Origin of the sequence: Cupriavidus gilardii, from assembly GCF_013314895.1 — a bacterium.
GTDB lineage: Bacteria > Pseudomonadota > Gammaproteobacteria > Burkholderiales > Burkholderiaceae > Cupriavidus > Cupriavidus gilardii_C.
The window spans coordinates 283,529-384,082 of record NZ_JABTYE010000002.1 but is presented as its reverse complement, the minus strand read 5'-3'; the positions used below and the strand labels follow the sequence as shown (position 1 = coordinate 384,082).

67 protein-coding genes are annotated in these 100,554 nt (G+C 66.7%); 40 read left to right on the top strand and 27 right to left on the bottom strand.

What is annotated here, in order from left to right:
* Positions 1 to 107: 107 nt before the first annotated feature.
* Entirely contained in the window at positions 108 to 1,346 is a 1,239-nt protein-coding gene (locus HTY53_RS03440) for a TetR/AcrR family transcriptional regulator (RefSeq protein ID WP_174105040.1), read from the top strand.
* Between the two features lie 72 nt (positions 1,347 to 1,418).
* Here HTY53_RS03440 and HTY53_RS03435 read toward each other — a convergent pair whose 3' ends face one another.
* The 7 genes from HTY53_RS03435 to HTY53_RS03405 all read right to left on the bottom strand — a co-directional run bounded on the left by HTY53_RS03435 (position 1,419) and on the right by HTY53_RS03405 (position 10,041).
* Positions 1,419 to 2,441 (bottom strand): ABC transporter ATP-binding protein, encoded by a 1,023-nt coding sequence (locus HTY53_RS03435; RefSeq protein WP_174105084.1) that lies wholly within the window; start codon positions 2,439 to 2,441, stop codon positions 1,419 to 1,421.
* 59 nt (positions 2,442 to 2,500) lie between these two features.
* Entirely contained in the window at positions 2,501 to 3,493 is a 993-nt protein-coding gene (locus HTY53_RS03430; RefSeq protein WP_174105039.1) for an ABC transporter ATP-binding protein, read from the bottom strand.
* A 75-nt stretch (positions 3,494 to 3,568) separates the two neighbouring features.
* On the bottom strand, positions 3,569 to 5,287 hold the full coding sequence (locus HTY53_RS03425) for an ABC transporter substrate-binding protein (RefSeq protein ID WP_174105038.1): 1,719 nt from the start codon (positions 5,285 to 5,287) through the stop codon (positions 3,569 to 3,571).
* 107 nt (positions 5,288 to 5,394) lie between these two features.
* Positions 5,395 to 6,369 carry an ABC transporter permease gene (locus HTY53_RS03420; protein WP_254599772.1) on the bottom strand — a complete coding sequence of 325 codons (975 nt, stop codon included), beginning with the start codon at positions 6,367 to 6,369 and terminating at the stop codon, positions 5,395 to 5,397.
* The gene (locus HTY53_RS03415; protein ID WP_174105037.1) at positions 6,369 to 7,325 is read right to left on the bottom strand and encodes an ABC transporter permease; all 957 of its coding nucleotides are present in this window, start codon (positions 7,323 to 7,325) and stop codon (positions 6,369 to 6,371) included. The genes HTY53_RS03420 and HTY53_RS03415 overlap by 1 nt, the downstream gene beginning before the upstream one ends.
* Before the next feature lie 303 nt (positions 7,326 to 7,628).
* On the bottom strand, positions 7,629 to 8,783 hold the full coding sequence (locus HTY53_RS03410) for an acyl-CoA dehydrogenase family protein (RefSeq protein ID WP_174105036.1): 1,155 nt from the start codon (positions 8,781 to 8,783) through the stop codon (positions 7,629 to 7,631).
* A 73-nt stretch (positions 8,784 to 8,856) separates the two neighbouring features.
* The gene (locus HTY53_RS03405) at positions 8,857 to 10,041 is read right to left on the bottom strand and encodes an acyl-CoA dehydrogenase family protein (protein WP_174105035.1); all 1,185 of its coding nucleotides are present in this window, start codon (positions 10,039 to 10,041) and stop codon (positions 8,857 to 8,859) included.
* Between the two features lie 314 nt (positions 10,042 to 10,355).
* Here HTY53_RS03405 and HTY53_RS03400 point away from each other — a divergent pair, with 314 nt between their 5' ends.
* The 5 genes from HTY53_RS03400 (at position 10,356) to HTY53_RS03380 (ending at position 17,412) form a co-directional block, all read left to right on the top strand.
* Positions 10,356 to 11,291: an alpha/beta fold hydrolase gene (locus tag HTY53_RS03400; protein ID WP_174105034.1), complete on the top strand. Its 936-nt coding sequence runs from the start codon at positions 10,356 to 10,358 to the stop codon at positions 11,289 to 11,291.
* A gap of 2 nt (positions 11,292 to 11,293) precedes the next feature.
* Positions 11,294 to 11,983 carry an alpha/beta fold hydrolase gene (locus HTY53_RS03395; protein WP_174105033.1) on the top strand — a complete coding sequence of 230 codons (690 nt, stop codon included), beginning with the start codon at positions 11,294 to 11,296 and terminating at the stop codon, positions 11,981 to 11,983.
* Complete coding sequence (locus HTY53_RS03390) at positions 11,980 to 13,350, top strand: MFS transporter (protein WP_254599771.1); 1,371 nt, start codon at positions 11,980 to 11,982, stop codon at positions 13,348 to 13,350. The genes HTY53_RS03395 and HTY53_RS03390 overlap by 4 nt, the downstream gene beginning before the upstream one ends.
* A gap of 124 nt (positions 13,351 to 13,474) precedes the next feature.
* Positions 13,475 to 15,232 (top strand): long-chain-fatty-acid--CoA ligase, encoded by a 1,758-nt coding sequence (locus HTY53_RS03385; RefSeq protein ID WP_174105032.1) that lies wholly within the window; start codon positions 13,475 to 13,477, stop codon positions 15,230 to 15,232.
* 98 nt (positions 15,233 to 15,330) lie between these two features.
* Positions 15,331 to 17,412, top strand: coding sequence for a 3-hydroxyacyl-CoA dehydrogenase NAD-binding domain-containing protein (locus HTY53_RS03380; protein WP_174105031.1), 2,082 nt, complete (start codon positions 15,331 to 15,333; stop codon positions 17,410 to 17,412).
* Positions 17,413 to 17,585: 173 nt separating this feature from the next.
* Here the strand turns inward: HTY53_RS03380 and HTY53_RS03375 are convergent, their stop codons facing one another.
* The 5 genes from HTY53_RS03375 to HTY53_RS03355 form a co-directional block, all read right to left on the bottom strand.
* Entirely contained in the window at positions 17,586 to 19,727 is a 2,142-nt protein-coding gene (locus HTY53_RS03375) for an ankyrin repeat domain-containing protein (protein ID WP_174105030.1), read from the bottom strand.
* A 338-nt stretch (positions 19,728 to 20,065) separates the two neighbouring features.
* On the bottom strand, positions 20,066 to 21,058 hold the full coding sequence (locus tag HTY53_RS03370) for a TauD/TfdA family dioxygenase (RefSeq protein WP_174105029.1): 993 nt from the start codon (positions 21,056 to 21,058) through the stop codon (positions 20,066 to 20,068).
* Complete coding sequence (locus HTY53_RS03365) at positions 21,055 to 21,891, bottom strand: 4'-phosphopantetheinyl transferase family protein (RefSeq protein WP_174105028.1); 837 nt, start codon at positions 21,889 to 21,891, stop codon at positions 21,055 to 21,057. The genes HTY53_RS03370 and HTY53_RS03365 overlap by 4 nt, the downstream gene beginning before the upstream one ends.
* A gap of 11 nt (positions 21,892 to 21,902) precedes the next feature.
* Positions 21,903 to 22,685, bottom strand: a complete 783-nt coding sequence (locus HTY53_RS03360) for a thioesterase II family protein (RefSeq protein WP_174105027.1) — start codon at positions 22,683 to 22,685, stop codon at positions 21,903 to 21,905.
* On the bottom strand, positions 22,682 to 22,933 hold the full coding sequence (locus tag HTY53_RS03355; protein WP_174105026.1) for an MbtH family protein: 252 nt from the start codon (positions 22,931 to 22,933) through the stop codon (positions 22,682 to 22,684). Before HTY53_RS03355 ends, HTY53_RS03360 begins: the two co-directional genes overlap by 4 nt.
* Positions 22,934 to 23,178: 245 nt before the next feature.
* On the opposite strand from HTY53_RS03355, the gene HTY53_RS03350 reads away from it, so the two are divergent.
* Positions 23,179 to 24,540 (top strand): lysine N(6)-hydroxylase/L-ornithine N(5)-oxygenase family protein, encoded by a 1,362-nt coding sequence (locus HTY53_RS03350; RefSeq protein WP_217435466.1) that lies wholly within the window; start codon positions 23,179 to 23,181, stop codon positions 24,538 to 24,540.
* Positions 24,541 to 24,623: 83 nt separating this feature from the next.
* On the opposite strand, the gene HTY53_RS03345 is transcribed toward HTY53_RS03350, so the two are convergent.
* Complete coding sequence (locus HTY53_RS03345; protein WP_174105025.1) at positions 24,624 to 25,703, bottom strand: GNAT family N-acetyltransferase; 1,080 nt, start codon at positions 25,701 to 25,703, stop codon at positions 24,624 to 24,626.
* A 193-nt stretch (positions 25,704 to 25,896) separates the two neighbouring features.
* Between HTY53_RS03345 and HTY53_RS03340 the strand changes: the two genes are divergently transcribed.
* Positions 25,897 to 27,105: a PepSY-associated TM helix domain-containing protein gene (locus tag HTY53_RS03340; protein WP_174105024.1), complete on the top strand. Its 1,209-nt coding sequence runs from the start codon at positions 25,897 to 25,899 to the stop codon at positions 27,103 to 27,105.
* Positions 27,102 to 27,347 (top strand): hypothetical protein, encoded by a 246-nt coding sequence (locus tag HTY53_RS03335; RefSeq protein ID WP_174105023.1) that lies wholly within the window; start codon positions 27,102 to 27,104, stop codon positions 27,345 to 27,347. The genes HTY53_RS03340 and HTY53_RS03335 overlap by 4 nt, the downstream gene beginning before the upstream one ends.
* On the opposite strand, the gene HTY53_RS03330 is transcribed toward HTY53_RS03335, so the two are convergent.
* From HTY53_RS03330 to fhuF, 5 genes are all read right to left on the bottom strand, one after another.
* A complete protein-coding gene (locus HTY53_RS03330; RefSeq protein WP_174105022.1) occupies positions 27,298 to 34,314 on the bottom strand; it encodes a non-ribosomal peptide synthetase in 7,017 nt (2,338 codons plus the stop codon). The two genes, HTY53_RS03335 and HTY53_RS03330, sit on opposite strands and share 50 nt — an antisense overlap.
* Positions 34,315 to 34,364: 50 nt before the next feature.
* Positions 34,365 to 38,999, bottom strand: a complete 4,635-nt coding sequence (locus HTY53_RS03325) for a non-ribosomal peptide synthetase (protein ID WP_174105021.1) — start codon at positions 38,997 to 38,999, stop codon at positions 34,365 to 34,367.
* Complete coding sequence (locus HTY53_RS03320; RefSeq protein WP_174105020.1) at positions 38,996 to 46,726, bottom strand: non-ribosomal peptide synthetase; 7,731 nt, start codon at positions 46,724 to 46,726, stop codon at positions 38,996 to 38,998. Before HTY53_RS03320 ends, HTY53_RS03325 begins: the two co-directional genes overlap by 4 nt.
* 4 nt (positions 46,727 to 46,730) lie before the next feature.
* The gene (locus HTY53_RS03315) at positions 46,731 to 56,372 is read right to left on the bottom strand and encodes a non-ribosomal peptide synthetase (RefSeq protein ID WP_174105019.1); all 9,642 of its coding nucleotides are present in this window, start codon (positions 56,370 to 56,372) and stop codon (positions 46,731 to 46,733) included.
* Positions 56,373 to 56,472: 100 nt separating this feature from the next.
* A complete protein-coding gene (gene fhuF, locus HTY53_RS03310) occupies positions 56,473 to 57,249 on the bottom strand; it encodes a siderophore-iron reductase FhuF (protein WP_174105018.1) in 777 nt (258 codons plus the stop codon).
* 220 nt (positions 57,250 to 57,469) lie between these two features.
* On the opposite strand from fhuF, the gene HTY53_RS03305 reads away from it, so the two are divergent.
* From HTY53_RS03305 to HTY53_RS03285, 5 genes are all read left to right on the top strand, one after another.
* Positions 57,470 to 59,674, top strand: coding sequence for a TonB-dependent siderophore receptor (locus HTY53_RS03305; protein ID WP_174105017.1), 2,205 nt, complete (start codon positions 57,470 to 57,472; stop codon positions 59,672 to 59,674).
* Between the two features lie 178 nt (positions 59,675 to 59,852).
* The gene (locus tag HTY53_RS03300) at positions 59,853 to 61,580 is read left to right on the top strand and encodes a cyclic peptide export ABC transporter (protein WP_174105016.1); all 1,728 of its coding nucleotides are present in this window, start codon (positions 59,853 to 59,855) and stop codon (positions 61,578 to 61,580) included.
* 108 nt (positions 61,581 to 61,688) lie between these two features.
* On the top strand, positions 61,689 to 61,952 hold the full coding sequence (locus HTY53_RS03295; RefSeq protein WP_174105015.1) for a FecR/PupR family sigma factor regulator: 264 nt from the start codon (positions 61,689 to 61,691) through the stop codon (positions 61,950 to 61,952).
* Between the two features lie 143 nt (positions 61,953 to 62,095).
* Positions 62,096 to 62,656 (top strand): RNA polymerase factor sigma-70, encoded by a 561-nt coding sequence (locus HTY53_RS03290; RefSeq protein WP_149319882.1) that lies wholly within the window; start codon positions 62,096 to 62,098, stop codon positions 62,654 to 62,656.
* Between the two features lie 137 nt (positions 62,657 to 62,793).
* Complete coding sequence (locus tag HTY53_RS03285) at positions 62,794 to 63,942, top strand: zinc-dependent alcohol dehydrogenase (RefSeq protein ID WP_174105014.1); 1,149 nt, start codon at positions 62,794 to 62,796, stop codon at positions 63,940 to 63,942.
* A 102-nt stretch (positions 63,943 to 64,044) separates the two neighbouring features.
* On the opposite strand, the gene HTY53_RS03280 is transcribed toward HTY53_RS03285, so the two are convergent.
* Positions 64,045 to 64,425, bottom strand: coding sequence for a hypothetical protein (locus HTY53_RS03280; protein WP_174105013.1), 381 nt, complete (start codon positions 64,423 to 64,425; stop codon positions 64,045 to 64,047).
* Positions 64,426 to 64,767: 342 nt separating this feature from the next.
* Here HTY53_RS03280 and HTY53_RS03275 point away from each other — a divergent pair, with 342 nt between their 5' ends.
* The 5 genes from HTY53_RS03275 to HTY53_RS03255 all read left to right on the top strand — a co-directional run bounded on the left by HTY53_RS03275 (position 64,768) and on the right by HTY53_RS03255 (position 69,493).
* Positions 64,768 to 65,298 carry a DUF4142 domain-containing protein gene (locus tag HTY53_RS03275; protein WP_174105080.1) on the top strand — a complete coding sequence of 177 codons (531 nt, stop codon included), beginning with the start codon at positions 64,768 to 64,770 and terminating at the stop codon, positions 65,296 to 65,298.
* Positions 65,299 to 65,402: 104 nt separating this feature from the next.
* Complete coding sequence (locus HTY53_RS03270; RefSeq protein ID WP_174105012.1) at positions 65,403 to 65,738, top strand: hypothetical protein; 336 nt, start codon at positions 65,403 to 65,405, stop codon at positions 65,736 to 65,738.
* Positions 65,739 to 66,297: 559 nt separating this feature from the next.
* Entirely contained in the window at positions 66,298 to 67,308 is a 1,011-nt protein-coding gene (locus HTY53_RS03265) for a class I SAM-dependent methyltransferase (RefSeq protein WP_254599770.1), read from the top strand.
* 568 nt (positions 67,309 to 67,876) lie between these two features.
* Positions 67,877 to 69,091, top strand: a complete 1,215-nt coding sequence (locus HTY53_RS03260) for a BON domain-containing protein (RefSeq protein ID WP_254599769.1) — start codon at positions 67,877 to 67,879, stop codon at positions 69,089 to 69,091.
* Between the two features lie 12 nt (positions 69,092 to 69,103).
* Positions 69,104 to 69,493, top strand: coding sequence for a hypothetical protein (locus HTY53_RS03255; RefSeq protein ID WP_174105011.1), 390 nt, complete (start codon positions 69,104 to 69,106; stop codon positions 69,491 to 69,493).
* A gap of 57 nt (positions 69,494 to 69,550) precedes the next feature.
* On the opposite strand, the gene HTY53_RS03250 is transcribed toward HTY53_RS03255, so the two are convergent.
* Positions 69,551 to 71,230: a ShlB/FhaC/HecB family hemolysin secretion/activation protein gene (locus tag HTY53_RS03250; RefSeq protein WP_174105010.1), complete on the bottom strand. Its 1,680-nt coding sequence runs from the start codon at positions 71,228 to 71,230 to the stop codon at positions 69,551 to 69,553.
* A gap of 172 nt (positions 71,231 to 71,402) precedes the next feature.
* Positions 71,403 to 73,040, bottom strand: coding sequence for a collagen-like triple helix repeat-containing protein (locus HTY53_RS03245; RefSeq protein ID WP_174105009.1), 1,638 nt, complete (start codon positions 73,038 to 73,040; stop codon positions 71,403 to 71,405).
* 629 nt (positions 73,041 to 73,669) lie between these two features.
* Here HTY53_RS03245 and HTY53_RS03240 point away from each other — a divergent pair.
* The 14 genes from HTY53_RS03240 to HTY53_RS03175 all read left to right on the top strand — a co-directional run bounded on the left by HTY53_RS03240 (position 73,670) and on the right by HTY53_RS03175 (position 88,035).
* Positions 73,670 to 74,773 carry a collagen-like triple helix repeat-containing protein gene (locus HTY53_RS03240; protein ID WP_174105008.1) on the top strand — a complete coding sequence of 368 codons (1,104 nt, stop codon included), beginning with the start codon at positions 73,670 to 73,672 and terminating at the stop codon, positions 74,771 to 74,773.
* Positions 74,774 to 75,132: 359 nt separating this feature from the next.
* Complete coding sequence (locus tag HTY53_RS03235) at positions 75,133 to 75,321, top strand: Flp family type IVb pilin (protein WP_174105007.1); 189 nt, start codon at positions 75,133 to 75,135, stop codon at positions 75,319 to 75,321.
* Positions 75,322 to 75,359: 38 nt separating this feature from the next.
* Positions 75,360 to 75,863, top strand: a complete 504-nt coding sequence (locus tag HTY53_RS03230) for an A24 family peptidase (protein WP_338019003.1) — start codon at positions 75,360 to 75,362, stop codon at positions 75,861 to 75,863.
* A 52-nt stretch (positions 75,864 to 75,915) separates the two neighbouring features.
* Complete coding sequence (locus HTY53_RS03225; protein WP_174105006.1) at positions 75,916 to 76,389, top strand: TadE/TadG family type IV pilus assembly protein; 474 nt, start codon at positions 75,916 to 75,918, stop codon at positions 76,387 to 76,389.
* A 70-nt stretch (positions 76,390 to 76,459) separates the two neighbouring features.
* A complete protein-coding gene (cpaB, locus tag HTY53_RS03220) occupies positions 76,460 to 77,407 on the top strand; it encodes a Flp pilus assembly protein CpaB (RefSeq protein ID WP_174105005.1) in 948 nt (315 codons plus the stop codon).
* A gap of 76 nt (positions 77,408 to 77,483) precedes the next feature.
* Positions 77,484 to 78,899, top strand: coding sequence for a type II and III secretion system protein family protein (locus HTY53_RS03215; RefSeq protein ID WP_174105004.1), 1,416 nt, complete (start codon positions 77,484 to 77,486; stop codon positions 78,897 to 78,899).
* A 14-nt stretch (positions 78,900 to 78,913) separates the two neighbouring features.
* A complete protein-coding gene (locus HTY53_RS03210) occupies positions 78,914 to 80,179 on the top strand; it encodes an AAA family ATPase (RefSeq protein WP_174105003.1) in 1,266 nt (421 codons plus the stop codon).
* Between the two features lies 1 nt (position 80,180).
* Positions 80,181 to 81,506 carry a CpaF family protein gene (locus HTY53_RS03205; protein ID WP_174105002.1) on the top strand — a complete coding sequence of 442 codons (1,326 nt, stop codon included), beginning with the start codon at positions 80,181 to 80,183 and terminating at the stop codon, positions 81,504 to 81,506.
* On the top strand, positions 81,499 to 82,425 hold the full coding sequence (locus HTY53_RS03200; protein ID WP_174105001.1) for a type II secretion system F family protein: 927 nt from the start codon (positions 81,499 to 81,501) through the stop codon (positions 82,423 to 82,425). The genes HTY53_RS03205 and HTY53_RS03200 overlap by 8 nt, the downstream gene beginning before the upstream one ends.
* A gap of 10 nt (positions 82,426 to 82,435) precedes the next feature.
* Positions 82,436 to 83,545, top strand: coding sequence for a type II secretion system F family protein (locus HTY53_RS03195; protein WP_174105000.1), 1,110 nt, complete (start codon positions 82,436 to 82,438; stop codon positions 83,543 to 83,545).
* 183 nt (positions 83,546 to 83,728) lie between these two features.
* Positions 83,729 to 84,475: a tetratricopeptide repeat protein gene (locus HTY53_RS03190; protein ID WP_174104999.1), complete on the top strand. Its 747-nt coding sequence runs from the start codon at positions 83,729 to 83,731 to the stop codon at positions 84,473 to 84,475.
* Between the two features lie 44 nt (positions 84,476 to 84,519).
* The gene (locus HTY53_RS03185) at positions 84,520 to 84,912 is read left to right on the top strand and encodes a DUF3613 domain-containing protein (protein WP_254599768.1); all 393 of its coding nucleotides are present in this window, start codon (positions 84,520 to 84,522) and stop codon (positions 84,910 to 84,912) included.
* Positions 84,912 to 86,606 (top strand): TadG family pilus assembly protein, encoded by a 1,695-nt coding sequence (locus tag HTY53_RS03180; protein WP_368040890.1) that lies wholly within the window; start codon positions 84,912 to 84,914, stop codon positions 86,604 to 86,606. Before HTY53_RS03185 ends, HTY53_RS03180 begins: the two co-directional genes overlap by 1 nt.
* 58 nt (positions 86,607 to 86,664) lie before the next feature.
* The gene (locus HTY53_RS03175) at positions 86,665 to 88,035 is read left to right on the top strand and encodes a sigma 54-interacting transcriptional regulator (protein WP_174104998.1); all 1,371 of its coding nucleotides are present in this window, start codon (positions 86,665 to 86,667) and stop codon (positions 88,033 to 88,035) included.
* 7 nt (positions 88,036 to 88,042) lie between these two features.
* Here HTY53_RS03175 and HTY53_RS03170 read toward each other — a convergent pair whose 3' ends face one another.
* The gene (locus HTY53_RS03170; protein ID WP_174104997.1) at positions 88,043 to 88,393 is read right to left on the bottom strand and encodes a helix-turn-helix domain-containing protein; all 351 of its coding nucleotides are present in this window, start codon (positions 88,391 to 88,393) and stop codon (positions 88,043 to 88,045) included.
* A gap of 21 nt (positions 88,394 to 88,414) precedes the next feature.
* Positions 88,415 to 88,816 (bottom strand): hypothetical protein, encoded by a 402-nt coding sequence (locus tag HTY53_RS24720; protein WP_238512311.1) that lies wholly within the window; start codon positions 88,814 to 88,816, stop codon positions 88,415 to 88,417.
* Between the two features lie 241 nt (positions 88,817 to 89,057).
* Here HTY53_RS24720 and HTY53_RS03160 point away from each other — a divergent pair, with 241 nt between their 5' ends.
* Complete coding sequence (locus tag HTY53_RS03160) at positions 89,058 to 89,321, top strand: helix-turn-helix domain-containing protein (protein ID WP_174104996.1); 264 nt, start codon at positions 89,058 to 89,060, stop codon at positions 89,319 to 89,321.
* 1 nt (position 89,322) lies between these two features.
* The gene (locus HTY53_RS03155; protein ID WP_438820918.1) at positions 89,323 to 90,672 is read left to right on the top strand and encodes a type II toxin-antitoxin system HipA family toxin; all 1,350 of its coding nucleotides are present in this window, start codon (positions 89,323 to 89,325) and stop codon (positions 90,670 to 90,672) included.
* A gap of 78 nt (positions 90,673 to 90,750) precedes the next feature.
* Here HTY53_RS03155 and HTY53_RS03150 read toward each other — a convergent pair whose 3' ends face one another.
* Positions 90,751 to 91,686 (bottom strand): LysR family transcriptional regulator, encoded by a 936-nt coding sequence (locus tag HTY53_RS03150; RefSeq protein ID WP_174104994.1) that lies wholly within the window; start codon positions 91,684 to 91,686, stop codon positions 90,751 to 90,753.
* A gap of 144 nt (positions 91,687 to 91,830) precedes the next feature.
* Here HTY53_RS03150 and HTY53_RS03145 point away from each other — a divergent pair, with 144 nt between their 5' ends.
* The 3 genes from HTY53_RS03145 to HTY53_RS03135 all read left to right on the top strand — a co-directional run bounded on the left by HTY53_RS03145 (position 91,831) and on the right by HTY53_RS03135 (position 95,822).
* Positions 91,831 to 93,351, top strand: a complete 1,521-nt coding sequence (locus tag HTY53_RS03145) for a CoA-acylating methylmalonate-semialdehyde dehydrogenase (RefSeq protein ID WP_174104993.1) — start codon at positions 91,831 to 91,833, stop codon at positions 93,349 to 93,351.
* A 296-nt stretch (positions 93,352 to 93,647) separates the two neighbouring features.
* Complete coding sequence (locus HTY53_RS03140; RefSeq protein ID WP_174104992.1) at positions 93,648 to 94,622, top strand: Bug family tripartite tricarboxylate transporter substrate binding protein; 975 nt, start codon at positions 93,648 to 93,650, stop codon at positions 94,620 to 94,622.
* A 6-nt stretch (positions 94,623 to 94,628) separates the two neighbouring features.
* A complete protein-coding gene (locus HTY53_RS03135) occupies positions 94,629 to 95,822 on the top strand; it encodes a CaiB/BaiF CoA transferase family protein (protein WP_174104991.1) in 1,194 nt (397 codons plus the stop codon).
* 31 nt (positions 95,823 to 95,853) lie between these two features.
* Here the strand turns inward: HTY53_RS03135 and HTY53_RS03130 are convergent, their stop codons facing one another.
* Positions 95,854 to 96,753, bottom strand: a complete 900-nt coding sequence (locus tag HTY53_RS03130; RefSeq protein WP_174104990.1) for a LysR substrate-binding domain-containing protein — start codon at positions 96,751 to 96,753, stop codon at positions 95,854 to 95,856.
* Between the two features lie 361 nt (positions 96,754 to 97,114).
* Between HTY53_RS03130 and HTY53_RS03125 the strand changes: the two genes are divergently transcribed.
* On the top strand, positions 97,115 to 98,095 hold the full coding sequence (locus tag HTY53_RS03125; RefSeq protein ID WP_217435484.1) for an LLM class oxidoreductase: 981 nt from the start codon (positions 97,115 to 97,117) through the stop codon (positions 98,093 to 98,095).
* Positions 98,096 to 98,334: 239 nt separating this feature from the next.
* The gene (locus HTY53_RS03120; protein ID WP_174104989.1) at positions 98,335 to 99,513 is read left to right on the top strand and encodes an MFS transporter; all 1,179 of its coding nucleotides are present in this window, start codon (positions 98,335 to 98,337) and stop codon (positions 99,511 to 99,513) included.
* A 27-nt stretch (positions 99,514 to 99,540) separates the two neighbouring features.
* Here the strand turns inward: HTY53_RS03120 and HTY53_RS03115 are convergent, their stop codons facing one another.
* Together HTY53_RS03115 and HTY53_RS03110 are read right to left on the bottom strand one after the other, a co-directional pair.
* Entirely contained in the window at positions 99,541 to 100,047 is a 507-nt protein-coding gene (locus HTY53_RS03115; protein ID WP_174104988.1) for a 2,4'-dihydroxyacetophenone dioxygenase family protein, read from the bottom strand.
* 44 nt (positions 100,048 to 100,091) lie between these two features.
* Entirely contained in the window at positions 100,092 to 100,526 is a 435-nt protein-coding gene (locus tag HTY53_RS03110) for an ester cyclase (RefSeq protein WP_174104987.1), read from the bottom strand.
* Positions 100,527 to 100,554: the final 28 nt, after the last annotated feature.

Below are 100,554 nucleotides of genomic sequence, written 5' to 3'. Positions count from 1 at the left end.
CCCTGAGGGGGAGAGGGCCGGGGAGAGGGGGTGGTTCGCATCCCGCCATGAGCCGCCACCCCGCCCGCTATAATCCGCCGACCGATCGACCGCCCAACGCCCCCTCCATGCTCAAGGACCCTGTCGAAGCCCGCCCGACGCGCCGCTATGTCGAGAAGCGCGAGACCATTCTCGATGCGGCTGCGATGCGCTTCAATCGCAAGGGCGTGCGCGGCACCACGCTGTCGGACGTCGCGCAGGACGTCGGCCTGAGCACCAACAGCATCACCTACTACTACCGCAAGAAGGAAGACCTCGTGGTCGCCTGCCTGTTGCGGACCATCGACGAGATGGTCGGCATCGCGGCGCGTGCCAACGGGGAGGCGACGCCCGGCGAGCGCGTGGCGGCCTTTATCCGCCTGTTCTTCGCGCGCTTGGCGTTGACCGCCACCGGCGAACGCCCGGAACTGATGAGCTTCCGCGAGATCCGCACGCTGCCCGACAGCCACGCGGAGGTTGCGTTCAGCGCGTACAACGACATGTTCCGCCGCATCCGCCAGCTGCTGCGCGAGCGCACGCCCGTCGATGCCGCCGAGCGCAGCGTGCTGAGCGCGCGCGCTCACCTGCTGCTGTCGCTGGCGACCGGCGCGATGGTCTGGATCGAGCGCTACGAGCCCGAGGACTATCCCAAGGTCGCCGAGTCGGTGATCGATCTGCTGCTGCACGGCATCGGCGCGCGCTCGGCACGCTGGCAGGCGACGTTCGATACCGCCGCGCTGCTGCCTTGCCTTGGCCAGCCTGAAACCACGCAGCAGGCCTTCCTGCGCGCCGCCACCGAGTTGCTGAACGAGCAGGGCTATCGCGGCGCCTCGGCCGACCGCATCTCGGCCCGGCTCAATTTGACCAAGGGTTCGTTCTACCACCACAACGAAAACAAGGACGACCTGATCGGCGCCTGCTTCGATCGGATGTTCGACGTGATACGCAGCACGCAGACGCTGGTCGAGAACGGTCCGGGCACCGGCTGGGACAAGCTGTGCGCGGTCACGCGCGCGCTGGTCCACTACCAGTTCTCCAGCCAGGGACCGTTGCTGCGGCTGACGATCTATGGCGCCTTGCCCGAGGAAATGCGCAAGGAGAAGATGCTGACGATGAACCGGCTGTCGGCGCGCTTCGTGCGGTTCCTGGTGCAGGGCATGCAGGATGGGTCGATCCGGCCGCTGGACCAGTCGATCGCCGCGCTGCAGATCAACGGCATGATCAACGCCGCGGTCGAGCTGCGGCGCTGGGTGCGCGATGCCTCGGCCGACAACGCGGCCGACCTGTTTGTGCGGCCGTTGCTGATGGGGATCCTGTCGCCGGCGTAGCGGCGTTCGATGCGACCTGCCGAGGCGTACCGCTGAGTCGTACCGCTGAGTCGTACCGCTTAGTCGTACCGCTTAGTCGTAAAGATGGCACGCCACCATCTGCCCGTCGCCGCTGTCGCGCAGCGCCGGCTCCTGCGTCTTGCAACGCTCCGTCGCCACCGGACAGCGCGTATGGAAGCGGCAGCCCGACGGCGGATGCATCGGGCTCGGAACCTCTCCGCGCAGCACGATGCGTTTGCGCTGCCGTTCGGCCTCGACGCTCGCCACCGGCACCGCCGACAGCAGCGCCTGCGTGTACGGATGGCGCGGCTGCGCATAGAGCGCGTCCCGATCGGCGATCTCGACGATGCGGCCCAGGTACATCACCGCGATGCGATCGCTGATATGGCGCACCACCGCCAGGTCGTGCGCGATGAACAGATACGACAGCCCGAGCCGCCGCTGCAGGTCCATGAAGACGTTGACGACCTGCGCCTGGATCGAGACGTCCAGCGCCGACACCGGCTCGTCGCAGACGATCACGCCCGGCTTGAGCGCCAGCGCACGGGCGATGCCGATGCGCTGGCGTTGCCCGCCGGAGAACTCGTGCGGATAGCGGTCCGCCATGTACGGCAGCAGGCCGACCATTTCCAGCAGCTCGCCCACGCGCGCCCGCGTGGCCGCACGATCGCCGGCCATGCCATGGATCTCCAGCGGCTCGGCGACGATGTCGCGCACCTTCATGCGCGGGTTCAGCGAGCCGAACGGATCCTGGTAGACCATCTGCACGCTGCGGCGGAAATGCTTCTCCTGCGCGCGCGTCATCCGCGCCAGATCGGTACCGTCATAGTCGATGCGCCCGCCGCTGGCGGCCAGCATCTTCAGGATTGCCAGTCCGGTGGTCGACTTGCCGCAGCCGCTTTCGCCAACCAGGCCAAGTGTCTCGCCCTGGCGCAGCGTGAACGACACGCCGTCGACGGCCTTGACGGAGCCGACCTGGCGCTTGAACACGACGCCGCGCGTAACGGGGAAATGCACCTTCAGGTCTTCGACGCGCAGGATTTCGGGCCCGATGGTGCGCTGGCGCGGTGCCGGAGTCGGCGCGGCCAAAGGCATGCCGTTGCCGTTCAAGTCGGTGTGGTTCGCGGATGGCATCTCGAGCGCAGCGGTGGCTGTCATGGCGTCTCCTGCAGCAGGCACGCATTCAGATGAATCGGGCCGCCACGGCTGTCGGCGGCCGTTCGCAGCGCGGGGCGGGTCACCCGGCATTGCGGCTGGGCCAGCGCGCAGCGCGGCTGAAAGGCGCAGCCAGGGCCCAGCGCGGTCAGGTCCGGCGGTTGTCCGTCGATCGGCACCAGCGCCTGGCTGGTGTCGCCATCGAGCCGCGGCACGCAGGCCATCAGCCCGCGGGTGTAGGGATGGCGCGGGTCGCGGTAAAGATCGTCGGCCGACGCCGTCTCGACCAGGCGCCCGCCGTACATCACCGCGACCCGATCGGCGTAGCGCGCCACGACGCCAAGATCGTGCGTGATCAGGATCAGCGCGGTGCCAAGCCGCTGCGCCAGATCCTTCAGCAGATCGAGAATCTGCGCCTGCACCGTGACATCGAGCGCGGTGGTCGGCTCGTCGGCGATGATCAGCTGCGGCTTGCAGGCCAGCGCCATCGCGATCATCGCGCGCTGCCGCATGCCGCCGGAGAACTGGTGTGGATAGGCATTGAGGCGGCTGGCGGGCTCGGGGATCTGCACCTGGCCGAGCAGGTCGGCGGCCATGCCCAGCGCGGTTTTCCAGGGCAGCTTCTGATGCAGCTGAATCGGCTCGGCGATCTGCTTGCCGATCGTCAGCGCTGGATTCATCGACGACATCGGTTCCTGGAAGATCATCGCGATGCGATTGCCGCGGATCGCGCGCATTGCGTCGGCGTCGAGCTTCAGCAGGTCCTGGCCGTCGAAGATGATCTCCCCTTCGTCGATCGAACCGGGTGGCCGCGGGATCAGGCCGAGGATCGACAGTGCGGTCACGCTCTTGCCTGAGCCGGATTCCCCGACGATGGCGAGCGTTTCGCCGGGCGCCACGTCGAACGAGACCTGATCGACCGCGGTGACCACGCCGCGATCGGTACGAAAGCGCGTGGTCAGGTTGCGGACCTGCAGGATCGGCTGCGTCATCGCTTGCTCCTGGTGGTGCGGGGTTTGGCGCCGGCATCTGGTAAAGATGCGGCGAGCGTCCGGCGGGGCTGGGGCTCAGAAGCCCATCTTCTTCTTCATCTCCTGATCGATCCACAGCCGCGCATAGATCGGCCCGGGCCGCACCGCGCCGGCACGCAGCTCGCCACCGTAGTTCCTGACCCATGGCCACCAGGCCGTATAGACGTACTGCGTCGGCAGCCAGATATACGGCGCCTGCGCGACAATTTCGCGGGTCAGCGCGCGCAGCGCTTCCTGCCGCTTGCCGACATCGCGCAGCGCGAAGGCCTCCTCGACCTTCTTGTCGAACTTCGGATCGCTCCACTGCGAGGCGTTCCACACCTGGCCGCTGACGAAGCTCTTGCGGATCGTCGTAGTCGGATTGGTATGGCCGTTGTTCATCATGTAGCCGGGCGCATTGGTCTTGGTCGTCATCGCCGACAGGAAGGCGCCGTACTCCATCGGCTGGATCTGGATGCGCACGCCCACCTGTTCGAGGTAGGCGGCGATCAGCGGCAGCAGCTCCATATGGTCCGGGCTGCAGGCGCAGACCTGCACCTTGAAGGTAAAGCCCTTCGGATAGCCAGCCTCGGCCAGCAGCTTGCGCGCCTTGTCGGGGTTGTAGGTGAACAGCTCCTTGACGTTGTCCGGCATCGCGCTGAGAGGCTCGTAGTAACCGCCGTAGTCGGGATGCTGCGGATAGGCGAACAGCTCCGCATTGCCGCCGTAGTACTGCTTGACGATCTCCTGCTTGTTGACCGCCAAGTTCAGCGCGCGCCGGACCCGGATATCGTTGAACGGCTTGGTATCGACCCGTAGCGCCAGATACTGGCCGGTGTACGACAGCCAGCGCGACCACTGCAGCTGCGGCGCGCTGCGCTTGAGTTCGTCGACGGCGGTCCAGCGCAGGCCCTCCATGACGTCGATCTTGCCGGTGCGCAGCATGGTGTTGCGCGTGGCTTCGTCCTTGATCGTGCGCAGCACCACCTTGTCGACGAAGGGCAGCTTGTAATCCTTGTTGCCGATGCGCTCGCTGTCCCAGTACTGCGGATTCTTCGTGTAGGTGCTGGCGTTGCCCTGCACGAACTGCGTCAGCGTGAACGGGCCCGTGCCGTTGACGTTTTTCCAGTTGGCGGCGCCTGCCGTGGCGACTTCCTTCGGCATGATCCCCGAGTAGTAGCCCCAGCCGAAGCGGTAATCCCACTCGGCGTTGAACTCCTTGAAGCGGAACAGCACGGTGTGCTTGTCGCGCGCCTCGACCTTGCTGACGTGATCGAAATAGGTCGGGATCTTCTTGGCGCTGGCTTCCTGCCGGCCATAGCTGAACACCACGTCCTCCGCGATCAGCTCGCGTTCCTCCATCACGCCAGGCTTGGCCGGGAACTTGACCCCCTTGCGCAGCTTGATTTCAAGCGTCAGCGGGTCGATCCACTTCCAGGACTCGGCAAGCTCGCCGCGGATGGCATCCTCAGGCAGCCAGGCATCGGCCTGGAAGGCGTACTTGCCGCCGTTGCGCCTGGCCTTGCTGAGGTCGGCGACGAACAGCTGCTCGTAGACCTGGCCGGTGTCGTAGTTCTGCTTCCAGTTCCAGTCGGCCAGATCCCACGACAGCGCCGAGATGGTCGGGTAGACCGAGCCGATCTCCACCGTGCCGCCGTACTTCGGCGCCTCGGCTTGGGCGATGGCGCTGCTGGCAGCCAGGATCAGCGCGACAGCGGCTGCGATCGCCGCTCCCCGTTTTGCCACGTGGCGGACCGCCTTGTCGTTGTCGATCATCGCTGTCTCCTGTCTCTGTTCTTGTATGGGATGGGTCCGTGCCGTGCTGCCGGGTTCCGCGCAACCGGAGGCTGTGCTGCCGCCCGCCACATGGCCGGGTGATGCCGCTACCGCGTGCCCCGCATGCGCGGATCGAGCAGGTCGCGCAGCGCATCGCCGTAGACGTTGATCGCGTAGACCACCACGGTCAGGCAGGCACCAGGCGCCAGCGCCAGCCACGGGCCCTGGAACATGAAGGTGCGGCCATCGCCGGACAGCATGCCGCCCCAGGTCGGCGCGGGAGGCGGCACGCCCAGGCCGAGGAAGGACAGTCCCGACTCGGCGAGGATCGCGGTGCCGACGCGCGTGGTGAACAGCACGATCACCGGCGGCAGCACGTTGGGCAGGATGTGGCGCCACAGGATGCGCGGCGTCGACGCGCCCATCGACTGCGCCGCGTGCACGTACATGTTCTCGCGCACCGACACCACCGCGCTGCGCACGATGCGCGAGCCGCCGATGCCGAGCAGCAGGCCCAGCGTCACCACGATCTGCCAGCTGCCCGGACCGAGGACCGACACCACCACGATCAGGATCACCAGGTCGGGAAAGCTCATCCACGCATCGACGAAGCGCTGTACCACCAGATCGAACTTGCCGCCGAGATAGCCGGTCAGGATGCCCAGCAGCACCGATACTGCGGTGGCGAGCGTCGCGGCCGACAGGCCGATCACCACAGACAGCTGGGCGCCGTACAGGCAGCGCGACAGCATGTCGCGGCCGAGATTGTCGGTGCCGAAGGGATGCGCCCACGACGGCGGCTGCAGGCGATGCAGCATGTTGATCTCGTTGACGCCGTAGGGCGCCAGCACGTCGGCGAAGACGCCGCAGAACAGGAAGATTGCGCAAATCACTGCGCCGGCGGCGCCGAGCGGCTTGTCGCGGAACAGGCGGCGCAGCAGGCCGAAGCCGGGCCAGCGGCGGGGCGCTGCGGATGCCGATGTTGCCGGGGTTGCCGTTGCTGCTGACGCCGCCGCGGTCGCCGCGGCGGCGTCGGCGGCCACCGGCGCGACAGGAGTCAGGGGAGTCGCGGAGCGTGCCATCAGCGATGCCTCACTTTCGGATCGAACAACCCGTAGCTAAGGTCGACCAGCAGATTGATCAGCATCACCGCCACGCCGACCACCAGGAAGACGCCGGTGATCACCGGATAGTCGCGTTGGTGCACCGCGTCGAGCAGCAGCAGCCCCATGCCAGGCAGCGCGAAGATCTGCTCGATGATCACCGCGCCGCCGATCAGCAGCGGCGCCTGCAGGCCGACCAGCGTCACCACCGGAATCAGCGCGTTGCGCAGCGCATGTCGCAGGATCACCATCCGCTCGTTCAGCCCCTTGGCCCAGGCGGTGCGGATATAGTCCTGGCGCAGCACCTCGAGCATCATCGTGCGGGTCATCCGCATCGTGATCGCCGACAGCGCCATGCCGAGCACGATTGCCGGCACCAGCATCTGCTGCAGATGCTGCAGCGGGTTCTCGCGGAAGGGCACGTAGCGAACCTCGGGCGACCAGCCCCACCAGACCGACGGGAACACCATCACCATCGTGCCCAGCCAGAAGCTCGGCACCGCCAGCATCAGGATCGAGAACGAGCGCGCCACGTAGTCCGCCGCGCTGTCCTGCCGGATCGCCGCCAGTACGCCGATCGGCAGCGCCACCGACAACGCCACCACCAGCGCAATCGCGCCCAGCGACAGCGTCACCGGGATGCGCGCCATTACCATCTTCAGCACCGGCTCGCCCTGCCACAGCGACACGCCCAGATCGCCGTGCAGCACGATATTGCCGATCCAGTGCAGGTATTGCTGCCACATCGGCCGATCGAGGCCCAACAGCTGCATCAGCTCCTCGCGGCTGCGCACATCGGCACTGATGTCGTTCTGGCTCAGCATCAGGTCGACCACGTCGCCCGGCACCAGCCTCACGATCGAGAACACGATCATGCTGGCGAACAGCAGCGTGGGAAGCAGCGCCAGCAGCCGGCGCATCAGGTAGGCGCTCATGGCCGCCCCGCCCGACAGGTGGCGCCCGCTGGCGGGCACGACAACGCCGGCGGGGATACCGGCGACACGATTTCTGCTGATGCTCCGGCCATGCTGTCTCCTGTTTCCGCCTACGGGTCATTGCCTGTGGCGGTATTTCGGCACGCGGAATGCAGTTTTTGTGCGGGAACGATGCAGGGACCGGCTTTGCACCGGTCGCGATCCCAGCATACTCATCGTTCTAAGCGATGACAACCCGGAAGGACGCCCTGCGTTCTAGTGAATTTCCCGGGGTGCGGGCCGCGGCGCGGCCCATGTCCGTCATCAGTAGCCGCGCAGCCGCGCCCAGCGATCGGCGTGGAAGTTCGCGTCGCCGAGCCACTCCTGCGCCGTGCGCGCGCGTTTCATGAAGAAGCCGATCTCGAACTCGTCGGTCATGCCGATGCCGCCGTGCATCTGCACGCCTTCCTGCACGGCCAGCGTCGCGGTCTCGCCGGCCTTCGCCTTGGCGGCCGACACCAGCGGCTCGGGGCCGTCCGCCGCGGACTCGTCGAGTCGCTGCTGGCAGCGCAGCACGATGGCGCGCGTCAGCTCGAGCTCGGTGAACAGATGCGCGGCGCGGTGCTGCAAGGCCTGGAATTCGCCGATGATCTTGCCGAACTGACGGCGCTCCTTCAGATAGGCCAGCGTGCGGGCGAAGGCTTCGTCAGCGATGCCGAGCAGCTCGGAGGACAGCACCGCGCGGCCGATGTCGAGCGCGCGCTCCAGCATGGCGCCGCCGCCATCCACCTGACCCAGCACCGCGTCCGCCGACACCTGCACGCCGTCGAAGACGATGCGCGCGGCCTGCGTGGCGTCGGCCAATACCACCCGTTCGATCTGCACGCCCGGCGCGGTGCGCGGCACCAGCAGCAGCGTGATGCCTTGCGTGTCGTCTGCCTGTTCCGGCTTGGCATCAGCGATGCGCGCCGCGACGATCAGCGTATCGGCGACGTGGCCGTCGACGACCAGCTGCTTGGCGCCGTCGATCCGGTAGCGGCCAGCATGCGGGGCGGCGCGCGTATTCAGGCGGAAGGGCCGATGCTTGCCCGCTTCGTCGAGCGCCAGCGCGGTAAGGTGCCTGCCGCCTGCGATCGCCGGCAACAGCGCATCGCGTTGCGCCTCGCTGCCGTAGTGCGTCAGCAGCGAGGCGCCGAGCACCGCAGTCGAAAGAAAGGGCGAGGGCGCCAGCGTGCGGCCGATCGCCTCCATGATGACGCCGGCCTCGACCACGCCGAGTCCGCTGCCACCGTAGGCTTCGGGCACCAGCACGCCGGCCAGGCCCAGATCGGCAAACCGTTGCCACAGCTCGCGCGAGAAGCCGATCGGGTCGCCGCTGTCGCGCATCGCGCGCAGCGCGGTGATCGGCGCATTCTCGCGCAGAAAGGTCAGCGCGCTGTCGCGCAGCATGTCCTGGGTGTCGTTCAATACGATGGCCATGTCGATGTCCGCGAAGAGGGTGGGCGCCGTGCATGCGCTCGTGCAATGCCGGCGACGTCGAAGGGAGGAGCGATCAGGCGCCGGGCAGGCCGAGAATGCGCTTGGCGACGATGTTCAGCTGGACCTCGCTGGTGCCGCCCTCGATCGAATTGGCCTTGGTGCGCAGCCACGCGCGGGCCGTGGCGCCCTGATGGCTGCGCTCGCTTTCCCATTCGAGCGCATCGCTGCCGCCGATCGACATCAGCAGTTCGTAGCGCCGCTTGTTGAGCTCGGCGCCGTAGTACTTCAGCACCGACGAGAAGGCGGCGATGCCTTCGCCCTGTTTGGCCAGATCGCGTACCCGCTCGCCGGCGAAGCCGAACGCGGCCTCGTCGATCTCGAAGCGGGCCAGTTGCGCGCGCAGCATCGGCTCGTCGAGCCGGCCGGCCGCATCGGTGCCGATCGCCTTGGCGGCGTGGCGTCCCAGCGGCTGCCGGAAGCCGCGGCTGCCGATCGCACTGATCATGTCCCGCTCATGGGTCAGCAGATACTTGGCAATCTCCCAGCCGCCGTTGAGCTCGCCGACCAGCTGGTCGCGCGGCACCACGACGTCGTCGAAGAAGGTCTCGCAGAACGGCGACTTGCCTGAGATCAGCACGATCGGGCGGGTCGTCACGCCCGGCGTTTCCATGTCGAACAGCAGGAAGCTGATGCCGGTGTGCTTCTGCGCGGAGAAATCGGTGCGCACCAGGCAGAAGATCCAGTCGGCCTTGTCGGCATACGAGGTCCAGATCTTCTGGCCGTTGACGACGAAGTGGTCGCCGCGGTCTTCGGCGCGGGTCTGCAGCGCCGCCAGGTCGGAGCCGGCGTTCGGCTCCGAATAGCCCTGGCACCAACGGATCTCGCCGCGCGCGATCTTCGGCAGGTGCTCGCGCTTTTGCGCCTCGGTGCCGTACTTCAGCAAGGCCGGGCCGAGCATCGAGATGCCGAAGCTCTGCAGCGGCACCCGGCAGCCGAGCCGCTGCATTTCCTCGCGCAGGATCTTGGCCTGCTCGCGGCTCAGGCCGCCGCCACCGTATTCGCGCGGCCACTCGGGCGCGGTCCAGCCGCGTTCGGCCATCCGTTCGAGCCATTGGCGCTGGGCGTCGGAGCGGAAGCGGAACTTGCGCCCGCCCCAGCAGATGTCCTCGTCGTCCTGCACCGGCTGCCGCATCTCGGGCGGGCAATTGTCCTGCAGCCAGGCGTGCGTCTGCTGCCGGAACGTCTCCAGGTCTTCCACGGTGGTCTCCTGTCGCGGTGGGCGGCCTCTGCGGGCCGTCGTCTTTGCTTGAGCCGTGCGCCGCGTCATGCCGAATGCGGCGATCAAGGGCGTGCAGGGCCGTTATACAAGCGTGCGTCGGCCATCGTCAATACGCCATTTACGAAAACGGCAGTGGCCATGCAGACTGCGCATAGTGGCTATGCCGCACGCGGCGCAGCAAAATGAGCAATATGGCGGAGTGGCGGCCTTGTGCTAGCATCGCCGCAAACATACCAAAATCACGAAACAGGCCGACGGCACAGGATCGCGCCAGCTCGGCCCAAGGTGGAGACATGCAGACCAGCGAGCCCTCGACGGACGAAGCGGTGTGGACCTTCCCCGGCGCCCGTGCGCCCGACCGCCGCCGCTGGGTCGATGCCAGCGGCCTGCGGCTGGCCGTCTACGAATGGGGCGAGCCCGATGCGCCGCCCGTACTGCTGGTCCACGGGGCGCTGGATTTCGCTCGTACCTTCGATGGATTCGCGCCGCTGTTGGCCGATGCCGGTTATCGCGTGATCTCCTACGACCATCGCGGACACGGCGATTCCGATCATGCGGATCTTTACAACTGGGTCGCCGACGTGCGCGACATGCTTGCCGTGGCGGATTCGATCACGCGGGAGCCGTTGCTCGCGGTCGGCCACAGCAAGGGCGGCTCGCTGCTGGTGCAGGCGATCCAGGCGCTGCCGCACCGGTTCACACGGTTTGCCGCCATCGACGGCCTGCCGTTTCGCAGCCCGCATGCCGACAGCGCGGTGCGCGAGCGCAAATCTTCGCTGACTGGCCCCGTGATCGCGCGCTGGCTCGATGCTCGCCGACGCAGCGCGGAACTGGAGCGTCGCCCCGGCACGCTGGAAGAGCTGGCGAGCCGGCGGGCCCGGATGAATCCGCGCCTGAGCCACGAATGGCTGTGCTATATCGCCTCGCACGGCGCGCGCCGCGACGCTCAGGGTTGGCGCTGGAAGCTGGATCCGGCGATCGGCGTGGGCGGCTTCGGACCGATGCGTGTGCGGTGGATGACCGACAGGCTGCCCGGGTTCCCGATTCCGATGCTGGCGATCTTCGGCTCCGAGAAGGAACCGATGGGCTGGGATGCGACCGCCGACGACCTGATGCCGTTCTTCCCGACAACGACCGAGGTGCATCGCATGCAGGACGTCGGCCACTTCATTCATATCGAACGGCCGCAGGAAACGGCGAGCCGCATTCTGCAGTTCTTCGGCGCATGACCATGTCCTCGACCCACTATCTGCGCCACCATCGACTGCAGCTTGCGCTGCATCGGCTCAAGGATGGCGACGGTCATCCGCTGCTGTTGCTGCACGGGCTCGGCGAGCGCGCGCCGGCCACGCTGCCGGCGGAATACGCGAGCTGGCCCGGCCCGGTCCGCGCGTTGGACTTCACCGGTCACGGCGCGTCCGATCTGCCGCGCGGCGGCGGCTACAGCTGCGAATTCCTGATGGCCGATGCCGACATCGCGCTGGCGCATCTGGGCCCCTGCACGGTCGCCGGCCGCGGCATCGGCGGCTATGTCGCGCTGCTGCTGGCAGGGGCCCGTCCCGACGAGGTGCGTGGCGCCATCGTCCGTGACGGCCCGGGCCTGGCCGGCGGCGGCAGTACCGCGCGCAGTCCCTATATTCCCGTGCCGGACCTGAGCCAGCTGGCGCCGCCCGACCCCTTCGCGATTGCGGAGCTCGCCAATGACGTCCGTCCGCCCGGCTATGCGTCGAGCTTCGCCATGCTGGCCTCGCAGCATTCTGATCTGGATACGCCGATTTCGGTCTGTGCCTGCGAGCGTCCGCCGTGGCTCGCTGCGGTGATGGAGCTGCTGTCGCTGGAGCGGGTCGCACTGGAGCACGCGTTGCAGCAGTACGCCGCAGCCGTGCCGACCGGTGTGCATACGCAGCCGGAGCGGACATGAGCCCAGCGCTGCCGTCTGCGCGCAGACCCGACGCCGCCGCGGCCGGTGCCGGCGGTCTTGCTCGCGATGCGGACGACGATGCCGAGCGCGGCTATCGGGACCATGTGTCGCGGCACTTTCGCCGCAATGCGATGGCCTTCCTGGCCCACGGCATGCTCGGCATGACGGGTTTCCGGCTGGTCACCGCGCCGACCTTCGTGCCGGCCTATCTCTACCTGCTGTCCGGCTCGAAGCTGACCGTCGGTCTGGTGCTGTCGGCGCAGTACGCCGGCATGGCCGCGTCGTCGCTGTGGGGCGCGACGCTGATCGAGCATCGGCAACAGGTGATGCCGATGCTGTACCGCGTCGGCTGGCTGGTACGGCTGCAGGTGCTGGGGCTCGCGCTGTCGGCGCTGTGGCTGTCGGGCGCGGCGGCGCTGACGGCCGCGGCCGTCTTCCTGCTGCTGTTCGGGCTGCTCAACGGCGTGCAGAACGTCGCCTTTCAATACCTGACCTCGAAGATCATTCCGCTGCATCGCCGCGGCGGGCTCAGCGCACTGCGCAACTTCTTCGGCGGCCTGACCGCGGCGGCGGTGGCATGGCTCGGCGGCCGCTATCTGGTTGGCAACGACGTGCTGGGAAACGGCTACGCCGCGACCTTCCTGGCCGCCTTCGTGCTGACCAGCCTCGGCATCTCGGCGCTGGCCGGCATGCGCGAGCCCGCCTCGCAGGATGTGCGGCTGCCGGTCGGCTTTCGCCGGCGCATTGGCGAATTGCCCGCGTTGCTGCGGACGCAGCCCGATTTCGTCCGCTTCTTCGTCGCCCGCGCGCTGGTGGCGCTCGGCATGATGGCGATGCCGTTCTATGCGATCTATGCCGGCCAGCATATCCACCTGTCCGGCGCGACGCTCGGTTATCTGAGCCTGGCCTATCTGCTGGCGCAGACGGCCAGCAACCTGCTGTGGGGCCGGCTCGCCGACCGCCACGGCTACCGGCTGGTGTTTCTCGCGAGCATCGCGCTATGGATCGCCGCCACCGCGCTGCTGCTGTGCTGCGGCTCGCTGGGCTGGTTCGTGCTGGCCTTCTGCGGACTGGGCGCGGGCTTCGGCGGCTTTTTCATCTCGGCGGACAACCTGGTGATGGAATTCGGCGCACGCAAGGACCGGCCGATGCTGCTGGCCGTCGCGGGTACCGGCACCTACGCGATGATGGCGATCGGCCCGGTGCTGGGCGGCATGCTGGCGCAGGGCGTGCGCTTCTGGCTGGTGTTCGCGCTGGCCATCGCGGTCAAGTGTCTGGCGTTTGCGATGGCGCTGGCGATGAAGGACCCGCGACGGCGGTTTGCCGTAGAGCCCAATCGTGCCGGTGGGGACCCGATGACGCCCTGACACCCGCCGCGGTTCTCTCCCCTCTCCCGCCAGCGGGAGAGGGGAGAGAACCTGAGAGAGAGAAAGACGCCGCGAAGTGAGCGTCCGTCGGTCACAGACCGCACAACAATCACCAGGAGACGAGATGGAAGCGAGAACCTATCCCGAGTTCAGCACCCACTATCCGCTGCTGTTGACCACCATCATGCGGCGGCCGGTGCGGATGTATCCCGATCAGATCGGCGTCGTCTACCGCAATCACCTCAGCGGCGAGTATTTCCGCTTTACCTGGGACCAGTGGCATCGGCGCGTATGCCAGCTGGCCAACGCGCTGTCGTCCGAATTCAATGTCGTGGCCGGAACGCCAGGGGAACCGGGCGACCGCATTGCCACCATGGCGCTGAACACGCACCGCCATCTGGAGCTGTACTTCGGCGTGCCCGGCGTCGGCGCGACGCTGCATCCGGTCAACGTCCGCCTGTCGCCGGAGCACATCGTCTACACGATCCGCCACGCGCAGGACCGGGTGCTGTTCTTCGACGACACGCTGCTGCCGCTGGTCGAGGGGATCTACGACCATATCAAGGACGTGGTGCAGCGCTTCGTCTACCTGTCGGACAAGCCCGGCCTGCCCGAGACACGCATCGCCAACCTGATCCACTACGAGGATCTGCTGGCGCGGCAGCCCGAGCAGTTCGACTGGCCGGCCCTGCATGAGGACGTCAACGCGACGCTGTGCTACACCACCGGCACCACCGGCCAGCCCAAGGGCGCGACCTTCACGCACCGTCAGCTCTATCTGATGACGGTGCACGTGATGGCGCAGATCGCCATCGCCAACACGCCGTCGATCGATATCGAGGACGGTCTCGGCGTGCGGCTCGGCGAATCGGCGGTGCCGCTGCTCAATACGCCGATGTACCACATCCACGCCTGGGGCGCGCCTTTCATCGCGGTCTACAGCGCGCAGAAGATCGTGCTGCACGGCACCTTCACCGTGCAGGGTTTCTGCGAACTGGTCGAGCGCGAGAAGGTGACCTCGGTCGGCATCGTCGCCACCATCGCGGCGATGCTGCTGGAATACCCGGACCTGCACAAATACGACCTCAGCAGCCTGGTGCGCGTCAACGTCGGCGGCGGCGCGCTGCCGCTGGGCCTGAAGAAGAAGCTCGAAGCGCTGATCCCGTCGTTCCGGATGAGCTCGGGCTATGGCATGACGGAAACCGCGCCGACCATCGTCACGTCCTTCATCAAGAAGGACCTGGTCGACCTGGACCGCGAGCAGACCGATGCGCTGCTGGTCAAGGCCGGCTTGCCGATCCTCGGCGTCGATGTCGAGGTGGTCGACGATGAAGGCCGGCCGGTGCCGAAAGACGACCAGACCGTCGGCGAAATCGTCGTGCGCGCACCGTGGACCACCGAGCGCTACTTCCGCGACCCCGAAAAAAGCGCCGAACTGTGGCGCGGCGGCTGGCTGCATACGGGCGATCTGGCCAAGGTCGATGCGCACGGCTATATCACGATCGCCGACCGCATCAAGGACGTGATTCGCAGCGGCGCCGAGATGGTGCCGACGGTGCTGCTGGAGAACCTGATTGCGATGGCCGATTTCGTGCAGGAGGCCACCGTGGTCGGCGTGCCCGATCCGGTCTGGGGCGAGCGGCCGATGGCGCTGGTCAGCGTGCGCACCGGCTTCGAGGCGGACGAATATGCGGTGATCGACTTCCTGAAGACCCACGGCGTCGACACCGGCCGCATCACCAAATGGATGCTGCCCAGGCTGGTGGCGATCACGCGCGATATTCCGAAGACCAGCGTCGGCAAATACAACAAGAAGCGCATCCGCGACGAGCTGGATCGCTTTCTGGCGATCGCGCGGGATGTCAGCGATCGTGCGGGCTGAGTTGAGCGCGGGGCGCGTGACGTTGATCCGCGCCCGATCCCGATTCGATCCCGATCTCAATACCGATTTCAATTTCCGATTCCAATGGAGACATCTCGATGACGACCATCAACCCGGTCACCGACCTCACCATGGACGCCGGCATCGCCGTGCTGACGATCGACTCGCCGCCGGTCAACGCGCTGTCGGCCAATGTCCGCGCCGGCATCCTGGCGGGCGTCCAGCAGGCCGTCGCCGACGACGCGGTCAAGGCCATCGTGCTGATCTGCGCCGGCAAGACATTTATCGCGGGCGCCGATATCACCGAGTTCGGCAAGCCGCCGACCGGCCCCTCGCTGCCCGAGGTGCAAGCGGCCATCGAGAACGCGCCCAAGCCGGTGATTGCGGCCATCCACGGCACCGCGCTCGGCGGCGGGCTGGAAGTGGCGCTGGTCTGCCACTATCGTGTCGCGGCACGCTCCGCCAAATGCGGCCTGCCGGAGGTCAATCTCGGCCTGCTGCCCGGTGCGGGCGGCACCCAGCGGCTGCCGCGCATCGTCGGCGTGGAGAAGGCGCTGGAGATGGTGACCTCGGGCACCCACGTGCCGGCGCCGGCCGCGGCCGAGATGGGCCTGGTCGACCTGCTGACGGATGACGCCAGCCTGCGCGCCGATGCGATTGCGTTCGCCCGGCAGGTGGTGGCCGAAGGCCAACCGCTGCGCAAGGTCCGCGATCTCGACGACAAGATCGCGCCCGCGCGCGGCAAGCCGGAGATCTTCGCCGAGTTCCGCCGCGCCAATGCGCGCCGCTTCCGCGGCTTCGATGCGCCCGAATACAACATCCGCTGCATCGAGGCGGCGGTCGAGCTGCCGTTCGACGAAGGGCTCAAGCGCGAGCGCGCGATGTTCGTCGAGCTGCTGAACGGCACGCAGTCGGCGGCGCAGCGCTACTACTTCTTCGCTTCGCGCCAGGTCTGGCAGTTGCCCGATATCGGCGCCGATACGCCGCTGCTGCCGGTCAGGCAGGTCGGCATCATCGGGGCCGGCACCATGGGCGGCGGCATCGCGATGAACTTTCTGAACGCCGGCTATCCGGTCACCATCGTCGAGACCTCCCAGCAGGCGCTGGACCGCGGCGTGCGCACGATCCGGACCAACTATGAGAACACGGCCAAGAAGGGCCGCATCACCGCCACCGACATCGAGCGCCGCATGGCGCTGCTGACGCCGACGCTGGACATGGAGCAGCTGGCCGACGCCGATCTGGTGATCGAGGCCGTGTTCGAGAACATGGACGTCAAGAAGGACGTGTTCGGCCGGCTCGACCGCATCGCCAAGCCCGGCGCGATCCTCGCGACCAATACGTCGGCGCTGGACGTCGACGAGATCGCCGCCGCCACGTCGCGGCCGGAGGCCGTCATCGGCCTGCATTTCTTCTCGCCGGCCAATGTGATGAAGCTGCTGGAGGTCGTGCGCGGGGCGAAGACCGCCAAGCCGGTGATTCGCACCTCGATGGAACTGGCCCGCAAGATCGGCAAGATCGCCGCGCTGGTGGGCGTCTGCCCGGGCTTCGTCGGCAACCGGATGCTGGCGCAGCGCCAGCGCGAGGCCCAGAAGCTGGTGCTGGAAGGGGCGCTGCCGTGGGACGTCGATCGCGTGCTGTACGACTTCGGCTTCCCGATGGGGCCGTTCGCGATGAGCGATCTGGCCGGTCTGGATCTCGGCTGGGTCAGGGAAAAGTCGAGCAGCTCGACGCTGCGCGAAATCCTCTGCGAAATGGACCGGCGCGGCCAGAAGACCGGCGCGGGGTACTACGACTATGACGAGAAGCGCAACGCCAGGCCGTCGCCGGTGGTCGAACAGGTGATCCGCGATTTCGCGGCGAAGCAGGGCAGAACCAGCCGGGTCGTCTCCGAGCAGGAGATCCTGGAGCGCTGCATCTATCCGATGATCAACGAGGGCGCCAAAATCCTGGAGGAAGGCAAGGCGATTCGCGCCTCCGATATCGATGTGATCTGGGTCAATGGCTATGGCTGGCCGGTCTACTGCGGCGGTCCGATGTTCTACGCGGACACCATCGGACTGGACAAAGTGCTGGAGACGCTGCGGCGCTACGAGGAAAGCTTCGGCGCGGACTTCAAGCCGGCCAAGCTGCTCGAGGACCTGGTGGCGCAGGGGCGCAAGTTCGGGGACCTGAAGTAGGGCGGCGGTACCCGTCTCCACGAAAGCAGGGAGGGCAGCGTCTTGCGAAGTCCGGAAAGCCGCTGAGTCCCCGCCTGCGCGGGGACGACGCGATAGGTCGCGCAAGAGTTAGCGCCCGCGCGAGGCCGGAATTGACGGGAAAGCGCCTGCATGACACGGGGCAAACCGGGCCGTCATTGAGGATCATCGACCCCCACGGTGTCCAGATTCACAATGGCGCTCTGCAACTGCGATGCGCTGTCAGTCAGTGACCGAAGCAATGTCTGGAGCCGAGCCCGTTCATCGGTCACCACTTTCATCTGTGTCGACCGTAGGCGTTGCTGTTCCTGCAGGCGCAGTGCCAAGGAACTCCTGTCGGCATGCCAGCGTGTCGTTTCCTGGTTCCACTCGGTTTCGCGTTCGGTGGCCCGACTTTGCAGATCACCAAGTTGTTTCGCCGTATCGGCGAGTTGTTGCGTCAGCGACCGCTTGTCGGCGGACAGGGTCTCGATGATGGTGCGCAAGCGGGCATTGTCGGACTCGAGCACCTTGATCCGCGCGAGAGCGTTGTCGAGCGGCGTGCGCGCGTCGGTCGCTTCCAACGGCGGTACGGGTAGTGGCTGCACACGCTCTTGTATCTCGGTGGCCGCGGTCGTCGTTGAAGCCGGCTGGGCCGCGTGTCGAGTCTGCCAAGCCTGATATGCGGCGATACGCGCCTGTACCTGGGCGGGAGTGAGCAATTTGATTTGCTTCTCCGTCAGCATGCGCGTCTCGGCCTCCGTCATCGCGAGCCGACGAACCGCGTAGGCGACTTGCAGGGTCTCCGCCGCATAACGATTACCCGTCTGTGCCGCCCACATCAACGCCGTCTGCCCCTTATTGTCGACGGCCCGCAAGTTGGCTCCCGTGCGCAACAGTGCATTGATGACGTCGCAGCATTCGGGCACAAGGTGCGTGTTGCCGTAGTCTGTTGTTGCCGCCCACATCAGCGCAGTCTTTCCCTCGGCGTCCTTGGCATCGAGCCTGGCTCCGGCGTGCATCAAGGCAGTGATGCCGTCGGTGAAGTAGATCGAGGCCGCGTGCAACAACGCCGTCTTTCCGTTCTTGTCGGCGGCCTCTACGTTGGCGCCGGCGTCCAGTAATGCGCGGATGGCACCGAGTTTCCTTATCGGAGAGGAAGCCGCAGACATCAATGGCGTCATGCCGCAAGCGTTCGTCACTTCGGTGTCCGCACCAGCGTGAAGCAGTGCGGATACGGCATCGAAATTGGAGCCGGACAGCGCGTCCATCAATGGCGTGTCCCCCGATTTCGCGGTTGCATCGATGTCGGCCCCGGCGTTGAGTAGGGCCTCGATGACCTGACTACCACATTTTCTCGTGACGGCATCATGCAAAACACTGCGTTGAAAGAACGGCTCCGGCGTTATCCTGGCTAGTGCCGGCTTACGGGCAATCAACGCGGCCAGGGCGGCGTCATTCCGGTTCTCGAAGGCTTCCTGGAGCGCGCGCAGGTCCGCAGCAGTCGGCTGTGAGCCGCCATCGGCCTGGAGCGCGCACTGTCGGCGATGTCTCGCCCGGGCCTGAGCGACGGTGAGCAACGGGAGCTCCTTTGCTCTCAGATCTTGCCGCTCCTCGTCGGTAAGCGTCAGGCCCTGCATCACGTAGCGAACCTGTAGTTCTTCGACGGCTTGGCGCTGCTTTTTCTCGGCAGCATGCATCAAGGCGGTCCAGCCGTACTTGTCTACGGTCCTCGGATCTGCACCATTCTCCAGCAATATCCCGATTGCGCGAGAGTTGCCAGACGCGGCCGCGTACATCAACGCTGTCTTGCCACGGGAATCAACGGTGTGGAGATCGGCGCCGGCCGCCAGCAACTGGCGGATTGCCTCACCGTGCTGCTCTGCGGCCCAGTACATCAGGACCGTCGTGCCGTTGCGGTCAGCGGCATTGGGATCTGCCTGGGCACGTAGCAGGGTCTGGAAGGTGGCGCCGTTGTCCTTGTCGGCCGCCGACGGCCGCGCCCTTGCGTGGCACATCAAGGCTGTCTGGCCAGTGTCGATTGCCGCGTTTGGATCGGCCCCAGCGCTCAACAGGGCTTCGATGATGCTGCTTTCGCAACCGTCGTAGTGAGCAAGGGCCGTATGCAAAGCGGTCCAACCGAAAGGGTCCTTGATCGTCGCCAATTCCGGCTGGCGCGATATTTTTTCCAGCAGTGCAGTCGTGCACCCTCTGCGTTGGATCATCTCGCGAAATTCCGCCAGCGCGGCTGTCGCAAACGAGGAATTGGACTCACTTTGGATTCGGGCGGGCTGTACTTTCGCGGTAGCGGATAGCATGCGGGATCTCCAGTATGGGTGGAAGCTGGCTTTGCAGTCGGTTGTCTGTGAGTTCCCGGCCGGTATCGCGTTTGCGTCATATCGCCGCACGGCCCGGAACAGGTCGTCTTCCTTCGGATGGCACTGGGAAAACTCAAATGTCGATGCTATGCGGCAGTACCGGAGACAGTACGCACGGACGGTGAGATCTTTTAACTTCTCTTTTAACTTCTCCTCTGTCGCTATCGCGTGAGCGGCTTGGATGTCATCCCCGCGAATGCGTGGACCTAGCGGCCCGAAAGATGCTGGATTCCTGCACGCGCGGAAATGACGAAACCGAGGGTGCAGCCCCGGCCATCCTAGGCCGGTGCCCCGTGCGGCTCGGCCATTGCCACCACGACCTTGCGCGGTCCGCTGAACGGCTCGCGCGCATGGGCAGTCAGCATGTTGTCGAGCATCAGCACATCCCCCTCGCGCCATGGGAAGACGATCTTGTGCGCGTCCAGCACCGCGCGCACCGCGTTCAGTTCGGCGTCGGGAATCGGCGCGCCGTCGCCGTAGTAGACGTTGCGCGGCAGGTCCTCCTCGCCGACCGTATCGAGCAGCACCTCGCGCATCTCCGGCGCCAGCGCCGACAGGTGGAACAGGTGCGCCTGATTGAACCAGACCGGGTCGCCGGTACGCGGATGATGGGCGATGCCCTGCACGCGCTGGCGCGTGCGCAGTTCGCCGTCGTCCTTCCATTCGCAGACGATGCCATGCCGCGCGCAGTAGGCTTCGACCTCGCCGCGATCCTCGGTGTTGAACACTTGTTGCCACGGCACGTCCATGCCGTTGCCAAAATTGCGCACGTAGCAAAGCCCCCGCGTGGCAAAACGCTCTCGTGTGCCGGCATCGATGGCGCGGTAGATCGCGCGGCTGTCGGCAATCGGCGTTTCGCCGCCCTGCGGCGCGGCCCGTTCGCAATAGAACCAGATCTTCATCGGCCATTCGCGCGTATAGGCCTGCTCGTTGTGCAGCGGGATCGACTGGTGCGCGGGGTATTCGGTGGACGTATAGACGCCGCCGGTCACCTTGCTGCGCGGTGTGGAGCCGAACTCGTAGCTGAGCAGCGGATGGCCGAAGGCGGCGGCGAAGGCGCGGAAGCCCTCGGCGCCATCGACGGCGAAGGCGCGCAGCAGCACGCCACCGGTGGTGCCCAGGTGTTCCTCGATCTGGGCGCGCAGCCGTGGCAACGCGTCGATCAGCGGTTCGCCGGCGCTGGCGGCCTCGATGGTGAAGGGCAGCGCCGCCGTGCGCGGCAACGACGCGGCGGTCAGCGACTCGGCGGTAGGCGTGGACAGATCGGTCATGCGGTCCTCATCGGAAGAGCCTGGGCGGGAAGTGCAGAGGTGGTGTGCCTGGCCTCTGCCGCTTGCGGGACAGGCGTGGGGGCGAGGGGAGAAATGGGAGCCCGGGTGAGCAGCGCCACTGCGGCGCGATATCGCGTGTCGCCCGCGTTGGGTTGGCACGGCAGCGAGACAATCTCGCAGGCCTGCGCCGGATGCCTTGCCGCCGCGGCGGTCGGCAGCCCTGCGCGCGGACCGTGCGGGCGCCAGCGTCCATCGCCCGACCCCTGCAGAGCGACCTGCTGCCATCGGGCATCGGCGATGCCCGTGCCGGCTGCCTTGGTCAAGGCTTCGCGCGCGGTCCACAGCGCATAGAAGCGATCCAGCCGCAGGGCGGGATGGCAGCCGTGCAGCATGGTCTGGTCGTCGGGCGCAAACGCCGATGCGGCCAGCGCCAGCGGCTCTACCGGGCGGCATTGTTCGATGTCGACACCGAGCGAAGCGATGGCGGGATCGGTGGCGATGGCGATCAATCCGACCCCGCCGCTGTGCGAGACATTGAATCCGGGCGCGTCGTGGATGGCTCGCGGCAATATCGGTTTGCCTCGAGGGTCGGCCTCCAACGGCACTTGCCACGGCGCAAGATCGAGAAGCGCGCCGAGCAAGCGCCGCAACGCGCCGCGTACCGCGGCAAAGCGGGCCCGGTCGGCGCCGCGGCGGTAGGCGCGCAGCCGTGCCACTTCCGGCGGCGACAGGACCGCCAGGTCACCGGGCGCAGGTTCGGCCCGGATGTCGATGTCCAACCGCCAGACGCGCATGTCGAAGCGCGCGAGCGGCGCGGGCAGCGGTACGGCCATCGGTTCCGACGTTACCATGTGCCGGCCTCCACGATAGTGTTGGCAGCGCTGTCCGCAGACATCGTGGCCGGCTCGGCCGATACGCCAAGCTGCGTGCCAATTCGCGCCAGCATCGATGCGGTGTGCTCGCGCAGGAAGAAGTGGCCGCCGTCGTACCAGTCCAGCGTGAAGGCCGCGGCGGTCTCGTGGCCCCAACCCGCAACTGCGCCGCCCACGCTGCGATCGCCGCGGCCGCCGAAGGCATGCAGCGGACAGCGCAGCAACGGCCGCTCGCGATGGCGGTAGCTGGCGCAGACGCGGAAGTCGGCGCGCAGCACCGGCAAGGTCAGCGCCATCATTTCCTCGTGTTCCAGCAGCGCCGGCGGCGTGCCGTCGAGTGCGCGCAAATGGTCCATCAGGGCCGCATCGTCCAGCGGTCCGGTGAAGCGGTTCGGGTCACGCAGGCGCGGTGCCGGACAACCCGACACCAGCAGCGCACATGGCGGATGGCCCTGCATCTGCCAGCGGTGCGCAAGCTCGTAGGCAAGCAGCGCGCCCATGCTATGGCCGAACAACGCATGCCGATGGTTCGACCTGGCCAGCAGCCGTTGCTGGCGTACCTCCTGCTCCAGCAGGTCGCACAGCGCATCGAACGATTCGCACAGGGGCTGCCCGATCCGGGTGCCCCGGCCGGGCAGCTCCAGTGGCCGGATCGTCAGCCCGGCCGGTGCGGCGCGGCGCCATCCGGCATAGGCGGCGGCGCCCGCGCCGGCATTGGGCAGGCACCACAGCGTGACCGGCCCGATCGCCGTCATCGTGCCGCCGTATCGCTCGCCTGGGCCTCGACGCCGGCCGCTGCATGCCCGTCCATCGCGGCACGCAGGCTTGCCGGCCGCATATCGGTCCAGTGGGTCTCGATGTATTCCAGGCATTGCCGGCGTTGGCCGCTGAAGCCCACGGCCCGCCAGCCCGCCGGGATCGGGCGGTAATCGGGCCAGATCGAATACTGCTCTTCCGGGTTGATGACGACCTGGAACAGCAGGGTGTCGCTGTCGAAGCTCATGATGTGTCCTCGTCTGACTGGATGCGTGGCAGTGGCGACGTCGATGCGAACGCCTGTGACAACAAGACGGACCGCGACGGGGCAAATTTAGTCGAGAGACAGTGGCAGGCTTGCGTTGGCAATTGCCGGTTCGAATCTGAAAATCTAAATATCGTGTGCCCCGGTTCGTCACATCGGATATCCCGCATGACGACGCGGGTCGGCCGCTGCGTCGGTCGCCGAACTCCCACCGCAAGGGGCATCAGATGACAAGCAGTGCTTTGGAATACGACCTACTCGGCATCGGCTTCGGACCATCGAATCTCGCGCTGGCCATTGCGATGGAAGAGCGCGCCGGTGCCGCGGCCGCGGCTCGCACCGCATGGCCGCCGCGCTATGCCTTTATCGAGCGCAAGCCCGATTTCGTCTGGCATGGCGGCATGCTGCTGGACGACACCGATATGCAGATTTCCTTCCTGAAGGATCTGGCGACGCTGCGCAATCCGCGCAGCCCCTATACCTTCATCAACTATCTGCACAGCCGGGGGCGGCTCGAAGCGTTCATCAATCTGAAAACCTTCTTCCCCAGCCGGATCGAGTTCAACGATTACCTGGCGTGGGTGGCTTCGCATTTCGGCGAGCGTTGCCACTACGGCGAAGAGGTGGTCGACGTGCTTCCGGAGCCGGCCGATGGCGTGGTGCAACGGCTGCGTGTCCGCTCACGGAGCGCGGACGGGCGTATCCATGAGCGCCTGACCCGCAATCTGGTGCTGGGCGTCGGCGGCGAGCCACAGGTGCCCGCGGCCTTCCGTGGCTGGCGCGATGCGCGCGTGGTGCATTCCTCCGGCTACCTGGACCGGATCGCCCAGTATCGTGACGACACGGCGCCGCGGCGGATCGCGGTAGTCGGTGGCGGGCAGAGCGCGGCCGAGGTCTTCATGGACCTGGTCAAGCGCTTCCCGGCCGCGCAGGTCGCGATGGTGATGCGCGGCGGCGCGCTGAAGCCGTCGGACGACAGCCCGTTCGTCAACGAGATCTTCAGCCCCGGCTTCACCGACTTCATCTATCGGCAACCGGGCGAACGCCGGCAACAGATGCTGCAGGAATACCGCAATACCAACTACTCGGTGGTCGACCTCGACCTGATCGAGCGCATCTATCAGCTGTTCTATCAGCAGCAGGTGGTCGGCAGATCGCAGCACCAGCTGCTGCCGGGCAAGGACATCGAGGCGGCCGCGCCGCAGCCGGACGGCATTGCCTGCGTGCTGCGCGACCGTGCCAATGGCGCCGTGCAGCGCCAGCAGTTCGATCTGGTGGTGCTGGCCACCGGCTATCGGCGCCAGGCGCACGAGCGCATGCTGGCGCCGCTGGCCTCGCTGATCGGCGAGGGCTTCCGCGTCGACCGTCACTATCGGCTGCAGACTTCGGCACGCTGCCTGCCGCAGATTTTCCTGCAGGGATGCTGCGAGGACAGCCACGGCCTCAGCGATACCTTGCTGTCGGTACTGGCCGTGCGCTCGCACGAGATCGCCGAGGCGGTGCTGGAGAACGAGATGCAGGCCGGCCGTGAGGCGATGCAAGTCGTGGCGGAGCCGATCGAGTCGCGGCCGCTGGTTGGCACGGCATAGCCGCGTGCGGGGTTGCCGGTTTGCGCCGGCGCCTTCCCTGCCGATATCGGCAAGGCGGCCGGCGCAAACCGGCCGTCAGTCGTTCAGGACGCCGTTTCCAGCCCGTCCCGGTCCGCGGGCAGGTACAGATGCTCGCCGAAAAACCGTTCGCGCAGCAGCATCACCAGCATGGCCCGCTTGTGCGGGAAATCGAACAGCTTGACCTTCGAGAAGCCGGCGCGATCCAGATTGGCGATCTGGCGGTGATGGTCCGAGCGCGGTTCGCCGACGATGCGCTGCGTGCGCGGATCGTCGAGGAACTGGAAATGCTGGATGGCCGGGAACCACGCCGTCAGGAAGGCCTTGCCGCGGAACGCCGGCTCGCCGATCAGCACGTGCCAGCCGCGGTCGTAGTCGTTGGCGTCGTAGAACGGGGCGATGCGGTTCTCCTTGGCCCAATAGACCTCGAAGTAGCCGAACGGCGTGCCATCGATTGACGCGATCAGCGGCAGCATGTGCGGATCGTCGATCAGCCCTTGCAGATAGCGCCGGTGCTTTTCCTCATCGCCTTCCTCCTGCCAGAAGTGGGCAACGTCTGGATCGTTCATCCAGCGGTGCAGGCTGGCAAGGTCGTGCTCGACGGTGGCGGCGTGCAGCGTGAAGGTGCGGCGCAACCAGGGGATATAACGCGCGTAGACGGTGCCCGCCGGTTTCGGCGGACGTACCGGATGGCGCTTCTCGCCCGTCATCGCATAGCGCAGCGGATAGGGCGCTTCGGAACGACCGCCCAGCCACAGCGGCGCGTACTGCCACAGCATCGCGGCATCGCAGCGGTCGCCGTCGCTGTGCGGACGCACCACGCCGCGCCGATGCAGCAACGCCCGCGTCGGCTGGTGCTCGATATCGACATTGATCTCGGTGGCGCCCCATTGCGTCGTGATCGCCTCGAGCGCCGCGATCGTGGCATCGGCGGACGCTTCGGTATCGGCAAAGGACTCAGCGAGGCGCAGCACCAGGCGGGGTCCGGACGCGACGGCGAAGGCCGCAAGCGGTTCGTTGCGGCGGACGTCACGTACCTCCAGCCGCCCGGCTTCCAGCGACGATTCCAGGGCATCGCCGCGCACCTCGAAGGAGCGGAATCCCTGGAACGGGGCGGCCGCGCTGACCGTCTGTTCGATCGGCATGATGTTCTCCATGGTGATGGCCGGCAAAGGCGTTCGACCGGTGCTGGAGAGACGGTGGGCGGGGCGCGAAATTTAGCCGATGGGACAAGCCGCCCCGAGACCTGCGCCCGTAGGCTATCCGGCCCCGGCCAGACACATATAGAATGCGAATCATTCGCAAATAGGGATAAACCGCCGCCGGGCGCCAGCCACCATGCATATCCGAACGTTCCGCATCTGGTACCTGGTCCACAAATGGACCAGCCTGATCTGCACCGTCTTCCTGCTGCTGCTGTGCCTGACCGGCCTGCCGCTGATCTTCGGGCACGAGATCGACCACTGGCTCGGCAATGGGGTCGAGGCGCCGGAGTTGCCAGCCGATGCCGGGCGGGTCCCGGTCGATCGCATCGTCGCCGACGCACTGGAGCGGCGCCCGGGCACGGCGGTCCGCTTTGTCACTGCCGACGACGAGGAGCCGGTGTGGTTCGTGTCGCTGTCCTCCCGGGAGGCGCCGCGTCAGGGCGGGGCACTGTTGACCTACGACGCGCGGACCGGCGACCTGCTGCGCGATACGCCGTTGCGCTCGGGCTTCATGCTGATCATGGTGAAGCTGCATACCGACTTGTTCGCAGGTCTGGCCGGCACGCTGTTCCTCGGCTTCATGGGCCTGCTGTTCGTGATCTCGATTGTCTCGGGCATCGTCGTCTATGGTCCGCTGATGAAGAAGCTGCCGTTCGGCACGGTGCGCCGCGAACGGTCGACGCGGCTCAAATGGCTGGACCTGCATAACGTGCTGGGCATGGCCACGCTGTCGTGGGCCTTCGTGGTCGGTTTGACCGGCGTGCTGCTGACGCTGGCCAAGCCGACCTACAGCTTCTGGCAGGCCACCGAACTGAAGGCGATGGTTGCGCCGTTCGCGGCCAAGGCGGGCTCGTCGACCACCGTGGCCGCGTCGCCTGACAAGCTGGCCTCGCTCGACGCCGCGATCGCGCTGGCCAAGGCCGAGGAACCGGACATGACCACCGCCTTCGTCGCCTTCCCCGGCACGCCGCTGGCCGGCAACCATCACTACGCGGTCTTCATGCGCGGCGACGCCCATATCACCTCGCGTCTGATCAAGCCGGTGCTGATCGACGCGCAGACCGGCGCCTTCGCGGCCAAGCGGGAGATGCCCTGGTACGTCGCCGCGCTGCGGATCTCCGGGCCGCTGCATTTCGGCGACTACGGCGCGATGCCGCTGAAGATCCTGTGGGCCATCCTCGATGTCATCACGATCGTGCTGCTCGGCAGCGGCATTTATTTGTGGGTCGGCCGCACCCGCACCACCAATGCGCGGCTGCGCAAGATGGAAGACGAACAGCGTACCGCCGAACGCGCCGCCCCCGCGGTTGCCGCGGTGACCCAGACCGGAGCCAGCCGATGAAAACGCCGGGGACTTTCCTGTGGATCTATGGCATGCCGATCGTGCTGGCCATCGCCGGTTGCGTCGGCCTGGCCGCCGCGCTGTTTGCGGACGGGGTTTGGGACTGGGTCTCGTGGCTGGCGTTGGGTGCCATGACCGCGGCCGGGCTCTGGTATGCGCTGATCCCGGCCGCCTCGTCTACCGAGCGCGGCGTCAACCGTTCGCCGGCACAGCCTCCAGTCGATCGCGCAGCCCGTCGATAAAGGCCGGCGCCCGCACGATCCCCAGGTGCGTGGCCGTGACACGCTGCGAATAGGCCGGCTGCCGTTCCAGCATCGCCACCAGCCGATCGATGTCGTCGTCGGCGCGGTCACCGGCCCACCAGCAGGTCGGCGCCACGCGCAGCCCCTGCAGCGACATGTCGTGACTGAGTTCACGCAGCCGTTCGGCGGTGGCGAACATCCGTGACAGCTCGTCCGGGCCCGCGTGCTCCGCGCCGCCGGCCAGCGCGAAGGCGCGCCGGATCAGATGCTCAACCAGCGCTGCACCTTCCAGTTGCGCCCGCGCGCTCGCCAGCTCGGCCGCAAAGCCGCTGTCCGCCAACTGCGGGAACAGCTGCAACAGATAATCGTAGAGTTCGTCGATCGAGCCACGCTGCCTGACCGGCGTCGTTCCATGGCGCGGCACCAGGCTGTCCACCAGGCCGAGGAAGGCCACGGTTTCGCCGGCGTCCTCCAGGATGGCGGCCATTCGCGCCGCCAGTGCGCCACCGAGCGACCATCCCAGCAGCCGATAGGGTCCCGTGGGTTGTACCGACCGGATCGCCATCACGTGCAGATGGGCAAGATGTTCGAGCGAGTCGAACGTGCCGAGCGGAGGGCAGGCCAGCCCATGGACCGTGCAGGTGCCCTCCAGCGCGCGGGCCAGCGGCGTGTAGTCGAACACATTGCCGAACGACGCATGCACGCAGAACAGCGGCGGCGTATCGCCGGAACGCCGATTCAATGGCACAGGCCGATGCTGCGCGGCATCGGCGCCGCCGAGCACCTGGCACAGCGACGCAATGGTCTGGTGTTCCATCAGATGCCGCAGCTCGATCGCCAGACCGGCGCCGGTCGCGGCACGCAGGCGCGTCAGCACCTGCAGGCAAAGCAGTGAATGGCCGCCGAGCTCGAAGAAGTTGTCATGGATGCCGACCTGCTCGACGCCAAGCACCTCCTGCCAGACCTGCGCGAGCAGGGTTTCGATCTCGTTGCGCGGGGCGACGTAGCCTTGGGCTTCCCACACGGGCGCGGGCAGCGCGCGGCGATCGAGCTTGCCGTTTGGCGTGACCGGGAGCCGGTCGAGCGCGATGAGCTGAGCCGGGACCATGTGGTCGGGCAGTTGCGCCTTGAGTTCTGTCTTTAGCGTCGTGGTGTCCGTGCCCTGCAGCACACAGTAGGCGACCAGCCGGTCCTCGTGAACGATCACGGCGGCGTCCTTGACACCGGCTTGCGACCGCAGCAGATGCGCGATCTCGCCGAGCTCGACGCGGTAGCCGCGGATCTTGACCTGTTCGTCCTGGCGGCCGAGGTATTCGATTCGGCCTTCCGCATCTTGCCTGACGCGGTCGCCGGTGCGGTACATCCGTGCGCCGTCGGTGAAGGGATCGGGCACGAAGCGCTCGGCGGTCAGGCCGGGACGACCGAGGTAGCCGCGTGCCAGTTGCGGCCCGGTGATATAGAGCTCTCCGACGATCCCGGCCGGCACCGGGTTCAGGTCGGCATCGAGCACATAGACGCGGGAGCCCGGCAGCGGCGTGCCTGTGGGCAGCTGCCGTTCGGGCAAGGTCACCGCCTCGTGCGTCAGTACGCCGACCGTCGTCTCTGTGGGCCCGTAGTGATTGAACAACCGGCAGTGCGGCTTCAGGTCGCGGATCGTTCGAGCCAGTTCGGCAGAGGTTGCCTCGCCGCCGAGGATCAGCGCCTGCTCGGGCAGGACATCGGCAGGTTGACGGGCCTGCAACAACCCGCGCAGATGGCTCGGGACAATCTTGAGTACACCGACGCGATGCCGCGCCATGTACTCCGCGAAACGATCGGGATCGAAGCCACGCTCGCGCGAGATCAGATGCAAGGTGCGGCCGCTGCAGAGGGCGCCGAACAGCACGGTATGGCCAAGGTCGGCGGCGGTGGTCGAGACCATCGCCAAGGAGGCGTCCGCAGGCAGTTGCAGCCGATGCAGCACGCCCGACACGTAATGCGCCAGCGCATCGTGGCTGACGACCACGCCCTTCGGGGTGCCAGTGGAGCCCGAGGTGTAGATCAGGTAAGCGGCCTGACCCGAAAGCAGCGAGACGGAAGGAGCGTCGTCCGCTGGTGCCACCGATGCCGGATCGATGCACTCGAAGCCCGGCACGGAGCCGACCACAACGCCGGCGCCAGCGTCGTCCAGCAACTGCCGCAACCGCTCGGCGGGCTGGGCCGGATCGAGCGGAACGCAAACCGCGCCAGCCTTCAGGATGCCCAGCAGTCCAGTAACGAACGAGGGAGAGCGCTCGACACAAAGCCCAACCCGCGTTTCGCGCCCGATGCCGCGCTCGACCAGCGCCGTGGCGATCCCATTCGCCAGTCGATCGCTCTCGCGGCGAGTCAGCGTCTGGTCCTCATATCGCATCGCAATGGCGGAAGGATCCGCCTCCACGTTGCGCCGCCATGCCGCCAGCACACCGGCCGGCGCGGACACCACCGCCTCACCGATCAGCCTTCCTTCATCCTGGCCGTTCAGCATAAATCCGCCAACGCGAACGCCAGGCCCGGACGCCATCTGATCGAGGATGCCAAGGTAGTGCGCCAGCATCCGTTCCACCGTACGGTGGTCGAACAGATCGCATGCATATCCCATGGCACCGAACACCGCGCCGGTCTGGTCCTCCTGCGTATCGAGGGACAGGTCCACTTTGGTCGATCGGACCGATCGCTCCACCGGTTCCAGCTGCAATCCCGGAAGTCGTTGCGCGATGCTGCGGTCGCGCCGCTGATGGTTCAGCATGACCTGGAACAGCGGATTGCGTGACGGGTCGCGCTCGGGTTGCAGCGCCTCGACCAATTGCTCGAACGGCAGCTCCTGATGCGCCTGCGCTTGCAGCACCGACTCGCGGGCACGGGCCAGTACCGCGTCGAATGCCATGCTGCCGTCGATCTCGGTGCGCAGGACCTGCGTGTTGACGAAAAAGCCGACCACGCCTTCGGTTTCGACGCGGTTGCGGTTGGCCACCGGCACGCCGATGCGCAGGTCGCGCTGGCCGGTGTAGCGGTAGAGCAGCACCTGGAAGGCGGCCAGCAGCACGGTGAAGAGCGTCGTGTCGGCGCTGCGGGCGAGGGCGCGCAGCTTCGCCGACAGGTCGGCATCGAGCGAAAACGAGACGGCGCCGCCGCGGTGGCTCGGCACCGCCGGGCGTGGCCGGTCCGTCGGCAGTTCCAGCACGACGGTGCCATCGTCGGCCAGATGCGATTTCCAGTAGCGCAGCTGCCGCTCGAGTTCGCCGGCTTCGAGCCATTGCTTCTGCCACGCCGCATAGTCGGCGTATTGAATCGGCAGTGGAGCGAGTTGAGCCGGCAGGCCGCTGACGAAGCCCGCATAGAGCCGGGCGAACTCGTCGATCACCACGTTCATGGACCAGCCGTCGGAGACGATATGGTGCATGGTGACCAAAAGTATGTGGTCGTCGTCGGCCAGCCGCAGCAGGCGCACGCGCAGCAGCGGTCCCTGTTCGAGGTCGAACGGCGTCTGGGCTTCGGCGTCGACCATCGATTGCACAGCAACATCACGCTGCGCCGGGTCGGCGTCGCGCAGATCGCCGACGGCGATGGGCAGCGAAGAAGGCGGATGGATACGCTGCACCGCCAGCTCGCCCTCCTGATGGAAGGTGGTGCGCAGGCTCTCGTGCCGCTCCACCAGTGCGTCGAAGGTCCGCTGTAGCGCCGACCGATCGAGGTTGCCGCGCAGGCGTACCGCTCGCGGAATGTTGTATGTGGCGCTATTGCGGTTCCATTGCCACAGAAACCATAGCCGTTGCTGGGCCCAGGACAACGGGATCGGACCGCTGCGATCGACCCGCGCCGGCGAGCGATCCACCGTCACTGCGGAGGGCGCAGCGGCATCCTGATTCGTCGCGATCGCCTGCGCAAGGTCGCTCAGTACCGGGTTAGCAAATACCTGCTTGGGCAATAGCTTGTGACCGGCCTTCTTCAGCCGGGCGATCAGCTTCAACGACAGAATCGAATCGCCCCCAAGCTCGAAGAAATTGTCATGCATGCCGACCTGCTCGACGCCAAGCACCTCCTGCCAGACCTGCGCGAGCAGGGTTTCGATCTCGTTGCGCGGGGCGACGTAGCCTTGGGCTTCCCACACGGGGGCGGGCAGCGCGCGGCGATCGAGCTTGCCGTTTGGCGTGACCGGGAGCCGGTCGCGCGCGATCAGCTGAGCCGGGACCATGTGGTCGGGTAGTTGCGCCTTGAGTTCGGTCTTTAGCGTCGTGGTGTCCGTGCCCTGCAGCACGCAGTAGGCGACCAGCCGATCCTCGTAAACGATCACGGCGGCGTCCTTGACGCCCCGCTGCGACCGCAGCAGATGCGCGATCTCGCCGAGCTCGACGCGGTAGCCGCGGATCTTGACCTGTTCGTCCTGGCGGCCGAGGTATTCGATTCGGCCTTCCGCATCTTGCCTGACGCGGTCGCCGGTGCGGTACATCCGTGCGCCGTCGGTGAAGGGATCGGGCACGAAGCGCTCGGCGGTCAGGCCGGGGCGGCCGAGGTAGCCGCGTGCCAGTTGCGGTCCGGCGATATAGAGTTCGCCAACGATACCGGCCGGCACCGGGTTCAGGTCGGCATCGAGCACATAGACGCGAGAACCGGGCAGCGGCGTGCCGGTGGGCAGCTGCCGTTCGGGCAAGGTCACCGCCTCGTGCGTCAGTACGCCGACCGTCGTCTCGGTCGGGCCATAGTGGTTGAACAGCCGGCAGTGCGGCTTCAGGTCGCGGATCGTTCGAGCCAGTTCGGCAGAGGTCGCCTCGCCGCCGAGGATCAGTGCCTGCTCGGGCAGGACATCGGCAGGTTGACGGGCCTGCAACAACCCGCGCAGATGGCTCGGGACAATCTTGAGTACACCGACGCGATGCCGCGCCATGTACTCCGCAAACCGATCGGGATCGAAGCCACGCTCACGCGAGATCAGATGCAAGGTGCGGCCGCTGCAGAGGGCGCCGAACAGCACGGTATGGCCGAGGTCGGCGGCGGTGGTCGAGACCATCGCCATCGAGGCATCGGCAGGCAACTGCAGCCGATGCAGCACGCCCGACACGTAATGCGCCAGCGCATCGTGGCTGACCAGCACGCCCTTTGGGGTGCCGGTGGAGCCCGAGGTGTAGATCAGGTAAGCGGCCTGACCCGAAAGCAGCGAGACGGAAGGAGCGTCGTCCGCTGGTGCCACCGATGCCGGATCGATGCAATCGAAGCCCGGTACCGAGCCGACCACAACGCCGGCGCCAGCGTCGTCCAGCAACTGCCGCAAGCGCTCCGCTGGCTGCGCTGGATCGAGCGGAACGCAAACCGCGCCAGCCTTCAGGATGCCCAGCAGTCCAGTAACGAACGAGGGAGAGCGCTCGACACAAAGCCCAATCCGCGTCTCGCGCCCAATGCCGCGTTCTACCAGCGCCGCCGCAATCCCATTGGCCAGCCGATCGGTCTCGCCACGCGTCAGCGTCTGATCCTCATATCGCAGCGCAATCGCGGAAGGATCCGCCACGACGCCGCTCCGCCAGGCAGCCAGGACATCCGGCAACGCTCCCTCGACCGATTCAGCGACCAGCACGCCGCCGTCCCCGGCGATTCCGATTTGTCCAAGGCATTGGTCGGGATCGGCGAGCATACGTTGCATGGCCTGTTCCATCCGGCCCAGCAATGCCGTGATGTCCCGGTCGGCGAAGCGATCGCGCTGGTAGGCGAGCGTCAGATGCAGGCACTCGTCCATCGCCGCGATCAGGCTCAGCGGATAGTTATTGCGGCCACTGATGACAAATTCGGCACCGTCCTGCCTGGCGGCGGCGCCGAGCAAGCGGATGTCGATCTCGCCCTGCCGCTGTTTCAGCGCCGCGTCGACCGGATAGTTCTCGAACACCACGATGCTGTCGAACAGCGCGCCGCCTTCGCCCGGTCGTGCGAGCCGCTGGATGTCCGGCAGCGGCATATGTTCGTGCTGCTGGTTCTCCACGGCCTGTTGCTGAATGGCGCGCCACCATTGCCGGATCGACAGGTCGCTCGGCAGGCGCACACGCAGCGGGATCGTGTTGATGAACAGGCCCACCATCGATTCGATCCCGGGGAAGTCGCCGGAGCGACCTGACACTGTGGTGCCGAACACCACGTCGTGACTGGCGCCATGCCGTGCCAGCGTCCAGGCCCACAGCCCCTGCACCAGCGTATTGACGGTGACGCCTGCTTGCCGCGCCAGTGCGCGCGCGGTTTCGCTGAGGGTCGGCGACAGCGACAGTTTTTGTTCCGCATAGCCGGAGCGGCCGACCTCCGTCGCACTGGCCGGCAGCGGCGTCGGCACTTCCACGTCGGCCAGCGCCTGCTGCCAATAGGTTGCCGACACCGCCTTGTCGCGCTGGCCCAGCCACTGCAGATAGGCACTGAAGGGACGCGGCGCCGTGGCGGGCAGCGGCTGGCCACGACGCAGCGCCAGATACGACTGAAGGACGTCACTGAGTGCCATGCCCACGCTCCATCCGTCCATCGCGACATGATGGAAGGACCAGACCAGCCACCAGCGCCGTGCCTCGACCCGGACCAGACAGAGCCGAAGATCCGCCGCTCGGCGGAAGGGGAACCCCTCCCGCCGCTGCGCGCTGAGCCTGGCTTCGAGTTGCCGGCGCTGCTCGTCCGCCGGCATGCTGCGCCAATCGGCCTGTTCGACTTGAACGGGCCGACGCTTGTACGCAATCTGCAGCGGCACGTCGCTCTCGCCCCAGATAAAGTCGCTGCGCAGAGCCTGATGCCGATCGGCGGTCCATTGCCAGGCGCGGACGAAATCATCGATCGCCAGCTCGCCGCGAATGTCGAATACGCGCTGATAGTGATAGGGGTCGCCGTCGCCGCGTTCCAGTGCGTGGAACAGAACGCCCTGCTGCAATGCGGTCAGGGCCGCAATGCTCTCGATGTCCTGTTTGCGTCGTTCGGTGGCATTCGTCATGGTTGGATTCAAAGGCAGCAAGCGGTATAGAGCTCGTTCTAGAGCACGGTTCAGAGCACGTTATCGAGCAGCGCGTCGAGCGCGTCCTGGTCGATCTGGACATTGACCAGATCTGATGGCGTCATGCCGTGGTTGTCTTGGCAGAGACAGTGCTCGATGACGGCTTCCAGTTCGCGGCGGAGCGCATCGCCCAGGCGCTCGATGGTGGCGGACTCGAACTGTTTGCAGCTGTAGCCCAGTTTCAGCACCAGCTCGGCGCCGAATACCTGGCCATTGATGGTCAGCGCGTTGCCGAGCGGGGCGTGCGCATCGCGGCTCGCACCGCTCGGTTCATCGGCCAGTGCAAAGTCGGCGTCCTCGCCCGCGGCCTGGTCGAATTGCCCCAGATAGTTGAAGGTGACGCGCGGCTCGGCGCGACGCGCCAGCTCCGACCGGATCTCGGCAGGGCCTAGATGACGCAACAGGCCATAGCCGATGCCGTTGTCCGGAATCGCCCGCAAGGTCTCCTTGACCTGCTTGATGGTGCCGCCGATATCGGGCGCCACGGGCAGCACCACGGGAAACACCGTGGTGAACCATCCCACCGTGCGGCTGACGTCGACCGAATCGGCGAGCGCTTCCCGGCCATGTCCTTCCAGCTGGATCGCGACACGCGAGCGTTGTGTCCATGTGGCAAGCGCACGCGCGACGGCGCTCAGCAGCAGGTCGTTGATGCGGGTGCGATAGGGGCCGTGCGCTTGCTGCAGCAGTTGCGTGGTGCGCGCAGCGTCCAGGCGGATCGTGTGCTGGCGCCCGTCGATGGCGAGCGCCGGCGTGTCGTGATCGGGTTCCAGCGCTGGCACGTCGGACTGCGATAGCCAGTAGTCCGCCTGCCGCCGCATGGCATCGCCATTGGCGTGCGCCGCCAAGGTCTGCGCCCACGTCTTGTACGACGCGGTTTTTGGCGGAAGGACGATGGCTTCACCCTGACGTGCGAGGCGATACGCCTGCTGCAGGTCCTCCATCAGGATCCGCCATGACACCCCATCGACCACCAGATGGTGCACCGCGAGCAGCAGCCGCTCGCTGCCGTCGGGTAGTCGAACGTGCAGCGCACGCAGCAACGGCCCCTGTTCGAGGTCCAGGCTTCGCTCGGCATCGCTGCAACGGTCCGTCATGGCGGCGAGGTCGGGCATCTCTTCGTGCCACAGCAGTTCATGATCCTCGTGCTCGGCGTAATACTGCTGCCATTGGCTATCGGACTGCCGATAGCGCAGGCGCAAGGCGTCGTGATGGGCGACGAGGGCTTGAAGCGCCTGGCGTAGCGCCGGCGGGTCGATCGGAGCAACGGGCTTCAGCAGTACCGACTGGTTCCAATGATGGCGATTTGGCATCGGCGTCTCGAAGAACCATCGTTGAATCGGCAGCAGCGGCACTTCACCGGCGGGCTTGTCTTCGACGGACCGGTCCGTCTCGTCGCGCGTCGCCGCCCGAGCGAGAGCCTGAACGGTCTGATGCAGGAACAGGTCCTTGGGCGTGAAGCGCAGGCCAAGGCGACGCGCCTTGCTGACCGCCTGAATCGACAGGATCGAGTCGCCGCCGAGCTCGAAGAAGTTGTCCGTGATGCCGACTCGCTCGACACCCAGGACCTCCTGCCAGACCTGGGCCAGCTTGGTCTCGACCTCGTTGCTCGCGCCGACGTAGCCTTGCACCTCCCATACGGGCTCCGGAAGGGCCCGGCGATCGAGCTTGCCGTTCGGGGTGACCGGCAACTGGGTCAGCGGAACGATTTGCGCCGGCACCATGTAGGGCGGCAGGACGTTCTCGAGATATGCCCGGAGCCGTGCGGGCACTTCGACCTCGCCGTGGATCGGCACAACATAGGCCACCAGCTGCTTTCCGCCCGGCCCATCGTGGGGTACGACTACCGCTTCTCGCACGGTTGCGTGGGCACGCAGACGGGCTTCGATCTCGCCGAGTTCGATGCGATAGCCGCGGATCTTGACCTGATGGTCCAGACGGCCGACGTATTCGATGCTGCCGTCGCGACAGCGCCGGACCAGATCGCCGGTGCGGTACATGCGGGCGCCGGTGTTGAAGGGGTCGGGCACGAAGCGCTCGGCAGTCAGAGCGGGTCGGCCGACGTAGCCACGCGCCAGTCCGAGACCACCGATATAGAGCTCGCCAGTGACCCCGACCGGCACCGGATTCAGGTCCGCGTCGAGCACGTAAGCGGTGCGGTCGCCCACCGGTCTGCCGATCGGTACATAGGCGCTCGGGCAATCGGTGCCGTGCTGTCCGACCCAGGCCAGCGGGGTGACCACGGCCTCGGTCGGGCCGTAGCCATTGATCAGCGTGCCGGCACGGAACTTCTGCTTGATACGGGCAAAGGCTTCGCGCGACATCGCTTCGCCGCCGAACGACAGCAGCCGCAGCGGTACAGGCTCGGTGGCCGCCTCGGCCAGCCGCAGCAGATAGGCGGGCGGGAAGCCGGCGTTGGTCACGCCTTCGCGGCCGATGACTTCAAGGGTCTGCTCGGCGCTCCACAAGGTGTCGTCGCGCAGCACCAGTTGGGCGCCTGCGATCAGCGGCACGAGCCAGCGCTCGTGGGCGCCGTCGAAGTTGAACGACAGGAAGTGCAGCTCGCGATCGTCCGGGCCCATGCCGTACTGCTCGACGGTGGCGTGGCAGTGCATGGCCAGCGGGCCGTGTTCGACGGCGACGCCCTTGGGGGTGCCAGTGGAGCCGGAGGTGTAGATCAGGTAGGCGAGCTGGCGGGGATCGACTTGAGGCAGCTGAACCGGTGCCGGTTCACCGATGTCCTCCATCACGACGACGGGCAGCGTGGTATTGATCCGGCCCTGCAGCGCTCTGGAGGTCAGAACGACCCTGACTCCGGCGTCCTGCAGCAACTGGTCAATACGCGCTGATGGCAGCTCCGGGTCCAGCGGCAGGTAGGCGGCGCCGGCCTTGAGCGTGGCGAGCAGCCGCACGATCAGGTCCGGACTGCGGTCGAGCACCACGCCGACGACGGTTTCCGGCCCGGCGCCGGCGGCATGCAAGGCGTAGGCGAGACGAGTTGCGGCGGCATCGAGCTCGCCGTAGCTGACGGCACGCACGCCGCAACGCACAGCAATGGCATCGGGGCGCTGGGCCGCTTGGCGCGCGATGGCGAGGTGGACGGGCTCCGCAGCCGAGTAGCGACGATCGACAACATTCCAATCGGCCAACTGCCGCTGCTCGCCCGCAAGCAGCAGCGGGATGGCCGCGATCGCGATGGCCGGCTCGTCCGCCACGGCGCGCAACACGCCGACAAAATGCCGCTGCAAACGCTCGACGGTGTCGTGCTCGAACAGATCGGCCGCATAGCCGAACACGCCGCTGAGGACGCCATGCTCGTCCTCCTGCGTATCGAGCGCCAGATCGACCTTGGCCGCGTTGGCGGTTCGCTCGACCTTCTCCAGCACCAGCCCGGGCAGGCGATCGAGCGCGCGCAGGTCGCGCCGCTGATGGTTCAGCATGACCTGGAACAGCGGGTTGTGCGACAGATTGCGCTCGGGTTGCAGCGCTTCCACCAATTGCTCGAACGGCAGCTCCTGATGGGCTTGGGCTTGCAGCACCGACTCGCGGGCGCGCTCGAGCACGGATTCAAAGGTCATGCTGCCTTCGATCTCGGTGCGCAGGACCTGCGTGTTGACGAAAAAGCCGACCACGCCTTCGGTCTCGACGCGGTTGCGGTTGGCCACCGGCACGCCAACGCGCAGGTCGCGCTGGCCGGTGTAGCGGTAGAGCAGGACCTGGAAGGCGGCCAGCAGCACGGTAAAGAGGGTGGTGTCCGCGTTTCGAGCGAGGGTACGCAACCTGGACGACAGTTCGGCATCGAGCGAGAACGAAACGGCACCGCCGCGATGGCTCGGCACCGCCGGACGCGGCCGGTCCGTGGGCAGTTCCAGCACGACGGTGCCATCCTCGGCCAGATGCGACTTCCAATAGCGCAGCTGCCGCTCCAATTCACCGGCCTCGAGCCACTGCTTCTGCCACGCCGCGTAGTCGGCGTATTGAATCGGCAGTGGAGCGAGTTGAGCCGGCTGGCCGCTGACGAAGCCCGCATAGAGGCGCGCGAACTCGTCGATCACCACGTTCATCGACCAGCCGTCGGAGACGATATGGTGCATGGTGACCAGCAGGATGTGGTCGTCGTCGGCCAGCCGCAGCAGGCGAACGCGCAGCAGCGGTCCCTGCTCGAGGTCGAACGGGGCCTGGGCTTCGGCGTCGACCATCGATTGCACAGCAGCATCACGCTGCGCCGGGTCGGTGTCGCGCAGATCGCTGATGGCAATCGGCAGCGGCCGAGGCGGATGGATACGCTGCACCGCCTGCTCGCCCTCCTGATGGAAGGTGGTGCGCAAGCTCTCGTGCCGTTCCACCAGCGCATCGAAGGTTCGCTGAAGCGCTGCTTGATCGAGGACTCCGCGTAGCCGCACGGCGCGCGGAATGTTGTAGAGGCCGCTGTCCCGATCCAGCTGCCACAGAAACCATAGCCGCTGCTGCGCATAGGACAACGCGGCCTCGCTGCACGAGCGAGCGGCAATCGGCAGCCGCCCAAAGTCCATGCCGCGGGCGTTCAGTTCTTCAATGAATCGCTGCTGCCCCGCGGGAGACAAGCTCGCGAACCGCTGTGCGAGGCGAAGTTTGTCAGCACTCATGCTTCTGTCTCCAGCGTATCGAGCCACGCCTCCATGTCGGCCCACTGTTCGGCTTCGGCGGGTCTGTCTTGCGCGTGGTGCTTGTCATTCGTTTGCGCGATGCTGGCAGCCATCTCGGCGAGACTCGTCGATTCGAAATACACCCGTAGTGGCACTGGTGCCGGCAGCCGCGCGTTGATCAGGGCGGCCAGCCGTGTCACCAGCAGCGAATGGCCGCCGAGGTCGAAGAAGTTGTCGTGAATGCCGACTTGCTCGACGCCGAGAACGTCTTGCCAGACCTGTGCGAGCAGGCTTTCGATCTCGTTGCGCGGGGCAACGTAGCCTTGGGTTTCCCATACCGGGGCGGGGAGCGCGCGGCGGTCCAGCTTGCCGTTTGGCGTGACGGGGAGCCGGTCCAGCGTGATGAGTTGTGCCGGAACCATGTGGTCGGGAAGTTGCGCTTTGAGCCGGGACCTCAGCGTCGCGGTGTCCGTGCCGTTCAGCACGCAGTAGGCGACCAGCCGGTCCTCGTGGGCAATCACGGCGGCGTCCTTGACGCCGGCTTGAGACCGCAGCAGATGCGCGACCTCCCCGAGTTCGACGCGGTAGCCGCGGATCTTGACCTGTTCGTCTTGACGACCGAGGTATTCGATACGGCCTTCTGCGTCTTGCTTGACTCGATCGCCGGTGCGATACATGCGAGCACCGTGGACAAAGGGATCGGGGACGAAGCGTTCCGCGGTCAGTCCCGGGCGACCGAGATAGCCGCGCGCCAGCTGTGGCCCGCCGATATAGAGCTCGCCGACGATGCCGGCCGGTAAAGGGTTCAGATCGGCGTCGAGCACATAGACCCGAGAACCGGGCAATGGCGTGCCCGTGGGCAACTGCCGCCCGGGCAAGGTCACCGCTTCGTGTGTCAGCACGCCGACCGTGGTTTCGGTGGGCCCGTAGTGGTTGAACAGCCGGCACTGCGGCTTCCGCTCCCGGATGGCCCGTGCCAGTTCTGCCGGTGTCGCCTCGCCACCGACAATCAGCGCCTGCTCGGGCAACACGTCGGTGGGCTGGCGCGCCTGCAGCAGCCCGCGCAGATGGCTCGGCACAATCTTGAGCACGCCAACACGGTGCTGAGCCATGTAGTCGGCGAAGCGATCCGGATCGAAGCCGCGCTCGCGCGAGATCAAATGCAGGGTCCGGCCACTGCAAAGGGCGCCGAACAGCACCGTATGGCCGAGGTCGGCAGCCGTAGTCGAAACCATCGCCATTGACGCATCGGCAGGCAACTGCAGGCGGTGCAGCACGCCGCAGACGTAGTGCGCCAGCGCATCGTGGCTGACGACCACGCCCTTGGGCGTACCGGTCGAGCCGGAGGTGTAGATCAGGTAAGCGGCCTGGCCCGGAAGCAACGAGACCGAAGGGGCGTGGGCCAGCGGCGCCACCGACGCCGGATCGATGCAATCGAAGCCTGGCACAGAACCCACGACAACACGCGCACCGGCGTCGTGCAGCAAGTGCCGCAGTCGGTCAGCAGGCTGCGCCGGATCGAGAGGCACGCAAACCGCCCCGGCCTTCAGGATGCCGAGCAGCCCGGTGACGAACGTCAATGACCGTTCGACGCAGAGCCCAACCCGAGTCTCCCGCCCAACTCCGCGTTCGACCAGTGCTGCCGCGACCGCATTGGACAAGCCATCGGTATCGACGCGCGTCAGCGCTTGGTCTTCGTATCTCAGCGCGATGGCAGCGGGACCCGTGGCAACAGTACGTTGCCATGCTGTCAGCACATCGATTGGTTGGGTACCCGGGGCCTCTCCCACAAGGCGCCCATCGTCCCCGCTTGCAAGCCGCAGGTCACCGACGCAGAGCTTTGGGGTCGCCGCCAACTGCTCGAGCACGGCAACATAGTGCCGCTGCAATTGCAGGATGGTCTCCTGCGAGAAAAGATCGCACTGGTAGCTGCAGCCGATATCGAGGGTCGAACCGGCAGACACCACCAGCGTCAACGGATAGTTGGTAGTCGCCGCATGGCTGACTTCGCCAAGCTTCAGGCCGTTCTGTTCGCGCTGGCGCAGCGCCGCATCGACCGGGTAGTTCTCGAACACCAGGATCGAGTCGAACAGCGCCTGTCCGGCTTGACCGGCCCAGCGCTGGATTTCGTACAGCGGCACATGCTCGTGTTCGCGCAGCGCCAAGTTCTCCGCTTGCAACGCCTGCAGCCAGTCGGCGACCGACTGGTCCGGCGTGGGTGCCTGGATCACCGGCAGCGTATTGATGAACAGGCCCAGCATCGCCTCGGCGCCAGGCAACGCCGCCGGCCGTCCCGCGACCGTGGCGCCGAAGGCAACGGCACGTCGTCCGGTATAGCGCTGCAGCACGATGACCCAGGCCGCCTGCAGCAGCGTGTTCAGGGTCAGATGCTGGCTGGCGGCGCTGCGCTGGAGGCGGGCGAGGGCGTCGGCTTCGAGGCTGGTGCGGCAGGTGGCGTGTCCGGTGCCGGCATCCGGCGCGGGAAGGGCGGAGGCCAACCGGGTCGGTTCATCGAGCGCTTGCAGCCGCTCGCGCCAGAACGACTCGCTGGCGGCCACGTCCTGCGTTTGCAGCCACGCGATGTGGTCGCGATAGCGCGAGGCAGGCACCTCGACCGGCTGGCCGTGGTAGCGCTGCAGGACCTCGCCGATCAGGCGCGCGGTGCTCCAGCCATCGAGCAGCAGATGGTGGCTGGTCCAGATCATGCGGTAGCGGTTCGCGTTCAGACGGAGCAGGCGCACGCGCATCAGCGGGGCGGCGTCGAGTGCGAAGGCCAGTTTGCGTTCTTCGAGCGCGGCGTCGTCGCAAGCCGATTCGCTCCAGTCGCGCTCGGCATCGATGCGGACCGGCGAAGGTACCTGCCGATAGACGGCCTGCATGGCCTGGCTGTCGATCCAGATGAAGCCGGTACGCAGAATCTCATGCCGCGCCACCGTCTCGTCCCAGGCGGAGCGGAAGCGCTCGGCATCGAGGCCGTCGAGCGTGATGGCGAGCTGGTTGACGTACAGCCCGGCCTCCGGCGCGTAGAGCGAGTGGAACAGCATGCCGTGCTGCATCGGCGTCAGCGGATACAGGTCCTCGATCTGGCGGCCGTCGAGGCGATCGAGCTGATCCTGGGTAAGTCCAGCGAGCGGCACGTCCGAAGGCGTCAGCGCACCGGGCGGCACGCTGAGGCAATGGTCGATGGTGGCCTCCAACGCCTGCCGATAGGCTTGCACCAGCGAAGCGATGGTCTCCTGACGGTAGCGGGCGGTGCTGAACGTGACGCCCAGCGACAGCACCCCGCTGCTGACCTGACCATTGATCGTGATCCAGTTGCCAAGCGGCGCCTCCGAAGAAACGGGCTGCCCCGGAGATTCGGTGGCGCGATCGAACAGGGCTGCTTCGCCGATACTGGCGTCAAGCTGGCCCAGATAGTTGAACGTGATGCGAGGCGAACGGAGCGCGGCCAGTTCGTCGCGGATCGCCCGCGGCCCGAGATGCCGCAGCAAGCCATAGCCGATGCCGTGATCCGGTATCCGTCGCAACGTTTCCTTGACTGCCTTGATGCTGCTGGCAGTGTCGCCGAGCACTGGCAGAACGACGGGAAAAAGGCTGGTGAACCAGCCGACGGTGCGGCTGATATCCACGTTCTCGAACAACGCTTCGCGGCCGTGGCCTTCCAGGAAGATGGCTGCCCGGCCTACGCCGGCCCAATGGCCGACGGCTCGTGCGAGCGCGCTCAGCAACAGGTCGTTGATCTGCGTGCGATATGCCGCGGGCGCTTGTTTCAGCAGCCGCTGTGTCTGGGCCGGCGACAGTTGCAGGTTCAGCGTGGCGGCGTCGGCGATGCGATCGTTCTCCACGGCGAGATCGCAAGGCAGCTCCGGCCCTTGCTGGGTGCGCCAGTGGGCGGCCTGCCGGAGCAGATCGTCCGAGTTCGCGTGCTGCGCCAATGCCTGCGCCCAGGCCTTGTACGATGCCGTCTTGGGCGGAAGGGCGATCGACAGACCATTCCGGGCAAGGCGGTACGCATGCTGGAGATCCTCCAGCAGGACGCGCCACGAGACGCCATCGATCACGAGGTGGTGAACAGCGAGCAGCAGTCGCTCACTGCCGTCCGGCAGCCGAAGCTGCAGCGCGCGAAGCAGCGGGCCGTGTTGGAGGTTGAGGCTTTGTTGCGCGCGGGTGCAGTGTGCGTCGATGGCCTCCACATCAGCGACATCTTCCCGCCACAGCAGTTCGCCTTCTACTGGCTCGGCGTAGTGCTGGCGCCATTCGCCCTCGGTCTCCCGGTACCGTAACTGCAACGCGTCATGATGGCGGGTCACGGCACGCAGCGCCTGCTGTAGTGCTTCGTGGTCGAGTGGCTCCCGGGGGTGCAGCAGTACGGATTGGTTCCAATGGTGGCGCTGCGGCATCGGCGTCTCGAAGAACGCCTGTTGGATCGGCAGCAGCGGCACCTCGCCGGTCGGCGCGTCCTCGACGGCGTGGCGCGCCTCGTCGCGAGCGGCGACCTGGGCCAGGGCCTGCACGGTCTGATGCAGGAACAGGTCCTTGGGCGTGAAACGCAGGCCAACGCGACGCGCCCGGCTGACGGCCTGGATCGACAGGATCGAATCCCCGCCGAGCTCGAAGAAGTTGTCCGTGATGCCGACTTGCTCGACACTCAGGACCTCCTGCCAAACCTGGGCGAGCAGCGTTTCGATATCGTTGCGCGGCGCGACGTAGCCCTTGGGTTCCCACTGCGGCTCGGGCAGCGCCCGGCGGTCCAGCTTGCCATTCGCCGTGACCGGCAACCGATCCAGCACCATGATGTGCGCCGGGACCATATAGCCGGGGAGGCAGCCTTCGAGATAGGCGCGAAGCTCGGCGGAGAGATCGGTTGCATCCTGGCGGGCGACAACATACGCGACCAGCTGTTTCCCTCCTTGACCATCGTGCGCAAGGACGACGGCTTCGCGGACCGAGGCATGGGCACGCAGACGGGCTTCGATCTCGCCGAGTTCGATGCGATAGCCGCGGATCTTGACCTGATGGTCCAGACGGCCGACGTATTCGATGCTGCCGTCGCGACAGCGCCGGACCAGATCGCCGGTGCGGTACATGCGGGCGCCGGTGGTGAAGGGGTCGGGCACGAAGCGCTCGGCAGTCAGAGCGGGTCGGCCGACGTAGCCACGCGCCAGCCCAAGACCACCGATATAGAGCTCGCCAGTGACCCCGACCGGCACCGGATTCAGGTCCGCGTCGAGAACGTAAGCGGTGCGGTCGCCCACCGGTCTGCCGATCGGCACATAGGCGCTCGGGCAATCGGTGCCGTGCTGCCCGACCCAGGCCAGCGGCGTGACCACGGCCTCGGTCGGTCCGTAACCATTGATCAGCGTACCGGCACGAAACTTCTGCTTGATACGGACAAAGGCTTCGCGCGACGTCGCTTCGCCGCCGAAGGACAACAGGCGCAGTGGCACCGGCTCGGTGGCCGCCTCCGCAAGGCGCAGCAGATAGGCGGGCGGGAAGCCGGCATTGGTCACGCCTTCGCGAGCGATGACTTCAAGCGTTTGCTCGGCGCTCCATAGGGTGTCGTCGCGCAGCACCAGTTGGGCGCCAGCGATCAGCGGCACGAGCCAGCGCTCGTGGGCGCCGTCGAAGTTGAACGACAGGAAGTGCAACTCACGGTCGTCCGGGCCCATGCCGTACTGCTCGACGGTGGCGTGGCAGTGCATCGCCAAGGGGCCGTGTTCGACGGCGACGCCCTTGGGCGTACCGGTCGAGCCGGAGGTGTAGATCAGGTAGGCGAGCTGGCGCGGATCGACTTGAGGCAGCTGAACCGGTGCAGGTTCACCGATGTCCTCCATTACGACGACGGGCAGGGCGGTGTCGACACGGCCAAGCAGCCCTCTGGAAGTCAGAACGACCCTGACTCCGGCGTCGTGCAGCAAGTGGTCGATGCGCGCAGCAGGCAGCTCCGGGTCCAGCGGCAGGTAGGCGGCACCGGCCTTGAGCGTGGCAAGCAGCCGCACGATCAGGTCCGGACTGCGGTCTAGCACCACGCCGACGACCGTCTCGGGGCCGGCCCCGGCGGCATGCAGCGCGTAGGCCAAGTGCGTCGAGGCGACATCCAGCTCGCCATAGCTGACGACACGCTGCCCGCAGCGTATGGCAATGGCATCGGGCCGCCGGGCCGCCTGGTTGGCGATGGACACGTGGACCGGTTCTGAGCCAGAGAACCGTCTATCGGCTGCGTTCCACTCACGCAGGCGACCTTGCTCGTCGCTATCGAGAAGGTCCAGCTCGCCAACACGGGCCTGAGGCCGTACGGCGATTTGCTTCAGCACACCGATGAAATGCCGCTGCAAACGCTCGACGGTGTCGTGCTCGAACAGATCGGCCGCATAGCCGAACACGCCGCTGAGGACGCCATGCTCGTCCTCCTGCGTATCGAGCGCCAGATCGACCTTGGCGGCGTTGGCGGTTCGCTCCACCTTCTCCAGCACCAGCCCGGGCAGGCGATCGAGCGCGCGCAGGTCGCGCCGCTGGTGATTGAGCATGACCTGGAACAGCGGGTTGTGCGACAGATTGCGCTCGGGTTGCAGCGCTTCCACCAATTGCTCGAACGGCAGCTCCTGATGTGCCTGGGCTTGCAGCACCGACTCGCGGGCACGGGCCAGTACCGCGTCGAACGCCATGCTGCCGTCGATTTCGTTGCGCAGTACCTGCGTGTTGACGAAAAAGCCGACCACGCCTTCGGTTTCGACGCGGTTGCGGTTCGCCACCGGCACGCCGACGCGCAGGTCGCGCTGGCCGGTGTAGCGGTAGAGCAGGACCTGGAAGGCGGCCAGCAGCACGGTGAAGAGGGTGGTATCCGTGTTGCGAGCGAGGGTACGCAGCCTGGACGACAGGTCGGCATCGAGCGAGAACGACACCGCACCGCCGCGATGGCTCGGCACCGCTGGGCGCGGCCGGTCGGTCGGCAGTTCCAGCACGACGGTGCCATCGTCGGCCAGATGCGACTTCCAATAGCGCAGCTGCCGCTCGAGTTCGCCGGCCTCGAGCCACTGCTTCTGCCACGCCGCGTAGTCGGCGTATTGAATCGGCAGTGGCGCCAGTTGAGCGGGTTGGCCGCTGACGAAGCCCGCATAGAGCCGGGCGAACTCGTTGATCACCACGTTCATCGACCAGCCGTCGGAGACGATATGGTGCATGGTGACCAAGAGGATGTGATCGTCATCGGCCAATCGGAGCAGGCGAACGCGCAGCAGCGGTCCCTGTTCGAGGTCGAAGGGGGCTTGAGCTTCGGCGTCGACCATCGATTGCACAGCAGCGTCGCGCTGTGTCGGCTCGGCGTCGCGCAGATCGCTGATGGCAATCGGCAGCGGTTGAGGCGCGTGGATCCGCTGCACCGCCTGCTCGCCCTCCTGATGGAAGGTGGTGCGCAGGCTCTCGTGCCGCTCCACCAGCGCATCGAAGGTCCGCTGCAAGGCGCCATCGTCTACCTCGCCGCGCAGACGCAGCATGCCGGCGAGGTGATAGGCGCTGCCGGCAGGGGCCAGCTTCCACAGGAACCACATCCGCTGTTGTGCGGCGGACAGCGGCAGATCGTTGGTGGCCGGTCGCCAGTCGGGCGTGATCGGCAGTACCGACAGCGAAATGCCCTGCTGGCCCAACCGCTCCAGCAAAATCTTCCGCTTTTCCGGCGGAAGGCCGACGAAACGCCGGATCAGTTCCCGGCTCGCTTGCTGATCGTTCATGGGATTAGGAGGCCTCGAGGTCAGCCATCAGGTCGTCGATGGTCTGCAATTGGCAGACGACGTTCACCGTGGTGCCGGTCGCTTGTTGCTGGGCGATGTAGTCAGCAAGCTCCGCAACGGTCGGCAGCGACATCGCTTGACGCAGCGTCAGCGTGTTGCCGAACTCGCGATGCAGCCGGGAAACGAGTTGCGTCAGCAGCAGGGAGTGGCCGCCAAGCTCGAAAAAATCGTCGTGTATGCCGACCCGCTCGGCGCCAAGCACCTCCTGCCAGATCGTCGCCAGCATCGTTTCGACGTCGTTGCGCGGCGCCACGTAGGCGTGGGTTTCCCATACCGGCTCGGGCAGCGCGCGGCGGTCGAGCTTGCCGTTGGACGTGACCGGCAACTGGTTCAGCGGCACGATCTGCGCCGGCACCATATAAGGCGGCAGGCAACCTTCCAGATAGGCTCTCAACCTGGCCCCGATGCCGGGCTGGTCTTCGACCGGAACGGCATAAGCCACCAGCTGCTTTCCGCCCGGGCCATCGTGGGCTACGACTACCGCCTCTCGCACGGTTGCGTGTGCGCGCAGACGGGCTTCGATCTCGCCCAGTTCGATGCGATAGCCGCGGATCTTGACTTGATGGTCCAGACGGCCGACGTATTCGACGCTGCCGTCGCGACAGCGCCGGACCATATCGCCGGTGCGGTACATGCGGGCGCCGGTGGTGAAGGGGTCGGGCACGAAGCGCTCCGCGGTCAGGCCCGGTTTTCCGACATAGCCGCGCGCGAGACCGAGCCCGCCGATATACAACTCGCCGGCCACGCCAATCGGCACCGGGTTGAGGTCGGCGTCGAGAACGTAAGCGGTGCGGTCGCCCACCGGTCTGCCGATCGGTACATAGGCACTCGGGCAATCGGTGTCGTGCTGCCCGACCCAGGCCAGCGGCGTGACCACGGCCTCGGTCGGTCCGTAACCATTGATCAGCGTACCGGCACGAAACTTCTGCTTGATACGGGCGAAGGCTTCGCGCGACATCGCTTCGCCGCCGAACGACAGCAGACGCAGCGGCACCGGCTCGGTGGCCGCCTCGGCCAGCCGTTGCAAATACGCGGGCGGGAAGCCGGCATTGGTCACGCCTTCGCGAGCGATGACTTCAAGCGTTTGCTCGGCGCTCCACAGCGTGTCGTCGCGCAGCACCAGTTGGGCGCCGGCAATCAGCGGCACGAGCCAGCGCTCATGGGCGCCGTCGAAGTTGAACGACAGGAAGTGCAACTCACGGTCGTCCGGGCCCATGCCGTACTGCTCGACGGTGGCGTGGCAGTGCATGGCCAGCGGGCCGTGTTCGACGGCGACGCCCTTGGGCGTACCGGTCGAACCGGAGGTGTAGATCAGGTAGGCGAGCTGGCGGGGATCGACGGCGGGCAGTGGCACCGGTGCCGGTTCACCGATGTCCTCCATCACGACGATCGGCAGGGCGGTGTCGACACGGCCAAGCAGCGCTCTGGAGGTCAGAACGACCCTGACTCCGGCGTCCTGCAGCAACTGGTCAATACGCGCTGATGGCAGCTCCGGGTCCAGCGGAAGGTAGGCGGCGCCGGCCTTGAGCGTGGCGAGCAGCCGCACGATCAGGTCCGGACTGCGGTCGAGCACCACGCCGACGACGGTTTCCGGCCCGGCGCCGGCGGCATGCAAGGCGTAGGCGAGACGAGTTGCGGCGGTATCGAGCTCGCCGAAGCTGATGGCACGCGCGCCGCAACGCACGGCAATGGCATCGGGGCGCTGGGCCGCCTGACACGCGATGGCGACGTGGACGGCGGCCGTCGAGAGGCGCTGGTCCGGTGCATCGCCATCCCGGGACTGCGCGGGATGATCGGTATCGAGTAACTTCAACTCTGCGATACGTGCTGTCGGTGCGGCGGCAATCTGGTCCAGCATGCCAACGTATTCCCGCTGCAATTGCTCGACGGCAGCGTGCGAAAACGCTTCGCACTGATAGCTGCAGACGATATCGAGGGTCACGCCTGCAGACACCACCAGCGTCAACGGATAGTTGGTAGTCGCCGCATGGCTGACTTCGCCAAGCTTCAGGCCGTTCTGTTCGCGCTGGCGCAGCGCCGCATCGACCGGGTAGTTCTCGAACACCAGGATCGAGTCGAACAGCGCCTGTCCGGCTTGACCGGCCCAGCGCTGGATTTCGTACAGCGGCACATGCTCGTGTTCGCGCAGCGCCAGATTCTCCGCTTGCAGCGCTTGCAGCCAGTCGGCGACGGATTGGTCCGGCGTGGGTGCCTGGATCACCGGCAGCGTATTGATGAACAGGCCCAGCATCGCCTCGGCACCCGGCAGTGCCGCCGGCCGTCCGGCCACCGTGGCGCCGAAGGCGACGGCACGCCGTCCGGTATAGCGCTGCAGCACGATGACCCAGGCCGCCTGCAGCAGCGTGTTCAGGGTCAGATGCTGGCTGGCGGCGCTGCGCTGAAGGCGGGCAAGCATGTCGGCATCGAGGCTGGTGCGGCAGGTGGCGTGTCCGGTGCCGGCATCCGGCGCGGGAAGGGCGGAGGCCAACCGGGTCGGTTCATCGAGCGCTTGCAGCCGCTCGCGCCAGAACGACTCGCTGGCGGCCACGTCCTGCGTTTGCAGCCACGCGATGTGGTCACGATAGCGCGAGGCGGGCACCTCGACCGGCAGGCCGTGGTAGCGCTGCAGGACCTCGCCGATCAGGCGCGCGGTGCTCCAGCCATCGAGCACCAGATGGTGGCTGGTCCAGATCATGCGGTAGCGGTTCGCGTTCAGACGGAGCAGGCGCACGCGCATCAGCGGAGCGGTGTCGAGGGCAAAGGCCTGTTTCCGTTCTTCGAGCGCGGCGTCGTCGCAAGCCGATTCGTTCCAGTCGCGCTCGGCATCGATGCGGACCGGCGAAGGTACCTGCCGATAGACGGCCTGCATGGCCTGGCCGTCGATCCAGACAAAGCCGGTGCGCAGGATCTCGTGCCGCGCCACCGTCTCGTCCCAGGCGGAGCGGAAGCGCTCGGCATCGAGGCCGTCGAGCGTGATGGCGAGCTGGTTGACGTACAGCCCGGCCTCCGGCGCGTAGAGCGAGTGGAACAGCATGCCGTGCTGCATCGGCGTCAGCGGATACAAGTCCTCGATCTGCGCACCGTTGAGGCGATCCAGTTGAGCTTGAGTCAGGCCGGCCAGCGGCACATCGGACGGCGTCAGCGCGCCGGGCGGCACGCTGAGGCAATGGTCGATGGTGGCCTCCAACGCCTGCCGATAGGCTTGCACCAGCGAGGCGATGGTCTCCTGACGGTAGCGGGCGGTGCTGAAGGTGACGCCCAGCGACAGCACGCCGCCGCTGACCTGACCGTTGATCGTGATCCAGTTGCCAAGCGGCGCCTCGGGATCGCGGCTGGCTCCGCTGGACTCGTCGGCGAAGTCGAATAGCGCGTCGCCACCGACGTTCTTGTCGAACTGACCCAGATAGTTGAACGTGATGCGGGGCAGTGCGCGGGACGCGAGTCGGTCACGAATGGCTTGTGGCCCGAGATGGCGCAGCACCCCGTAGCCGATGCCATGGTCGGGAACGCTGCGCAGCGTTTCCTTGACCGACTTGATGCTGGCCGCGGTGTCATCGACCGCCGGCAGCACGACCGGAAACATCGTCGTGAACCAGCCGACGGTGCGGGCGATATCCGGCGTCGCGCGCAAGGCTTCCCGGCCATGCCCTTCGAGCAGCACGGCAGTGCGATCGATACCCGCCCACTGGCCCACTGCCTGCGCCAGCGCGCTGAGCAGCAGGTCGTTGATCTGCGTGCGGTAGGCGGCCGGCGCCTGCTTGAGCAGCCGTTGTGTCTGCTCGGCCGACAGCCGCAGGGTCAGCGTGGCAGCCTCCGCGATGCGGTCGTCCGACACGGCGTGGTCGCAAGGGACCTCTGGGCCGTGCTGACCGCACCAGTAGTCCACTTGCCGAGTAAGTTCGTCGGAGTTCGCATGTTGAACGAGCGCCTGTGCCCAAGCCTTGTACGACGCCGTCTTGGGCGGGAGAGCGATGGGTTGGCGTTGCTGCGCGAGCCGGTATGCCTGCTGCAGGTCTTCCAGCAGGATGCGCCACGAGACACCGTCCACGACAAGGTGGTGGACGGCAAGCAGGAGGCGCTCGCCGCCATCGGGCAATCGCAGATGCAGAGCGCGCAGCAATGGACCCTGTGCGAGGTTCAGGCTGCGCTGGGCAAGGTCGCAGTGCGCTGCGATGGAACCGGCGTCGTCGACTTGTTCCTGCCACAGCAACTCGCTTTCGGCGGGCGCGGCGTAGTGTTGCCGCCATTGCCCGTCCTGCGGGCGGTAGCGCAGCCGCAATGCGTCGTGATGGGCGACCAGCGCCTTCAGCGCGCAGCGCAGCGCGTCCGGATCGAGGCGCTCCACGGGACGCAGCAGTACCGACTGGTTCCAATGGTCGCGGTTCGGCATCGGCGTCTCGAAGAACGCCCGCTGAATCGGCAGAAGCGGCACCTCGCCGGCAGGCATGTCGTCGACGCGACGATTGGACTCATCGCGCTTGGCGACTTGTGCCAGCGCCTGCACGGTCTGATGCAGGAACAGGTCCTTGGGCGTGAAACGCAGACCCAGACGGCGGGCGCGGCTGACCGACTGGATCGACAGGATCGAGTCGCCACCGAGCTCGAAGAAATTGTCGGTAGCGCCGACGCGCTCGACGCCCAGCACTTCCTGCCAGATCTGAGCGAGCAGCGCCTCGGTTTCGGTGCGGGGGGCGATATAGCCTTCCGCTTCCCACACGGGGGCGGGCAGCGCCCGGCGATCGAGCTTGCCGTTTGGCGTGACCGGGAGCCGGTCGAGCGCGATCAGCTGAGCCGGGACCATGTGGTCGGGTAGTTGCGCCTTGAGTTCGGTCTTTAGCGTCGTGGTGTCCGTGCCCTGCAGCACGCAGTAGGCGACCAGCAGATCCTCGTGAACGATCACGGCGGCGTCCTTGACGCCCGGCTGCGACCGCAGCAGATGCGCGATCTCGCCGAGTTCGATGCGGTAGCCGCGGATCTTGACCTGTTCGTCCTGGCGGCCGAGGTATTCGATTCGGCCTTCCGCATCTTGCCTGACGCGGTCGCCGGTGCGGTACATCCGTGCGCCGTCGGTGAAGGGATCGGGCACGAAGCGCTCGGCAGTCAGTCCGGGGCGGCCGAGGTAGCCGCGTGCCAATTGCGGTCCGCCGATATAGAGTTCGCCAACGATACCGGCCGGCACCGGGTTCAGGTCGGCATCGAGCACATAGACGCGGGAGCCTGGCAGCGGCGTGCCGGTGGGCAGCTGCCGTTCGGGCAAGGTCACCGCCTCGTGCGTCAGTACGCCCACCGTCGTCTCTGTGGGCCCGTAGTGATTGAACAGCCGGCAGTGCGGTTTCAGATCACGAATCGTGCGAGCCAGTTCGGCCGAGGTTGCCTCGCCACCGAGAATCAGCGCCTGCTCGGGCAGGACATCGGCAGGCTGACGCGCCTGCAACAACCCGCGCAGATGGCTCGGGACGATCTTGAGTACACCGACGCGATGCCGCGCCATGTACTCCGCGAAACGATCGGGATCGAAGCCACGCTCGCGCGAGATCAGATGCAAGGTGCGGCCGCTGCAGAGGGCGCCGAACAGCACGGTATGGCCGAGGTCGGCGGCGGTGGTCGAGACCATCGCCATGGAGGCATCGCTAGGCAACTGCAGCCGATCCAGCACGCCCGACACGTAATGCGCCAGCGCATCGTGGCTGACGACCACGCCCTTTGGGGTGCCGGTGGAGCCCGAGGTGTAGATCAGGTAAGCGGCCTGACCCGAATGCAGTGAGACCGAAGGAGCGCCGTCCACCGGCGCTACCGAGGCCGGATCGATGCAATCGAAGCCCGGCACGGAGCCGACGACAACGCCGGCGCCAGCGTCGTCCAGCAACTGCCGCAAGCGCTCCGCTGGCTGCGCCGGATCCAGCGGAACGCAGACCGCTCCGGTCTTTAGGATGCCAAGCAGCCCGGTCACGAACGCCAGAGAGCGCTCGACACAAAGCCCAACCCGCATCTCGGACCCAATGCCGCGTTCTACCAGTGCCGCCGCAATCCCATTGGCCAGCCGATCGGTCTCGCCCCGAGTCAGCGTCTGATCCTCATATCGCAGCGCAATCGCGGAAGTTTCCGCCACGACGCTGCGCCGCCATGCCGTCAGCACATCGGCCGGCGCGGGCGTCACCGCCTCGCCTACGAGGCGCCCGTCCTCATGGCCCAGCGCCAGCTCACCAACGCAAATCGTCGGTGTCGACGCGATTTGTTCGAGGATGCCGACATAGTGGCGCCGCATCCGTTCGATGGTGTCGTGGTCGAACAGGTCCGTGGCATAGCCAAATCGGCCGGCGATGCCGTCCTCGCTCTCGACCAGATCCAGCGCGATATCGAAGCGCGTGACATCGCCCTCGATCTGTTCGGCGGTGACGACGTGGCCGGCCAACTTCTTGGGGACGGCAATCGGCAGCGCGAGGTTGAATTTGACCTGGAACAACGGGTTATGGGACAGGCTGCGTTCCGGCTGCAGTGCCTCGACCAGTTGTTCGAACGGCAGGTCCTGGTATTCCTGCGACTCGAGCACCGTCTCATGCAGCCGGCGAAGCACAGCATCCCACGGCATGCTGCCGTCGATATCCGCGCGCACGACCAGCGTATTGACCAGGCAGCCGACCAGGCCCTCGGTCTCGACCCGCCCGCGATTGGCAACCGGCACGCCGACGCGGATATCGCGCTGCCCCGTGTAGCGGTACAGCAGCGTCTGGAAGCCGGCCAGCAGCACCGCGAACATCGTCGTCTGTGCGGCCAGCGCGATGCCGCGCAGCCTTGTCGCCAGCGCGCCGTCCAGCATGAACGGCACCGCGCCGCCGCGATGGCTTTGCACTGCGGGGCGCGGCCGATCGCCTGGGAGTTCCAGGACAAGGGACTCGTCGCCGAGGCGATCCTTCCAGTAGGCGAGTTGACGGTCGCGCTCGCTCCCCGCGAGGCGATCCGTATGCCAGGCGGCATAGTCCGCGTAGCGGATCGCCAGCGGCGGCAGGTCGACGGGGCGATCCGCCGCGAAGCCCTCGTACAGCCGGCAGAACTCGTCGATCGCCACGTTCATCGACCAGCCATCCGACACGATATGGTGGACCGTGATCGACAGCCATTCCTGATCGTCCGCCACCCGCAATTGCGCAACACGCAGGGGCGCCGCGGCCAGCAGGTCGAAGGGCTTGGCGCTAAGCGTTCTCGCCATTGCCTGCGCCTTCGCGGCAGCGTCGGGACCATGCTCGCGTAGATCCAGCACGACGATGGGGCAGGAGCCGGCAGGCAATACCCGTTGCCTTGGTTCCTCATGCTGGTCCAGTTCGAAGCGCGTGCGCAGTGCCTCGTGCCGGGCGACCAGCGCATCGACCGCGCGTTGCAGCGCGATTCGATCGAATCGGCCGTGGAGCTTCAATACGCCCGAGACGTTGTAGGCGCCGCTGTCCGGTTGCATCGACCACAGCACCCACAGGCCCCGCTGCACTGGTGACAGCGGCGCGAGTTGTTCGGTATCGGTCCGGCGTGCGATCCGGCCTTCCTTTCCGGAGCTACCGCGCTGGTCGCGCGCCAGCATTCCATCGATGACCGCCGCGTTGGCCCTCAGCGATCCATCGGCAAACAGATGCGCCAGCGCGTAGCCACGATGCAGGCGTTCCCGGGTTCTCGACACCAGCTGGGTCGCGCGCACCGAGTTGCCGCCCATGGCGAAGAAGTTGTCGTGGGCCGAGGCAGGGCGAACGCCGAGGACTTCGTGCCAGAGCTCCGCCAGTGTCGCCTCGGTGCCCTGCAGCGCCACGGTGGCGTTGCCGGTCGCGGCCGGTGAGGCGGCATCGTCGGACGTCGTAGCGGACGCGAGCCGCCGCCCCGATTCGAATGCGGCCCACAGCGTCAGTTCGCCGCTGCGCCAGGCCGGCAGGCAGCGCGAGCGCTGCAGCTTGCCGCTGGTGGTCTTCGGCAATTCGCCGGGTTGCAGCAACAGCACCAGCCCCGGCGGCTCGCCACAGCATTGCGCCACCGCCTCTCGAATGGCGGTTTCCACCGCTTCGGGCGAGCCGAACTTCTGGATGCTGCGCGCAATCTCGGCGGCGATGCCGATCGTTTCGATCTGACCGTCGGCGGATCGGAGCGGGAAGGCCGCAACGCGCCCCTTGCGCACGACCTCGACCGCGGCTTCGACCGCGATCTCGATGTCCTGGGGATACAGGTTGTGTCCGCGGACGATGATCAAGTCCTTCAAGCGTCCGGCGACATAGAGCATGCCGTCGTGCAGGAAACCGAGATCGCCCGTGCGCAGGTAGCGCGGCGCAGCGTCATCGTGGTGCGTGTACGTGTTGGCGCTAGCTTCGGGTTGCTGCCAATAGCCGGCCGTCACGCTCGGCCCGGCGATGCAGATTTCGCCGATCTGTCCGTCCGGCACTGGCTCGCCTCGCTCGACATCGCGAATATCGATGCGATGCGCGGGGGCGGCACTACCGCAGGCAACGAGCCGGGTGCCGTCGTCATCGACGGCGGGAACGGCACGGCCGGCGGCGAGCGCCGCTTCGTCGAACCCCGTCATCGTGGCACCCTCGCCGCGACGCCCGCCGCTCGCGAGCAGCGTCGCCTCGGCCAGTCCATAGCAGGGATAGAGCGCGTGAGCGTCGAGGCCGGCGTCGGCGAAGTGGCTGGCGAACCGTTCCAGTGTCTCGGCGCGAATCGGCTCGGCGCCGCAGAAGGCGACGCGCCAGCTGCGCAGGGACAGCGTCTGCACCTGTGCCGGACGCACGCGCTCCACGCAGAGCCGATAGGCGAAGTCCGGGCCGCCGCTGACGGTGCCGCGGAAGCGGTCGATCGCCTCGAGCCAGCGGCGCGGCCGTTGCAGGAAATAGGTCGGCGACATCAGCACCAGCGGCATGCCGCCATAGAGCGGATGCAGCAGTCCGCCGATCAGGCCCATGTCGTGATAGAGCGGCAACCAACTGACCATCACGTCGTCCGCCGTGGTGCTGAACCGGCTGGCGATGGCGGCTTCGTTGGCGACGATGTTGGCGTGCGTCACCATCACGCCCTTCGGCGTCGCGGTCGAGCCCGAGGTGTATTGCAGGAAGGCCACGGCGTCGGGACTGACCGCCGAAGCCCATGCCTTTATCTCTTCGATGGACGGTTCGGGCAGCGATTGCTGAACCGACGATACGCTGACGACGCCCGTTTGCAGGCCGTCCGAACGGCCGCTGGCCCAGGCACCGGCAAGGCCGTCATCGACAAGCACCACACTGGGCCGGGCATCGGCAGCGATGGCATTGAGCCGCGCCAGATGCTGTGGCCGTAGCGATTCCGGCGGGAAGGCCGGCACCGCGATCACGCGCGCCAGCAGGCAGCCGAGAAACGCGCCGACGTAATCGATGCCGGTATCGAGCACGATCATCGCGCGCTCGCCAGGCTGCGCGACCTCGCGCAGGCGCGTGGCGTAGGCGGCGGCGCGCGCCAGCAGCTCGCGATAGCGGTAGGGCGTGCCTTCGGGGTGGTCCTCGTCCAGCACCGTCAGTGCCGTCGCATCGGCGCGGCTTGTCGCGTGATGGATCAAATAGTCGAGCAGCGTTTCGCCTTGCATTGCTGTCCTTATGCGAATCGATGGACCGGTGCTGCAGCAGCACGTCCGACAGAATGAAGACGAAGGGGAGCGCGGGGAATTTAGCGCAGCGCGGTGACGATCAGCACAATGCCGCGCACTCGGCTCGCAGAGGACAGGTGCCGCAGTAGTCGTCGCCGTCGAGCCGGTACTTCAGGCAGCAGACGCGGCGTACGCGTTGTTCGCTGCCATCCGGCAAGGGGCGATCGAGATACGCGGCGCGATACGGATGCGGCCGGCCATCCGCGCCCCTGTCCTGGCGCAGCCATTGCGCCAGCGTGTCGCGGCGACTCGCATCGAGCGCCGGATGGGCGAGCAAGTTCATGCCGACGTATTGCACAAACTCGGCGGCATGGCTCCACAGCACGCGTGGCGAGGCCCGAGTCAGTTGCGACAGCGTGGCGAACATCGGGGCCAGATGGTGGCGTGTCATGGCTGCCAACGTTTCGTCCAGTGTCGCGGCGGCGTTGCCGAGCACCGACGACCGCAGGTGGATGCGCGATACAAGGCCGTCCGGACCGAAGGCGATATCGACCTGGTCCAGCGATACAGGCACCGTCCGTCCCAGCGCAGCCGCCGCGACCAGCACCGGCGGCACCAGCACCACGCAGTAGTGCCGGGCCCACCAGGACGCCAGTGCGGGCGGGGCGCGCTCATGTTCGGCGCCGATGGTGTCGCGGTATTCGGTCAGCCGTTGCTGCAGGGCCGCAGGCTCGATGAGCCGGTGTCCCGGCCAGGCGTCACGAGCGGCGGACGCCGTGGTAACCCCTTCGCCGAAGCGCCGCAAAGGGCCGGGGAAGAAGGGCGAGAGTTCGGCAATCAACGGGATCTCCAGGCCGGACAGGCCGTATTGGGGCATCGCGATTGGGCGGCGCCTCCCACGAGAGACGGACCGGCGCCGCAAGAAATTAGCCGGCGCCCCGTTTCTGTCCCGATCAGCCGCCAATTCCCCTTTTCGCGCTCCCTATTGCTGTTTTCTGGCCACTCACGTAATAATTACGAATCATTATCATTCGCAACAGCATTACGGTGAGCCTTTCGCATACCGGGCCGGCGCGATCAAAAAGAAGGGGAGTCTCATGCAACGGGTGTTCGATTGCCGGCGGACGGAGGTGCGGCGGGCGGTAGTGATGTTGTTTGCGCTGGCGGGCAGCGCGCATGCGCAGGAGCAGGCGACGCCGGCGGGCCAGCCGGTGGCCGGCCAGTTGCCGGAGGTCACGGTGCGGGCCGCGGGCTCGGAAACGGGGATCGGACCGGTCGGCGGTTATGTCGCTCGACGCAGCGTTACCGCGACCAAGACCGATACGCCGTTGGCGGAGACGCCGCAGTCGATTTCAGTGATCACCCGCGAGCAGATGGAAGATCGCGGCGTGCAAACCGTGTCGGAAGCCTTCGCCTATTCGGCGGGCGTGGTCGGCGACAACGTGGTCGAGTCGCGCTACGACAAGCCGGTAATCCGCGGCTTCCTCGCGCGGCAATATCTCGACGGCCTGTACATCAACTACTACACCAGCGGCTACCTGATGCCGCGCGTCGATACCTATGGACTCGAGCGCGTCGAACTGCTGCGCGGGCCGAGTTCGGTGCTGTACGGCGCCAATGCCCCGGGCGGGCTCGTCAACCTCGTCAGCAAGCGGCCGACCGCCGAGACGCTGCGCGAGGTCAACCTGCAATACGGCTCGCACAATCGCAAGCAGGCCAGCTTCGATCTGTCCGGCGCGGTGGACAGCAACCAGACCGTGCTCTATCGGCTGACCGGCCTGTTCAGAAAGAGCGATACGCAGACCGACCATGCCAAGGACGACCGCATCTTCATCGCGCCCGCACTGACGTTCCGCCCGTCCGCCGATACCACGTTCACGCTGCTGACCCATTACCAACGCGACAAGCAGGGCACGGCGATCAACTTCCTGCCGCGCGAGGGCACCGTCATTCCGACGGTGAACGGCCGCAGGATCCCGGTCGGGTTCTTTACCGGCGAGCCGGGCTTCAATACGTTCGACCGCGAGGAGTACGCGATCGGCTACGCGTTCGAACATCGCTTCAACGATACCTTCCGCGTCCGGCAGAACGTGCGCTACATGCATAGCGACCTCACCTATACCGGGGTGTATGCCGTGGGCTGGAACTCGGCGGCGCAGCAGCAATTGCGGCGCGGTTCGCTCGACGCCGGCGGCAAGCTCGACACGATCGGCGTCGACACCCAGCTGCAGGCGGACTTCAGCACCGGCCCGGTCCGGCACAAGATGCTGGTCGGCGTGGACTACCAGCACGGCAAGTTCGACGACAGGCAGGGCTTCGGTACCGTCGGCACGCCGCCGCTGGGGCTGATCGATCCGTGGAATCCGGTCTACGGCGCGAGGATCAATCCGGTCGCCTCGTCCACCAATGCCGAGCAGACCCAGCGCCAGCTCGGCGTGTATTTCCAGGACCAGATGAAGCTGACTGAGAGGCTTAGCTTCGTTCTGGGCGGCCGTAAGGATTGGGCAAGCTCGGATACGACCTCGACTCAGACTACAGTTAGAGGCACCGCGGTTAGCAAGACCGCTATCGACCAGGACGACTTCACCTATCGCCTCGGCCTGCTGTATCAGGCACCGTACGGCATCACGCCGTACGTCAGCTACTCGACTTCGTTCCAGCCGCAAGCCGGCACCGACCGGCAGGGCTCGCCGTTCAAGCCGACCACCGGCAAGCAGACCGAACTCGGCGTCAAGTTCCAGCCGCCGGGCAGCAACAGCTTCATCACCGCGGCGGTCTACGACCTGCGGCAGCAAGACGTGCTGACGCCGGATCCGGGGCGTCCTGCCGGCACCAATTTCCAGATCCAGACCGGCGAGGTGCGCTCGCGTGGCTTCGAGCTGGAAGGCACGATGGACTTCCAGAACGGCTTCAAGGCGATCGGCTCGTACACCTTGATGAATATGGAGACCACCAAGAGCAACGGTCCCGACCTCGGCAAGGTGCCGACCAACCGCCCGCGTCATACCGCGGCGCTGTGGGTCGACTACACGATGCGCGGCGGCATGCTGAGGGGCCTGGGCATGGGCGCCGGCGCCCGCTATATCGGCTCGACCTGGGGCGATTCGGCCAATACCTTCAAGGTATCGTCGGTGTGGCTGGCCGATGCCGCGATCCACTACACGCTGGACCAGCATTGGCGCTTCGCGCTGACCGCGACCAATCTGCTCGACAAGGACTACGTCGGGCAGTGCGGCAGTGCGACGACCTGCTATTACGGCTATCGCCGCAACATCCTGGCTACCGCGACGTATCGCTGGTAAGGCGGCCCCGTACCGCAGACGCAAGCCTGTTGCCCGTCTGTCGTCCCCGCGACAGCGGGGGCCCCTTTGCTTTCGAAGTCGCCGGGTCCCCGCGTGCGCGGGAATGAGCTGACAGGTAATTCGCGGGCACCGTCGTTCGTCACAGGAAGAAGACCTCTTCCCCGTGGAGCCGCCGACCGTGTCCGCCTTTCCTTCGCTGCGCAATGTGTTGTTCCGGGCCTCGGGCCATCTGCTGGCGTTCGCCATCGTGGCCAGCCTGGCCGGTGGCGCGGCGTCGGTCGGGCTGATCGCCACCATCAACCGGGCGTTGGCAACGCCGGCCGATCAGCTTGCCGCCCTGGGACTGCGCTTCGCGGCCCTGGCGGTGGCCGTGCTGCTGTGCCGTACCGCCGCGCTGATGCTGTTCGTGCGGCTGAACCAGACGGTGCTGGCCAGCCTGCGCGAGCATATCGCCCGCCGGCTGCTGGCTTCCCCCTATGCCGACCTCGAGCGCGTCGGCCCGGGCCGCGGGCTGGCGTTGCTCGGCGAGGACACCAACCAGGTCGCAACGCTGCTGGTTGCGCTGCCGTTCGTGGTGATGAACGGCACCATCGTGCTGGGCTGCCTCGCCTATCTGGCATACCTGTCGTGGCAGGTGTTCCTGTTTGCCGTGGTCGCCGTGCTGGCCGGCTCGATCTGCTATCGGCTCAGCCGCCAGCGTTCGCAGCGCTATCTGCGCGATGCCGGCAAATGGCACGACGTCTTGATCGAGCGCTTCGGCGCGATATTCGCCGGCGCCAAGGAACTGAAGCTGCATCGGCAACGCCGAGAGGCGTTCGCCAGCGGGCCGCTCGCCGAAGCGATCGATGCGGTGCGGACCAACCGCACGCAGGGGCTGTCGCTGCTGTATCTGTCGCTGACGATCGGCAGCACGCTGTTCTTTGCCGTGATCGGCATCATCCTGTTCGTCGTGCAGCGGCCGCTGGGCGCGGATGCCGCCGTTGCCAGCGGCTACACGCTGGTGTTCCTCTACATGATGGCGCCGCTGGAAGGGCTGCTGAACAGCCTGCCGCAATTCAATCTCGCGCGTATCGCCTATCAGCGCATCGCCGATACCACCGGACCGCTCGGCGTCGAGCAGGCTGCAGCCGATGCTTCAGACGATCGTCGGCCGTTCGTCGAGTTGGCCTTGCGCGGCGTCACGCATCGGTACTACCGCGACGGCGAGGATGGCAGTTTCACGCTGGGGCCGATCGACCTGTCGCTGCGCGCCGGCGAAGTGGTGTTCCTGGTCGGTGGCAATGGCAGCGGCAAGACCACGCTGGCCAAGCTGCTGGTTGGTCTGTATGCGCCGGAGCAGGGCACCGTGCTGCTCAACCGCGAGCCCATCGCCGATGCCGCGGATCGCGAGCGTCATCGCCAGCAGTGCACCGCGGTGTTCGCCGACTTTCATCTGTTCGACAGCCTGTTGGGTGCCGCGGCCGACGACAGCGAAGAGGGCGTCCATCAGGCCAGGCACGCGGCGCTCGACGCGCGCGCCAACGCCCTGCTGGCGCGTCTTCAGCTGCAACACAAGGTGACGGTGCGTGATGGCGCCTTCTCGACGCGCGCGCTGTCGCAGGGCCAGCGCAAGCGCCTTGCGCTGGTCGCCGCCTGCCTGGAGGACCGGCCGGTGATCGTGCTGGACGAATGGGCCGCGGATCAGGACCCGGCCTTCAAGACGGTGTTCTATCGCGAGATCGTGCCGGCCTTGCGCGCGCAGGGCAAGGCGGTGCTGGTGATCTCGCACGACGACCGCTACTTCGATGCGGGCGACCGCATCGTGCTGCTCGAACAGGGCCGCATACGCGAGAAGGACATCGAACACCAACCCGCCGCAGAGCCGGCAGGCGTGGCGATCGCCACTGAGCGTCAGCGCGCGGCATGACACACCGGTCCGTTGCGCCGATGCCCAGGCAGCGACTCCGCTACAATCGCGTCACACGACGCCGGTGCATGACATCGGCGCACAAGAACGCATCAAGGGGAGCTGTACGTGGTCCAGAACCGATCGCCGGGCAACGACATCGCCTGGCAACAAGCGCTCGATTGGGTGATGCTGATGCGGGACGGCATGCTCGACGCCAGCGCAGAACAACGCCTGCTCGATTGGCTCGACCAGTCGCCCGATCATATCGAGTCGTTCCGCCAGGCCTGCGCTGTGTGGCAGGCCACCGGTGCGGTGAGCCCCTCGGTTCAGGCGGCCATCGAAGCACGCATGCCACCCACGGCAGGGCAACGGCCCACGCGCCACGGCTGACCTCCGCTGTCACACGTCGGTCGCATTCGGCGACCAACCTTTACACATTGCCTCTTCGAATCGCGCGGGCATGTCGCTATAATTGCGAATGAGTCGCATTTGCGTTAGCATGTCCGTCGGTTTCTTCTGGGAGGGGGCACGAAATGACCGAGCAACCGATCAACGAGGTCCGGACGCCTGTCGAGGCGCACCAGCCGCGCCACATGAATCAGGAACTGTTCGGTACCTTTCTCAGCTATCGCCGGGCTTTGATCGACGCCGCGGCGCGCATCCTTGGTTGTCGTGCCGGCGCCGAAGACGTGGTGCAGGACACCTTCCTGAAGCTGATGGACCAGGAGAGCGCCATCGTGGTCAGGCAACCCGTCGGCTACCTGTTCCAGACCGTGCGCAATCTCGCCATCGACCGGCACCGGCGGGCGGCGCTTGAACAACGGCACGCCGCCTGCGAAGAAGATGGGCTGCTGGTCGCCAGCGATGCCTTGTCGCCAGAGTCCATCACGCTGGGCCGCGAAGCGCTTGGCACGGTCGCCGGCGCGCTTGCCGAACTCCCAGAGCGTACCCAGAAAGCCTTTGAGATGTATCGGATTCGCGGGATGACGCAGAAGGAGATCGCGGTCATCCTCGGCGTGTCCCCGACCCTGGTCAATTTCATGATCCGCGATGCGATGACCCATTGCCGCGACGCGCTGTTCGGGGCCGCGTAGTCGCGAACATCGCATCGCCGCAACGACAGCGCCAAGCCCTCCATCGCCCATCTTCCCCGGAATGCAATTTGCGTCCTGCCGTGACATTGCGGTCCGGCGGGTCGGACCGCGTCAACCCAGTCTTGCGGAGTTGCGCGATGAAAGCTGTCGTATTCCACGGAGTCGGCGATATACGCCTGGACGATGTGTCCGATCCGGTGCTGCAGGCGCCGACCGACGCATTGATCGAACTGACCGCCAGCGCCATATGCGGCACCGACCTGCATATGGTTCGCGGCACCATGCCCGGCATGCGCCCGGGCACCATTCTCGGCCACGAGGGCGTCGGCGTGGTTACCGAGGTCGGACAGGACGTCAACAACCTGCGGCCGGGCGACCGCGTCGTGATTCCTTCGACGATCGCCTGCGGCTACTGCAGCTATTGCCGCAGCGGCTATCACGCGCAGTGCGATAACGCCAATCCCAACGGCATGCGCGCGGGCACGGCGTTCTTCGGCGGACCGCAGAGCACCGGTCCTTTCCACGGCTTGCAGGCCGAGTACGCACGCATTCCGTTTGCCAATATCGGCGCGATCAAGCTGCCCGACGAGATCAGCGACGATCAGGCCATTCTGATGTCCGACATTTTTCCGACCGGCTATTTCGGCGCGCAGCTCGCGGAGATCCGGCGCGGCGATACGGTGGTCGTGTTCGGCTGCGGACCGGTCGGACAGTTCGCAATCGTGTCGGCGCATCTGCTCGGCGCATCGCGCATCCTCGCCGTCGATCATGTGCCTTCGCGGCTCGAGGCGGCGCAGGCGCAGGGCGCCGAGGCGATCGACTTCAACCGTGAAGATCCGGTGCAGGCCATCCTGCGCCTGACCGGCGGCATTGGCGCCGACCGTGCCATCGATGCGGTCGGCATCGATGCGCAGCGCCGGCATGCCGATGGAGACGGTTCCACCGGCCAGCCCTCGTTGTGGCAGCCCGGCGACGGTCCGTCGGAGGTGCTGAAGTGGTCGGTCGAGGCGCTTGCCAAGGCCGGCACGCTGTCGATCATCGGGGTCTATCCCGAGACGCACGAGACCTTTCCGATCGGCAAGGCAATGAACAAGAACCTGACGCTGAAGATGGGCAACTGCAACCACCGCGCGATCCTGCCGGAGCTGGTCGACCTGGTGCGTGCCGGCGTGATCGATCCCGCCGAAGTGTTGACCCAGACGGAGCCGCTGACCGGAGCGCTGCAGGCCTACGAGGCGTTCGATCGGCGCCAGCCCGGCTGGATGAAGGTCAAGCTCGAGCCGTAACGCAGGCCGGCGCTGATCGAAGAAAACCAGCGCAAAAAAAAGCCGGCACGCAAGCTCCTTGCGTGCCGGCCTGCCGGGACATGCGCCCGGTGAGCGCCGGTCTTACTGCTTCGTCGCGGGGCTGGGGGAGTCGCCCTTCGGCGCCGACGGCGAGTCCGGCGTTACCGCGTCGGGCATGCCCTGCTGGCGCGGTTTCTTGCTGCGATGCGTGGTGCCGCTCTTCTTCTTGTCGCGGGTCTCGCTGCCCGACATGGCCGAGCCAGTCGAGCTGGTGGACCCGCCTTGCATCGTGGTGTCGCTGCTGCCGCTCATGCTGCCACCGGTCGCCGACGGCGTCGTGCTGCGGCTCGCGGGCGGATTGCCTTCGGTCGGCGGCGCGCTGGGGTTCGGCGCGTTATTGCTGGGGGGCGCCTGCTGGGCGACCGCTGGCAGGCTCAGCGCCGCGCACAGCGCAAGCGCGGTAGTGGTGACGATTCGCTTCATCGTTGGCTCCATCCATTGACACGTGAGAACGGGCAGGCCCGTCCGGACAGACACCGGCTGCTGGCGCACGATGCCCGTTACCTAACGATACGTGCCGCGCCATGCCCGCTCACGAAGGCGATGCCTGAATCCACTGTAGGAATTGGACGACGCCTGCCGGCGCGTTACTGCAATCCTTACGAGCCGATGTAGAAATTCCGAGGCGGCAACGGATGCGTGCGTGCAAGGTGGCCTTGCGCATGCCTTCGGGCGTACACCGCGGTGGCCGCGGCATGCTCGGCACGGAAGTTGCGCAACCGCCCTTGTCACTGATCTGGCTGACGGAGGCCCATCTTGAAAACCATGCAATGGATTCGTCCCGCGCTGTTCGTCGCCGCCGCGGCTTCGATGAACCTGGCGTTTGCCGAGGTCGGCAAGACCGACACGAACTTCATGAAGAAGGCCGCCGAGAGCGGCATGCTGGAAATCGAGGCGAGCACGCTGGCCGAAAGCAAGGCGTCGAGCGACACCGTGAAGTTGTTTGCTTCACAGATGCTGAAGGACCACAAGGCCGCGGACAGCGAGCTGAAGGCGCTCGCTTCGAGCAAGGGCGTCGAACTGCCAACCGAATTGCCCTCGGCCGACAAGAAGCGCATCGAGGCGCTCGGTGCGCTCGAAGGGCCGACCTTCGACCGCGAGTATGCGAAGGAGGTCGGCGTCAAGGCGCACAACAAGGCCGTGGCCCTGTTCCGCGACGCCTCGACCAAGTCGCGCGATCCGGATGTCAAGGCATTCGCCGGCAAGACGCTGCCGACGCTGCAACATCATCTCGAGATGGCGAACAAGATGGCCAACGAGGTGGGAAAGTCCCCGGCCAAGTCCGCGCGCCGTTAGATGAGCTGGATCGGCTCGATCGCCCGGATGGCGCCGATCGCCCCGATCTCATCGATCGCGATGCGCGGTCCGGCCCCGCGCCTGCGACAACACAGGAGACAGAGATGAAACGTTTCGCAACCTTTGCCATGCTGGCGCTGATGTCGGGCGCCGTGATGTCGCAACCGACCGCGACGCCCGCCACCGGAACGCCGCCCGGCGCCGACAAGGCGCCCGGCACGGCCGCCTCGGATGTCTCGCCCACTCGGCCGGTGCAGGGACCCAGCGGCGGCTCCACGACGGACCATGGCGCGCACGGCGGCTCCCGTCAGCACGACGCCACCAAGGGCACCGGCACCAGCAAGCGCGGCGAGGCGACCAGATCGAATCGCGGCAACGGCCGCAGCGCCTCGGCGGCGGAGAGCTACGGCTATCCCGCTTCGCCGGCGCAGGCCCGGTAACGGCCCGCTGTCCGACGACATCGTCCGAACTTCCCTTTCCTTGTCAGTTGGCGGCGCCCCATGCGGGCGCCGCGTTTTTTCATGCCTTCGCAATTAGCCGCATGGACGGAAATGTTGGCTCGCGCACATAGGCAAACAACTTTTTATTTGCGAGCGCAGCAAACGCTAACTAGATTGCCTTCGTGGGTTTGTCAACGCTGACATGCTGGCGGTCTTTGCATGTCGCCGCCGCGACAACTCCACCGTGGCGGTACACCGGCATGCCAAGGCAATCGCGTCTGAGCCGTGGGGGAGGGCGGACGCGAGGCAACGCCAGTCCACGGGGTCTGGGGCTGGCCCGCCGAAGCATGATGGCGGCCGGTCACGTCGATGTCATACCCAAGGAGGTCAGGCAAACCGTCCGGCACGCACCGGGCGGGTCCGGCCTGCCGATACGCAGCGCTTTGGAACGGAACGGCATCGCGCCGGTGACGGCGTGCGGCTGCCCGGCCCTTCGCGTCTTTCGTCTGGTGTCGGCCGTGGTCGCGGCCGCGCCGGCGCTTCTACCCCGGGATCCAACATGAACGACGCCCTGCTCTCCGACCCATGCATACCCACGCGCGCCGAACCACCCGATCCACCGGTCCAGCGGCGCGATAGCGAACGACCCGATGGCAGTCCCGCCACGCAGACTCAGTCCTGTCGAGAGGACAGCTATCTGGAGCGCTTGCAGCCCTTTCTGAAGCCCGGAGCGGTGGTTCGTGGCGGGGCCTTTCCCGAGGCGCGCATCGATGCCTTCACCACCGGCATGCGCGCCAACGCGCATTACTTCAGCCATCCGAAGTGGATGGACGACTGGCTTGCCTGTGTGCATCGCTATCCGGAATTGCGAGAGCGGTGGCTTGCGGTGGTCGGGTCGCTCGACGGCAAGGTGCTGGTCGATGTCGGCTGCGGTCCGGGCAATCTGCTGGCCGCGCTCGGTGGCAAGCCGCGCGTGGCGATCGGCGTCGACATCGCGCCGGGCAGCCTGGAGAGAGCGGCCGGCGTGGGTTATCTGCCGTTGCGGGCCGACGCGCAGGATATGCCGTTGCGCTCGGGCATCGCCGATGTGGTTGCCATCAACGGCTCGCTGCATCATCTGGACGACATGCGGCGCGGGCTGGTCGAAGCCTCGCGGCTGGTCCGTCCCGGCGGACTGCTGATTCTCGACCATGACCCGCAGCGCTCGGCCTGGAATTTCCGCGGCGTGGCCTTGCTGCTCTGGCGCATGCGCTTGCCGATCTATCGCTGGCTTCGACGTGGCGGCCATACCGCGGCCGATGACGAACAGATCTGGGCGCTTGCCACCGAGCTGCATCACCGGCCGGGGGATGGACTCACCCGCGAGCTGGTTCACACGACCCTGCGGCCGTTGGGCTTCGATATCGCGATCTATCCGCATAGCCACTTCGTCGGCAAGGACGTGCTGGATGGCGCGATGGGGCGGCCGCCGTTGAAGATCCGGTTGGCGCAGCGATTGTCCGGCATCGATCCACGGTCGGCGGAAGCCGCGCTGAGCCTGTTCGTGGTCGCGCGGCGACGCACGCTGTAGTCCGCCTCCAGCGATCTCCCCGATCGCTTCGCGCCGCCGCCGGCTCCGGTGGCGGCGTGTTGCCGATCCGGCTTCCGATCCCCTCGCTTTCGATCCCCTCGCTTTCGATCCCCTGATCGCCGGGTTGCCGAACGCGTGGCCATGTCCGCGCGGGAACGCTATTTGCGTGATTGGCGACGCGGCTCGCCCCGGCCTGCCCTTGTGCGGCAGCCGCGCGGCAGGCATGACTGAGGCGCCTGACGGCGCCGCGGTCCCGCGCGCCGCCCTCAGGGGTGGCTGGGGCGTGGCCGTCCCGCAGCCCGATCCAGATCAAAAACGGCATGAGAAAGGGCGCCTCTCCACCGGGGACGGGAGAGGCGCCAAGCGCGGGCGAGCGGTCAGTCTATCCCGCGTTGCGACAGGCTATCCGCCGCCACCTGGCGCGAAAGTCGCCTAGCACACACAGCCTTCCGCGGCGGAATGGAAATTGCGTCACCGACGTATCACCACCGATTCATGCCGGACCGGCCACGGGGTTCGCGCCGGTTCGTCGCCACAGCATTTGCAACTCTTACCAACGGAGGCAGAGATGAACGAACGCAGCACCAGCCGCCGCGTATGGGATTACCGCCAGCCGTATAGCGCCGAAGACCGGCTCGACCAGCGCGGCGCGCACCAGGGCGGCCGTCATGCCGAATACGCCGAGGAAGACATCCGTCAGGGACGGGGCGTCGGGCGGCCCGGCATGCCGAGATACGGTGGCGGCCGCGACGATCCATTCGCGCAGCCGCGCCAAGCCGAGCAGGGCTATGGCGCCGGCCGCTTCGGCGAGGGCCGCTACGGCCGCGGCTACGAAGAGCCCGTTGGCGACAATCCGTACGGCACCTATCCGTCGACCGGCGAGGTGATGCGCAGCGACCGCGGGCTGTCCGGGCGCGGGGAGCGGCGCAGCGGCGATCTGACCGATGACCGGCTCTCGCGCGGGCAGCGCGGCGGCCCGTGGCCTGACGAATCGCGTACGCCCTGGCGTGACCGCTACGAGCCCGACGACCCGCGGACTCGCGCAAACCTTGCCCGGGCCTATGGCATCTCGGATGCGGATCGGCTCGATGCGCCGTCGTGGCCCGACGAGGGCGGCGGCAATGCCGGCCGGCGGCAGGCCAGCGCGCGGTGGATGGACGAAGGCGGGCGTTTCCCGGAGAGCGAGCGCCCGGGACGCGGCGGCCGCCCCTCGGGCTGGCCCGGCGACGACTGGAGCGCGGGCGGCCAACGGCAATCGCATGGCCGCGACGAGGCCTACGAGCGCTTCAGCGGCGCGCCGCAGCGCGTGCATTGGGGCCAGGGCTCGGGCAGTGGCAGCGGTCCCGGCCGCCGGGTCTCGCCCAAGGGCTACCAGCGCAGCGACGAACGGATTCGCGAAGATCTGTGCGAGCGCCTCGCGCACGATGACCGGCTCGAAGTACAGGACGTCGAGGTGCAGGTCAGCGAGGGCGTGGTCACGCTGACCGGCGCAGTGCGCGACCGTCGCCAGAAATACTGCATCGAGGACATCGCTGACGACATCTTCGGCGTGCGCGAGGTCCACAACCAGATTCGCGTGCAGCGCGAAGGCGGCCAGGTCGAACAGCGTCCCGGCGGCTCGCGCCCGGAAGACCGGCGCGTCAGCGGCGTCAGCGTATCGGGCAGCGCCACCGGCAGCACCGCAAGCAGCTATGTCGGCGGCATGGAAGTCGGCGCGGGCGAAGTGCCCAAAGGCACCGATCCGTACGGCGGTACCACGACGCCCGGCAAGCACGCGACTTGATAGGAGAGGACGATGAACCCGAACACCGACGGCAAGCGCGGCGGCCAGGATCTCGATCGCGACAAGCTGCGCGCCCGCGACGATGGCGGCAACGACAACGCAACGTCCAGCGGCGAAGCGCAGCGCGAACAGGAGGTCAGGGAAGAAGCGCGCGCGATTCCAAGCTCGCTCGATCCCGATACGGACATCGAGCCGATCGACTCGGATATGAACCTGGAGGGCCTGCCCGAACAGGAACAGGATTATCCGCACGACAATCGGACCGAGGCGTTGTTGCCGGAGGAGCAGATCGGCGAGCGCATCGAGGATGCCGCCGAAGGCATTGCACCGGATACACCGGCTGATCGCGCCGACCAGACCGACCGGCGGGAAGAGCGCCCGCCGCGGCGCGACACGGAGTAGGAGTGTTGTCACCGCCGTCGTCCCCGTGCACGCGGGGACGACGGACGTGCCCCGCCTTCAATCGAACTGATACGACCAGCTCGCATTGATGCGCGGCGAGCGGCGATCCGCATTGATCGGCTTGTCGCCGACCGGTTGGGCCAGCGACAGGTCCAGCGTGTAATAGCGCCGATCCGAGAAGCGCACGCCGAGCGCCACCGACGACAGCGAGCGGTGCGTCAGCGAATAGCTGTTCGAATAGACCCGCGCGACGTCCGCCATCACATACGGCTGCAGCGTCTTCAGATAGGTCATGTCCATGCCGAACAGCCGGCTGATCTCGGCCGATGCGGCCCAGCCCTTGTCGCCCGCCACTTCGCCGGCGGGATAGCCCAGCCCGAAGAAGCGCCCGCCAAAACTGATCTGCTCGCTCGACGCCAGGCGGTCGCTGCTGTATTGGCCCGCCGCGGATACGGCCATGCCGAAGCCGAACGGCAGGTCGGTGGCCTGCGACAGCAGCAGCCGCGTGCGCAGGAAGCTCAGATCGTTGGCGTTGTTCTCGCGGCGCGCGCCGAGCGCGTCGACGCCCTTGTACAGACCGAGCGTGGCGCTGCGCGACACGCCTTCCTTGCGCTGGACATAGGCGAGCTCCGCATTGACGACCCGCACATTGGTGCCGATCGCCACCGAGCGATCGGTGCCGGCCTGCGTATAGCGCTCGAACTGGTCGGTACCGTAGAGGCCGCCGCTCAGCGTCAGCGAATGCCGCGCGCTGAGCAACAGCGGATAGCTCAGGCTCGTGCCGAGCCGCTTGCTGTCGTTGACGTAGCGCCGGTTGAAGCCGATCTGCTCGAGCGTGGCGTTCTGCGGCACGCCGCGATAGTGCGATGCGTTGACGCGGGCGATCAGCCCTTCGGTGCCGATCGGCTGCGCGTAGCCGAGCGCGTAGTATTCCTCGTCGTCGCGTCCCTTCGGGAACAGCGCCGATACGGTCAGCTGCTCGCCCAGCGGTGTCAGGCCGCTGGCAGTTGCCGTTGCAATGGCCCGCACGCCGGGCGACATGTAGTCGACACCCGTGCCGAAGGCGATCGGCTTGCGCTTGACGTCGAGCACCATTTCGCTGGCGCCATCGGTGGTGGTCGGCGGCTGCACCGTCGCGCCGACCTGCACGCCGGGCTGCAATCCCAGCACGCTGGAATAGCGGTCGAAGCTGGCGCGGGTCAGCGGCCGTTCTTCCTTCAGCCGTTCGGCGATCGCGCGCAACCGGTTCTCCAGCGGTCCCGGATTGCCGCGAATGGTCACGCGCGCGACATAGCCTTCGACCACGGTGATCAGCACATTGCCGTTCTCGAAGGACTGCGCGGGCACGAAGGCGAACGACAGCGGATAGCCATGCTGCTGGTACATCTCGGTGACCGCGTTGGCGGCCTGCAGCAGCTCGGCGACGGTGATTTCCTTGCCGGCCAGCGGCTTGAACTTGTCGGCGATCTGGTCGAAGGGCAGCGTCTTGACGCCCTCGATCTGGAAGCGCGTCGGCGTCAGCTTCGCCGACAGCAGATTCTGCATGGCCGGGTCCGGACGTTCGACCTGGACCTTGACTTCCCCGGTCGGCTTGGGCGGCGCGATTTTCGGCAGCGTTTGAGTCGGGTCCCCCTGGACCGGGCTGCGCGGATCGGCGGCCAGAACTGGATGCATGCCGCCATGCCAGGCACCGAGGCCGAGCAGCAGCATGGCGACGCGAGTGTGCGTGCGCGACATGGTCAATCCCCTTTCACAATCAAACTAAGTGCGGCTGTGGAAGCCGGACTCCACCGGCGCGCAGGCTGCCGCTGCCTGCGCGCTTGTCGAAATCCCGAAGTGGAGACCGGCTGTACTGCGAAGTGGAACTACGCGATGCGCGACAGGTGCCGCGATCGTTGGAAGCGGGCCATCAACGGCGACCGCCGAGCAGACCGCCGACCGTGCCCAGCACACCGCCGACGATGCCGCCGACCGCGCCGGTCACCGGGCCGGTGGTCGCGCCACCGCCAGTACCGCCCGGAGCAGGCGCCGGGGCCGGTGCCGCGCCGCCACCGGTCAGCCCGCCGGTGACACCCGCGACCACACCGCCGACCAGATTGGTCACCGGTGCCAGCGGGCCGCTGCCGGTACCGCCGTTGTTGCCGCCGGTGAGGCCACCGGTGAGACCGCCGACCAGGTTGGTCACGGGAGCCAGCGGACCGCTGCCGGTGCCGCCGTTGTTGCCGCCGGTCAGGCCACCGGTGAGGCCGCCGACCAGATTCGTCACAGGGGCCAGCGGACCGCTGCCGTTGCCGCCGTTATTGCCGCCCGCCAGACCGCCGGTCAGGCCGCTGACCAGGTTGGTCACCGGTGCCAGCGGACCCGTACCGCCGTTGCCGCCGCCGGCGAGGCCACCCGTCAGACCGCTGACCAGATTGCCGACCGGCGCCAGCGGACCGCTCGGCGTCGCGCCCGGCGCATGCACCGCGCCGCCCAGCGCAGCGACGGTGTTGCCGGCTCCGGTCACCACGCCGCCGACACCACTGACGACCGGCGTATTGGTCTGCTGCAGCTTGCCGCCGAGCTGCGCCACCGTGCCGCCGACCACGGTCAGCAGGTTGTTCACGGGCTGGCCGAGACCGGTGGTCGCGCCCAGCGATTGCGTGGTGCTGGTCAGCTGCGAGGTCAGCGGCACGATCGCGCGGCTGACGCCGCTGGTCAGTTGCTCGATGGGGCCGGTCGACAGCACGGTGCCCACCGTGCCGCCAAGCGTCTGAACGCCGGTGCCGACCTTGTCGACCAGCGCGCCGACCGGCGAGGTCACTGCGCCCAGCGGCGACAGCGGGCCGGTGCCCACGCCGCTGACCGCGCTGCCGACCTGCGAGACCGCGGTACCGACATGGGTCACGACGTTGCCCGTGCTGGCCACGGTGGTGCCGATCGGATTGACGGCATTCGGGATATTGCCCAGGCCGTCCTTCAGTCCGGTGCCCAGCGAGTCCACCGCGTTGCCGACCGACACGATCGCGCCGCCGACACCGTTCTGCGTCTGGTTCGAGACCACCGGCAGGTTGACGCCGCTTTGAAGCTGTTCGCCGATGCCGCCGATGAGGTCGCCGGTCTTGCTGACCACGTCGCCCGTCTTGTTGATGACCTCGCCGGTCGGGCTGCGTACCGGCGTGCCGCCACCGCCGCCGCCACCATCGCCGCCACCGCCGTTGTTGCCACCACCACCACCATCGCCGCCGCCGCCGCCGCCGGTACCGCCGCCGCCGTCGCCGCCACCACCAGTACCGCCGCCAGTGCCGCCGCCAGTACCACCACCGCCGGTGCCACCACCGCCGCCACCGTCAGTGCCACCGCCACCGCTTCCACCGCCACTGCTTCCACCACCACCGGTCCCACCTCCGTTCGGGCTGCCGGTGCCGCCATTGGTGTCACCGACCGTGCCGCCTCCCTTGCCGCCCGTTCCCATCGAGGTCGAGCCGCTGCCGCTCGCGCAGCCGCCGAGCAGCAGCAATGCGCTGATCAGCGCCGTGGCGGTCAAGGTTATCTTGGTCTTTTTCATCATTGATCCCCTGGTCAACAAGTGTTCTCGTGTTTGACGTTCCCGAGTTGAAAGGCACTGGACGCGCTGCGCCGCGGTGCCAGTGTCGTAAGCGCAAGCGGTGTGCCACTGGTGGCCCAGCTCTGCGCAACGCGCATGAGGAAGTTGGTTGGCTTGCCGCCAAGCCTTGTGTGGCAACGGTTTGCGGGCGATGGGGAGCACTGTCCGAAGACCGCGCAAGGTCATGCGCGGAGCGTGTGGCGGCGTTACGCGTTACGTAACGCGCTACGGCATCGACGGAACATCGATGGGCGCGGACCAGGGCATCGGGCGCGCGCCAACGCGATGTCCGCTGTGGCCGGCGTGTGGCGATGGGCGCCGTAACACGTTACGTAGCACGTAACGTCGCGGAGCCTGGCAAAGCCTGCTCGCATCGTCTCGCATCGATACGCGGACCTGGGCCGCAAAGCCGCGCCACGCAAGGCTTTGCGGGCGATGCGCGTGACGCTGCAAGCGGCAGGGCCGGCATCGTTTCTCCTCATGGCACGCGCTTTGCGGACCAAGGCGTCGAGTCCCCGCTGCACGGGGACCGCCGGTACCACGGGACAGGTCAGCGTCCCGCACCGGTCCGATCCACAAGGAGAAACACAATGAAGCGGACGAATTCGACGCGACGCGCGCCGGTGATGATGGCGCTGGCGTGCGCATGCGTACTGGGGATGATGGCGGGCTGCTCGTCCAGCGGCTCGGGTAGCGGCACGCGGCCCCCTGCGACGACGCCTCCCCCGGGTGGTGGCGGCGGCGGCGGTGGCGACGACGGCGGTGGCGGTACGCCCCCGCCGACCACGTCGAAGCCGACCACGCCGACGGGTCAGGTAGCCGAAGGCGCCGGCAATACGGTGACGGCGACCGGCAATGCCATCTCGAACATCGGCAAGCAGATCCAGGATGCCAACCTGCCGATCGTCAGCGACGCGACGGGCAATGCCACCGGCCAGGTAGTCGTCGATGCCGGCAACACGGTCGCCGCCCTCGGCGCGGGCGTGCGCGATGGCCTGGGCAAGATGGGCGCGGTCGACAACCCGGTGGGCGTGACCGTGGCCAGCACTGGCAATGTCGTTACGCAAGCCGGCCATACGTTGTCGAGCACGGGCGATCTGGTGAACTCGCTGGGCAAGGATCAACTGAAGGTGCTGTCGCCGGTGACCACGCCGGTGGGCGCGGTGGTCAACCACGTGGCCGGCGGCGTGCAACAGCTGGGCGAGAAGCTGGGCGACAAGCTGTCGACCGGCCCGGTCGCGCAGCTGACTGGCCAGACCAGCAAGGTGATCGTGCCGCTGACCAGCAAGCTGACGGACACCACGCAAGCGCTGGGTGCCACCACGCGCCTCGGTGCGCCGGTCGACAACCTGCTGACCAAGGTCGGCGGCGTGGTCGCGCATACCGGCACGCATCTGAGCGCAACCAAGGCGCCGGTAGTCGGCCCGGTGGGCGGTGTCGTGACGGAAGTGGGCAAGACCGTGGCAGCGGCCGGCGGGCTGGTCCACGGTGAAGGGAATGCGGGCAGCGGTGCGGGCAATCCGCTCGGTGGCCTGCTTGGCGGTCTGCCTCTCACCCAATCGGGTGGTCAGGCAGGCGGTGGTTCTGACAAGGGTGCCGGCAGCGGCAAGACCGGCGGTGTGTTGGCACCGGTCGGCGGGCTATTGGCACCTGTGACCGGCCTGGTCGGCACGCTGGGAGCGCTTGGGCGCTAAGGCGTGGCTGACTGCTGCCATGGCACCAGTCCGGGGGCCATGCCAGGCAGCTTGACGGTGCGCAGCCGGACGATCCCCGCGGCTGCGCATCCTTTTTTATTCCGGGGAGCACACCGACCGCTCGATATTGGTAGTAGTCCTGATGGACGATCCGACAGTAAAGGCCCTGTCAATCGGGCAACTTAAAACTTTTGTCAAGACTGCAAACGGATGTAGCTGAAATTAAAAAATTCCTTTATAAAAAGAACACGGATACTGCTGCACGAGGTCAGCCAAGCCATTAGAGCGAGGCGACCACGCGGATCGACGTGGTATCCAGAGTGTTGGGATAACTAGCAATAAAAGTAGGAGCGGTCATCATGAAACAGGGGTTCTCGCGTTTCATTAGGGACGAACGGGGTGCGACGGCCATTGAATATGGCTTGATCGCAGGACTCATCGCATTGGGGATCTTCGTGGGGGCGCAGTCGCTGGGCAACAATCTCAGCAGCACCTTCCAGGCAATCGGCTCCAGGGTACTGGCCCTGGTCACCCCAGCAGGCGGCTGACGACAAGTACAGCGACACGCCGCTATCGACCACCATCCATGGTTTTGATCGTCGCGCTGCTCTGCGCGACGACCCTTTGGACTGATCTTCATTACCGCAAAGTACCGAATCTCGCATTGGCGCTTGCGCTGATTGCGGGGGCTCTCGTGTCGGCGCTCGGCTACGACGACGCTTCGTTGCCGCTGGCTGCGCGCGTGCTCGGATTCGCGTTGGGCTTTGCCGTCATGCTGCCGGCTTATTTGTTCGGCCGCATGGCGGCGGGCGACGTGAAGTTCTTCGCCGTGGTGGGGCTGTTCATCGGGCCGTCGGGCCTGCTGCCGGTCTGGCTGACCGGGACGCTGCTGGCATTCGTTCATGCCTGTCTCGTTCTTGCCTTTCGCCATGCCGAGGCACGTGGCGGCGTCATCGCCGCGGTGGGCCAATGGCCACGGCGCATGCGCTGGTTTGCTGCCATGACCGACCAGTCGCGCGGCATTCCTTATGCCGCTTATCTCGCCGTGGGTGTGCTGCTATGGATATCGGTCGGTCAGGGCCATTCCTGAAGAGCGGAATGCGCCACCGGTTGGCGCAAAGATAAAGCAACCGGATTTGTCTATGAAACTGGGGCGAAGGGGGATCGTTCACCGGCATGGCCGCGAGCGGGGAATTGCTGCGCTCGAATTTGCGGTGGTATTGCCGGTGCTGCTCGCTCTGCTGCTTGGGATCGTCTATTACGGCATGATCCTGGCGCTCGAGCAGATGCTGACGCTGGCCGCGGCCGAAGGCGCGCGGGCGGCGTTGCGCTATCCCAGCGGCGCGCCCGATGGCAGCCTTGCCGCGACCCAGGACCTGCGCGTCGCCGCAGCGGCCAATACCGCGCTGGCCACGTTGCCTGCGACCCTCCAATCGAAGCTCGCCTCCCGTGGCGACATCGCGTCCGCCGCCGACTGTGCCGCGCCGGCCGACGCCGTCTGCGTCAGCGTGACGCTGCGCCTGCCTGCGACCAATATCCTGCCGCGCGTGCCGTTCGTGCCGATGCCCGACACGCTGATGGGCACCGCCGTCGCGCAGCTGGCGCCGGACATTTGAGCCGCGCCATGCCTCTGCCTCTGCCTCTGACATCGACCGTCACGGACGCGCCGCGCAACAGGACTGCATGATGACCAGCAAACAAATCCGAATCGTCGCCATCGTGCTGCTGGCCCTGGCCGCGCTGCTGGCGCTGCTGGCCTGGCAGGTCGGCAGCAGGACCGCCAAGCCGCCGGCGCAGCCGTCCTCGTCCCCTTCCGCGATGCACGCGGTCGTGGTCACGACCAAGGCGGTCGAGGCCGGCAAGCCCCTGAGCGCCGATGCGTTGAAGGTCGAGATGCTGCCGATCGATCCGGCCGGCGGCTATGACACCGTCGACGCGGTGGTGGGCCAGATTCCGCAGATCGCGCTCGGCGCCAACGTGCCCGTGCTCGAGAGCCAGCTGGCCGGCGGCCTTGCCTCGCAGGTGCCCGAAGGCGAGCGTGCGGTGGCGATCGCGGTCGACGAAGTGATCGGCGTGGGCCATCGCGTACGCCCCGGCGATCTGGTCGATGTCTTCCTCGTGCTTCGGCGCGACAACCAGGAGATCGACGGCAGTCAGGCGCGTCTGCTGCTGTCCCGGCTGCGCGTATTGGCCTATGGCGCGCAGGCGGTCAACGACACGCGTGCGGCCGCTCCCGATCAGATGATGAACCGGCGCGAGGGGGCCAAGACCGCGGTGCTGACGGTGCCGCTGGCGCAGGTCAGCAAGCTGACGATGGCGCAGCAGGCGGGCCGTCTGGTGCTGGCGCTGCGCAATCCGCACGATGGCGGCATGCCGAGCGAGACGCTGTTCACCGAACCTGCCCCTGCCGTGGCCACGCGCGGCGGCGGCCTGGCCAGCGCCGCTGCGCTGGAGCCGGCCGACCGCGCCGCGGCCGGCGTTGCGCTTGCCGGATTGGCGGGCGGCGCCGCGAAGCCGCGCCCGCCCGCAGCCCGCCCGGACCCGCAGCCGCAGATGGCGCAGGCCAGGCCCGCTGCTGTCGCTGCGCCGGCCGGCGTCGAAGTGATCCGCGCCGGCAAGCGCGTTATCGAATAGGGACACGACGATGACTTTCCTGCTGCCGACGGCGCGTCGATCCCGATTTCTCGCTACTCCCGATCTGTCTGCTCACATGACGTCTTTTCACCGGCTGCGCCAGCCGCGCGCGCTGACCGCGCTGCTGCTGACGATGAGCCTGCTCGGCGCCGCGCCGGTAGCCGCGCAGCCGTCGGTATCGCCTGACCAGTCCCGCGAGCAGGCCGAGCCGCTGGCACAACGACCCTCGCAACGCGTGACGCTCGCCGTCGGCGCGCAGCGCGAAATCCGTATCGGCCGGCAGCTCGAACGCATCGCCATCGGCAACCCTGACGTCGCCGACGCACTGCTGCTCAAGTCGCGCGGCGCCAGCACCGCCGTGCTGCTGGTCGCGCGCAAGCCCGGCAACACCGATCTGATGGTGTGGCCTTCCGGTGAGGCGCCGATCCGCTACACGGTGCAGGTCGACGCGATGGCGTCCGACGGCCAGGGCGCGCAGATCGACGTCGCGGGGCAGGGCGCCATCATCCGCGGCCAGTCCGCCGATGCCGCGGCCGCCGCAGGCGCGCAGCAGGCGGCGCGCGCGGCGGTGGGCAACGGGCCGGTGCTCGACCGTTCGACCGTACCGGTCACCGGCACCGTGCAGGTCGACGTGCGCGTGGTCGAGATCAGCAAGAACGTGCTGAAGCAGGCCGGCTTCAATTTCTATCGCAATCGTTCGGGCTTCGCGTTCGGCAGCTTTTCGCCATCGACGCTGACCCGGGCGACCTTCACGCCGCGCCCCGGCGGCAGCAATACCGGCGGCGGTCTTGCCACCGAATCGACCGCACCGATCAGCAGCGCCTTCAACCTGGTCGCGGCATCGATGAGCCACGGCATCTTCGCCAACCTGAGTCTGCTCGAAGGCAACGGCATGGCGCGCATCCTGGCCGAGCCAAGCCTGGTGGCGCTGTCCGGGCAGAGCGCCAGCTTCCTCGCTGGCGGCGAGATTCCGATTCCGGTGCCGCAGGCGCTGGGCACCACCACGATCCACTACAAGCAGTTCGGTATCGGGCTGACCGTCACGCCGACCGTGCTGTCGCCTGACCGCATCGCGCTGAAGGTCGCGCCCGAAGCCAGCGATCTGGACCCTTCGCGCGGCATCGTGATGAACGGCGCGACGATCCCGGCCATCGTCACGCGCCGCGCCGATACCACGGTGGAACTGGGCGATGGCGAGAGCTTCGTGATCGGCGGCCTGGTCAGCCGCAATACGGTCAGCAATATCGACAAGGTGCCGGTGCTCGGCGACCTGCCGCTGATCGGCGCCTTCTTCAAGAATCTGAACTTCCATCAGGAAGACCGCGAGCTGGTGATCATCGTCACGCCGCACCTGGTGCGGCCGCTGGCAAAGGGATCGAGCGCGGCGGCAGGGGTGGGGGCCGATGGCCGCACCTCCGCCAATCCGCCGGTCTGGGGCAAGTTCCTCGGCGGCCAGTTCGTCGATCCGGCCCTGCCGGGCTTTTCGAGGTAGAGGAAGGCATGGACATGACGTTGCCCCCCATCGATGCGGCCCCCGTGGCCAGCAATGCGACCTTCCTGTTGAACACCACGGGCGAGGCGCCCCGGCGCTGGCTCGAACGCGCGCTGGCGCCGCTCGGCCAGGTGCATGCGGTCGACGGCATCGATTCGTCGCGTGACGGCATCGTCGAGCGGATCGGCACCGCCAATCCGGGCATCGTGTTCCTGCATTTCAGCGCGGAGCATGCCCAGGCGTCGACCCGCCTCGGCCAGCAGCTGGCCCGGCTGTTCCCGAACCTGCCGCTGGTCGCGCTGGGCGAAGCGCAGGAGCCGGAGCTGATGCTGGCGGCGCTGCGCGCGGGCGTGAAGGACTTCGTCGACATGCGCTCGCCCGCCGCCAATGCGATCGCCACGGTGCAGCGGCTGTTGGCCACGCGCGAGCTCGTGCAGCCGGCGCGGCGGGGCAAGGTGCTGGCGGTGCTGGGAGCGCGGCCTGGCGTCGGCGCGACCACGCTGGCCACCAATCTCGCGGTGGCCGCGCGGCGCCGGCAGAACGGCGAGGTGCTGCTGCTCGACCTCGGCCTGCCGGCGCGCGACGGCGCGCTGTACACCAATGTCGCGCCGGGCTTCCACTTCGTCGAGGCGGTGCGCAATCTGCGTCGGTTCGATCAGGTGTTCGTGCAGACCGCGCTGACCCGGCATGCCGGCGGCGTCGCGGTGCTGCCCTTGCCCCAGACATTGGCCGAGCTGCGCGACATCTCGTTCTCGGAGGCGCTGTCGCTGCTCGGTACGCTGCGCAGCCACTTCGATCTGCAGGTGATCGACCTGGGCGGATTCAGCAATCTCGACTTCATGGCGCAGCTGGTCAAGGTCGCCGACGAGGTGCTGGTGGTGGCCGAGCAGAGCGTCGCAGCGATCGTATCGGCGGCCGAGCTGCTGGAAGAACTTGGCCGTCGCGAAGCGGGGCGCGAGTCGATGCGGCTGGTGGTATCGCGCTATCAGGCGCGGCTCGGTCTCGAAGCGGAGCAGATCGCGCAGCGGCTCGACCTGCCGCTGGCCGGCACGCTGCCCGATTGCCGGGAGACGCTGCTCGCCGCGATGAACAGCGGCGTGGTGCTGGCCGACCGCCAGCCTGCGGTCCCCTATGTCCGTGCGCTGGCGCCGCTGCTGGAGCGCCTGGGCTATCGCTGCGAAGCACGCTCGGCCGGTGCCGGATGGCTCGAACCGATCGCGCAGGTCATGCAGCGGCTGCGCGCGGGTCACGCAGCGGACAAGAACAAGGCAGACCATTGAGATGACGCAACCGATCGAATTCTCCGACAACGCCGCCGCGCCGTTTCCGACCTCGCAGGAATTCCACACGATCAAGGAAGCCGCCCACGAGCACCTGCTGACGCGCATCGAGGAACTCGGTGCCGAGTTCGGCCGCTGGTCGCGCACGGCCATCCAGCGCTTCGTCGATCTCGAACTGGAGAGCTTCACGCGCCTGCGCCGGATCCCGATCAACGAGGCCGAGCTGCATCAGATCGCCGAGGCGCTGACCAAGGAGCTGGCCGGCTTCGGCCCGATCGAGGATCTGCTGAACGATCCCGCAGTCGAGGACATCCTGGTCAATGGCCACCTCGACGTCTACGTGTCGCGCCACGGCATGCTCGAACGCATCCCGGTGCGTTTTGCCGACGCCGGACATCTGCTGCGCATCGTGCGCCGGATCCTGGCGCCGATCGGCCGGCGGCTCGACGAATCGAATCCGATGGTCGATGCGCGGCTGCCCGACGGCGGCCGCATCAACGTCGTGATTCCGCCGCTGGCGCTGCAGGGCCCGGTGGTGTCGATCCGCAAGTTCCGCAAGGACCCGCTGACGCCGGAGGCGCTGCTGGGCCTCGGCACCATGAACCAGGAGATCGCCGATCTGCTGGAGGCTGCGGTCAAGGCGCGCTGCAATATCCTGGTCAGCGGCGGCACCAGCTCGGGCAAGACCTCGCTGCTCAATGCGCTTGCGATCTTCGTGCCGGACAGTGAGCGCGTGATCACCATCGAGGACACCGCCGAACTGGCGCTGAACCACCCGCACGTGGTCCGTCTGGAAAGCCGGCCCGGCGGATTCGAGGGCACCGGCGTGGTGTCGATCCGCGATCTGCTGCGCAACAGCCTGCGGATGCGGCCGGACCGGATCATCGTCGGCGAAGTGCGTGGCGGCGAGGTGCTGGAGATGCTGCAGGCGATGAGCACGGGCCACGACGGCTCGATGGGCACCATCCACGCGAGCAGCCCGCGCGAATGCCTGTACCGGCTGGAAATGCTGGCAGGTTTTGCGGGCTTTCAGGGCAGCGAGGCCAGCCTGCGCCGGCAGATCGCCAATGCGATCGACTTCATCGTGCAGATCGGCCGGCTGTCGAACGGCAAGCGCCGCATTCTGTCGATCACCGAAGTGACCGGCATGGGCGACAACATCGTCACCACGCAGGAACTGTATCGCCACGATCCGTATATCGGGCCGGACGGCGTCGAGGTCGACCGCTGGCAGTCGCTCGGCATCCTGCCGCATTCGCCGAAGCTGGCGCGCCTGCGCCAGGCCGGTTTCGGCATGGACGATCCGCTGGGCCGCTTCGATGTCTAGCGCCGGCCTGGCCATCGCCGCGATCGCCTTGCTGCTGCTCGGCGCCGGTCTGCTGCTGCTGGCGCAGGCCGCAACGCGCGCCGAGCGCGAGGCGGCGCGGGCCTTCGTGCAGGCGCAGACCGAACAGGTACGTTCGCGTTATGCCTCTGCGTCCGAGATGCCGCCCGTCACCGGCCCACGCGATCTGAAGCGGCGCTGGGCCGATCTGCTGCGCCGTGCCGACCTCGAGCCGACGCGCCGCACCTATCTGCTGTGGGGGGCGCCACCGCTGCTGCTGTGCGCAGCGGCGCTGATCGGCGGCGGCGCCGTCGCGGCCGCCGCAATGGCCGTGGTCTGCCTGGCGATCGGCGCCTGCCTGCTGTGGCGTCGCACCACGCGCTTTCATCGGCGCATGTGCGAACAATTGCCGGGATTTCTCGACGGCGTGGTGCGGCTGATGACGATCGGCAGCGCGGTCCCGGCGGCGTTCCAGCATGCGATCGGCAATACCGAACTGCCGCTGCGCCAGTGCCTGGTGCAGGCGGTGCATCTGCAGCGCGCCGGCAAGGAACTGGACCAGGCGGTGATGCAGGTCGCACGCAGCTATCGCTTCGATGAGTTGATCCTGCTCGCTTCGGTGCTCCGGCTCGCCACGCGTTACGGCGGCCGTGCCGACATCGTGATGGAGCGCACCGCCGCCTATATGCGCGATCGCGAGCAGGCGCAGCGCGAACTGTCGGCGCTGTCGGCGGAAACACGGATGTCGGCGTGGATTCTGGGTTTGCTGCCGGTAGTCGTGGCGGGGTTGATGTTCGTTTTCAACGCCAGCTATCTGCTGATGATGTGGAACGATCCGTCGGGCCGCTTGATGCTGCTGGCGGCGTTCGGGCTGGAGATCGCCGGGGCGCTGCTGCTGTATCGGCTGGCGCGTTCGGTATAGGGGCGATGCCATGAACCGTGACAGCTTGATCGCCCTCAGCCTGTTGATCGCCGCGCTCGGTGTGGCGGCGCTGGCCTTGCCGTTGCTGCAGCAGTGGTGGCTGCGCTGGCGCACGGCCCGCACATTGGACGCGGCGCTGGCGCGGCAAGGAGCGACGGCAGGGCATGGTGCGAAGACGGTCCCGGGCGAGCCCGGCGCGGGCGCCCCGGCCGGCGCGATGCCTGCTGTCGGACGTCAGGGTGCCATGCCGGCGGCGGCGAACGCGTCCGGCGCCGCAACCGGCGCGGTCAATGCGACGGCAGCGCCGGCAGCTGGTGTCGCCGGAACGGGCGGCGCACGGGCTCGCGTCGGTGCCCAGCTCGGCGGCCGCTTCGACGAACGCTGGCTCGCCAGTCCGCTCGGCAAGGCCATCGTCGGCCCCGAAGAGATCCGCCTGCTGGAACAGTGCGGCTGGTATGGCCCGAAGGCCCGCGCCATGTTTGGCGGGCTGCGACTTTGTGTGCCGCTGCTGATCGCGGCGGTGCTGATGCTGTGGCGGCTGCCGGAATCGCTGCAGGGCGCCGTGTTTACTGCGTTCGGCGGCTTCGCGCTGTCCTTTCTCGCGTTCAAGTCGGTGCTGCGGCGACGCGCCGACAGCCGCATGCGCCAGCTCGACGACGAACTGCCGGTGCTGGTCGACATGCTCCGGCTGCTGCAAGGGGTCGGCATGTCGATCGACCAGAGCCTGCAACTGATCGTCACCGAGTTCGGCACCATGCTGCCCGTGCTGGGCCCCGAGCTGAAGCGCGCCAACGATCAATTCGCCTCGGGCCGCTCGCGCGAGCAGACGCTGCAGCGCATTGGCAAGCTGTTCGAGAGCGAGGACCTGCGCAATCTGATCATGCTGCTGAACCAGGTCGACCGCTTCGGCGGCGCCGTGCAGGAGCCGCTGAAGCTGTTCGGCTTGCGGCTGCAGGAGGCGCGCAAGATGCGATTGAAGGAGAAGGTCGGCCGCCTGACCGTCAAGATGACCGGCGTGATGGTGGTCAGCCTGCTGCCGGTACTGCTGATCGTGACCGCGGGGCCGGGGTTTCTCGGCGTGATTCGGATGCTGGCGAAGTTTGCTGGAGATGTGCAATGAAGGGCTTTATCCAACGAATCCGCTCGGCCGCAGGGTTTCTCGCCTCTCCCGCGAGCGGGAGAGGGGAGTGCCCGGCAGGCAAGGCTGGCTGCAACGCGCTGGCGCCCGACGCTGGCCGCAGTAACCGTCGCCAGCGCCGGCTGGCTCGCCGCCGGATGCGCCGCCAACGACCCCGCCTCGCTGATGAGCAAGCAGGCCGACGCCCAGATCGCGCTGTCGAAGCTGCAGGACAAGCAGGCGCAGGAGCAGTACGACGATCGCGCTGTGTACCGCGGCCTGATCGAGCGGATGCAGCAGCAGGGGCTGTACTACGCCTCGCTTGCGCATCTGGATGCCTATCAGCAACGCTTCGGCGACAGCGCGGACGTGGCGATGCTGCGTGCCGATGCGCTGCGCGAAACCGAACAGGACGAAGCCGCCGCCGTCGCCTACCGCAACCTGCTGGGCACCCGCTACGCCGCGCGCGCGTACCACGGCCTCGGCCTGCTGGCCGGCCGCAGCGGCGACTTCGGCGAAGCGGTGACCCAGCTCGAAGCGTCGTTGTCGCGCGATCCGACCAATGCGTTGGTGGCAAGCGACCTGGGCTATGCGCTGATGCGGGCGGGGCATTTGCAGCAGGCGCGCGTGCCGGTGATGCAGGCACTGCAGCTCGATGGCGCCAATCCCCGCATCGTCAGCAATGCCGCGGTGTGGATGCTGGCGAACCGCCAGCGCGACCAGGCGACGGCGTTGATGGAACGAGCCTCGATGTCGGCGGCGACGCGCAAGGCGATCGCGCAGGAGGCCGACCGCATCGCGCGCGAGGCGGCGCGGCAGGAACGCGCGGCTTCCCGTCCTGGCGGTACACGGCCGAAGCCGCAGCGCGTTGCCTTGACCGCGGCGGCTCAGCCGGGCGAAACCGCGGCACAGAATCCGGCGAGCGCGCCATGACAAACGCGGGCCGATTCGCGATCGACCGCAACAGGAGAAGGGCAATGCGTCTAATCAGACCGTCACGCGTGGCCGGCAGCGCCGCGATCGCCTTGTGTGCCGCCTGCTGGATGCCCGCGGCCGGAGCGCAGACCAGCGCGCCGGCCGGTACGGAGGCAAGCACAAAGGCAGGCACGGAGGCAGGCACGGAGGCGAGCAAAACTGCGCAGGTCCGCCGGCCCTCGAACAGGGCGATCGGCAGCGACACGCGCAGCCTGCTTGCGATCCAGCGCGAGGGCAGCCAGGCCGGCGCCACGCTCCACACGCCGGGCGAACAGGCCGCGCTGGCGCATATGCGCTATCTGAAGAGCTTCGAGCATCCGATTCCCGAGCGTTTCGTCGGCCAATCGAGTGGGGGCGGTGGCATCGGCCTGGTCGGATTGACCCCCTCGCGGTAATGATGACGGTCCGGCGTACCAGGACGCGCGCACAATCGCGCGGTGCGGTCAGCATCCTGATGGTGGTGCTGCTCGCCACCATCGGCATGGCCGCGCTGGTGTCCATCGACGTCGGGCATGTCTTCTATCGGCAGCGGCAGCTGCAATCCGTCGCGGACATGGCGGCACTGGCCGCTGCCCAGCAGCTGCGTCGCGCTGATACCAATGCGGCAATGATCGAGCGGGCCATCGTGGCCGCGCAGGCTTCCGCCACACAGAACGGTTTTACCGGTCCGACGCGCGAAGACTGCGGCGCGAGCGCCGGCGGTGAAGACGGCATGACGGTATGCGCTGGCATTTGGGATCCGAACGATACGGCGGCGGCCTCCGATGGCCGTCATTTCCGCGCCAGCTACGATCCCACGCGCTTGTCGCCGAATGCCGCGCGCGTGGTCGTCTCGCAAACGGTGCCCATCTTGTTCGGATTGCCCGGTGGCGACGGACGGCGGTTGCGCGCCGAGGCGATCGGCAACGCCAGTCCGCCGGTGGCGGCGTTCTCGGTCGGCAGCGGATTGCTGAATTTCGAATCGTCCAGAAGTGCGTTGGCGCTGCTGCTGGGCAATACCATCAGCCTGTCGGCATCGGATTGGCAGGGGCTGGTCAATACCACCGTCACGCTCGACCAGTTGCGATTGAAGGCCGGTGTCGGCACGGTCGACGAATTGCTGAACGCGGGCTTGTCGCTGTCGCAGTTCTACGCACTGGTGCTTGGCGCGGCGAACAAGGAGTTGCTGCTCAACGCGATGCTGGGCGGGATGCCGGCGATCATCGATGCCAGGGCGCTGGCGGCGGGGCTCAATGTCGGACGCGTACTCGACCTCGGCGTGCTCGCGCCAGCAATGTCGTCGGCGGTGGACGTTGGGCTGAATGTGGCGGAGTTGTTGATGCTGGCGGCGCAGGTGGCGAACAGGGGCGCAGCGGTCGATCTGGCCGGAGCGGTGCCACTACTGCCGGGCTCGCAACTGGCACTGCGCATCGTCGAGCCCCCGCGTATGGCGGTAGGGCCGGTGCGTCGATCCACGACCGATCCAATGGGATGGGAGACCACGGCACGCACGTCGCAGGTGGATCTTGGCATCAAGCTTCAATTGGGGGCGGAGGCCGAGGGTGAATCCGAACTGCTGAACTTGCCGCTTCGCGTGGAGCTCGCGACAGCGCGAACGGCGCTGACCGGCTTGCGTTGTTCAGCGGCGCGAGCGGATCGGCGGGCCACGCTCAATACCGTTACCACCGCAGCGAAGGTCTGTTTGGCCAGTGAGGATTTGGCTCAGTGCGCCGAATCCGATGTCGTGTTGGTGAACGCGCTGATATTGAAAGTAATCGCGAGTCCAAAACAGCAGACCATTTCCGGGACGAGCATGACATCGACGCTAGCTCCTGGTGAGCAAACCTCGACCACATCCCCAGGGCAGCTGGCAGCGCTGGTCGAAGGCCTCGCCCGCAATCTCGATGTAAAGGTCAGAGTGAATCTGATCCTCACTACCCTCAACCTGGACCTGAAGCTCGGCGGCATCGTCAGCGCCCTGAGCTCCGTGATATTCAGCGTGCTCGGCCCGACCCTCGACGGCCTGCTCGCCGCCCTCGGCATCCAATTAAGCAACGCCGACCTCTGGGTTCACGACGTCGATTGCGACAACACCAGACTCGTCTATTGACCCGCGAGAACCGCGACATGAATACGACCAGCCGCCGTGCGGCCATTCCAGCATCGCCATGAAAACAGACCGCTGGGCCTACGAAAATCTCGAAGTCTACGTATGGGAAGGCAAATACGAATTTGCCGACCGGGTAGCCCGCTTTCTCGCGCCGCTTGGCGCGGAAGTCATCCGCGCCGGCGGGCTCGAGGGCTTGCCGACCGAGCCGCGTCTGAAGCTGTCGGTGGCGATCATCAGCGTATCGGTGATCGGCGCCGCCAAATTCACCGCACTCGATTGGGAGGCGGTGCATGGCATGCCCGTGATCTGGGTGGCCGCACCCACGCGCGAAAACGATCCAGGGCGGTTTCCTCCGGAATACGCGCATATCCTGTCCGACGATTTCACCGGCGCCGATCTGCGTGCCCAGCTCGGCAAGCTGCTGCCGCAACTGCTGGCGGCCAGCGAGGTGCAACCCGAGATCGCCGAGCTGGTGGCGGGCTCGCCCGCGATGCAGCAGCTGATGTCGCACGTCGATACCTATGCGGACTTCGACAGCAACGTGATGCTGTATGGAGAAACCGGCGCCGGCAAGGAGCGCATCGCGCGGCTGTTCCACGAGCGCCACAGCATCTACGGCAAGGGACCGTTCGTAGCCGTCAACTGCGGTGCGATCCCCGACGGGCTGTTCGAATCGCAGTTCTTCGGCCACGCCAAGGGCGCGTTCACGGGCGCGATGTACGCGCATCGCGGCTATTTCGAACAGGCCAACGGCGGCACGCTGTTCCTCGACGAAATTGCCGATCTGCCGTTGTTCCAGCAGGTCAAGCTGCTGCGCGTGCTGGAGGAGAGCGTCGTTACGCGGCTGGGCTCGACATTGCCGATCAAGCTCAACTTCCGCCTGGTCGCGGCGACCAACAAGGATCTGCGCGAGTTGGTGGGGCAGGGCAAGTTCCGCGCCGATCTATATTTCCGCCTGGCGGTGATCGAACTGCGGATTCCAAGCCTGGAAGAGCGCGGCGCCGCGGACAAGGTCGGGCTGCTAGAGGCGTTCCTGCGGCAGATTCTCGGACGGTCCGGCTACGAGGCGCTGCCGCCGATGCCGGACTGGCTCAAGGGCGCGGTGGGTACCGCCTATTTCGCCGGCAACGTGCGCGAGCTGCGCAATCTGGCCGAGCGCGTCGCGATCGTGGTCCAGCACGATGGGCTGTGGGACCAGGATCGCATCCGCCCGCTGTTCCGCGCGCTGCGTCCCGGGGCGTTCGAGGGCAACGACCGCGGCGTCGACTGGCGCACCGAGGTTGAAGAACGCCGCCGCATCATCGCCGCACTCGATGCCAACGGCTGGCGCCGTCAGGACACCGCGGCGAGCCTCGGCATCAGCCGCAAGGTGCTGTGGGAGAAGATGCGCAAGTTCCAGATTGCCGACAACGAGGCGGAACCGGCCTGAGCCGACCTCAGCGGTTACGCCTCGCTGCCTCGTGCTCCAGCAATTGCCGCAGCTCCGCGCGGATCGTCCGCAGCAGCACCATCCGCTCCTCCGGCGTGGGATCGCGCAGAAAGGTGTACGCGTGCAGCGTCAGCGGATGCAACCCGAGTACGCTGGCGAGTTGCGCCACCTTGTCCAGCGTCGGACTCTTCTGCCCACGCTCGAGGCTGCTGACATAGGTGCGGCTCGATACCGTGTCGAACGCCTCCTGCGACAAGCCCTTTGCCACGCGCGCGGCCCGCAGCGCCCCACCGAAATGTGACCGCAGGTCGAATTTATTCAGGTTCAGCAGGATGTCGGAATCTGGGCCTTGCTGCATCTTCGGTAACTCGTATGACGTTCATCGCGCGCCCGCTGTCGGTTCGCGCACGGATAGGCCGCCGCCAAATGCAAATCCCTGGCCGAAGGGCAGGGCCGGTTGCGCTGGCGCATGCCGCGGACGGGAGGCCGTGGTGGAGCCGCGCTGGCCCTCTGCCGCTGACGACGAACCAGAGAGAATCTGGCGAATCCGCGCCAAATAGCGCTCGCCGACGGCCCGGTTGGCCCGCGCCACTTCCGTACGGAAAGCACTGCGTGCTGGCGGACGGATATCCAGCGCACGGCAGACTTCGGACAGATAGGGCTTGGATTTGCCGTTCAGGCGCGTGGCAGCCAGCCGCACCGCGTCGTCACCGACCTGTTGGCGCAGCCAACGAAGGACGAGACGGTCGTATTCGTTCTGAATCCGGATCAGGTCTTCCATGGGCACTCCCGATGGCTGTATGTTTGTACAGGTACTGTAAGGATATACAGTATTGGCCGGGATGCAAGAAAAAATGGTGTGAACGTTCTGAACGTTCCTCCGGGCGAGCCGGCGAGGCTTTACGTGAGTTGTCTTGTATGCTGTTTTTACTTTGAATGACGAGTATTCTTGAAATACAATGAATTCCAAGTAAGATGGTGATACAACGAATTCTTTGTAAATTGAAAGCCCCCAGGATCGTATGAGCCACTTCACTGTCCGGACCTCCGACCAACTGCCGCAGCTGCTGCAGGCCTTTCGAAAGGAGGCGGGTTTGACGCAAGCGGAGGCCGCCTTGCGCATGGGTGTCAGCCAACAGACCTTGTCCGCGCTGGAGCGCAACCCGACGCGCGTCAGCGTGGACAAGCTGATGCGCCTGCTCAGCGTCCTCGGCGTCGAACTCGTGCTTCACAAGACCCCACCGCAGCCGGGTAGCGCTACCTCGTCCACCCCGCGGGTTTGGTGACATGGGACGGCGATCTCACACCCGGACCTTGAGTCTGTGGATGAACGGCGCGTTCGTCGGCACCTGGCAGTTCAACCCCCGGGCCGGCGATGTGCTGCAGTACGCGCCCGAATGGGTGGCCTCCGAGGTGGGGCGGCCCTTGTCCCTATCGCTGCCCTTCACCCCCGGCAACGCGCCCCACCGCGGCGACAAGGTGCGGGCCTACTTCGACAATCTTCTGCCCGATACCCGGGAAATCCGCGAACGCATCGCGCGGCGGTATCGCACCGGCTCCACCGATGCTTTCGATTTGCTCGCCGAAATCGGCCGCGATTGCGTCGGCGCATTGCAACTGCTGCCCGACGGTACGGTGCCCGCCGGTGTGCAGCCGATCGAGGCGGAGCCCCTGACCGAGACCCAGATCGCACAAGTGCTGCGCGGCACGCTGGCGTCCGCGCCGCCCAGCTTCGTCGACGAGGAAGAGGAGTTCCGCATCTCCATCGCCGGCGCCCAGGAAAAGACCGCGCTGTTGTTCTACAACGGCGCCTGGTGCCTGCCACACGGCCAAACGCCCACCACGCACATCCTGAAGCTGCCGCTTGGCCTGGTCGGCGGGCTGAAGCTGAACATGACCGAATCGGTGGAGAACGAGTGGCTGTGCTCGCTGATCCTGCGGGAATTCGGTCTGCCGGTAGCGCACTGTGAGCCCGTGCAATTCGAGGACGTGAAGGCGCTCAGCGTGCAAAGGTTCGACCGCATGTGGTGGCAAAGCGAGGCTGGCGACAGTCGCCTGATCCGGCTGCCGCAAGAGGACATGTGTCAGGCGAAGGGTGTGCCGCCGACCGCGAAGTACGAAGCCGACGGCGGACCGGGCATCGACAGCATCATGGATACGCTGGCCGGCTCCACGACGCGCGACGATGACCGCCGGACCTTCTTCCAGGCGCAGGTCCTCTTCTGGATGCTGCGGGCCACCGATGGGCATGCGAAGAACTTCAGCCTGTTCCTGCGTCCGGAAGGGCGGTATCAGCTGACGCCGCTCTACGATGTGCTGTCGGCCTACCCGATCATCGGCGAGACGCCGGGCAAGCTCTCGCCGTTCAGCGTCAGGATGGCCATGGCGGTTCGGTCGCGGAACGCGCATTACAAGATGCGGGAAATCCAGCGCCGCCATTGGGTCGCCGTCGGCGAGCGGCATGGCGTCATCACCCCTGACGGACGTTCGGCGCAGTACGTGGTCGACGACCTGGCCCAACGCGCGCCACGGGTCGTCCAGACGGTGCGGGAACAGCTGCCGGCGAACTTCCCTGAACAACTGGCGAACTGTGTGCTCGACGGGGTGTTGTCCGAGGCGGAAACGCTTCTCGGGTAGTCCTGGGCCACAGGACCTCGTCGCCCGGACCCATCCCATGCCGATCGCTCCCATGCCGATATCCGCCGGCACCGGGCCTTACGGCGTCCCGAACCCGTCCTTCAGCGCCTCGCGCAGATAGTCGACCAGCAGCCGTACCGCCCGTGGCAGCAGCGGGCTGTAGGGCCGGATCGCATAGATCGCATCGCCAAAAGCCCCGGACGGCCGCCAGGCCGGCAATACCTGCACCAGCTTGCCCGCCTGCAGATCGGCCTGCGCGGTGAAGTCCGGCACCAGCGCGATGCCCAGACCGCCCAGCGCGGCATCGCGCAGCGCCTCGCTGTTATCCGCCGCGAAATTCCCCCGGATGCCCACGCTTTGCCGGGCCGCACCGCCTTTCACCGGCTCGAAGCTCCAGCTTGGCTGTTCGCCCCGGCGGAAGTAATGCAGGCAGTTGTGCGCGGTCAGGTCCGAGGGCGATGCCGGCGTGCCGTGACGCCGCAGATAGGCGCGCGTCGCCACCAGGACGGTGCCGGTGCGGCACAGCGTCCAGGCGATATGGGTATCCGGTGCCCGCGAGGCGTGGCGTACCGCCAGGTCGAAGCCCTCGCGCGCCAGCGAGGCGAAGCTGTCCGACAGCTCCAGCTCGACGCGGATTTGGGGATACATCGCCAGAAACGCCGGCAGCCGGGGCACGATCTGCTGGCGGCCCAGCGCCACCGGTGCCGTCATCCGCACCAGCCCGCGCGGCTCGCCCCCCATGTCCTTGACGTCGCCGAAGCTGCGCTCGATTGACTCGAACGGTATCCGGGTCGCGTCGACCAGCCGCTGCCCCGCCTCGGTCAGCCGCACGCTTCGTGTGGTGCGCTGAACCAGCGGGATGCCGGCCGCCCGTTCCAGTTCGGCGATGCGCTGGCTCATCGCGCCCTTGCTGATGCCGAGCTGCGTGGCCGCCGCCGTATAACTGCCGACGTCGCCGAGCACCACGAGGGAGTGCAAATGCACCCACAGCGATTCGATCTTTTGCTTGTCCATCGGCGGATTGTTTAGTTCATTGAACAGTGAGTCAAGCGCGGCGCTATTGAATGGTGGCCGGAGCGACGCCTACACTGGCCCCATTCCATCGGTTCTCGCCGATTCCAAACATCCCACCGACACCAGAACTGCAAGGAGCCTGAGATGACCCAAGCGCATGCCTTTACCGATCGCGCCGACGTCGGCCACTACATCGGCGGCCAGCGAACCGGCGGCAGCAGCCAGCGCCGGCAGGACGTGTTCAATCCGGCCACCGGAGAGGCCGCGCGCCAGGTCGTGCTCGGTGACGTCGCCGATGTCGATGCCGCCGTGGCCGCGGCCGCCGCTGCGTTCCCCGCATGGGCCGACACGCCGCCGATCCGCCGCGCCCGCGTGATGCAGCGCTTCCTGCAGCTGATGAATCAGCATCGCGACACGCTGGCCGCGATCATCACGGCCGAGCACGGCAAGGTCTTCTCCGACGCGCAGGGCGAAGTGATGCGCGGCATCGACGTGATCGAGTTCGCCTGCGGCATTCCGCAGCTGCTGAAGGGCGACTACACCGATCAGGTCAGCACCGGTATCGACAACTGGACGATGCGCCAGCCGCTGGGCGTGGTGACCGGCATCACGCCGTTCAACTTTCCCTGCATGGTGCCGTGCTGGATGTTCCCGGTGGCGATCGCCGCGGGCAATACCTTCGTGCTGAAGCCCAGCGAACGCGACCCCAGCGCCAGCCTGTTCATGGCCGATCTGCTGGCTGAAGCGGGGCTGCCGGCCGGCGTGTTCAACGTCGTGCAGGGCGACAAGACCGTGGTCGATGCGCTGATCGCCCATCCGCAAGTGAAGGCCGTCAGCTTCGTCGGCTCCACGCCGATCGCGCAGGCGATCAGCCAGCGGGCCGCCGAATTCGGCAAGCGCGTGCAGGCCCTGGGCGGCGCCAAGAACCATCTGGTGGTGATGCCCGATGCCGATCCCGAGATGGCGATCGACGCGCTGATCGGCGCGGCCTACGGCTCGGCCGGCGAGCGCTGCATGGCGGTGTCAGTCGCGGTGCTGGTCGGCGATACCGCCGACCGCCTGATTCCGAAGCTGGCCGAACGCGCGCGCGCACTGAAGATCGGCAACGGCATGAACCCCGAGGCCGAGATGGGCCCGGTGGTCACGCGGCAGGCACTGGAACGCATCGAGGGCTATATCGGCCTGGGCGTGGAAGAGGGCGCGACCCTGGTGCTCGATGGCCGTGGCCATCGCGTGGAGGGGCATGAACAAGGCTTCTTCACAGGCGCTACGCTGTTCGACAACGTCAAGCCGGAGATGCGCATCTACCGCGAGGAGATCTTTGGCCCGGTGCTGGCCTGCGTCCGCGTCAAGGACTTCGCCGAAGCGGTCGAACTGATCAACGCACACGAATTCGGCAACGGCGTCGCGTGCTACACCAGCGATGGCGGCATTGCGCGCGAATTCGCCCGCCGCATCGAAGTCGGCATGGTCGGCATCAACGTGCCGATTCCGGTGCCGATGGCCTGGCATGGCTTCGGTGGCTGGAAGCGCAGCCTGTTCGGCGATACCCATGCCTACGGCGAAGAGGGCGTGCGCTTCTATACCAAGCAGAAGTCCGTGATGCAGCGCTGGCCGCAGAGCATCGGCAAGGGGGCAGAATTCGCGATGCCGACGTCGAAGTAAGGCGCGCCGGAAACGGCGACATCCGGCGACATCCGGCGGCGCCGGCGGGGTGAATACCCGCCGGCGCTTTTTTTTTTGGCGCCGAATGCTTCAACGCCGGGACGCTTCCCTTGTTCAAGATAGCGAAACATACGTGGCATATATGAAGCCCCGCGCGTTAGTTTGCACGTGCAAGTTGGCCGCGCTGGATCGACGCCGGCGCCGGAATGACCCGAACGCGGGAACACCGGCATTCGAGCAAGCCGATCACGCCAGCAGAAAACACCGCAAATATCGGCAGATAAGGGAGACAAACCATGAACATCCGCAGGCAATGGCTGGCCGCCATGCTGGCACTGACGGCTTCATCGATGGCGTTTGCTCAGGACAACGAAGGCTGGCCGAACCGCCCGGTCAAGCTGGTCGTCGCCAGTGCGGCCGGGGGCGGTACGGATACGCTCGCGCGCCTTCTTGCCGAGCAACTCGGAGCGGTGTTCGGCAAGCCGTTCGTGGTCGAGAACAAGCCCGGCGCGAATGGCCTGATTGCCAGCGAAGCCGTGTCCGCCGCGAGCCCGGACGGCTACACACTGCTGCTTACCTATGCCGGCGCGATGGTCGTCAACCCTGCGCTTTACACGCGCGCGCCGGATCCGCTCAAGCGTTTCGAACCGATTGCGCAGATCGGCAGCTTCGGCAACCTGATGGTGGCCTCGCCCAAGGTGCCGGTCCACAACCTGAAGGAGCTCGTGGCCTATGCCAGGCAGCGTCCGGGCCAACTCAGCTACGGATCGTGGGGCATGGGGTCGGGTGGGCACCTGACCATGGAGAGCTTTCTGAAGAAGGCGAATCTCGACATGGTCCACGCGCCGTACAAGGGCACCGCCGCCGTGGCGACGGACGTCCAGAGCGGTCTGTTGCCCGTCGGCTGGGTCGACGTCAGTTCCCAGATCGGCCTCGTCAAGGCCGGCCGGCTGGTGCCGATCGCCGTCAGCGGCTCCAGTCGGTTGCCGCAGTTTCCGAATGTGCCGACCATGGGAGAGCAAGGCTATCCGTTTCCGACCACCAGCTGGTATGGCATGTTCGCGCCGGCGGGCACATCCGCAACGCTGGTGGATCGGTTGAACAAGGAAGTGGTGCGCGCCATCGCGACGCCGGCGTTTCGCGACCGCCTGACCGCGCTGAACCTCCCTGTCGCTCCAGCCCTGACGCCGGCGCAGTTCCGAAAAGTGGTCGCCGACGATACGGTGGCATGGCAACGCATTGCACAGGACGCCGGCGTCAAGCCGGAGTAAAGCGTCATGCAATCCAAGGCTTCATTCGATAGGAGCGACCTGGAAGGGGTCGTGTTGGCCGGACTGTGCGTCGTCGATTTCGGCCAGTTCATCGCAGCGCCGTCGGCGGGCCAGATCCTGGCCGATCTGGGCGCGGACGTGATCAAGGTCGAGCCTCCGGGCGGCGATGCAAGCCGTCGCTCGGGCTGGCAGACGGACGCCTGCGGCCCCATGTTTTCCGCCTATAACCGCGGCAAGCGTTCGATCGTCCTCGATCTGCGTCGAGCGGAGGATCGTGGCGTGGCGATGGATCTGGTGGGCCGCGCCGATGTGGTGCTGCAGAACTCGCGTCCAGGTGTGATGGAGAAGTACGGGCTTGGCGCCGAGCAGCTTCGGGGTGTCCTCCCCCGGCTTGTCTACGGCTCCGTCAACGGCTTTGGCGACAGTGGGCCGGCGGCGGAGCGTCCGGGCCTCGATATCGCCGCGCAGGCCGAAAGCGGAATGATGAGCATGAACGGCGATGCCCACGCCGATCCGACACGCGTGGGGTTCACCGTCGTCGACGTGCTGGCCGGACGTACGCTGGCGACGGGGGTGCTGGCTGCGCTGGTGCGCCGTGGCATCACCGGGCAAGGCGCCCATGTCAAGGTGTCCCTGATCGACGTGGCAGCCGATGCGCTCAGCCAGCAATGGGCCGAATACCAACTGCTGGACACGGTGCCGTCACGCTGCGGCAACGGCCAGCCGACGATGGCGCCGGCGGCGGATGTGCTACCGACTGCCGACGGCAGAATCGTGATCTCGGCCTATCTGCCGGAACACTTTGCCCGCTTGTGCGAATGCATGAGACTGCCGGAACTCGCGCAAGACCCACGCTTTCACGACAACGCCTCGCGCGTGGCGAATCGACCCGCCTTGCGCGGGATGCTTGCCGGCGCGTTGTCGGCGCTGACCACCGAGGAAGCTTGCCGAATGCTCAATGCCGCTGGCGTGGTCTGCGGCGCGGTGCGCGACCTGCACGATGCCATCCAGTACGCGCAGGCCACAACACCGGAACGAGTGATCAGCGTGCCGTCGCCCGGCAACCGGACGCTGCGCATGCCGGCCTTGCCCATGACGATCGACGACGGAAGGCCGCGCGATGCTGCGCTTCCCGATCTCGGCCAGCACACGGCCGAGATCCTTGCCGAACTGGACCTGCAGCGGGAAACGATGGCGTAGGTCGCTTCAAGCGAGCGCCTCGCGATGAATGTCACGCGGCGCTCGTTTGGCGTTTGGCTTCGTCCAACAGCCAACGCAAAAAGCTGGCAATGGCCGGCTTTTCCTCCGCCTTGGGCATGGTGACGGCGTAGTACGCAAATTCTGTCGGCCACGGCCGATCCAGCGCAATTGCCAGCCGACCGCTGGCAATTTCCTCTCGCGCATAGATATCGCGAACCAGCGCGATGCCCTGGCCGGCCTCGGCCGCGCGGATCAGCAGGAAATCGTCATCGAAGGCGGGCCCCCGCTCGATGCGCGGATCGCTTTCCACGCCCAGCGCTTTCAGCCAAAGACGCCAGTCGGACCTGTCCGAATCCTGCAGCAACGGGTAGTCGAGGCAATCGATGGCATCGCGGATTGGCGGCCCCTCGGCCAGCAGTTTTGGACATGCGACCGGAATCAATACTGGTGCCATCAGATAGTGCGCGTCGAGTCCGGCGTAATTGCCCAGGCCATGCCGAATGGCGATGTCGACGCGGTCCCGGCGCAAGTCGGCCAAGGCGGACGACGCCTCGACGCGCACTTCGATATCCGGATGCCGATCGGTAAACGTGCCCAGCCTCGGCACCAGCCACGAGGCGGCGAAGGTCGGCACAGCGCTGACGGTCAAGGTCTGGCGCGCATTGATGGCGTCCAGCGTCGCCAGGCTCGCTTCGATCTGGTCGAACGCCCGCAACAGGGCCGGATGCACCTGTGCCCCCGCAGGCGTCAGTTCGACGCCGTAGCGCGTGCGGCTGAACAGGGTGACACCGGTACGTTCCTGCAACAGCTTCAATTGCTGGCTGACGGCGCCGGGCGTCACCCCCATCGCGTCCGCCGCCCGCTTGAGGCTGCCGTGCCGACCGGTTTCGACGAAGGCACGCAATGCCAGCAACGGGAGTACCGAGCCCATGGATTCAGGTTTTCTATTGTGGGAGTTTGGGGGAAATCGATTATGCCCAAGCGAATTGCCTGCGTAATCGATATAGGCGTTTGTGTGTTTAGTCTAGCTACTTTATAAGGGAAGGCAAGCGAAACGCCGAACCTTGGTCAAGATGACATCGCTTCGCAGCATCGGTTCCGGTAGGGGTCGATTCAAGAATTTAGATGAGCTACATGCACGAGGCAGATTAAATCGTTTCTTGGTGCAGCTGTTTCGCCATAGAGTTTTCTCTGTTTTGCCAATGAGGAAACAGCCGATGACAACGAATCCTTTCACCGACGAGAATCTCCCCGCTATCGACATGCCAGGCGCCTCCGCGCCGGCATTCGCCATGCATGCGGGCTACCGTCGCATGTTCAGCCCCAATGCGCTGACGGTTGGGATCTTCCTGCCCTTGCGGTTCTATCAAGGCGACATGAGCGTCCTTTCCGGCCAGGCCGATCTGGTGACAAAGATCGATCGTCTCGGCTTCGCCGCCGTGTGGGTCCGCGATGTACCGCTGTTTGACCCGAACTTCGGCGATGCGGGACAGGTATTCGATCCCTTTACCTACCTTGCCTTCTTGGCGGCTGGCACCCGGCGCGTTGCACTGGCGACGGGAAGCGCGATCTTTACCTTGCGCCACCCGATCGACCTGGCAAAGGCCGCCACGACAATCGACCAGCTTTCCGGTGGGCGGCTGGTGCTTGGCATCGCGTCCGGAGACCGGCCGGTCGAGTTTCCGGCCTACGGCATCGATCATGGTGGACGTGGCGAGCGTTTTGCCGAGACGGTTGCCTACTTCCGGCAGCTGATGCACGGAGGACGGCTCGACATACGCTCATCGCTGGGACAGATGCGGAACGTCGAACTGTTGCCCAAGCCCGTGTCGGGCGCGATTCCGCTGATCGTCACCGGCAGTTCGCGTCAGTCCCTGGAATGGGTCGGTCGATACGCGGATGGATGGCTGACGTATCCCGGGCCGGCATACACCAGCGCCGGTCCGCAACGTCTGGCCGAAAAAATCCGCGCGTGGCGGGCGCTGATCCCCGATGGTGGCTTCCGGCCCCATATGACCAACGAATGGATCGAGCTGGTGGACGACCCGGACTATCCGCGCACACCGATGAACGGCGGGTTCATCCTGAAGACCGGCCGCAAGGGCCTGATCGATCTGCTTCAAGAGTGGAAAGCGGCTGGCGTCAACCATGCCGCGCTGGGTATCCAATTTTCGTCGCGTCCCGCCGCGGAGATCATCCAGGAGCTGGCCGAAGAGGTGCTGCCGTTGTTCCCTTCGCATGAAGGCCCGGAGCCAGCGAACGCCGATTGGTAGCAGGTCTGGGCGCCGGCATCCATAACAACGTCTTTGACAGGGTTAATGCCCGCCGGCGCCGATGCTGGCAAAATCCGCACCGTGGCCCGTTGGGGCAAGCTTGAACCTGCCGAATCGCTGAATTGCATCGCGCAGGTTTTTTACATCTTAATTTCGTACCGATCGATATAAAACTAACCGATATAAGACTAATGACAAGCGTGTCCACCACACCTTCCTCGACTCGAGCGGCAGCGGCAATGCCGTTCGCCGTCTATATCCTCGGACTGACCGTCTTTTGCCTGACCACCTCGGAATTCATGGTGGCCGGCATGATGCCCTCGTTAGCCGCCGCCTTCGGCGTGCCGGTCGAACGCATCGGCTATCTGGTGTCGATCTACGCCGCAGGCATGGTGCTCGGTGGGCCGGTGCTGACTGTGGCGCTGGCGCGCGTTCCGCTGCGTCCGGCGTTGCTCGGATTGCTGGCCACGTATATGGTCGGGCAGATCGGTTGCGCGATGGCGGATGATTATCTGGTGATGGCGATCGGCCGTGCGGTGACCGGCATCGCCGCATCCGCGTGCTTCGGCATCGTGCTGTCGATGTGCGCGGAGATGGTGGCGCCGGAGGTGCGCGGGCGCGCTGCGGCGATCGTGATCGGCGGCCTGATGATCGCCACGGTCGCAGGCTTGCCGCTGGCTACGCTGGTCGACCTGCACCTGGGCTGGCGAGCGAGCTTCTGGCTGCTGGTGGTGCTGACCGGCCTTTGTGTGCTGGCGGTGCGTTGGAAGATTCCCGCGACCTTGACCACCAGCACCAATGGCATGCGCAGCGAACTGGCCTCGCTGGCAAATCGCGAGCTGTGGGCCGCCTATACGACCAGCGCGCTGATCATCGGCGCGACGTTTGCTGGCTTCAGCTATTTCGCCCTGGTACTGACCAAGGTGTCGGGCTTCTCGCCGTCTTCGATCCCTGCGCTGCTGGGCCTGTATGGCCTGGCGACCGTGATCGGCAACGCGGTGATCGGCCGCTTTGCTGACCGGCATACGATGCGCATTCTGTTGTGGGGATTGACGGTGCTGGCGGGGGCGTTGGCACTGTTTGCCGTCTACGCCGATCAGCCGCTGGTTGCGGTCATTGCGATGTTGCTGGTTGGGCTGACCGGCGTATCGCTGAATCCGGCGATGGTGGTGCGCGTGATGCGGGCCGCGCCGCCCGGGCCGCTGGTCAATACGATGCATACCGCCGTCATCAATATCGGCCTGATGTCGGGGTCGTGGCTCGGCGGCGTGGGCATCAGCCAGGGCTGGGGGCTGCGATCGCCGCTGTGGGTCGGCACGGTGCTGGCGGTGGTCGGCGTGCTGGCGGTGCTGCCCTATGCGTTGCGGCGGTCGCGGGTGCCTGGCCCGGGCTTTCAGGCGGAGTGCGCGAAGGGATAGACCTGCTTCGCGCGTTGCCGTTACCAATCAATCGCGCGAGAACACAGCGCCCTTGCCAGGCCGGATATAGCGCGGCGTCGGAAGGCCCATCGCCTTTGCGGCATTGAGGATGCCGTCCTCGATCGCCCCGGCGTCGCGCACGCCTTGATATTCGCCGTCCTTGAAGATTACGTTGGCGCCGTAGACCACCATGAATCCTTCCGCTGCCTCCTTGGCGTCGGCCGGCACGGAAAAGGTATGGACCGAGCCGCCAGGCTCATACAGATAGCTGCCGGCGGTCTGCCGATCGTCCGGGTACTCGACGTAATTCCATTCGCCTTTCGTCGTAAAGAAGTGAACGGTGCCCGTGTGGAAGTGCGGGGGCAGCGTGGTGCCCGGTTCGAATTTGCCGTACAGCACCCAGACGCCGTTCTCGCGGTCCAGAAACAGCGGAATGATCGTCGAGCCCGGCTCGGAACCCGCGAATTCCACCGCGTCGTGGATATTCACCGTCATCAGGCGGTCTTGATGCGTGACGACCTTGGGCAAGGCCATGATCTGAATCTCCTCTGATGTGGGGATGGTTCCGCTGATACCGTTCACAGAAGACCAAGCGCGCGCAACTTGGCATCCGGCGCCGAGTACGGGCGCTCGCAGACGATCTTGTCCGAGCCGGGCGCAAATTCGAACGTGGCGGCGATCCGGATGCGGAAGGTGCGGCCGGTCGGTTCGTAGGTCTTGCCATTGGCTTTCAACGGGCCGAGATGCGTGCCCTGCAGCCAGAATTCGACCAGCACGGTATCGCCGTCGGCCGCAATGGCGATGATCTCGTTCTTCAGATCGGGAAAGGGCACCCGCGACGAATCGAAATACCCCCGCACCTCGGCCTCGCCATCGAATACGGCTCCACTGCCGTGCATTTCGTAGCGCGGATGCGCGAAGGTATCGATCACGGCGTCCCAATCGTGGACGCACTCCAGCGCCATATGGTCGCGTACGGTCTGGATGCGGGCTTCATTCAGGGTGGAAGACATAGAAAATTCGTGGGGTGACGTAATGGAG

What these genes read in the sequence shown, in the direction of transcription:
- HTY53_RS03235 (WP_174105007.1), top strand. Translation starts at nt 75,133, where the DNA reads ATGAAACAGGGGTTCTCGCGTTTCATTAGGGACGAACGGGGTGCGACG.
- HTY53_RS03335 (WP_174105023.1), top strand. Translation starts at nt 27,102, where the DNA reads ATGAAAACGCCGGGGACTTTCCTGTGGATCTATGGCATGCCGATCGTG.
- HTY53_RS03250 (WP_174105010.1), bottom strand. Translation starts at nt 71,230, where the DNA reads ATGTCGCGCACGCACACTCGCGTCGCCATGCTGCTGCTCGGCCTCGGT.
- HTY53_RS03260 (WP_254599769.1), top strand. Translation starts at nt 67,877, where the DNA reads ATGAACGAACGCAGCACCAGCCGCCGCGTATGGGATTACCGCCAGCCG.
- HTY53_RS03420 (WP_254599772.1), bottom strand. Translation starts at nt 6,369, where the DNA reads ATGGCACGCTCCGCGACTCCCCTGACTCCTGTCGCGCCGGTGGCCGCC.
- HTY53_RS03245 (WP_174105009.1), bottom strand. Translation starts at nt 73,040, where the DNA reads ATGAAAAAGACCAAGATAACCTTGACCGCCACGGCGCTGATCAGCGCA.
- HTY53_RS03275 (WP_174105080.1), top strand. Translation starts at nt 64,768, where the DNA reads ATGCAATGGATTCGTCCCGCGCTGTTCGTCGCCGCCGCGGCTTCGATG.
- HTY53_RS03375 (WP_174105030.1), bottom strand. Translation starts at nt 19,727, where the DNA reads ATGCTATCCGCTACCGCGAAAGTACAGCCCGCCCGAATCCAAAGTGAG.
- HTY53_RS03145 (WP_174104993.1), top strand. Translation starts at nt 91,831, where the DNA reads ATGACCCAAGCGCATGCCTTTACCGATCGCGCCGACGTCGGCCACTAC.
- HTY53_RS03185 (WP_254599768.1), top strand. Translation starts at nt 84,520, where the DNA reads ATGCGTCTAATCAGACCGTCACGCGTGGCCGGCAGCGCCGCGATCGCC.
- HTY53_RS03415 (WP_174105037.1), bottom strand. Translation starts at nt 7,325, where the DNA reads ATGAGCGCCTACCTGATGCGCCGGCTGCTGGCGCTGCTTCCCACGCTG.
- HTY53_RS03120 (WP_174104989.1), top strand. Translation starts at nt 98,335, where the DNA reads ATGCCGTTCGCCGTCTATATCCTCGGACTGACCGTCTTTTGCCTGACC.
- HTY53_RS03440 (WP_174105040.1), top strand. Translation starts at nt 108, where the DNA reads ATGCTCAAGGACCCTGTCGAAGCCCGCCCGACGCGCCGCTATGTCGAG.
- HTY53_RS03160 (WP_174104996.1), top strand. Translation starts at nt 89,058, where the DNA reads ATGAGCCACTTCACTGTCCGGACCTCCGACCAACTGCCGCAGCTGCTG.
- fhuF (WP_174105018.1), bottom strand. Translation starts at nt 57,249, where the DNA reads ATGCCCCAATACGGCCTGTCCGGCCTGGAGATCCCGTTGATTGCCGAA.
- HTY53_RS03360 (WP_174105027.1), bottom strand. Translation starts at nt 22,685, where the DNA reads ATGACGGCGATCGGGCCGGTCACGCTGTGGTGCCTGCCCAATGCCGGC.
- HTY53_RS03350 (WP_217435466.1), top strand. Translation starts at nt 23,179, where the DNA reads ATGACAAGCAGTGCTTTGGAATACGACCTACTCGGCATCGGCTTCGGA.
- HTY53_RS03385 (WP_174105032.1), top strand. Translation starts at nt 13,475, where the DNA reads ATGGAAGCGAGAACCTATCCCGAGTTCAGCACCCACTATCCGCTGCTG.
- HTY53_RS03200 (WP_174105001.1), top strand. Translation starts at nt 81,499, where the DNA reads ATGTCTAGCGCCGGCCTGGCCATCGCCGCGATCGCCTTGCTGCTGCTC.
- HTY53_RS03355 (WP_174105026.1), bottom strand. Translation starts at nt 22,933, where the DNA reads ATGAGCTTCGACAGCGACACCCTGCTGTTCCAGGTCGTCATCAACCCG.
- HTY53_RS03140 (WP_174104992.1), top strand. Translation starts at nt 93,648, where the DNA reads ATGAACATCCGCAGGCAATGGCTGGCCGCCATGCTGGCACTGACGGCT.
- HTY53_RS03210 (WP_174105003.1), top strand. Translation starts at nt 78,914, where the DNA reads ATGACGTTGCCCCCCATCGATGCGGCCCCCGTGGCCAGCAATGCGACC.
- HTY53_RS03305 (WP_174105017.1), top strand. Translation starts at nt 57,470, where the DNA reads ATGCAACGGGTGTTCGATTGCCGGCGGACGGAGGTGCGGCGGGCGGTA.
- HTY53_RS03395 (WP_174105033.1), top strand. Translation starts at nt 11,294, where the DNA reads ATGTCCTCGACCCACTATCTGCGCCACCATCGACTGCAGCTTGCGCTG.
- HTY53_RS03365 (WP_174105028.1), bottom strand. Translation starts at nt 21,891, where the DNA reads ATGGCCGTACCGCTGCCCGCGCCGCTCGCGCGCTTCGACATGCGCGTC.
- HTY53_RS03390 (WP_254599771.1), top strand. Translation starts at nt 11,980, where the DNA reads ATGAGCCCAGCGCTGCCGTCTGCGCGCAGACCCGACGCCGCCGCGGCC.
- HTY53_RS03280 (WP_174105013.1), bottom strand. Translation starts at nt 64,425, where the DNA reads ATGAAGCGAATCGTCACCACTACCGCGCTTGCGCTGTGCGCGGCGCTG.
- HTY53_RS03435 (WP_174105084.1), bottom strand. Translation starts at nt 2,441, where the DNA reads ATGCCTTTGGCCGCGCCGACTCCGGCACCGCGCCAGCGCACCATCGGG.
- HTY53_RS03170 (WP_174104997.1), bottom strand. Translation starts at nt 88,393, where the DNA reads ATGCAGCAAGGCCCAGATTCCGACATCCTGCTGAACCTGAATAAATTC.
- HTY53_RS03285 (WP_174105014.1), top strand. Translation starts at nt 62,794, where the DNA reads ATGAAAGCTGTCGTATTCCACGGAGTCGGCGATATACGCCTGGACGAT.
- HTY53_RS03370 (WP_174105029.1), bottom strand. Translation starts at nt 21,058, where the DNA reads ATGACCGATCTGTCCACGCCTACCGCCGAGTCGCTGACCGCCGCGTCG.
- HTY53_RS03125 (WP_217435484.1), top strand. Translation starts at nt 97,115, where the DNA reads ATGCATGCGGGCTACCGTCGCATGTTCAGCCCCAATGCGCTGACGGTT.
- HTY53_RS03270 (WP_174105012.1), top strand. Translation starts at nt 65,403, where the DNA reads ATGAAACGTTTCGCAACCTTTGCCATGCTGGCGCTGATGTCGGGCGCC.
- HTY53_RS03340 (WP_174105024.1), top strand. Translation starts at nt 25,897, where the DNA reads ATGCATATCCGAACGTTCCGCATCTGGTACCTGGTCCACAAATGGACC.
- HTY53_RS03130 (WP_174104990.1), bottom strand. Translation starts at nt 96,753, where the DNA reads ATGGGCTCGGTACTCCCGTTGCTGGCATTGCGTGCCTTCGTCGAAACC.
- HTY53_RS03430 (WP_174105039.1), bottom strand. Translation starts at nt 3,493, where the DNA reads ATGACGCAGCCGATCCTGCAGGTCCGCAACCTGACCACGCGCTTTCGT.
- HTY53_RS03240 (WP_174105008.1), top strand. Translation starts at nt 73,670, where the DNA reads ATGAAGCGGACGAATTCGACGCGACGCGCGCCGGTGATGATGGCGCTG.
- HTY53_RS03330 (WP_174105022.1), bottom strand. Translation starts at nt 34,314, where the DNA reads ATGACGAATGCCACCGAACGACGCAAACAGGACATCGAGAGCATTGCG.
- HTY53_RS03290 (WP_149319882.1), top strand. Translation starts at nt 62,096, where the DNA reads ATGACCGAGCAACCGATCAACGAGGTCCGGACGCCTGTCGAGGCGCAC.
- HTY53_RS03110 (WP_174104987.1), bottom strand. Translation starts at nt 100,526, where the DNA reads ATGTCTTCCACCCTGAATGAAGCCCGCATCCAGACCGTACGCGACCAT.
- HTY53_RS03175 (WP_174104998.1), top strand. Translation starts at nt 86,665, where the DNA reads ATGAAAACAGACCGCTGGGCCTACGAAAATCTCGAAGTCTACGTATGG.
- HTY53_RS03410 (WP_174105036.1), bottom strand. Translation starts at nt 8,783, where the DNA reads ATGGCCATCGTATTGAACGACACCCAGGACATGCTGCGCGACAGCGCG.
- HTY53_RS24720 (WP_238512311.1), bottom strand. Translation starts at nt 88,816, where the DNA reads ATGGAAGACCTGATCCGGATTCAGAACGAATACGACCGTCTCGTCCTT.
- HTY53_RS03150 (WP_174104994.1), bottom strand. Translation starts at nt 91,686, where the DNA reads ATGGACAAGCAAAAGATCGAATCGCTGTGGGTGCATTTGCACTCCCTC.
- HTY53_RS03345 (WP_174105025.1), bottom strand. Translation starts at nt 25,703, where the DNA reads ATGCCGATCGAACAGACGGTCAGCGCGGCCGCCCCGTTCCAGGGATTC.
- HTY53_RS03380 (WP_174105031.1), top strand. Translation starts at nt 15,331, where the DNA reads ATGACGACCATCAACCCGGTCACCGACCTCACCATGGACGCCGGCATC.
- HTY53_RS03215 (WP_174105004.1), top strand. Translation starts at nt 77,484, where the DNA reads ATGACGTCTTTTCACCGGCTGCGCCAGCCGCGCGCGCTGACCGCGCTG.
- cpaB (WP_174105005.1), top strand. Translation starts at nt 76,460, where the DNA reads ATGACCAGCAAACAAATCCGAATCGTCGCCATCGTGCTGCTGGCCCTG.
- HTY53_RS03325 (WP_174105021.1), bottom strand. Translation starts at nt 38,999, where the DNA reads ATGAGTGCTGACAAACTTCGCCTCGCACAGCGGTTCGCGAGCTTGTCT.
- HTY53_RS03225 (WP_174105006.1), top strand. Translation starts at nt 75,916, where the DNA reads ATGAAACTGGGGCGAAGGGGGATCGTTCACCGGCATGGCCGCGAGCGG.
- HTY53_RS03315 (WP_174105019.1), bottom strand. Translation starts at nt 56,372, where the DNA reads ATGCAAGGCGAAACGCTGCTCGACTATTTGATCCATCACGCGACAAGC.
- HTY53_RS03400 (WP_174105034.1), top strand. Translation starts at nt 10,356, where the DNA reads ATGCAGACCAGCGAGCCCTCGACGGACGAAGCGGTGTGGACCTTCCCC.
- HTY53_RS03115 (WP_174104988.1), bottom strand. Translation starts at nt 100,047, where the DNA reads ATGGCCTTGCCCAAGGTCGTCACGCATCAAGACCGCCTGATGACGGTG.
- HTY53_RS03265 (WP_254599770.1), top strand. Translation starts at nt 66,298, where the DNA reads ATGAACGACGCCCTGCTCTCCGACCCATGCATACCCACGCGCGCCGAA.
- HTY53_RS03205 (WP_174105002.1), top strand. Translation starts at nt 80,181, where the DNA reads ATGACGCAACCGATCGAATTCTCCGACAACGCCGCCGCGCCGTTTCCG.
- HTY53_RS03180 (WP_368040890.1), top strand. Translation starts at nt 84,912, where the DNA reads ATGATGACGGTCCGGCGTACCAGGACGCGCGCACAATCGCGCGGTGCG.
- HTY53_RS03255 (WP_174105011.1), top strand. Translation starts at nt 69,104, where the DNA reads ATGAACCCGAACACCGACGGCAAGCGCGGCGGCCAGGATCTCGATCGC.
- HTY53_RS03195 (WP_174105000.1), top strand. Translation starts at nt 82,436, where the DNA reads ATGAACCGTGACAGCTTGATCGCCCTCAGCCTGTTGATCGCCGCGCTC.
- HTY53_RS03155 (WP_438820918.1), top strand. Translation starts at nt 89,323, where the DNA reads ATGGGACGGCGATCTCACACCCGGACCTTGAGTCTGTGGATGAACGGC.
- HTY53_RS03425 (WP_174105038.1), bottom strand. Translation starts at nt 5,287, where the DNA reads ATGATCGACAACGACAAGGCGGTCCGCCACGTGGCAAAACGGGGAGCG.
- HTY53_RS03230 (WP_338019003.1), top strand. Translation starts at nt 75,360, where the DNA reads ATGGTTTTGATCGTCGCGCTGCTCTGCGCGACGACCCTTTGGACTGAT.
- HTY53_RS03135 (WP_174104991.1), top strand. Translation starts at nt 94,629, where the DNA reads ATGCAATCCAAGGCTTCATTCGATAGGAGCGACCTGGAAGGGGTCGTG.
- HTY53_RS03320 (WP_174105020.1), bottom strand. Translation starts at nt 46,726, where the DNA reads ATGAACGATCAGCAAGCGAGCCGGGAACTGATCCGGCGTTTCGTCGGC.
- HTY53_RS03190 (WP_174104999.1), top strand. Translation starts at nt 83,729, where the DNA reads ATGAGCAAGCAGGCCGACGCCCAGATCGCGCTGTCGAAGCTGCAGGAC.